The organism is Nostoc sp. NZL, assembly GCF_015714705.1.
Lineage (GTDB): Bacteria > Cyanobacteriota > Cyanobacteriia > Cyanobacteriales > Nostocaceae > Nostoc > Nostoc foliaceum_A.
Window position 1 is genome coordinate 1 of record NZ_WBKL01000153.1, and the last position, 103256, is coordinate 103256.

90 protein-coding genes are annotated in these 103256 nt (G+C 42.4%); 46 read left to right on the forward strand and 44 right to left on the reverse strand.

The window, feature by feature from the left end; translation table 11 throughout:
• Nucleotides 1–23 precede the first annotated feature (23 nt).
• Together F8R90_RS21525 and F8R90_RS21530 are read right to left on the reverse strand one after the other, a co-directional pair.
• The gene (locus F8R90_RS21525) at nt 24–1889 is read right to left on the reverse strand and encodes a glycosyltransferase family 39 protein (RefSeq protein WP_442946754.1); all 1866 of its coding nucleotides are present in this window, start codon (nt 1887–1889) and stop codon (nt 24–26) included.
• Between the two features lie 102 nt (nt 1890–1991).
• A complete protein-coding gene (locus F8R90_RS21530; protein WP_196512380.1) occupies nt 1992–3236 on the reverse strand; it encodes a glycosyltransferase in 1245 nt (414 codons plus the stop codon).
• 1096 nt (nt 3237–4332) lie between these two features.
• Between F8R90_RS21530 and F8R90_RS21535 the strand changes: the two genes are divergently transcribed.
• From F8R90_RS21535 to F8R90_RS21550, 4 genes are all read left to right on the forward strand, one after another.
• Nucleotides 4333–5256 (forward strand): energy-coupling factor ABC transporter permease, encoded by a 924-nt coding sequence (locus F8R90_RS21535; protein ID WP_196512381.1) that lies wholly within the window; start codon nt 4333–4335, stop codon nt 5254–5256.
• A complete protein-coding gene (locus tag F8R90_RS21540) occupies nt 5249–5902 on the forward strand; it encodes an energy-coupling factor transporter transmembrane component T family protein (RefSeq protein WP_196512382.1) in 654 nt (217 codons plus the stop codon). The genes F8R90_RS21535 and F8R90_RS21540 overlap by 8 nt, the downstream gene beginning before the upstream one ends.
• A 29-nt stretch (nt 5903–5931) precedes the next feature.
• On the forward strand, nt 5932–6696 hold the full coding sequence (locus tag F8R90_RS21545; protein WP_196512383.1) for an energy-coupling factor ABC transporter ATP-binding protein: 765 nt from the start codon (nt 5932–5934) through the stop codon (nt 6694–6696).
• Nucleotides 6697–6841: 145 nt separating this feature from the next.
• Nucleotides 6842–7318, forward strand: a complete 477-nt coding sequence (locus F8R90_RS21550) for a hypothetical protein (protein WP_190895120.1) — start codon at nt 6842–6844, stop codon at nt 7316–7318.
• A gap of 112 nt (nt 7319–7430) precedes the next feature.
• Here the strand turns inward: F8R90_RS21550 and F8R90_RS21555 are convergent, their stop codons facing one another.
• On the reverse strand, nt 7431–7817 hold the full coding sequence (locus F8R90_RS21555) for a hypothetical protein (protein WP_196512384.1): 387 nt from the start codon (nt 7815–7817) through the stop codon (nt 7431–7433).
• A 292-nt stretch (nt 7818–8109) separates the two neighbouring features.
• Between F8R90_RS21555 and F8R90_RS21560 the strand changes: the two genes are divergently transcribed.
• The 8 genes from F8R90_RS21560 (at nt 8110) to F8R90_RS21595 (ending at nt 20505) form a co-directional block, all read left to right on the forward strand.
• Complete coding sequence (locus tag F8R90_RS21560; protein WP_196512385.1) at nt 8110–9963, forward strand: response regulator; 1854 nt, start codon at nt 8110–8112, stop codon at nt 9961–9963.
• Nucleotides 9960–12524 carry a PAS domain S-box protein gene (locus tag F8R90_RS21565; protein WP_196512386.1) on the forward strand — a complete coding sequence of 855 codons (2565 nt, stop codon included), beginning with the start codon at nt 9960–9962 and terminating at the stop codon, nt 12522–12524. The genes F8R90_RS21560 and F8R90_RS21565 overlap by 4 nt, the downstream gene beginning before the upstream one ends.
• Nucleotides 12521–12901 carry a response regulator gene (locus F8R90_RS21570; RefSeq protein WP_196512387.1) on the forward strand — a complete coding sequence of 127 codons (381 nt, stop codon included), beginning with the start codon at nt 12521–12523 and terminating at the stop codon, nt 12899–12901. Before F8R90_RS21565 ends, F8R90_RS21570 begins: the two co-directional genes overlap by 4 nt.
• 150 nt (nt 12902–13051) lie before the next feature.
• Nucleotides 13052–13435 carry a response regulator gene (locus F8R90_RS21575; protein WP_230966594.1) on the forward strand — a complete coding sequence of 128 codons (384 nt, stop codon included), beginning with the start codon at nt 13052–13054 and terminating at the stop codon, nt 13433–13435.
• 1267 nt (nt 13436–14702) lie between these two features.
• Complete coding sequence (locus tag F8R90_RS21580) at nt 14703–16595, forward strand: iron uptake porin (protein ID WP_196512388.1); 1893 nt, start codon at nt 14703–14705, stop codon at nt 16593–16595.
• Between the two features lie 139 nt (nt 16596–16734).
• Nucleotides 16735–17982: a hypothetical protein gene (locus F8R90_RS21585; RefSeq protein WP_196512389.1), complete on the forward strand. Its 1248-nt coding sequence runs from the start codon at nt 16735–16737 to the stop codon at nt 17980–17982.
• A gap of 464 nt (nt 17983–18446) precedes the next feature.
• A complete protein-coding gene (locus F8R90_RS21590; RefSeq protein ID WP_190895112.1) occupies nt 18447–19103 on the forward strand; it encodes a DUF1361 domain-containing protein in 657 nt (218 codons plus the stop codon).
• Between the two features lie 229 nt (nt 19104–19332).
• Nucleotides 19333–20505, forward strand: coding sequence for a baeRF3 domain-containing protein (locus F8R90_RS21595; RefSeq protein WP_196512390.1), 1173 nt, complete (start codon nt 19333–19335; stop codon nt 20503–20505).
• A 126-nt stretch (nt 20506–20631) separates the two neighbouring features.
• On the opposite strand, the gene F8R90_RS21600 is transcribed toward F8R90_RS21595, so the two are convergent.
• The gene (locus F8R90_RS21600) at nt 20632–23004 is read right to left on the reverse strand and encodes a putative PEP-binding protein (RefSeq protein WP_196512391.1); all 2373 of its coding nucleotides are present in this window, start codon (nt 23002–23004) and stop codon (nt 20632–20634) included.
• Between the two features lie 681 nt (nt 23005–23685).
• Between F8R90_RS21600 and F8R90_RS21605 the strand changes: the two genes are divergently transcribed.
• Complete coding sequence (locus F8R90_RS21605) at nt 23686–24093, forward strand: MgtC/SapB family protein (protein ID WP_442946755.1); 408 nt, start codon at nt 23686–23688, stop codon at nt 24091–24093.
• Nucleotides 24094–24118: 25 nt separating this feature from the next.
• On the opposite strand, the gene recF is transcribed toward F8R90_RS21605, so the two are convergent.
• The 3 genes from recF to F8R90_RS33030 all read right to left on the reverse strand — a co-directional run bounded on the left by recF (nt 24119) and on the right by F8R90_RS33030 (nt 28702).
• Nucleotides 24119–25240 carry a DNA replication/repair protein RecF gene (recF, locus tag F8R90_RS21610; RefSeq protein ID WP_196512393.1) on the reverse strand — a complete coding sequence of 374 codons (1122 nt, stop codon included), beginning with the start codon at nt 25238–25240 and terminating at the stop codon, nt 24119–24121.
• A 139-nt stretch (nt 25241–25379) separates the two neighbouring features.
• Entirely contained in the window at nt 25380–28238 is a 2859-nt protein-coding gene (locus F8R90_RS21615; protein ID WP_196512394.1) for a cation-translocating P-type ATPase, read from the reverse strand.
• Between the two features lie 278 nt (nt 28239–28516).
• Nucleotides 28517–28702, reverse strand: coding sequence for a hypothetical protein (locus F8R90_RS33030; RefSeq protein ID WP_230966596.1), 186 nt, complete (start codon nt 28700–28702; stop codon nt 28517–28519).
• A gap of 14 nt (nt 28703–28716) precedes the next feature.
• Between F8R90_RS33030 and F8R90_RS21620 the strand changes: the two genes are divergently transcribed.
• Nucleotides 28717–30384, forward strand: a complete 1668-nt coding sequence (locus F8R90_RS21620) for a transglutaminase-like domain-containing protein (RefSeq protein WP_196512395.1) — start codon at nt 28717–28719, stop codon at nt 30382–30384.
• A gap of 87 nt (nt 30385–30471) precedes the next feature.
• On the opposite strand, the gene F8R90_RS21625 is transcribed toward F8R90_RS21620, so the two are convergent.
• The 3 genes from F8R90_RS21625 to F8R90_RS21635 form a co-directional block, all read right to left on the reverse strand.
• Nucleotides 30472–30966, reverse strand: coding sequence for a hypothetical protein (locus F8R90_RS21625; RefSeq protein ID WP_230966598.1), 495 nt, complete (start codon nt 30964–30966; stop codon nt 30472–30474).
• A 630-nt stretch (nt 30967–31596) separates the two neighbouring features.
• Entirely contained in the window at nt 31597–32022 is a 426-nt protein-coding gene (locus F8R90_RS21630; protein ID WP_196512396.1) for a hypothetical protein, read from the reverse strand.
• 153 nt (nt 32023–32175) lie between these two features.
• Entirely contained in the window at nt 32176–33030 is an 855-nt protein-coding gene (locus F8R90_RS21635; RefSeq protein WP_190891502.1) for a PD-(D/E)XK nuclease family protein, read from the reverse strand.
• A gap of 146 nt (nt 33031–33176) precedes the next feature.
• On the opposite strand from F8R90_RS21635, the gene F8R90_RS21640 reads away from it, so the two are divergent.
• From F8R90_RS21640 to F8R90_RS21665, 6 genes are all read left to right on the forward strand, one after another.
• Nucleotides 33177–34592 (forward strand): phosphoglucomutase/phosphomannomutase family protein, encoded by a 1416-nt coding sequence (locus tag F8R90_RS21640; protein WP_196512446.1) that lies wholly within the window; start codon nt 33177–33179, stop codon nt 34590–34592.
• 144 nt (nt 34593–34736) lie between these two features.
• Nucleotides 34737–35015, forward strand: coding sequence for a LapA family protein (locus F8R90_RS21645; protein ID WP_196512397.1), 279 nt, complete (start codon nt 34737–34739; stop codon nt 35013–35015).
• Between the two features lie 82 nt (nt 35016–35097).
• The gene (locus F8R90_RS21650; RefSeq protein WP_196512398.1) at nt 35098–35364 is read left to right on the forward strand and encodes a BrnT family toxin; all 267 of its coding nucleotides are present in this window, start codon (nt 35098–35100) and stop codon (nt 35362–35364) included.
• A 3-nt stretch (nt 35365–35367) separates the two neighbouring features.
• Complete coding sequence (locus F8R90_RS21655) at nt 35368–35625, forward strand: BrnA antitoxin family protein (protein ID WP_174708831.1); 258 nt, start codon at nt 35368–35370, stop codon at nt 35623–35625.
• A gap of 34 nt (nt 35626–35659) precedes the next feature.
• Entirely contained in the window at nt 35660–36103 is a 444-nt protein-coding gene (locus tag F8R90_RS21660) for a DUF29 domain-containing protein (RefSeq protein WP_196512399.1), read from the forward strand.
• Nucleotides 36069–36239, forward strand: coding sequence for a hypothetical protein (locus tag F8R90_RS21665; RefSeq protein ID WP_196512400.1), 171 nt, complete (start codon nt 36069–36071; stop codon nt 36237–36239). The genes F8R90_RS21660 and F8R90_RS21665 overlap by 35 nt, the downstream gene beginning before the upstream one ends.
• A 122-nt stretch (nt 36240–36361) precedes the next feature.
• Here F8R90_RS21665 and F8R90_RS21670 read toward each other — a convergent pair whose 3' ends face one another.
• Complete coding sequence (locus F8R90_RS21670; RefSeq protein WP_196512401.1) at nt 36362–36766, reverse strand: hypothetical protein; 405 nt, start codon at nt 36764–36766, stop codon at nt 36362–36364.
• Between the two features lie 2 nt (nt 36767–36768).
• Nucleotides 36769–37743, reverse strand: a complete 975-nt coding sequence (locus tag F8R90_RS21675) for a hypothetical protein (RefSeq protein WP_196512402.1) — start codon at nt 37741–37743, stop codon at nt 36769–36771.
• Nucleotides 37744–37869: 126 nt separating this feature from the next.
• Here F8R90_RS21675 and F8R90_RS33515 point away from each other — a divergent pair, with 126 nt between their 5' ends.
• Together F8R90_RS33515 and F8R90_RS21680 are read left to right on the forward strand one after the other, a co-directional pair.
• On the forward strand, nt 37870–38004 hold the full coding sequence (locus F8R90_RS33515) for a hypothetical protein (RefSeq protein ID WP_269141783.1): 135 nt from the start codon (nt 37870–37872) through the stop codon (nt 38002–38004).
• A gap of 26 nt (nt 38005–38030) precedes the next feature.
• Nucleotides 38031–38264 carry a type II toxin-antitoxin system HicB family antitoxin gene (locus tag F8R90_RS21680; protein WP_196512403.1) on the forward strand — a complete coding sequence of 78 codons (234 nt, stop codon included), beginning with the start codon at nt 38031–38033 and terminating at the stop codon, nt 38262–38264.
• 71 nt (nt 38265–38335) lie between these two features.
• Here the strand turns inward: F8R90_RS21680 and F8R90_RS33035 are convergent, their stop codons facing one another.
• The 4 genes from F8R90_RS33035 to F8R90_RS21700 all read right to left on the reverse strand — a co-directional run bounded on the left by F8R90_RS33035 (nt 38336) and on the right by F8R90_RS21700 (nt 40623).
• The gene (locus tag F8R90_RS33035) at nt 38336–38563 is read right to left on the reverse strand and encodes a DUF5615 family PIN-like protein (protein WP_331000691.1); all 228 of its coding nucleotides are present in this window, start codon (nt 38561–38563) and stop codon (nt 38336–38338) included.
• A gap of 109 nt (nt 38564–38672) precedes the next feature.
• A complete protein-coding gene (locus tag F8R90_RS21690; protein ID WP_194042634.1) occupies nt 38673–38906 on the reverse strand; it encodes a DUF433 domain-containing protein in 234 nt (77 codons plus the stop codon).
• 127 nt (nt 38907–39033) lie between these two features.
• Entirely contained in the window at nt 39034–39750 is a 717-nt protein-coding gene (locus F8R90_RS21695; protein ID WP_196512404.1) for a hypothetical protein, read from the reverse strand.
• 150 nt (nt 39751–39900) lie between these two features.
• On the reverse strand, nt 39901–40623 hold the full coding sequence (locus tag F8R90_RS21700; RefSeq protein ID WP_196512405.1) for a Uma2 family endonuclease: 723 nt from the start codon (nt 40621–40623) through the stop codon (nt 39901–39903).
• A 422-nt stretch (nt 40624–41045) separates the two neighbouring features.
• Between F8R90_RS21700 and F8R90_RS21705 the strand changes: the two genes are divergently transcribed.
• Entirely contained in the window at nt 41046–43646 is a 2601-nt protein-coding gene (locus F8R90_RS21705; protein ID WP_196512406.1) for an ATP-binding protein, read from the forward strand.
• 27 nt (nt 43647–43673) lie between these two features.
• Nucleotides 43674–43958 carry a hypothetical protein gene (locus F8R90_RS21710; RefSeq protein WP_196512407.1) on the forward strand — a complete coding sequence of 95 codons (285 nt, stop codon included), beginning with the start codon at nt 43674–43676 and terminating at the stop codon, nt 43956–43958.
• Between the two features lie 249 nt (nt 43959–44207).
• On the opposite strand, the gene F8R90_RS21715 is transcribed toward F8R90_RS21710, so the two are convergent.
• The 5 genes from F8R90_RS21715 to F8R90_RS21730 form a co-directional block, all read right to left on the reverse strand.
• A complete protein-coding gene (locus tag F8R90_RS21715; RefSeq protein ID WP_196512408.1) occupies nt 44208–45785 on the reverse strand; it encodes an NAD(P)H-quinone oxidoreductase subunit 4 in 1578 nt (525 codons plus the stop codon).
• Between the two features lie 234 nt (nt 45786–46019).
• Nucleotides 46020–48122: an NAD(P)H-quinone oxidoreductase subunit 5 gene (locus F8R90_RS21720; protein ID WP_196512409.1), complete on the reverse strand. Its 2103-nt coding sequence runs from the start codon at nt 48120–48122 to the stop codon at nt 46020–46022.
• Between the two features lie 199 nt (nt 48123–48321).
• Nucleotides 48322–48708: a thioredoxin family protein gene (locus F8R90_RS21725; protein ID WP_196512410.1), complete on the reverse strand. Its 387-nt coding sequence runs from the start codon at nt 48706–48708 to the stop codon at nt 48322–48324.
• Between the two features lie 121 nt (nt 48709–48829).
• Nucleotides 48830–48955, reverse strand: a complete 126-nt coding sequence (locus F8R90_RS33520; RefSeq protein WP_269141784.1) for a hypothetical protein — start codon at nt 48953–48955, stop codon at nt 48830–48832.
• 167 nt (nt 48956–49122) lie between these two features.
• Complete coding sequence (locus tag F8R90_RS21730; RefSeq protein ID WP_190899993.1) at nt 49123–49845, reverse strand: NnrU family protein; 723 nt, start codon at nt 49843–49845, stop codon at nt 49123–49125.
• A 212-nt stretch (nt 49846–50057) separates the two neighbouring features.
• Between F8R90_RS21730 and F8R90_RS21735 the strand changes: the two genes are divergently transcribed.
• The 4 genes from F8R90_RS21735 (at nt 50058) to F8R90_RS21750 (ending at nt 55647) form a co-directional block, all read left to right on the forward strand.
• Nucleotides 50058–51071, forward strand: a complete 1014-nt coding sequence (locus tag F8R90_RS21735) for a LysR family transcriptional regulator (protein ID WP_190899990.1) — start codon at nt 50058–50060, stop codon at nt 51069–51071.
• Nucleotides 51072–51464: 393 nt separating this feature from the next.
• Entirely contained in the window at nt 51465–52868 is a 1404-nt protein-coding gene (locus tag F8R90_RS21740; protein WP_196512411.1) for a serine/threonine-protein kinase, read from the forward strand.
• Between the two features lie 26 nt (nt 52869–52894).
• Nucleotides 52895–54295, forward strand: coding sequence for an ABC transporter substrate-binding protein (locus F8R90_RS21745; protein WP_196512412.1), 1401 nt, complete (start codon nt 52895–52897; stop codon nt 54293–54295).
• 305 nt (nt 54296–54600) lie between these two features.
• Nucleotides 54601–55647: a PstS family phosphate ABC transporter substrate-binding protein gene (locus F8R90_RS21750; RefSeq protein WP_196512413.1), complete on the forward strand. Its 1047-nt coding sequence runs from the start codon at nt 54601–54603 to the stop codon at nt 55645–55647.
• Between the two features lie 54 nt (nt 55648–55701).
• Here F8R90_RS21750 and F8R90_RS21755 read toward each other — a convergent pair whose 3' ends face one another.
• Nucleotides 55702–56460, reverse strand: a complete 759-nt coding sequence (locus tag F8R90_RS21755; protein WP_190899985.1) for a Crp/Fnr family transcriptional regulator — start codon at nt 56458–56460, stop codon at nt 55702–55704.
• A 485-nt stretch (nt 56461–56945) separates the two neighbouring features.
• Between F8R90_RS21755 and F8R90_RS21760 the strand changes: the two genes are divergently transcribed.
• On the forward strand, nt 56946–57608 hold the full coding sequence (locus tag F8R90_RS21760) for a DALR anticodon-binding domain-containing protein (protein ID WP_331000692.1): 663 nt from the start codon (nt 56946–56948) through the stop codon (nt 57606–57608).
• Between the two features lie 181 nt (nt 57609–57789).
• Here the strand turns inward: F8R90_RS21760 and F8R90_RS21765 are convergent, their stop codons facing one another.
• Nucleotides 57790–58659 carry a Cof-type HAD-IIB family hydrolase gene (locus F8R90_RS21765; protein WP_196512415.1) on the reverse strand — a complete coding sequence of 290 codons (870 nt, stop codon included), beginning with the start codon at nt 58657–58659 and terminating at the stop codon, nt 57790–57792.
• Between the two features lie 254 nt (nt 58660–58913).
• On the reverse strand, nt 58914–59621 hold the full coding sequence (locus F8R90_RS21770) for a choice-of-anchor E domain-containing protein (RefSeq protein WP_196512416.1): 708 nt from the start codon (nt 59619–59621) through the stop codon (nt 58914–58916).
• Nucleotides 59622–60172: 551 nt separating this feature from the next.
• On the opposite strand from F8R90_RS21770, the gene polA reads away from it, so the two are divergent.
• On the forward strand, nt 60173–63118 hold the full coding sequence (gene polA, locus F8R90_RS21775) for a DNA polymerase I (RefSeq protein WP_196512417.1): 2946 nt from the start codon (nt 60173–60175) through the stop codon (nt 63116–63118).
• A 143-nt stretch (nt 63119–63261) separates the two neighbouring features.
• On the opposite strand, the gene psb27 is transcribed toward polA, so the two are convergent.
• From psb27 to F8R90_RS21810, 7 genes are all read right to left on the reverse strand, one after another.
• A complete protein-coding gene (gene psb27 / locus F8R90_RS21780) occupies nt 63262–63666 on the reverse strand; it encodes a photosystem II protein Psb27 (protein ID WP_190899977.1) in 405 nt (134 codons plus the stop codon).
• Between the two features lie 119 nt (nt 63667–63785).
• Nucleotides 63786–64967 (reverse strand): 7,8-didemethyl-8-hydroxy-5-deazariboflavin synthase subunit CofH, encoded by a 1182-nt coding sequence (gene cofH / locus F8R90_RS21785; RefSeq protein ID WP_196512418.1) that lies wholly within the window; start codon nt 64965–64967, stop codon nt 63786–63788.
• 100 nt (nt 64968–65067) lie between these two features.
• Nucleotides 65068–66669: a glycosyltransferase family 39 protein gene (locus tag F8R90_RS21790; protein ID WP_196512419.1), complete on the reverse strand. Its 1602-nt coding sequence runs from the start codon at nt 66667–66669 to the stop codon at nt 65068–65070.
• A 179-nt stretch (nt 66670–66848) separates the two neighbouring features.
• On the reverse strand, nt 66849–67679 hold the full coding sequence (locus F8R90_RS21795) for an energy-coupling factor ABC transporter ATP-binding protein (protein ID WP_196512420.1): 831 nt from the start codon (nt 67677–67679) through the stop codon (nt 66849–66851).
• The gene (gene cbiQ / locus F8R90_RS21800; RefSeq protein WP_196512421.1) at nt 67654–68466 is read right to left on the reverse strand and encodes a cobalt ECF transporter T component CbiQ; all 813 of its coding nucleotides are present in this window, start codon (nt 68464–68466) and stop codon (nt 67654–67656) included. Before cbiQ ends, F8R90_RS21795 begins: the two co-directional genes overlap by 26 nt.
• Nucleotides 68463–68765, reverse strand: coding sequence for an energy-coupling factor ABC transporter substrate-binding protein (locus F8R90_RS21805; protein ID WP_196512422.1), 303 nt, complete (start codon nt 68763–68765; stop codon nt 68463–68465). The genes cbiQ and F8R90_RS21805 overlap by 4 nt, the downstream gene beginning before the upstream one ends.
• Nucleotides 68752–69438, reverse strand: coding sequence for an energy-coupling factor ABC transporter permease (locus tag F8R90_RS21810; RefSeq protein ID WP_196512447.1), 687 nt, complete (start codon nt 69436–69438; stop codon nt 68752–68754). The genes F8R90_RS21805 and F8R90_RS21810 overlap by 14 nt, the downstream gene beginning before the upstream one ends.
• A gap of 589 nt (nt 69439–70027) precedes the next feature.
• On the opposite strand from F8R90_RS21810, the gene F8R90_RS21815 reads away from it, so the two are divergent.
• The 4 genes from F8R90_RS21815 (at nt 70028) to F8R90_RS21830 (ending at nt 74010) form a co-directional block, all read left to right on the forward strand.
• Complete coding sequence (locus F8R90_RS21815; RefSeq protein ID WP_196512423.1) at nt 70028–71053, forward strand: multicopper oxidase domain-containing protein; 1026 nt, start codon at nt 70028–70030, stop codon at nt 71051–71053.
• A gap of 163 nt (nt 71054–71216) precedes the next feature.
• A complete protein-coding gene (locus F8R90_RS21820; protein WP_196512424.1) occupies nt 71217–72254 on the forward strand; it encodes a helix-hairpin-helix domain-containing protein in 1038 nt (345 codons plus the stop codon).
• A gap of 179 nt (nt 72255–72433) precedes the next feature.
• The gene (locus F8R90_RS21825) at nt 72434–72868 is read left to right on the forward strand and encodes a ferritin-like domain-containing protein (RefSeq protein WP_190899961.1); all 435 of its coding nucleotides are present in this window, start codon (nt 72434–72436) and stop codon (nt 72866–72868) included.
• Nucleotides 72869–73041: 173 nt separating this feature from the next.
• Nucleotides 73042–74010 carry an FTR1 family iron permease gene (locus tag F8R90_RS21830; protein ID WP_196512425.1) on the forward strand — a complete coding sequence of 323 codons (969 nt, stop codon included), beginning with the start codon at nt 73042–73044 and terminating at the stop codon, nt 74008–74010.
• Between the two features lie 129 nt (nt 74011–74139).
• Here the strand turns inward: F8R90_RS21830 and F8R90_RS21835 are convergent, their stop codons facing one another.
• Nucleotides 74140–75075: an ABC transporter substrate-binding protein gene (locus tag F8R90_RS21835; protein WP_196512426.1), complete on the reverse strand. Its 936-nt coding sequence runs from the start codon at nt 75073–75075 to the stop codon at nt 74140–74142.
• Between the two features lie 525 nt (nt 75076–75600).
• Here F8R90_RS21835 and F8R90_RS21840 point away from each other — a divergent pair.
• Complete coding sequence (locus F8R90_RS21840; RefSeq protein WP_196512427.1) at nt 75601–77076, forward strand: family 10 glycosylhydrolase; 1476 nt, start codon at nt 75601–75603, stop codon at nt 77074–77076.
• A 78-nt stretch (nt 77077–77154) separates the two neighbouring features.
• Here the strand turns inward: F8R90_RS21840 and F8R90_RS21845 are convergent, their stop codons facing one another.
• The 4 genes from F8R90_RS21845 to F8R90_RS21860 all read right to left on the reverse strand — a co-directional run bounded on the left by F8R90_RS21845 (nt 77155) and on the right by F8R90_RS21860 (nt 81206).
• The gene (locus F8R90_RS21845; protein WP_196512428.1) at nt 77155–78126 is read right to left on the reverse strand and encodes an alpha/beta hydrolase; all 972 of its coding nucleotides are present in this window, start codon (nt 78124–78126) and stop codon (nt 77155–77157) included.
• Between the two features lie 57 nt (nt 78127–78183).
• A complete protein-coding gene (locus F8R90_RS21850; RefSeq protein ID WP_196512429.1) occupies nt 78184–78780 on the reverse strand; it encodes a molybdenum cofactor guanylyltransferase in 597 nt (198 codons plus the stop codon).
• A gap of 45 nt (nt 78781–78825) precedes the next feature.
• On the reverse strand, nt 78826–80880 hold the full coding sequence (locus tag F8R90_RS21855) for a thioredoxin domain-containing protein (RefSeq protein WP_196512430.1): 2055 nt from the start codon (nt 80878–80880) through the stop codon (nt 78826–78828).
• Nucleotides 80881–81050: 170 nt separating this feature from the next.
• Nucleotides 81051–81206 (reverse strand): hypothetical protein, encoded by a 156-nt coding sequence (locus tag F8R90_RS21860; RefSeq protein ID WP_196512431.1) that lies wholly within the window; start codon nt 81204–81206, stop codon nt 81051–81053.
• Nucleotides 81207–81682: 476 nt separating this feature from the next.
• On the opposite strand from F8R90_RS21860, the gene clpP reads away from it, so the two are divergent.
• Entirely contained in the window at nt 81683–82294 is a 612-nt protein-coding gene (gene clpP, locus F8R90_RS21865) for an ATP-dependent Clp endopeptidase proteolytic subunit ClpP (RefSeq protein WP_190895034.1), read from the forward strand.
• Between the two features lie 168 nt (nt 82295–82462).
• Here the strand turns inward: clpP and F8R90_RS21870 are convergent, their stop codons facing one another.
• Nucleotides 82463–83374, reverse strand: a complete 912-nt coding sequence (locus F8R90_RS21870; RefSeq protein ID WP_196512432.1) for a hypothetical protein — start codon at nt 83372–83374, stop codon at nt 82463–82465.
• A gap of 947 nt (nt 83375–84321) precedes the next feature.
• Here F8R90_RS21870 and F8R90_RS21875 point away from each other — a divergent pair.
• From F8R90_RS21875 to F8R90_RS21885, 3 genes are all read left to right on the forward strand, one after another.
• Complete coding sequence (locus F8R90_RS21875; RefSeq protein WP_196512433.1) at nt 84322–86676, forward strand: ribonuclease R family protein; 2355 nt, start codon at nt 84322–84324, stop codon at nt 86674–86676.
• A 17-nt stretch (nt 86677–86693) separates the two neighbouring features.
• Nucleotides 86694–87314, forward strand: a complete 621-nt coding sequence (locus F8R90_RS21880; RefSeq protein WP_196512434.1) for a flavin prenyltransferase UbiX — start codon at nt 86694–86696, stop codon at nt 87312–87314.
• A 166-nt stretch (nt 87315–87480) separates the two neighbouring features.
• A complete protein-coding gene (locus tag F8R90_RS21885) occupies nt 87481–88182 on the forward strand; it encodes a LapA family protein (RefSeq protein WP_196512435.1) in 702 nt (233 codons plus the stop codon).
• A gap of 19 nt (nt 88183–88201) precedes the next feature.
• Here F8R90_RS21885 and F8R90_RS21890 read toward each other — a convergent pair whose 3' ends face one another.
• A complete protein-coding gene (locus tag F8R90_RS21890; RefSeq protein WP_190895038.1) occupies nt 88202–88396 on the reverse strand; it encodes a hypothetical protein in 195 nt (64 codons plus the stop codon).
• Nucleotides 88397–89434: 1038 nt separating this feature from the next.
• On the opposite strand from F8R90_RS21890, the gene F8R90_RS21895 reads away from it, so the two are divergent.
• The 3 genes from F8R90_RS21895 (at nt 89435) to argB (ending at nt 91324) form a co-directional block, all read left to right on the forward strand.
• Nucleotides 89435–89980 carry a shikimate kinase gene (locus tag F8R90_RS21895; RefSeq protein ID WP_196512448.1) on the forward strand — a complete coding sequence of 182 codons (546 nt, stop codon included), beginning with the start codon at nt 89435–89437 and terminating at the stop codon, nt 89978–89980.
• A 56-nt stretch (nt 89981–90036) separates the two neighbouring features.
• The gene (locus F8R90_RS21900; RefSeq protein ID WP_331000693.1) at nt 90037–90327 is read left to right on the forward strand and encodes a pentapeptide repeat-containing protein; all 291 of its coding nucleotides are present in this window, start codon (nt 90037–90039) and stop codon (nt 90325–90327) included.
• A 100-nt stretch (nt 90328–90427) separates the two neighbouring features.
• Nucleotides 90428–91324 (forward strand): acetylglutamate kinase, encoded by an 897-nt coding sequence (gene argB / locus F8R90_RS21905; RefSeq protein WP_190895039.1) that lies wholly within the window; start codon nt 90428–90430, stop codon nt 91322–91324.
• 46 nt (nt 91325–91370) lie between these two features.
• Here argB and F8R90_RS21910 read toward each other — a convergent pair whose 3' ends face one another.
• Nucleotides 91371–91766 carry a hypothetical protein gene (locus F8R90_RS21910; RefSeq protein ID WP_196512436.1) on the reverse strand — a complete coding sequence of 132 codons (396 nt, stop codon included), beginning with the start codon at nt 91764–91766 and terminating at the stop codon, nt 91371–91373.
• A 170-nt stretch (nt 91767–91936) separates the two neighbouring features.
• Between F8R90_RS21910 and F8R90_RS21915 the strand changes: the two genes are divergently transcribed.
• The gene (locus F8R90_RS21915) at nt 91937–92479 is read left to right on the forward strand and encodes a tetratricopeptide repeat protein (protein ID WP_196512437.1); all 543 of its coding nucleotides are present in this window, start codon (nt 91937–91939) and stop codon (nt 92477–92479) included.
• Between the two features lie 463 nt (nt 92480–92942).
• Here F8R90_RS21915 and F8R90_RS21920 read toward each other — a convergent pair whose 3' ends face one another.
• The 4 genes from F8R90_RS21920 to F8R90_RS21935 form a co-directional block, all read right to left on the reverse strand.
• Nucleotides 92943–94025, reverse strand: a complete 1083-nt coding sequence (locus tag F8R90_RS21920; RefSeq protein ID WP_230966600.1) for a glycosyltransferase — start codon at nt 94023–94025, stop codon at nt 92943–92945.
• 191 nt (nt 94026–94216) lie between these two features.
• A complete protein-coding gene (locus F8R90_RS21925) occupies nt 94217–95443 on the reverse strand; it encodes a polysaccharide pyruvyl transferase family protein (protein ID WP_196512438.1) in 1227 nt (408 codons plus the stop codon).
• Nucleotides 95444–95612: 169 nt separating this feature from the next.
• On the reverse strand, nt 95613–97076 hold the full coding sequence (locus tag F8R90_RS21930; protein ID WP_196512439.1) for a Coenzyme F420 hydrogenase/dehydrogenase, beta subunit C-terminal domain: 1464 nt from the start codon (nt 97074–97076) through the stop codon (nt 95613–95615).
• A 23-nt stretch (nt 97077–97099) separates the two neighbouring features.
• Complete coding sequence (locus F8R90_RS21935) at nt 97100–98551, reverse strand: MOP flippase family protein (RefSeq protein ID WP_196512440.1); 1452 nt, start codon at nt 98549–98551, stop codon at nt 97100–97102.
• An 811-nt stretch (nt 98552–99362) separates the two neighbouring features.
• On the opposite strand from F8R90_RS21935, the gene F8R90_RS21940 reads away from it, so the two are divergent.
• Both F8R90_RS21940 and F8R90_RS21945 read left to right on the forward strand, forming a co-directional pair.
• The gene (locus F8R90_RS21940; RefSeq protein WP_196512441.1) at nt 99363–100265 is read left to right on the forward strand and encodes a DUF3153 domain-containing protein; all 903 of its coding nucleotides are present in this window, start codon (nt 99363–99365) and stop codon (nt 100263–100265) included.
• A gap of 312 nt (nt 100266–100577) precedes the next feature.
• Complete coding sequence (locus F8R90_RS21945; RefSeq protein ID WP_196512442.1) at nt 100578–101198, forward strand: FMN-dependent NADH-azoreductase; 621 nt, start codon at nt 100578–100580, stop codon at nt 101196–101198.
• A 160-nt stretch (nt 101199–101358) separates the two neighbouring features.
• Here F8R90_RS21945 and pdxH read toward each other — a convergent pair whose 3' ends face one another.
• Nucleotides 101359–102003: a pyridoxamine 5'-phosphate oxidase gene (gene pdxH / locus F8R90_RS21950; RefSeq protein WP_190895047.1), complete on the reverse strand. Its 645-nt coding sequence runs from the start codon at nt 102001–102003 to the stop codon at nt 101359–101361.
• 135 nt (nt 102004–102138) lie between these two features.
• On the opposite strand from pdxH, the gene F8R90_RS21955 reads away from it, so the two are divergent.
• Nucleotides 102139–103224, forward strand: a complete 1086-nt coding sequence (locus tag F8R90_RS21955; RefSeq protein ID WP_196512443.1) for an AI-2E family transporter — start codon at nt 102139–102141, stop codon at nt 103222–103224.
• The last annotated feature ends 32 nt before the right edge of the window (nt 103225–103256 follow it).

The window sequence follows — 103256 nt, forward strand, 5'->3', positions numbered from 1 at the left end:
GTCCCCAGTCCCCGCTCCCCAGGTTATCGACAATGATAAAGTTCATATTCGTAGCCGTCTACGCTTGGTAAAGATTGATTATCAGACATAACGCATGTTTTGACGGCTTCTGCTACAGGTGCGTGAAAGTTTACCAGCCACAAGTCAAAAGGTCGTGGTAATTTCTTTAAAGTATTTTCCAGAGTAATGCTGGAAGTATTCGGGTCTTGGTCTTGATGGGCAAGGAGAAACAGAGGTTTTTGGGGTGAATTTGCAAGTTTAATCTCCCTAGCTACCCCTATCATTTCCCCAGTGTGTACATAAGTTTTGTGAGTAGTGGCAATCAGTACTGGTGTTGGGGATGTTTGTTGAATTAGTTGCACAAACAGATCAGGGCGATAATATTTTTGATAGCCGAGATTGCAGATTACTGTAACTGCACTGACAAATCCCATTAACCAAATTAACATCACGGCTTTTTTACCGTTTATTCCCCATTTACCTATACTTTTTATCCTATTTTTCCCTTGCTGTGTTTCTATCCATTCCTTGGGAGGATGCCAACAAACTGCGAGGCTTGCCCCTAATAAAACAACGATCGCGGGAAAATAAACAAAGTTATATCTAGCACCTCTTGTCAGATCGATACCGAAAAAGTACGTAAATATAAAGAATAAAGCGATCGCACTGATCACGACTCCAGCAAGCACTTGAATCATAATCCGGCTTTCTGGCTGCTGTAGTTGAATCTTGATCCCACGCAGCAAAATTGGTACTGCCCAAATAAAGAAAATCAGCATCACCACTCCAGAAGGAATCACAACCAATAGCTGCGAAGATTCAACTGGTAACAGGGAAATCATTGCAATCAATGTTCCTAAAGCTTGAAAAATTGGGCTTAACCAATCTAGTCCGACGCGCGAACCTCGAATCCACTCGGTCAAATTACTACGATTTTTATTCTCTAAAAAGATTGGTAGCCAAATTAAACCCGCCACACAAGTACCTACAGCAACGGCATAGATCCGCCGCCAGGGAGGAGAGAAGAGGAGAGAAAATTTGGTGTTAGTCTGCAATTGAAGCCAAGCAAAAAAAATTAAAACTACAGCTTCTGTGCAGAGGGTGAGGCTGAAGAAATAATGAGTAGCCAGGCCTAAAGCATTAATTTCCACCCAGGAAACCGCTATCCAGATGGGTAAAGGTGTGCGGTTTTGAATATGACGTGTGGCAATTACTAAGCAGGTGAGGGAAGCAGTTACCCATAAGGCTGCCAAACTGTAATGGCGTGCTTCTTGTGCTAAAAAGATGCCGTAGGGTGATACTGCCATCATGGCAGCAGCCAAGTGTCCTACTAATGGCGAACGAAACGCTACCCTACCTAATAGGTAAACACATGGTATGGAGGCAGCACCAATTATAGCTGGTAGCGATCGCGCCGCAAATATCGATACTAATCCTCCGTCGCTGGGAAATAATTTCATCCACAGGTAAGCCAGGACAAAATACAGTGGTGGATGTGTATCTTGTGTAACTAAGTTATGTATGACATCACCAATACTAGCCGCTGGGTTTGGTTGCAATGGTGATAGCAGAACATCAGGTGCGATCGCTTGATCTAGGGGTACTGATAAAAAAGTATTCCCCAAGCTAAACACTAAGGTGGAAAACTCATCAGTCCAAGGAGGCTTTGCAGTCAAGTTGGCTAGGCGCAAGCTAATGCCGATGAGCAACCACATCAAGTTCAGCAAGGGGTGAACCCAGGAAGGAGGGAGGCGATGCCAACTATGCCAATGCTTGTGTTGTGAGGCAGAGTTTGTATCTGCCAGAGATAGGAAATGGATAGCAGATGCAGGTAGCAACGAGATAATTTTTCTGGAAAAATAAAATGCACCTTGGAAAAAAACTCTCATTGCCGGGCCTCACACAAATGGATTTGTAGATTTGACGTTTTAGATTTCAGTTCGTTCTAAAGTCTAAGAACAAAACTCAAAATCTCAAATCCCTCGTTGTGATTATTTCACATCAGTGACGCGCCAGCTAAGTTTCAAATTAATCCAGAAATTCCAGATGGTAGCAACTGCGATCGCAATAAAGTTGGCAATATAGCGGTTAGGAATCAAGAAATTGAATACCAGATTTAATATCAGTACATTCAATACGAGTCCAGCAAGGCAAATGGCGTTGAATTTCACAAACCGCTTCAGGCGTTGATGCCATTCTTGCTGTCTGGCGCTGACATCGGCAAATGTCCAAGCATCATTCCACAAGAAATTATTTAAAATCGCAATTTCACCAGCAATAATTTTGCTGCGCGTCAGTGGCAAAGCCAAGGTAGTCGGATCACTGAGCAAGTAAAGTACTGCCATATCCACAAATACCCCACTAAAGCCAACCGCCCCAAAGCGAAGAAATCGGCCAACGGGGAAATTCACTTTTCTACTCAATCGTCCTACTCGCCCTGTGGAAAGCCGCAACCGTACTAAGTGGTGGATGTAATCTATATATTGCTTCCATGTGACCTTACTCTCACCCTCTTTGCGTTCACAGAACACATACCCAACTTCGGCAACTTGGTCTACTTTCCCGCGCCCGATGACTTCTAGGAGAATTTTGTATCCAACTGGATTGAGTGTTGCATTTGCGATCGCACTCCGGCGCACCATAAAATAACCACTCATTGGGTCAGAAACTCTGCCCAGTACCCCCGGCAAAATCACCAAGCCTAACAACTGAGCACCACGAGACAAGAAACGCCTGACAACACTCCAGCTACTGACACCACCTCCTTCAACATGACGGCTGGCTACTGCCAAATCTGCTCCCTGCTCAACCCTACGCAACAGTTGCATCAGCACTTCTGGTGGATGCTGCAAATCTCCATCAATCACCCCCAACACATTCCCCGTAGCTGCTTGCCACCCACGAATCACCGCTGAGGATAACCCCCGTTCTTGTTGGCGTCGCATCACCCGTAACTGCGGGTATTCTGTCGTCAAGGATTGTGCTATTTCCCAAGTTCGGTCTGGGCTATCATCGTCTACCACAATCAGTTCATAGTTTCCTGGAATAGATTCATCGAGTAACTGACTCAATATGCTGACCACATTTTTGATGTTGTCACGCTCTTTATAAGTAGGAATTACTAGGGAAAGATGGATAGATTCACCACTTGTAGCCATACGGTTAGGTGGCAACTCGGAAATCTTTAGTGGGCCAGTTGGTGCTGTTAACAGTGAGTTGGATGAGTTTGTCTTCATAATTTCACATTACAGAACGAGGATATGTAAAGACCGAGGGAAATAAAGCGGAATATCTGCTACCTTTATTGACTAACTAGGTTAAGTCAAAATTTGATGACTACTTTTGTTACAGTTAACTGTTCTGAAAAGTTTAGTAATTGCCGCACCTCAATTCAAAATATTTTCCTAAACTTCATCTAAATTTTAAATTTGACTAATTGTTTTTATGGTATGTATCAACGCTTACTCAATTTTTTATACAAATAATTAATTTATACTGTATCATTAAGTTAGAAAATATACAGTATTATCAAGACTATGTGAAGACCTTTTAGTATTAGTAGGGTTAATGTACCAATCCGAAATCATTCGTAAGAAAATAGTATTTATAGGGGTTTTACGGCTTTTGTCAGGCACCATCTTGGGTTTTCGGTGCATTTATTTTAATTATTTGTACCTACTTACTAATTACTGGTTCACCAAATCTTCAAATTGGTGGTCAACAAGAAAGTGGTGAGTACGGATCAAGAGCTAATTATATTCTGAATCTTGAACTCTGACTTTATAATTATTTTTGTCTCTAGATAATATCTCAAAACAATTTAGTTATACAGCTATTCTCAGGTAAATAGACTCGATCTTTTGGGGGCACAGCAATACTGTTTCCATACGACACATGTGGATAAAATAAATGAAAACTTCTGTAAATCGTGATAGCTATCTCTCAACCTCAGAGCAGCAAAGCAATTCAAAATTCAAAATGTTCGCGTAGCGTTTCGTAGAAAAGAAACGCAATTCTAGCCAGCCTTTTGGTGATTGATAATATGTAACTCAAAAGCATGTTAACTTACTAAAGTCAAGTTTTTTCCACTTTTTCAAGAGTTTATCAAAATTTAGCGACATACTATAAAAATAAAATTAACAAAATTTAATAATTCAATAAAATAAGTATACTATTTATCAGCCATTGGATTGGAAATCTCTCAAAAGTAACAGTATAAAATCCCCCAAGAGGGCATTGCAAAAAAGGTGAAAATTCTGTTTGTTATTAATTTAATGCCTTTGTTTTATTGCTTGTAGTGAGTAAATAAACATCTAAAATACAGGGTAGATCATGCATATTCCTGATGGATTTGTTTCTGTACCGGTGGCAGGGGCTACTGGTTTAGCCAGCGTGGCAGCACTCTTTATTGCCTTTGAGCGATCGCAACAGGCTTTTGGTATCCGCCGTGCGCCCATACTGGGACTAACCACGGCTTTCATTTTTGCCGCCCAGATGATCAACTTCCCGGTAGCAGGGGGTACTAGTGGTCACTTGTTGGGGGGAACCTTAGCTGCGATCGTTTTGGGTAGTCCCTGGGCAGGGACGTTGTGTATCGCCACAGTTTTAATTATTCAAGCTGTGCTGTTTGCTGATGGTGGCATTACGGCCTTGGGAGCAAATATTTTGAATATGGCAGTAGTTGGTGTTTGGGTTGGCTGGGTTTTAACCCAAACCTTGCAGCGGCTGTTTGGGGGGGCTAAAGGGCGCTTACCTTTGGCTGCTGGTATAGCTGCTGGTGTAAGTGTAGTGGTAGCTGCTATTGCTTGTGCCATTGAGTTAGCCCTTTCAGGAACTGCACCCGTAGCTATAGTTTTACCAGCAATGGCTGGTGTCCATATTCTGATTGGCATTGGCGAAGGGATAATTACGGGAGGTGTGCTGACTTATTTAGCCACAGCCCGACCAGATTTATTACCAGGGGAACAGCAGGAGTTTCGCGGTTGGTCTGTACCCATTGTCACCATTTTCTTAATTGCGGGAGTGCTATCACTCTTTGCTTCAGCTTGGCCTGATGGTTTGGAGAAAGTCGCCGAAAATACGGGCTTCATCGACTTAGCCGATAAAGTGCGGGTAATTGTGCCGACTCCCTTAGCTGACTATGGGATTGAGGGTTTGGGGCCAATTGGCACAAGTATCGCTGGACTTGTGGGAGCTACGGTTTGTTTTGCTGTTGCCTTTGGGATTGCCAAGGTGGTGAAACCTAAGAATGCTTAAACTTCCCTTGCCATTACGTTTGCAACTGTCTCTAGTGGTTGTGGTGGGAGCAGCTTTATTAAAGCATCATGCTTGGTATTGCTTAGGTGTATATGGCGCGATCGCACTTTTGTGGGCTTGCTTCTTGCGTGTACCAATTCGCCGCTTGGGAGGATTGCTCGGTACAGAATTGATTTTTTTGTCATTGCTGGCATTGCCCTTGGGATGGGAACGAGCCAGTTTTTTGCTAGTTCGTTCTCTGGTTTGTCTGGTTACCATGAATAGTTTTTTGTTAACCTTACCGCCCCATAGTTTTGGCATAGCCCTTAAAGGCTTACCTGTACCAGCACCTTTAAAGGAAAACTTGTTGTTAGCTGGGCAATATATGGAAATTTTGCTCTCAGAAGTGACGCGGATGCAACGCAGCGCTCAATTACGCGGTCTGACAGGAACTGCGGGATGGCTGCGCTACGCCAGTGTTGCCATGATTGGAGCCTTGTATCTCCGTAGTCTGGATAGGGCAGAGCGAGTCTATGCGGCAATGATCGCTCGTGGATACAACGGGCAATTGCCCATAGATTCTACCCTCAGACCAAAAGAGCGTTTTGCCCTGTTAGTAGCTTGGGCGATCGCTGCTTGTGTAACTGTAACTTCTTACAGAATTTAGCGCAGTTGTGAATATTGAGTTTGTGAATCTTGAAATCTTTAAGTTCTAATCCCCAACCATCAACCCATAACCCCCACGCAGCCGTGGTCGAGGTTGAGAACCTAGTGTATGCCTATTCTCGCCAGGAGCCAGTATTACAAGAAATTTCTTTTACCTTAAATCCAGGCGATCGCGTGGCGTTGATGGGAGCAACTGGTTCTGGAAAAAGCACCTTGCTGGAGAACCTGATCGGCTTAAAACAACCGCAAACTGGCAAAATTACGATTAATGGCATCCCAGTAGAACCTAAAACTCTACCCCAAGTACGTCGCAAAATCGGCTTTAGCTTCCAAGATGCCAACGACCAACTATTTATGCCGACCATCTTGGAAGATATTACCTTTGGGCCACGCAACTATGGAATGTCACCAGCCCAGGCAAGCGATCGCGCCCGGCAATTATTAGCTGATTTCGGTCTTGAAGCTTACGCCAATCGTTCCGCCCACGAACTTTCGGGTGGACAAAGACGGTTGGCCGCCCTAGCCTCAATTTTAGCCCTAGACCCGACAATTCTAATTTTGGATGAACCGACTAACGGTCTTGATCCAGCATGGCGGCGTCATTTAGCACAAGTGTTGTTAAAGTTACCCGTGCAGGTGATATTAATTGCTTCCCATGACTTGCATTGGCTAGGCAGAGTTACGCAACGTGCCTTGGTACTGTCTGGTGGTCGCATTCAAATAGACAGCGATATTCAGCCACTTTTACAAGATGGTGCTACTTTAGACCAGTTGGGTTTGCCGATAGATTGGTGATATGAGAGAGAGAAGAGAAGCAGGAAGCAGGGGGAAATTCCTCTCCTCTGCCTCTTCTCCATGCCCCATGCCCCCTACCTGATTTATCTTTTTTACTCGTAATATTGGGTACTATATTCTGGGTTTTATTGCTGGTGGGGTGTTAATGTCTGTTTTACCTAAATATACCGTTATGGCTCCTGTTAGCCTGAGCATTGCCTTATTCATTACTAGTTGTAGCGAAAATAAAGTCTCCCAGTGCCAGCGACTGATTCGAGTTGTGAATGCCGGAACTTCTCTGATTGATAAAAATAAAGGAACGCAAGTGATTACCAGCATACAGCTATCCAAAGATTTAGAATTTGTGACTAAATCGATTAGGGAACTGAATTTAACAGATCCTAAGCTGAAAGAATTTCAAAGCGGTTTTGTCAAAATTTTTCAGAATCTCAGTCAAGCGATCGCCATTGCCGGTAGAGCACTAGGCGCAACCAAGACAGCAGAAGCCTCGGCACCTGGCAGGGAAAAAATCCAAAAGGCGAGAACCGAAATTGACTCGGCACTGACAACAGCTACAACAGTTGGCAAGCAGTCGGATACGTTAGTCAATCAGATGAATAAGTATTGTAGCCAGCCAGAATAACTATCTGGGGCATTGGAAGAGGCAGAGGGGCAGGGAAAAAAGTGCAGAGGAGAGGAATTTTCCCCATGCTCCCTGCTCCAAATGGCACTAAGAAAAGCAATATAACGTTAAGTCAAGCTAAGTTTTGCGGACAATAGCCCAATCCCCGGATATAATTTTGTCGGAATACTTCAATCTCATCAGGCTGCGGTCTACCGTGAGAAACTACCGCTACCTTATAGCGTTTCATAACATTAATTGTTGATTGTCCAGCTTCCAAACTGCTCAGAACCTTACTAATCAACTCGGATGGTGAGTAAATAATTCCCAATTCACTTAAGAAAGCTCTAATATCTTTATCCTTTGGTGCAGAAACAAAAGATTTAATTTTGACGTTGATTATCCAACCATCAAATTGATTAATTACAGTCACAAATTCAACAGAAAAATCATTTTTACTACAATATTCAACAACCCGCAGTGTCAGACTAGCATTGGACAAATAGTATAGGTATTGCATAATTTATAGAGCATAATTGAGACTTTCAAAAAATAATCTCTAAATCTAAAGATTTAATGAGGATTCTAGGTTTTACAGAAAAAATTATTAAATAAATTTCTCACAATCAAAGTAAAGGAATATTTTCCTTTATTTATGAAGATTTGCAAAAAAGCATATCAGAGTGCAAAATTTTAATTAACTTGTTGTAAAGTTTGTAACAATATATTAAAATCATGCAGGAGTTTGACCACGCAGATAGTGTGCGCTGCGATCGCAAAGATGTCATAAGCATCTTTTTTAGATTCAACTTATGAAAATTTTGTTGGTAGAGGATGACGTATTACTGAGTACAGCACTCTTCGAGTTGTTGAGCGCAAATCGTTATACTATCGACATAGCAAGCAATGGACAAGCTGGATTAGAACTAGCGATATCGGCTGAATATGAGTTGATTTTGCTGGACTGGCTAATTCCGAAACTGGATGGTATTAGCTTGTGTCGGCAACTGCGATCGCAAGGCTACCGTAAACCCATTCTGTTGTTAACAGGGAAAAATTCTAATGCAGATATTGTCGCAGGCTTAGATGCCGGAGCAGATGATTATGTCATCAAGCCATTCGACCCAGAAGCATTACTAGCAAGAATTCGCTCTTTATTACGACGCAATGAGGCAATCTCATCATCCACATTAACCTGGGGAGATGTCTGTTTAGATCCAAGTGCCGGCAGAGTAACTTGTAATGAGCAAGAAATTCCCCTCACTGCAACAGAATACAAACTGCTGGAGTTGTTTTTGCAAAACCCAGAACGGATCTTTAGTCGTGCAGTAATTCTAGATCGGCTTTGGGGATTTGATGATGCACCGACTGAAAGTGCAGTTACGACTCATATTAAAGACTTGCGAAAGAAACTGAAAACAGCAGGACTAGCAGAAGAATTTCTAGAAACGGTATATGGCATGGGCTATCGCCTCAAGCCTGCGCCTAATCGCTCCATCTCTGTTATCGAAAACAATCAAGATGGAAAGAAAAAACCTGCTCCCAAAGATATGACTTCTGTAAATCGGGTGCTGGAGCGATTTCGTAATTCCTTTACCGGACAGGTTGTAGTGCTAGATCGGGCAAAAACTGCACTTTTAGCCGGGAATTTTAATGAAGATTTACATCAGCAGGCATTGCATGAAGCCCATAAGCTAGCAGGTTCGATGGGGTCATTTGGTTATCCAGAGGGTTCCCGGCTAGCACGGAAAATAGAGCATTTACTGCTTCAATATTCCTCGCTATCTCCAGATAAAATCTCTGATTTCTCGCAACTGGTAACAGCATTACAGCAAGAGTTAACCAAGCCTGCTGTTACTTCCACTGCTCAAAGCGTCCCGATGAACCAAACTTATCGTCTGTTAGTCATCGATGATGATGCGATGCTGACGGAGCAGTTGCAGGCAGAAGCTGACTCATGGGGAATCAGAATGAAGGTTGCACCAAATTTAGCAACAGCCCGATCGCTTTTTTCCTTAAAAACACCTGACGCAGTTTTACTGGATTTGAGTTTTCCTGGAACAGAGGAAGATGGATTAGTATTGTTGAGCGAGATAGTACAGCGATCGCCAAATATCCCAGTAATTGTTTTTACAGGACGAGACACCCTGACAGACCGACTGGCAGTATCGCGTTTAGGAGCTAGACAATTTTTGCATAAACCGGCGACAACTGAGCAGATTTTTCAGGCGATCGCTCGGGTCTTATCTCAACCTAAAACTTCCGAAGCCAAAGTTTTAATCGTAGATGATGACCCTGTAATACTGGCTGGATTATCAGCCTTACTAACTCCTTGGGGGCTGGAAGTAACAACCCTCTCTCAATCACAACAATTTTGGAAGGTGCTGATTGCAACATCTCCAGATTTGGTGGTACTAGATTTAGAAATGCCGATAGTTAATGGCTTAGAGTTGTGCCAGGTCGTGCGCCAGGATGCCCAGTGGGGAGATTTACCTGTTTTAGTAGTTACAGCCCATACTGAAGCAGAATTTCTTCAGCAAGCTTTTGCTGCCGGAGCCGATGATTTTATTAGCAAGCCAGTGCTAGGGCCAGAACTTGTGACACGGGTACTGAGCCGGATTCAAAGAACGCGCTGGCGCTCTCAGGCAGGGAGAGGTAAAGAATGATCAGGAATTATCCGCGATTATTGAACTACGGTGTTGCTATTGGCTCAACTGCGATCGCACTGCTTTTGTCACTCTGGCTAGAACCGCTGATTTCTCGAACCATTGGTGCTTTTTTCTATATAGCTATTATCGTCAGTACTTGGTATGGTGGCTTTCGACCAGGGATCGTTACAGTTGTCCTTTCCACACTGGCAATTGATTATTTCTTGATTCCCCCTCGATATCAACCGGGGATTAATCAACCAGAAGATGTATTGCGGCTAGGACTTTTCCTACTGGTTGCCTTGATAATTAACTTGGTAACTGGCAATCTTCAGTACAGCAGAAAGAAGATTCAACAACTCAACCAACAATTGTCTCAGGAAAATGCCGAGCAATTGCGGATGACTCTTGACGATCGCAAACAAGCACAAGAAACGCTGCAACAGCAATTTGAACAACAGCGTTTAGTGATGGAAATGACTCAGCGTATCCGGCGATCGCTGAATTTACAAGATATCTTGCAAACTACTGTTGATGAAGTGCGGCAATTTCTGGAGTGCGATCGCGTCACTATCTTCCAATTTTATCCAGGTTGGGGTGGAACGATTGTTATTGAGTCTGTTGCACCGGAATGGATGGCTCTTTTACCACTCCAGATTCATGATCCTTGCATTGGTGAAGAGAACGTCGAACCCTTTAAACAAGGCTTAGTCACTGCGAAAACTGATATTTATACTGCCGGAATTAGTCCCTGTCACGTTCAATTTTTGGAAAGTCTTCAAGTGAGGGCAAATCTCGTCGTTCCCATTTCTTTGGGAGATGAATTGTGGGGATTAATGGCAGCTCATCAATGTGCGGCTCCTCGTGAGTGGCAATCTTCAGAAATTACTCTGTTGCGGCAGTTAGGAGCGCAAGTAAGCATTGCTATCCAGCAAGCAGATTTGTTTAAACAGTTACAGATAGAACTAACGGAGCGCAAACAGGCAGAAATTGATCTACAACAACTAAATGCCGAACTTGAACAACGGGTGCAAGAACGCACTGCACAACTGACAGAGACGAACGATCGCCTGCAAAAAACAGTGATAGAGCAGCAACAAACCCAACTCACACTTTTAGAACAGGCGCAAATGCTAGAGCTTCAGGCTGTAATCACCCGAAATATGGGGGAAGGCATTTGCTTAGTGAGAATTGATAATGGAGTCATTGTCTATGCCAATCCTAAATTTGAGCAGATGTTTGGCTATGACTCTAATGAACTCAACGGTCAGCACGTTTCGATTGTGAGCAGTGTCACCAAATCGGTAAATACTGAAGATGTAAATCAAGCCACTTTGTCTGCCGTCTTACAAAAGACTGAAGCCAACTACGAAGTCCAGAATCTTAAAAAAGATGGTACACCATTTTGGTGTAGTGTGACGACTTCTGTATTCAGGCATCCCGACTATGGCGACGTTCTGGTTGCAGTTCACCAAGATATCACTGAGCGCAAAGGCATTCAAGAAGCTTTACGCGAGAGCGAAGAAAAGTTTCGTCAGCTGGCAGAAAACATCCAAGCAGTATTTTGGATGACCGATAATCAAAGTCAACAAGTTTTATATGTGAGCAACGCATACCAAACCATCTGGCAAAGAAATTGTGAGGACTTGTATCACAACTATTCAAATTGGTTAGATGCAATTCACCCAGAAGATCGCCAGCGCGTCGAAACTGAAGTCATTGAACAGCTTAAACCAGGGCAATACGATAAAAAATATCGGATTATCCGCCCTGATGGTTCAATCCGTTGGATTCGCGATCGCGCATTTGGGATCAAAAATGAATTAGGCGAGGTAGTTCGGATTGCTGGTATTGCCGAAGATATTACTGAACTAGAGCAGGTTAATCTAATGAAGAGTGAGTTTATTGGCATCGTTAGTCACGAACTCCGCACTCCCTTAACTGCAATTCGCGCCGCACTGGGCTTACTCCAAACTGGTATCTACGACAAAAAACCAGACAAATTCAAGCGGATGATTGAGATTGCAGCCATCGACAGCGATCGCTTAGTGCGTCTAGTCAACGATATTCTCGATTTGGAACGCCTAGAATCGGATCGAGCTGTCCTAGAAAAAACCACTTGCAATGCAGCTGATTTAATTCAACAAGCAGTAGCGGGTGTGCAAGCGATCGCCAATCAGCAAAATATTATCTTTAACATCCACCCTAGCAATGCTCAAGTTTGGGCTGCTGCTGATGCCATTGTGCAAACACTCACCAATTTGTTAGGTAATGCGATTAAATTCTCCCCTGCCGATTCTACTATTACCCTGAGTGTCCAACAGCAAACAGACCGCGTACTCTTCCAGATCGCGGATCAAGGACGAGGTATCCCCGCAGACAAATTAGAAGCAATCTTTGGAAGATTTCAGCAAGTAGATGCCTCTGATTCTCGCACCAAAGGCGGCACAGGTTTGGGATTGGCAATCTGTCGTAGTATTATTGATCGGCACGGTGGGCAAATCTGGGCTGAGAGTACTCTTAGTGTTGGCAGCACGTTTTTCTTCACTCTGCCATTGCCACCAGAGGAGATCACATGACTAACAGACAAGTATTAATTGTGGATGATGAAGAACGAATCCGCGAATTAGTACAAGCTTGTTTAGAAGACTTGGGAGGATGGAACACTCTGACAGCTGCATCAGGGGCAGAAGGACTAAAAATCGCTCAAACAGAACCCATTGATGCCATTCTCCTTGATGTTTCTATGCCTGACATTGACGGCTTTGCAGTATACGAAAAACTTCAGGCAAATTCTGCAACCCAAGGGATTCCAGTGATTCTGTTAACAGCGAAAGTCCAAGGGAGCGATCGCGCTCGTTTTGCTCAGATGGGAATTGCTGGGATTATTACCAAACCTTTTGAACCCACCTCTATTTGCAACGAAGTTACTGAGATTCTGGGGTGGGACGATTAATTTTTAAGATTTGTAACAAAATCTATATCTTTATTAGTTTTTTATTTTTGTAATTTATCTTTCTTGGTTATAAATAAAAATCTTTTATATAACCGGAAAGGTATATGAAATGAAATGAACATGCTACAGGAGGTAAATATAAGCGGCAAAATGATATTGCTCATTGATGATGAACTGAATGTACGTGAGATAGTAAAATTTTGCCTCCAAGATTTAGCTGGTTGGGATGTGGTGACAGCAGATTCTCCATTAGAAGGATTGCAGAATGCAGTACGCCACAGTCCTGATGCGATTGTATTAGATATCTCAATCCGTGACATCGCGAGTTTTGAGTTTATGAATAAACTAAGAAATAATCCAGAAACTCAAGCTATTCCTGTAGTGCTGCTCAGTGCTAAAGCGCGATGGCTGGATTCGCAAATTTTGCGACAGTATCAAGTCGCAGGTGTAATCCCCAAACCCTTTAATCCAGTTACCCTCCCTGCTCAAGTTGCTCAACTGCTGGGTTGGGATTTTACTTCATTAATGGATTAAACAATAAGTTTACCAAGATATCCGAGCCGAGACAGCCCCTGCTTTTAAGCATAGAGGTAAGGGAACTCCAAAAAATAAATTATCCTAATTTCTGGACTCAACACGACTGTTGCTCCCCCCTGCTCCCTGCTCCCTGCTCCCCTGCCAAGAAAGCGATGGGATATTTTTTTAGTTGGAAGTCCCTAAGGCGCTGACGAATTTATTCGCAGTCCAAATATCTGAAATTATTTAATAAATTCTTAATTTTATAGATTGTCTCAGGAAGACCGTAATCGCTAATCAAGTGCTTGCTGATATTTTTTAAAATTTGTTAACTACTTTCATTTCTTTATTAGTTTTTTATTTTCTGTTTATAAATTCAAGTTGTTGGTAGTGAAGCCAAGAGCCAACTATCTACTTGTGTTTAACTTTTTTAAAAAATATCAATTTTATGACAAATTGTCCCTGCTGTTCCAACCAAATGCTTCGTCACATTCGCTTACAACAAACCTACTGGTTCTGCCGCCACTGCTGGCAAGAGATGCCTAACCTGAATTCAGAAAAAAACAGCAATATTTTAAATTTGACTATAAAAAGCACATCATCAGTTAAAAAGCCAATTTCAGTAAACCACAAACTTTTGCAAACGAACGTAAAAACCGTAAAAACAGGGATTTCAGCCATAGTGAATCAGGAAGCAAACACCATTGCTAATAGAGCGATTGCTTTCAGGTCAGTTAGCTAGGGATATCGCCTGAAATGCTAACTAATAGGTTGAAAAGTGATACCAATTCTATGTGAGGCTGCATAGAGTAGTCCCTTTATCTAGCAAGCATTTCAGGCAGAACATTCTCTGCATCTTCATACAAAATTGTTTAGGACTTACGTATTGAAAAGCTGAAACCTCGATCCCCCCTAATTTAAACAAGGAGGGGATCTTTAAGATCAAATTTTTTAAATTAGGGGAGATATCTTCTGTATAAGTCCTGTTGGTATCAGCTTTTTCTACTTACAAAAATTTTTGGACAACCCATACATTCCATTCCAATCTCTCTGCAAGGAACAGCGGAACTTTGCCTAAGCACTGCATGAAGGATAATCGCCCCATCTCTCCACTGTTCAATAGCTTTAAAAGTTGTAGTGCTTATTTTGTATAGCTTGTAGCTTTTTTTAGTGCCATTAGGATCATAGCCATAGTAACTTTTATCACTTTTTTTTCAAAAAATTTCCTGATATACACCAACTTTGTCTGTCAAAAGAAATATTGGTGCAAGTCAAATGGAATACCATGAGTGATATTAGTCTACTGATGGCGGGTGTGCTAGCAACAGCGCCAATCTCTGCGCTTAATTTACCAGAACAGCCCGTAATTCTGCCAGATAATCCGGTGCAGGAGTCAACACAGGAAAATTTATCTCAAGTTGTATCAGCTGCTGAAATTACACCGCCTGAATTTGTGCAGCCAGATATAATCACATCATCAGCTATAACCAATAAGTACGAAAATATACTTAAAAAAAGCAGAGAAAAAATTCAATTTATAAATTCTCCCAACTTACCTAAATTAAAAGATACTCAACCTGTAACAGAAGTTGCCCAGAACCAGGAAAATACAGAAGAATTCTCTCTATCTCCTCAGTCTCCAGACTCAGACAACCCAATGTCTCAAGTCACCTCAGTATCGCAACTTAAAGATGTGCAACCCTCCGACTGGGCTTTTGGTGCTTTGCAGTCTTTGATAGAACGCTATGGCTGCATTGCTGGATACCCTGATGGGACTTATCTGGGGAATAGTAGTATCAGCCGTTATGAATTTGCGGCTGGTTTAGACGCTTGTTTAGAGAAGATTAACGAAGCGATGCCTGCGGCGGGCTACGCCTACGCTAATAATAAAATTAATACTGTTAATAGTGAAGATTTAATCCTGCTGCAAAGGTTGCAAGGGGAATTTAAAGCAGAGTTGCAGCAATTACAGCAGCGTGTCGAGGCTGTGGAAAACCGGACTAGTGAATTACAAGGTAATCGGTTTTCCACAACTACCAGATTATTTGGTCAAGCCATTTTTAGCGTTCAGGGAACCAATAGCCCGGATGTAGATTTGTTTCCTAGAGATGGAGTACCTGAACGCCAGGGAAAAACCAATCTAACTTTCACAAGTAGCGCCCAACTAACCTTAGCAACTTCATTTACAGGGCGAGATTTGCTGTTAACAGGTCTATCTGCGGGTAATTTGGGTTCTACTGCATCGTTGCTATCTACCAATATGGGGCGGTTGGGTTTCGAGTCAAATACAGACAACAATCTAGTTGTTAGTGACTTATCTTATCGATTTCTCGCCTCGGATAACTTGGGAATTGTCGTAGGTACGGCGGGAGTCAACCCCATCAACACCTTTCGCGGTATTAGTCCTTTAGAAGGTTCTAGCGACGGCGCGATTTCTCTATTTGGTCAACGTAACCCAATTTTAAGTATTGGCAACGGCACAGGCGGTATCGGCTTTGACTGGCAAATTAGCGATCGCATCAGTTTGCAAGGCGTTTATAGTGCAGAAATCCCCAGTTTTCCTGGCAACACCAACCAGGGTGGACTATTTAGCGGTAGATTTACTGCTGGCGCTCAGTTAAGTTTAGCACCCAGCAATAACATCGATATCGGCGTACATTATCTTTATTCTCACTCCCCAGATGGTTTATTGGGAAGTGGTGTCGGCGATTCTCAACTGATTTCGCCTTTTGCAGATCCTACAGCTTTCGATACCCAAGCCATTGGCGCTACCGTTGCTTGGCGAATTAACCCTAACTTGCAGTTGGGCGGTTGGGGTGGCTTTACTTCCTCTAAACCATTTAACCTTTCTGGAAGTGTGGAAACCACCAACTGGATGGTGTTCGCGGCTTTTCCCAATTTGCTGCGTCCTGGGAATTTAGGGGGCGTTCTCGTAGGACAACCGCCCAAAATTACTTCTAGCACTTTACCCGAAGGCTTCAACTTTCCCAACTTTTCTGATGGGGGGACAGCAGACGGACGTAGTGACACATCAATTCACGTAGAACTTTTTTACCGCGCCCAGTTGAGCGACAATATTGCCTTGACTCCGGGCTTATTCGTTATTTTCAATCCCGATCACAATGCTGCTAACGATGCATTAATTGTTGGGGCATTAAGAGCTACTTTCCGGTTTTAGTTTTGTACTGATGTAAATGTAATTAAAGACGCTTTTTCAATACTGTGTTATTCAGTATGAAATGCTTGCATTACCCAATGGCAGGAAGGAAAAGCCAAGCGTATTTTTTTTCATAGGTGATTAAAGGAGCAAATTTTTCATGAAATTACATTCATCAACTAAGTTGGGTTGTGCAGTTGTTGGCAGCAGTAGTTTAGCCGCAATCATCATTGCTTTAGCTGGAACAAGTGCTTTCGCTCAAATCACAATTCAAAGTACTGGCACATTATCAGGCACTATCCAACTTCCCAGTATTAATCCCAATTTCAATCAAAGTACTACTCGTGTTGATACAGATGACACGGGGACTTACTCCCGGAACTTAGGAACTAAGAACAATCCTAATTACGTTCCTGTATACAAGTCAGACTATGTACAAATAAGAACACGTAATGATGGAAGCCTACATTACTACGTTGACTTTAAAGGGATTCCGATTGTCTCCTTCAACGGGGTTCTAACTTCGCCGATTCTCTCTGACGGTGAGTTGACACCTTATAAATACCAGGGAAGATTGGCAGGAACTACATTTCAAGGAGTCGTTCAGGATGAATTTAATCTCACAAAAGCCTTATACACTGGTATTGTCACCGATCCAAACACTGGAAACCAGTATCAGGGCACATTTGAAGTAAGTGGATATGGAGTGCGATATAGCGATCGCAATGGTGGTGCAACTCCCACAGTCTTTGATTTCAAATCCGATCTTCCAGGTTCGCCAAAGGTAACATCTTTGGAAATGACTAACTCTCCCTTGGCGAGGATAACAATTAAAGTACCTGCAACTGCAACTCTCATCACTCCCACGCCAGTCGTTGATGGCGGTAGCACACCCACTCCCACACCAATAGTAGATAGCGGTAGCACACCCACTCCCACACCAATAGTTGGTGGTGGTAGCACACCCACTCCCACACCAATAGTTGGTGGTGGTAGCACACCCACTCTCACAACGATAGTTGATGGCGGTAGCACATTGACTGTTACGCCAATAGTTGATGGTGGTAACACATTTACTGTTGCGCCAATAGTTGATGGTGGTAACACATTCACTGTTGCACCAATAGTTGATGGCGGTAACACATTCACTGTTACGCCAATAGTTGATGGTGGTAGTGCGATCGCATCTTCAACACCTACAACATACACATCTGGGTCTAATCCATCACTTTCTACTACACCTAATATGGAGTTGAGTAACGGTAATTCCCTGGAGATCAATCAAGTAGTTGTCAACCCTGCAACCTTTCCTCAGGCTGCTTGTTCACAGGATTCTACCAATAGCTGCACAATACCTACTTCACCCAAACAAGCGATCGGCCCCCGTAGTCGAGTGCTAGTGCGTTAGTTATTTAATATCGTTAGTTCTGAAGGGATTGCACGATTATTTTAGGCATCTTGGCAAAAGTTTTAGGTGCTTCTGGAACTCTAGCAGGGCAGAATTAAATCTATATAATAGCCAGGACAGGGGAAACATTCCAATAAAAAAGTTCACAGGAAGTTATTCAGCGGCATTTTTGCCGCTCAGACTTTCTTTCTATGGTAGATTTTACCCTGATGATTTTCTGGCTATACTAGTGATTTCAGCTGATTGATTGATAAATTTCATCCCCCAGTATGAAAGACATAAAAACTCTAAATATCAGACATATATCAGTGTGCATTTCTTTTGAAGTGACACAAAAGCCTTGTCTAGTCTGGGAGTAAAAAATTTCTTTAGGGGTACAAAAATTTTATCAGTCAATCACTGAGGTTAACACTAACACTACAGAGTGAATCTAGATCAATCAAACGTCTTCTGAGTTAGCACCTATGAAAGAAGAATTGATAGCCAGAGTTGTGCAGGTCTTGCGAATTAATATGAGTTGGATGACTTGGAATTTATTTCTGGCTTTTATACCTTTAGCTTTGAGTGTGTGGCTATTTCGCTTTAGGCGTGGTGGCTCTTGGCTTTGGTGGCTAGGATTCTTAGTTTTCTATGCTTTCTTACCAAATGCACCATATTTGTTGACTGATGTAATTCACCTAATAGATGATATCCGCACGATTCAATCGGTGTGGATGATTACTTTGATACTCATTCCTGTGTATTTGTTAGTAATTCTCGGTGGATTTGAAGCTTATGTAATATCGTTAATTAATTGGGGTTACTACTTACATCGCATCGGCAAGAGCGAATGGATTTGGCGGGTTGAGTTGATTACACATTTTCTTTGCGCTATTGGTATTTATTGGGGACGATTTTTGCGTTTCAACAGTTGGGATTTGATTACTCAACCTGATGCTTTACTTACCAAAGGGGTAGAAGAAATTCTTGGGAAACAGCCCCTGGTGATTATTGCTATCACCTTTGTGGTACTTGCAGGTTTGTACTGGATTATGAAACGAGTAACTTTAGGTCTTAGCCAACCAAATAGTAGAATAGGGATAAATTCAGGACGCGCTAACTCTAACACACCAAACATTTGATGAATGTGACGATTTTGGCTTTTAAATTTGAGGTTTTAATTAGTAATTCCTCGGGTTAATATTGCCTGTCAAAAGAAAGATGTAACTAAACCCTCCTTGAGATGAAATAGATTCAGAAGCAAACGGTTGAACTTCAACCGCCACTATCTGAAACTAACGCCCTATCAGATCATTGAATATCGATGGTCTGGTCTAATTTATCTGGTCACGTTGATAGGAGGGATATAAGATGCAATTAATCTCTAGAGAGGAAATAAAGACATTAATAGAACAGCCAAAAGGAAATTGTGTTTCAATTTATATGCCAACGCACCCAGCTGGGCCAGAAGTGCGACAAGACCCGATTCGCTTTAAAAATTTGGTCAAGGAAGCGGAGACTCGTTTAATCGATGCGGGTTTGGAACAGAAAGAAGCGATCGCATTGCTGGAAAAATCCCATGAAATTGATACCCAAGAGTTTTGGGAGCAAAAGGGAGAGCAAGGGCTGGCGATTTTTATTTCTGAAAATATTTTTCGCTATTACACGCTGCCAATTGATTTTCAAGAGTTGGTCGTGGTTACAGACCGATTTCACATCAAACCACTGCTGCCAATTTTAAATGGCAATGGTCGCTTCTATATGCTGGCTTTGAGCCAACAAGATGTCAGGTTCTTTGAAGGAACACGCTACACCGTCAATGAGGTGGAAGTAGAAAATCTTCCTAAAAGTCTAGATGAAGCTTTGCAAAAAGACGAGACTGCTAAAGAAGGTCAGTTCCGGCTTGCAACATCAAGAGGGGGAACCGCCAATTCCTTTTCGCAACCAGGTACGTTTCACGGACAGGGAAGCCCTGAAAAGGATAAACAACAAGAATACATACTACAATTCTTTCAGATTATTGATGGCGCATTGCACGAAAAACTGCGAGAGCAAAAAGCGCCTTTGGTGCTGGCTGGGGTAGAGTATCTCTTGCCCTTGTACAGACAGGCAAATACTTACCAGCATTTGATGGATGAAGCTATCACGGGTAATCCAGAAATTCTCAGCGCCCAAGAGTTACATGACGAAGCTTGGCCGATTGTCGAGGCTGATTTCCAGAAGTCGCAGCAAGAAGTTTTGGAGCAATTTCACGAATTCTTTGGCGGTGATACTGGTAAAGCATCTAACAACCTCAAAGAAATTGTCTCAGCAGCTTATTACCAACGAGTGGATTCATTACTAGTTGCAGTGGGTCAGCAACAGTGGGGTTTATTCGATCCAACCTCAGAAACGGTTTATTTGCACCCAGAAAAAGAAGCTGGTGATGAGGATTTGTTGGATTTTGTTGCTGCTCATACTTTATTAAATGGTGGCACGGTTTACGCTGTTACCTTTGAACAGATTCCATATAGTACAGCCGTTGCGGCGATTTACCGATATTAACAATTTCGGTTTTACACGCGTAGGCGTAGCCCGTCGTAGACATCGCTACCCCACCCCATGAGTATATTGAGGTGGGGTCTTTTGTGATATCTATCGTTAAAAAATCAAAAATTTAATTACTCTTAACTAATGAATTTGTCGTCGTGCTGCTGCTAAAATTAGACGTTTTTCAGCACGAGCGATCGCCTGATATGTTCGCTCCACTGCTTCCGGTTCGACGGAAATAGAAGTAATACCCCATTCCACTAACTTATCAATGATTTCTGGATAGAGAGCTGGTGCTTGACCGCAGATTGAACAAGTTATACCGGCAGTTTTAGCCATTTGGATCAGTTGAGCGATCGCACTCATCACTGCTGGATGACGTTCATTGAATACTTTTGCTAGCTGTCCTTGCTCTCGATCCACTCCGAGCAATAATTGGGTCAGATCATTTGTACCAATTGAAATTCCGGCTGCACCTGCTTTGACATATTCTGGCAGTAAAAACAGGACGCTTGGCACTTCTGCCATCATCCACAATTGAAACTGTGACACCTCAGTTAAAAGAGCTTGCTCAACTTTGCGACGGCAAAAGACAAATTCTTCCACAGTCCGCACAAAAGGCAACATTAGATTGACATTGCTGTAACCAGCTTGCTGAACACTTGCCAAAGCTTGCAGTTCCAACTCAAATACTGCGGGATTTCGTAAATAGCTGAAAGTGCCACGTTCACCCAACATCGACTGGGTTGAAGATTGTAAATTATCACTCAATGACGGTAAATCCTGCGGCCAATCTAAAGAACGATAAAAAACTGGTCTTGGTGCAAAGGCACGGGCAAACTGCATAATCTGCTCAGACCAGCGCTCTAACAATTCTGCTTGCCGCCCGCCTAAAATCCAACTATTAGGATGTTGCCCGTCCAATATATTTAGTACCATCAATTCTGAGCGCAATAATCCCACCCCATCTACAGGAAAGCTTTGCACTTGTTCTATTAAACTGGACTGACTCAAGTTAACCAGCAGTTGGGTAGCAATCATAGGTAGATGAGAACTAAGAGGAGGATGGGTTGCTTTGGGATTGGAGTGATTCGAGGAAAGCAACTTTTCTCTTCCTAGTTTCCCACTTTCCTCCTCTTTACCTCTTTCCATCTCCTCCTTTGAGTTTCCTTTGATTCGATAAATTTCTCCTCTGTCGCCATCGAGCAGCAGTCGTTCGCCAGTTTGGATTAAGCTTGTAGCAGATGTTGCGTTTACTACTGCTGCGATACCTAATTCTCTGGCAAGAATTGCAGCATGGCTGGTTAATCCGCCTTGTTCAGTAATAATACCACCAACTTGTTGCAGTAATGGTAACCAATCAGGCGCGATCGCTGGTATTACTAAAATCACTCCCTTGGGTAATTGTTCGGGTTTATGTTGGGGATTAGTAATTACTAGGGCAGTCGCCACAACACGTCCTCCTGCCGCCCCTAGTCCCCTGATGAAGTGTCCGTGGGGAATAATTACAGATTGGGGAGAACTAACTTGTGTTACGTAGAGCTTGCCAGATGGACTTTGCCCGGCGATAGTCCATTTAATAGTAAAGGTTTTTCCCAGTTCGCTTACCAGTTGAGTTCCCAGAGCAATTATTTGTTGTAAGTATTCTTCTTGTAAAGCGTACTGTTTTTGTTGGGCTTCCTGAAGTAGGTAGGTACTCAGACAAGTGTGATCTGGTGTTAGCGCTGACTTGGGCACGGGTTGCGAAAAAGCTCCAGGTGCTGCATCATCCACACCATAAGCGAGCATTTTATTGCCCAACTGTTGCTCAAGCACAACCCCAGTTGCCTGTTGAATGTAGTAAACATCTGGCTGGACTTCGCCAAGAGCGATCGCAATTCCTAATCCCCAAGTAGCTTCAATTTCCCAGCCGGAGGAGTTAGCTCTGAGCAAACCACTGGCGATCGCATTTTCAACAGGTTGCACCAAAACTGCTAAATTTATTTGTTGCAGATTAATTCCGGCCCGCTGCCAATATAGTAGACTTCTGGCACGAAATATCTGGCTCCAGGTACGCTTTAATGCAAAAGCGATCGCTTCGGGTTCGCACTGGCAAAATACCGACTCCAGCAAACCCGATATATTCTTCATTCCTGGGGTAGCAGTCGATACTGCCAAGGTAGGTCGAAGAATTAAACAGCCAGTTTGCCATTCTGTAGCTGCTTGGAAAATTGTCCTCACCCACTCCTCTGGCACAGTCGCAGTCAGAATTTCCTGACGCAAGCGACCAGCCACCTGCTGAAGTTGCCGCCAATTAGTGACATCCAGGTGTAACGAAGAATGGGGTAAGTCAGCTACTAATGACTCTGAACTATTGAGATTTTCAAGAAATTGCCGTAAAATTTCCGCTGAAACAACAAAACCAGGCACCACCGGATAGCCACGCTGGATAATTTTGCTTAAGAAAAACGCTTTGTCACCTACTTTGGCGCGGTCTTGTAGTTTAATTTGGTCTAGCCAGTAGAGTTTATCCACTCAATTTGTTAGTTTTCAGTTGTCTATTTGTCGCCACGGCTATTCCTTCCTGGTACGTTATCAGGCGTTAATCCACTGACTCCTGAATCAGGACTCCTCAATAGGAATAGTTTTCAGCATTTACACTTGAATTTACCGACCTTGTTAGTGGTCAATTGCTAGTTACACAATGTATCCCTGTAATTCGACTTCTTTGGAAATCAAATTTTTGCCTTTATTTCGCCTCCCTTCCCTAAAACCGGGAGTTTAGTTCTTTATCGAGATTGTACATGGCGGTGTCATATTTAATTATTAAGTGTATGGGTTAAATCTAGCAATTTAAGGTAAGCTTTCATAGCATTAGTTATTTTAAATGGCTCAAAAACTATTTAATAAACTTAAAATTCATGTAGTTTGTCCAAATTATGATCGTTGCCATAATTTCATAATACAAACCCCAATTTATTGACTGAAAGAATATATTATTGAAAAATAATCCTAACAATGGAAGATGTTAATTAGTAGATTAAAAACCATTCCTGAATCGATAGAATCCAAATATGAGATAGGCGATTGCACTAAACCCATTGGATTAAACTCCATTATTAAAAATATTATCAGTTAACCTAGTATATAGAATACTCTATACCAAACTAAGCATTGTCAAACACTTACTACCTGGCAACTAATGATTGGCTTAATATGAGCTTCCGGCTAGGCATTGCATTGCTAATTGGAGCAATAATCGGCTTAGACCGCGAAATTAGGCGTAAACCAGCCGGTTTAAGAACTCACATGCTGGTGAGTTTCGGTTCAGCCATTTTTATTTTGATAATTATGCAAACAGGAGGACTGCAAGATACTACTGATGCACTTAGCCGTGTAATTCAGGGGATTGCAACTGGTGTAGGATTTCTCGGTGCTGGAGAAATTGTGCGCCAATCTCCCCAAGAATCACAACGACTTGAAATTCACGGACTCACATCAGCAGCAGCTATTTGGGTTTCGGCTGCATTGGGAATTGCTGCTGGCTGTGGTTTATGGCAGTTAGGATTAATAGGTTCTCTGCTAACTCTTGTAGTTCTCAACATTTTTAAAAGGTTAGAATAAGGTCACAATTATTCATAATTGATAATTACTGTTGGATTATTTCTCCTGCTTTTACAAAAAGAATTTGGGAGGACTTCAACCACTGGGAATCAAAAGAACCCAAGTGAGTGGTAGTAATCAGGGTTTGAAAGCGGTCTTGAATAGCATCAAGCAATTGATTTTGACGAGATAAATCGAGTTCGGCAAGAACATCATCAAGTAATAGCAATGGTGGCTCTTTGACGACTTCTTCAATTAATTGTAATTCGGCTAATTTTAAAGCTAGAACCAGCGTTCGTTGTTGACCTTGAGAACCGTATTGACGAGCGGGTGTCTGGTTAATAGTTAATTCTATTTCGTCTCGATGGGGGCCGACAAGAGTAGTGCCTTGGTGCATTTCAGCGATCGCTCGCTGCTGAATTTTTGCTAAAAAAGCTTGCTGCACTTCTTCTGGCTGGTTATCCTCTAAAGGAATATTCGGTACGTAATTGATTTGTAGAACTTCTGTACTACCGCTAATACTGGCGTGCCAAGCACTTGCAATGGGAGCTAATCTTTGGATAGCGCGATCGCGTCGTCTAATTACTCTGGTTCCTGTGGTAGCTAATTGTGCATCCCACACCGCCAGTTCTGAGTGTAGAGACGTTGCATCCAATGTCTCTACATGACGTTTTAAAAAAGCATTGCGCTGGCGTAACACATGGTTATACTGCTGCAAAATGTGAGCATAAACTGGTTCGAGTTGAATTAAGAGTGTATCTAACCAGTTGCGGCGACCTTCCGGGCCGCTGCGTACTAGGTCTAAATCTAAGCTGGAAAATTGGACTGCATTGAGAACGCCGAGAAAATCCATTTGACGGCGGATAGACTCACCATTGATAGCAACGCTACGGCGACCATTGCGCCGGAGAGTTAAGGTAAGGTCACTAACCCCTGTTTGTCGCTCAAGGGTGGCATTAATTTGGGCTACGGCTTCTCCTTCTTGGACTAAATCGCGATCGCGGGCCATTCGGTGCGATCGCAATGTCGCCAGCAACTCTACCGCCTCCAACAAATTCGACTTACCCTGAGCGTTATTACCTACCAAAATTGTTTTGGCAGCAGTAAACTCAACCTTTTGGTCTTGATAATTGCGAAATTGTCGGAGGTTTAGAGTTTTGAGGTACATAGAGAAAAGTTAGGGGCAAAGAGTAGTTAGGAGTCAGGAGTTAGGAGTTAGGAGTTAGGAGTTAGGAATTGAAAACTCATACCTTATAACTCATTACAGACGCGATTAATCGCGTCTCTACTCATAGCTACGCACTTTTTCAGACAGCCTTCTTGCCCATAATCCGCAAAAATATCTTCTCCGCTTCGATCCACACAAACATTAAGGCACTGAAGCCAATACAAACTCCCAATTCCTCTAGAGTCAGGTAGTGGGTACCAAAGAAATCTCGCAGGGGCGGGACGTAAACTAGCATTAGCTGCAAAATCGTGGTGACGACAACAGCCGCTAGTACAAATATATTGGAGAAGGGATTCATCTCGATGGCCAGTCGGTTGTTAGAGCGAATGGCGATCGCATGACCCATTTGGGCAATACACAAGGTAGTAAATACCATTGTCTTCCAAGCATCTCGATTGCCCTGATACTCAGGGGCATGGGTATGTTGATAAGCCCACCACATCAAGGCAATGCTGATAATGGCAAAAATGATCCCAATGCGAATCATATAAGAACCCAATCCCCTAGCGAAAATACTTTCGCGGGGACTAAAAGGCGGACGTTGCATCACATCCGGTTCTGGAGGTTCCACAGCTAATGCCAAAGCTGGTAAACCGTCTGTCACCAAATTCATCCAGAGAATTTGTAAGGGAGTAAGGGGAACGCCTCCCAAACCAATTAGGGGTGCAGCCGCAATTGTCAGAACTTCGCCAATGTTACTGCCCAAGATGTATTTGATAAAGCGGCGGATATTGGTGTAAACAACTCTGCCTTCCTTAGTGGCGCTAACAATGGTGGCGAAGTTGTCATCAAGTAACACCATATCACTGGCTTCTTTACTGACATCGGTGCCAGTAATACCCATTGCAATACCGATATCAGCTTGTTTGAGGGCTGGGGCATCATTGACACCATCGCCTGTCATCGCTACAAATCTGCCCCGGCGTTGCAGTGCTTGGACAATTCGCAGTTTATGTTCTGGGGAAACCCTGGCATAGATGCTCACCAAGTCAACATTTTGCTCTAATTCCTCGTCGCTCATCCGCTGCAACTCTTGACCTGTGAGCAAGCGATCGCCTTCTTGGGCAATTCCCAAATCAGTAGCGATCGCTCGTGCTGTTAACTGGTGGTCGCCAGTAATCATCACTGGGCGAATACCTGCATCTCGACACTCTTGCACCGCTGCTCTCACCTCTGGGCGTGGTGCATCCAGCATTCCCACCAATCCCAGCCATACTAAGCCTTGCTCAGATGCTTCGTCTGAACCTTCTGGTGGGATTTCCGCGAGGGGTTTGTAGGCAAAACCTAGCACCCGTAAACCTTTACTCGCCATTTGGTCATTTTCTGCCAAAATTTTCTGGCGTTGTTCTTCGGTTAAGGGGGCTGAGTGATTGCCCAAATGAATTTGAGCCGAACGTGCCAAGGTTAACTCTGGAGAACCTTTGGTAAACATTAAGTAAGGTTCAGATTGGAGAAAATTAGCGATCACAGGGTCAACACCTCTTGAAGATGCGTCACCTGTGGCGATTCCCTCAACTTGAGAAATCACGCTCATCCGCTTCCGTTCTGAGGAGAAGGGAAATTCCGCAACGCGAGGTAACTTACTGTTCCACTGGTCTTTTTCGATTCCGGCTTTTCCTGCCAGGGTGACTAACGCTCCTTCTGTAGGATCACCCAAAATTGCCCATTCACCTTGTTCTTTTTGCAACACTGAATCATTACAAACAGCACAGGCGATTGACAACGCTGAGATTTCTGGAGACTCCTCTAGGGAAATTTGTTGACCATCTAACTGAAAGTCCCCTGTGGGAGCATAACCTTCGCCAGTGACGCGAAAAGTTTTGTTATTGGTGGAAACCGATTGCACCACCATTTTATTTTGAGTCAGCGTGCCAGTTTTATCAGAACAGATAGTGGTTACAGAACCCAATGTTTCCACTGCTGGCAATTTGCGAATCAAGGCATTCTGGCGTACCATTCGCTGGGTTCCCAGTGCCAGGGTAACGGTAATTACGGCTGGTAAACCTTCTGGTACCACAGCAACCGCCATACTCAAGGAAACTTCCAATAGTTCTTGGATGTTTCTAAAACCTCCGTCCTTGAGCACACCCCCGACGACGACGATCGCCACGAGAATCAAAGAACCCGTAACCAGGACGTTACCCAGTTGAGTCATTCGTTGCTGTAAGGGTGTAGGTTCACTTTCCACCGACTGCAACATAGTGGCAATTTTGCCTAGTTCTGTTGTCATGCCAGTGTTAGTTACCAGAACCTTCGCCCGTCCTTGGATTACTTCGGTTCCTTGAAATACTAAATTGATGCGATCGCCTAAATCTGTTTCTTCGGGCAATTTTAGCGTTGCCTGTTTATTCACAGCTTCGGCTTCACCTGTCAGTGCCGACTCACGCACTTGTAAATTCGACTGTTCTATCAAGCGTCCATCTGCGGCTATCTGCATCCCAGCTTCCAGCAGCATTACATCCCCTGGGACTAGTTCCTTGGCTGCTATCTCCACCAATCTGGTGTTGCGGATGACCCGCACTAAGGGAGAGGTGAGTTTTTTCAAGGCTGCCAAGGCTTTTTCGGCACGGCTTTCTTGGACGTAGCCGAGTATGCCATTGAGGATGACAATTGCTAAAATAGCGATCGTATCTTTAAATGGCACTTCACCAGGCTTCAAATCGCCTGCCCGCAAAGCTATCAGGTCTAAAATCCCAGAAATCAGAGCTACGCCAATCAGCATCAACAACATAATGTTCTTGAACTGATCCAGCAGAATTTCCCAAGTACTACGGCCAGCAGTTTCTTCAAGTTCGTTGGGGCCGTACTTTTGCAACCTCTGTTGAATTTCTTGGGGTGTTAAGCCACTGTCTGCATTACTATCAAGCAGGTCTAGCGCTTTATCAACTTCTAAACTATGCCAAACGGCGGCACCTTCAGGCAGAGAATTAGCAGACATCGTGTACGTCACAGGAAATGGTTACAAAATTCGATCATAATTTAGTGATGGCAGGAAAACCATCTTCTAAAGTTACATTAAGGCGATCGCTAAGTTGTATGAGTGTATATGTAATTCTTAACATTTGTAAATTTATCCTTTTTTGAGATAGTGTTATTTCTCACGAAAGAGTTTTTTGGAACATATTGTACCGATAATTGTGAGTAATAGAGCTTTGAAGCTTTGTTGCAGAGCGTATGCCACAATTAATTTTAGGCTGCCATTGCTTTCATTTACATCTAGTCAATAGCCAGGATGCATGGCACGATTGCATTTCTTAATTTTGAATTTTGCCCAAAGTTGAGCCAGCCATTTGTGTATTTCGCCTTCAAGCGAACTGGCGTGCCAGGAGGGTTTCCTGATTTAGCAAACTTTTCCAGCAGAGTTTTTAATTTTGAATTGTCCAGGCGTGCTAAACCATTCAAGAAATATGCTTAATATGAGTTTTGCACTCCCCACGACCGCAAGCCAGATGTTTGGGCAAAAAACAATTCGACCGCTGACTGCTGCTACCCTGTGTGGCATTACTTTCATTAAAGATAGACTGATTGCCATTGACAGCATTAAAGGGCATCTACTGGAGATTGATCCCACCTCTGACAACAGCAAAATTCTCAATCCCCATCAAATTAAAGAATTTACCGATGTCACTGGTATAGCAGTATGGGAAGATACCCTGTGGGTGAGCCGAGAAAATAGTGTTTACTTGTGCAAGCTCAATGCTTTGGGTCTGGAACATTTTGTGACATTACCTTATCCGGCTGACGGCGTTGCTGTTTGGGAAACGACAGTTTATGTCAGTTGTCAAAGGCTGGGCTACATTCTGATTTTTGACCGCGAAACGCGAAAAGAAATTACCAGATTTTATGCCCCTGGAGTTGGGGTAGAAAATTTGGCAGTGACTCAGGAAATGCTGTGGATTTGCGATCGCACCGAACAATCAGTTTACGCGATGGACAGGGCAACAGGAGAACTACAATTTAGTGTCCTGACCCCTTTTGAATGTCCTACAGGCATAGCAATTCATAAAACTGACGAAACAGGTAAAGAAAGTATTTACGTCGCCTACGCCACAGAGGAGCCTTATATTCGGGACAACCCCAATGCTGATCCGAGTCATGAGCTAACGTTCCGCGATCGCACTTTTATTCATCCCCTGTATTATCATTACCAACCAGATAAGCGCTACGCCCTCTCTAACGGTTATCTCATTGAGATGTCCTATGCTGAGGAAATTGCACCCCTAGACGAGGTTTATTTACCTGAGGTAGAATGGCGCATCGCCTTACCATCGGAAACCGAACGTCAAAAGGTAAAACACGTTGAACCCATTGGTATACCTTTTACCGAAGAAGTGATAGAAGGACAACGTGTAGCAGTCTTTAAATTTGATTCTCTTACCCCAGGTGAACGGCATATATTTGGCTGGAAAGCACTTTTGGAAGTTCGAGGCATTAAGTATCGCATCACACCTAGAGATGTAGAAGATATACCTGAACTGTCCCCCGAATTACAAACACGCTACCTAGTGGATGACGATGATTTAGCAATGGACACTCCCATTGTTCGCCGTGCTGCTAGAGAAGCCATTGGTTCTGAAACCAATGTGCTGCGGAAAATGTACAGCATCCGCAACTACGTCTATGATAAGTTATCCTACGGTATTAAACCTTACATTGACACACCAGATATAGTTTTAGAGCGAGGTGTTGGTTCCTGTGGCGAATATGTCGGTGTTTTACTTGCGTTATGCCGCTTAAATGACATCCCTTGTCGGACTGTAGGTAGGTACAAATGTCCTCCCCATAGTGACTTACTAGGAGTACCGCTACAACCGGACTTTAATCATGTTTGGCTGGAGTTTTACGTACCGAATTTTGGCTGGTTGCCAATGGAATCAAATCCTGACGATGTGGGTCAAGGGGGGCCTTATCCCACGCGCTTTTTTATGGGCTTGTGCTGGTATCACATTGAAATTGGCAAAGGTATCACTTTTGAAACTGTGACAAGTCAAGGTGCGCGGCTAACCAAAGAAGATATCCCCATCGGTGATTTGGCGATTAATCATATTCGCTTCACAATTCTTAAAGAATTACCGGACTTTTGAATTAGGGCATTGAGCATCCTGGAAAGGTGCTGAGAAAGCGAGTAAGGTGTGTTATGCCGTAGGCTAACGCACCTTAATCGTCTCTGCTTAACCACAATTTGCGTCTACTTCTAAACTCTTATTTCTATTCAAGTATTCTTCAAACAATTCAAAAAATTTCTGTAGTGCCTCAGGCTCATTTACAGAATAGAAAAAAATTATTTTAGACCATGACTGACCTGAGTTAATGCCATATTTTTCTTCTACCCATGATTGAAAACCTTCAAATTCCCTTTCTGGCTCAGTTGGAGGTACGCTAACTTCTTTTCGAGCCAGACTATATCCTCGCAAAACCATATCTAGTCTAGTAATTGAATTAGCTCCTAAATACATTCCTGGTCTTTTCTTTATATTATTTAGAATCTCGTTGTAAATATCAAACTGAGGAAAACTCATATTCTCACTAAGCCTTGAAATATCTTCACTTTTTTGAATTTTTGAATTATCTTTCTGCCTTAAGAACTGCTCAAATTCTTCAAATAACCTATTAAAAGCTGCTCGTTCCGTTTGCTTCCAGAGCAAGAGAGAATTATCCCAGCCCAAGACCGACTCACATTAGTTTTTGCTCTTTCTTGTATCCACTCTTGAAATCCTTCCATTCCACAGGAGCCTATGTCAGTAAATCCTAGTGTGATTAGACCATCTATATACCCAGTTAAGAATGAATGAAGACAAGTAATTGATGGCTTATCTATGTACATGTCTGGATTTTCTCTAATCTTTTGGAGAAGTGTAAAAAGCTCATTCATGCCAGCAACCTCTACTTTAGTGAAGATTTATTAATTGAACAGCCGTATCACGCGTTTATTGAAATCAATCTTTCCTATCACGAGGGCGTGAATTATCTGGCATTGTATCAGCACGAACTACATCACTAATCTATTCTCCCTCAACATTATTGTTAGAATAATTTGCATAATCATCCCATGTCATCGTGTCGCCAGTTGAGTATTCATAAACGACTCCACGATCTTGATTATTGCCATTTCCATCATTTAAACGAATCCACGTTACATAATCACCAGATGGAGGATAACCACCACCAAATTCAATACCTGGAGGTTGAGCTAAACTTCTAATTGCCCCTGGTACAGGTCGCCAACTTCGATAATGATGAGTTACAAATTTGTCGGGAAAACCAGACCTCCTATAATGTACTGTTTGGTGAAATTTTTAATTATAAAGAACTGAATATTGACCTTGTGGGCCACAAACCAAATTAAGTGGAAAAAAAGAACAATATCTCTCATCAGCTTTATTTTTAGCCTGCTCATTTTTAGCTTTATTCCAAATATAATCACCAAACAGTCCAGATGCGCGCATATCTCCAACAACTGTAGTTCCAGCAACAGCTTGCACAGAAGAAGTAGTAGCTCCTGTAGCTATAGTTGTGCTAATTACTGTCGTTCCGGCAGCCTCCGCAGTAGGAGATAATTCCGAGCTTATAGCAGCGGCACATTCCGGTTGAACAGCACAAGTATCTAGAGACGACAGTAATGCGTAAATAGGTTGAGGTAAAATCCCCTTAAATATTAGAAGTAAAAGAAACGTCCAAATTCCTACTAATCTAAATACAGATTTCTTTATGCTTAATCGCACTAGTCTTGACTCCTCACAACCCAAAGATAAAAAATATAAATTGGTGTATTTTACATCTAGGTTGTCTGACGGGAGTGAAGAGTGAGGTCAGTAAAAGTACGAGAATTTTGCAGCTATCTTTGAATATTGAACCAAGATAAAGAGGTAAACCAATTAGCTATTAACTCTTAAACTGGGCAGTGGATATGATTGATGCTGCTTAAAATCAGCAAAGTCACAAATTGAGTTAAATGGGCAAAATCGGCAGTGAGATCCAGGATTAGGAGGGAAAATTTTACTGAAATTACTACTGTGTTCCTGATATTTTTGCAAGTCGTGTTGGTGCTTGTGAGCAATGTTCGCTAACTCAAATTTTAAGGATTCTAATTCACTACTATTGATGCTAATTAACTCAGACTTTTTACATATTTCTAAATTATAAAATGATGCGACAGCTTCCCGTCCAGGGTAAAGATAACGAGCAGCTACCAAATAAACTAATGCCTGTCGTCGGTCAAAAGCCGACTTACCAGTTTTGAAATCTAAAATATGTAAAGTGCTATCAGATTCAATGAAAACGCAGTCCATAGCCGCATATAAGCGAAAGCAATAATCTTCTTGTTCAACTACTATCGGTTTGGGAAAGCCTTCATCACCCGGAGTTAATTGAATAATATCTTTATCCAAAAGTAACGGTGCATCGTGATATTTTTTTAAAATTTGCAGCACGCGTTGCTGGACTTGATCGCTTGAGTTGGCTAATTTAAGTAGCTGTGCAACTCTTTCTACGCCATCTGCTTGCTTCAACAGATGCCTGTGATGATGAAACTCATAAACGCCTTTTTGGGCGAGTATCCCAATCCGCTGGGGTGCGGTGGCTTGCGTTAACAGCGCTTTGACTTGTGGTTCGTGTTGCCGCGCTTTGATAAACCCCCGTCTCATCTGGCAATGCCAGCGTTCTTGCCCGGTCGCTGGGGCAACTAGAGACCAAAGGTGATAACTGGCAAAAGGTCGATCGGGGGTTGACATTGCTCAGAAACAGTGAGAGAAAATACGGTGGGGAGAAGTTTAAGCTAAGGCTTCCTTAGAAAAGAACTTCGGGGGATACTTGCTGCTACACACGCTTTGCGGGAAGCTTGAATAGTACTGATAATGTACGGGAGCAAGTGGCAAAAATGTCCAGCAAGATAAAATTTGGTACCGATGGATGGCGAGGGATTATTGCCGATGACTTTACTTTCCCCAATGTGCGGAAAGTAACAAGAGCAATAGCCACTTACTTAGAAACAGCCTACACAAAAGACAGACCAGTACTTATTGCCTACGATACTCGCTTTTTAGCTGACCAGTTTGCCCAAACAGCGGCCCAAGTACTGGCAGACTTGGGTTGGACTGTGAAAGTTACTGATCGGGATTGCCCCACACCAGTAATTGCCTACAACGCCCGTCACTTAAATTCCGCTGGGGCGTTAATGTTTACTGCTAGTCATAATCCAGCACCCTACTGTGGAATTAAATATATACCCGATTATGCTGGGCCTGCCACTCCAGAGATTACTGATACTATTGTGGCAAATATAGAAAGTGCATCGGATGAGTTGCCTGGAAGCAACCCATCAGGTTCAATTTCAATTTTCGACCCAAAACCTGATTATCTGCAATTTATCTACACCCTACTTGATGTAGAAAAAATCAAAAGCGCTAATTTAAAGGTAAAGTACGATGCTTTGTATTCTACCTCTCGCGGCTATTTAGATGAAGTTTTGCAACATAGTGGCGTTCAATTAGAAAGTTTCCACGATTGGAGAGATGTTTTATTTGGGGGTGGAATGCCAGAACCCAAAGGAGAACAATTAGTTGAGTTAGTAGAAGCAGTAGTTCGAGATCAAGCTGATTTGGGCTTGGCGACAGATGGAGATAGCGATCGCTTTGGTATCGTCGATGAACAAGGAAACGTCCTGACTCCGAATACTGTGCTGTTAGTTCTAGCACGTCATTTAATCAAAAACAAAGGTAAAACAGGCGCTATTGTCCGTACTGTCGCGACAACCCACCTGCTGGATAATTTTGCTGCTAAAAATGGGCTGCAAATTTACGAAACAGCAGTTGGTTTTAAATACATTGGTGAAAAAATGCGGGAAACTGCCGTGTTAATCGGTGGAGAAGAATCGGGTGGTTTGAGTATTATTGGGCATATTCCCGAAAAAGACGGAGTTTTAGCAGATATGCTGGTGGCAGAAGCGATCGCATACGAAGGCAAACCGCTAAGTCAACTTGTCAAAGAAGCGATCGCTGAAGCCGATGGCCCACTTTACAATAACCGCCTAGACTTGCACCTCACAGAGGTGCACAAAACCGCCGTCATCGACTCCTTTACTAAAAATCCACCTACAGAGGTAGCAGGAATTAAAGTCAAGGAGGTGGGGCGTAAAGACGGTATTAAGCTGTATTTAGAAGAAGGTAGCTGGGTTTTACTGCGTCCTTCCGGTACAGAACCACTGGTGCGCGTCTACCTGGAAACCAACACTCCCGAAAAACTCACCAAAATCGCTCAAGAGTTGGAGAGTGCCATTGCTAAACTAGAGGCATAAGAATCAAGAATTAGGAGTTAGGAGTTAGGAGTTAAGAGTTGTAAATTAACAATTCTTAACTCTTAACTCCTTTTAAACAGTTATGAATTCTAAATTAATAACTCCTAACTTCTCAATCGCGTCTCTGCTCACTTCGATCAAAGTATGAAAACTCTCGCGCCTTTTTTGACATCTCTAGTTGTAACGGTTTGGGTGATAGCGATCGCAATTATTTCAGTTCAAAATGCCACACCTGTATCGTTAAAATTCTTAACATTCCAATCGATTCAGATACCAATGGGTTTAGTGCTAGCTTTTAGTGCCGGTATAGGGTTAATTGGCATGGCACTGCTGCAACCTCTCTGGGGAATTACTGGTATTGGGCAGGGTAATTCTCAATTGGAAGAGGATGCCGAATTTTTTGTCGATGATGAAGACTTTTGAGGGTTGAAAAAACACACAGAAGTACACCAGTTAAGGACTCTTCCTCTGCTAGTATGCACGAATGTGCATACAATATATTTAGATGGCGTATCAGTGGGATAGGGATAAGGCAGTAGCCAATCTTCGCAAGCATGGCGTTGACTTTGCTGATGCAGTAACCGTATTTTCTGAGGATTTAGCAATTACTATCACAGATGAATGTTTTGATGAAGAGAGATTTATCACTATTGGGATAGATGCTTTTAGTCGAGTTTTAGTAATTGTGTATACATGGCGCAATGATGAGATTCGATTGATTTCTGCCCGCAAAGCTACGCGCTATGAACAAAAGCAGTATGAGGATGGATAAGTGATGGAAGCTGAGTATGATTTTAGCGAGGGCAAGCGGGGAGCTATTGAATCAACACCAACAGGCAAAACTCGAATTACAATTCGCCTAGATGATGAAGTACTAGCATGGTTTCGTGACCAAGTTCACGCAGCAGGTGGAGGAAATTACCAAACTTTGATTAACGATGCCTTGCGTGAGTACATTCAGCAGCGCCGTGAACCGTTAGAAGATACATTACGGCGAGTATTGCGAGAGGAACTTGAGCGTATTGGAAAATAAGGATATTTTGGCTTGCCTAAGATCGAGAACGGCTATGAGCGCAACTTATAAAGCAGATTTTAATTTGTGGATTGAGCAGACAGCCCAACTATTGCGATCGCATCGTTGGCATGAAGTTGATGTAGAACATCTGATTGAAGAGGTTGAAGGCTTGGGCAAAAGTGAACGGCGGAGTATTGCTAGTCAACTAACTCGCTTACTCTTGCATTTACTCAAGTGGCAATATCAACCCCAGCGTCGCTCAGATAGTTGGCTCGATTCCATCACTGATTCTCGCACCCAAATTGAGTTAGCGATAGAAGATAGTCCTAGTCTTAAGAGCTATCCTACAGAGCAGCTTGAGGAAAGCTATCAAAGGGCACGTCGTCAAGCAGCCAAGCAAAAGGGGATACTTATATCCGTGTTTCCAGAAGAGTGCCCGTATTCTGTAGAATTAGCGTTAGATGAAGACTGGCTACCGGAAGCAAGCGATATTTGATAACTTAATTTGCCACTGTGTGGGTATTGGCGATCGCTATGAAATAATAACGCCTGTAAGCCTCACACTATATGAAAAAAGCCTGCGTTGTCAGGCTTTTTTAGAAATTTGTGGCAGAGCGATCGCGCTGTTATAAACAGGACTTACGCAAAATAATGAAAAAACGAACCGCATTCGCGCAGCGTCTCGTTAGAGAAGGACGCAAAGGACACAAAGGAATAAGAGTTTGAGAGAGTTATTGCGTAAGTTCTAATAAAATCAAAATGTCCATTCGTGGTCTGGATCATCTAGGGCGGCGCGAACAGAAGCTAAATTTGCAAGGTCTTTGAAAGGGCTTGATTTAGCAATTTCTGTGATTGAATTTAAGGTAAAGGCTAATTGGTCATTATTGCCAGATGCGATCGCATTATCAACGACAGCAAATAAAGCGCGAAAGTTTTCTGCACGTTCATCAAAAGAGCGATCTAGATACGCCATCAGCAACTCTCGCTGGGCATTAATCTTGGTGATTGTTTCGTTTTCCCAAACATCAATCTCTCGTCTCTTTTTCTGTTCCTGTTCGGCAATTCTTTTATATTCAGTATAGGCTGAAACCATTTGCTGTAGGCATTCAGCAGGATTTAGGTTTGCGAGTGCAAAAGTAGCTATCTTGTGTACTGACATGTTTAATTTCCTCCCAAAGTACGATACTTTGCTTGGATAGTCGTGCAAGCAGGATTCAGATACCCTTCACTGTCTAAGACAGGAGTTTTCATGATTTCTGCAAGCGCTTTCACCAGAAGTGCTACTTCTTGAAACTTCCTAGCATCGCGATCGCGATTAAAAGGTTGGGCTTCAAGCTCTTGAAGTGCAGATTTAGCACAGTTGTTTAAATTACACACTAAATTAGCCAGTTCCACTGTTCGCCGTTTAACCTGTAATAGAAAATCTTGAGCTGCTTCAATATTGGCAATTTCTATGTTTACTCTAGTTTCATACTCCCGCGCTTTAGTCAAAGCTTCCTCACCCTTACCAGCAAGTTGAAAACCCCCAACCATTAATGCCGGGCCGAGTGTAATACCTCCCAATACAGCGCCACCAACCGCCATACTAGTACCACCACCTAACCAAGTTATGGCTCCAGTCCAAGCCGCAGCACCACCAACTTGTGAGATAGCGACTTCACCAGCCCACAATCCAAAGAACTTGGAAACAGTAACAGTACCTACACTCCTTGCTAAGGTAACTGCACCAGAACCTGCTGCTGACGCTGCAACGGCTGCTTTCACACCACCTTTCACCCACTGTTCAGCTTTGATAACTTCTGTTTTGTACTCCTGAATTTGCTGAGTGGAAATGTCTAATCCAGTTAAAATATCCAGATTGTTTTGGGAAGCTCGCTGACCGATTCTTTCAATAAAAGCTATAAAGTTTGAAATTGTACTCTGCTTGATACGAAGTTGCATTTGACCATAGGTTTCTGCTGACTGGTTGGTAATTTCCCAGGCTGCTTTTAAGTTTTGCAAACTACTTTCGTGTTTTTGTTGAGCCTGTTCACCAATTTCCTTTGCCTGGTTCATATTGCCAATGCCTTTAGCACTTTTTACTGCTCCGAAGGCTCCAGTAGCCAAAGCAGCAGCACCCAAAATCAGTGGAATCATGAAATACTCCTGATGTGATTAGTATTTGTCTACGGATTTGGCATCAAAATAAGGCATCACCTTATACTTATATTTCCCGGTGATACCAACTAATGAACATTCAGAAGGTGTAAATTTGAGACTGCGATGAATACAGTTGTCAATCCTTTTCATGTTGAGTGCGATCGCATCGGTGGGAGGCTAACACCTCAATGCAATGGACAAGCTATGTCTACGACGGGCTATTCGGCGATCGCACTCGGCTTGACGCTAGAATATTAGTCGCAATCTTGTGGAGATGATTGGCGATGAAAATTAAAGCAGTTATCTGGCAAGAAGATGGTGTATGGTGTGGTTCTGTACCTGCCCTACCAGGATGTCACACTTGGGGAGACAGCTACGAACATTTGTTAGAAATGCTGCAAGATGCGATTCAAGTCTGCTTAGAAGTTGCTAGCCAACGCGAAGATCAGCTTGATTTAGCATCATTCTCGTTACAGTACGCAGCTTCAATTTTCCCTGAAAGTGAAGAGACAGCTTAGTAACATTTAATCCCGGTGATGTAGTCACAGTTGATTTTCCCGGTATCACTGGTATGAGTTAAGCAATTTACTCATGAACTACTACTAATTTCTACAATTGCTTCTCCTTGCCGCAGTCGTTCTATTGCATCAGGTAAAGCGATGGCAAGTAGTCGCTGCAAATTGCGATTTGTGACATTACCACAAGTCAGCCAAAGAATTTGAGGTGGTATTCCTAAACGACAGGCCAAGTCAACAAAATCGCTATCTTTGGTCATGATTACCGCCTTAGCGACTCGTGCTGCCTCAAAAATTTCCACATCTTTAGCATCTCGTAATTCAAGCTCTCGTGGGCAGTAGCCTCTACGTCAAAAGTTTCAGTCAGCCAAAGTGCTAATGTAGGAGGCAGCTGAGCATCAATCCAAATTTTCATGCTGTCAATCGAGGAAAGTCTGTTCGCCGTGCTGCAAACAATAGACAGGCTTGGATATCTTCGAGTTCGAGATCGGGAAAATCCTCTAAAATCTCAGAAACACTGACATTCTCAGCCAACATTTCTAAAATGTCACTCACACGAATCCTCATACCTCGAATACAAGGACGACCACCACACTGGCCAGGAGTTTGAGTAATGCGAGTCAACAAATCAGCCCTTGAGTTCATGCAAGTATTTTAATATCAGGTACTTTTATTTAACTCTAATTCTGCGATCGCAATTATCCCAGCCTACCATCTCAGTGTGGCAAAAGGGCAATCGCAATTATCCCAAGTTCACACAACAGCACCTAAGTTAGCAATTTTGGGTTAGTTGTAGCTTCAGGTAATCAATGAAATCCAGAATTTCTGTATCAGTGAGTTGTAGACGCGATCGCTTACCATATTTCTGCTGCAAATACTCCCTTCCATGCTCTGGAGTCCAATTTAATTGAGCTAAATATGTGTCAGTTTTAGCTATAAAAACATCACGCGGTTCAGGCGTTTTTATATTGTCACTTGCTTCTGATTGAGATTGATTTTTATCTGGATTAAGATTATGAATATTATTAATTTTTAAACTGACTCTTTGTCCTACAGCTTGCCAGTCTAATTCCTTATGTCCATCCCAACTAACACCTACAGAACGATAAGTTATTGGATCGTAAATATTACAGAATACTACTTTTTTATCTCCAGGACTAACGGCAATAGTAAGTGGGTGACGCAGTTGTTCAAAAGTAAGAATATCTAAAGACAGCAATAAACCTTTACAAAAATAGGTATCACTTCCTGAACGGATAATATAGGGTTTGTCTGCCAAAACATTTAAATCTGTTCTGATAACTTCTCCGAATGTATTTTCAACCTTTTTATTAACTTCTATCCCTGTAATTACCCCAGTCAAGGCTCTTTCATAAATTGGGATGCGTTTTTCATCTTCAGCAAGCATATACCAACAATGATCGGGTTCTTTGCTGACAAAGATATATTGAGGTTTTGGGACTGCTCCAAATCCTAATTTAACTTCCATATTTTTGATGAAGGTTTTGGTAAATATATTTATTGAGCAACTAGCTTTTACGATTTTTACCGTCAAGCTATTAGTTCCTTTACAGATATAATTCCCTAGCCAGGAAGCTAATTAACATTAAGGCAGCAAAAATTACAAAATCTGGTGAATCTATAACAAAGTTTCTGGATCGACACCTAGCGCATTCAACCTTTCAATTAACATTTTCACTTTTTGCTCTGCTTCCACACGTCGCTGTTCTTCAAAGGCTGTGCGTTCTTCTGCTTCCCTAATGCGTTCTTCTGGTGTCAGCAATCTTTGCCCTTCTTCGTCATACCAGTACAGCCATTCCCGCACTATACCTTGATAAATTCCCCGTTCTCGCCCAATTCCTAAACTAATTTCTGGTAGCCAAACGGGATTTCCTGACATTAAGATATATTCCCCATCAACTAGGCGGTACACTTCCAAAGGCGACTTTTTACGCCGAAAGGGACTATATACAACGTAGTATAAAATTCCTAATTCTTTAGCATAGAATTCTTTCTTGATGTTATATTCTTCTCGATATATTTGGGAAACAACTTCTAGCGCTAAAATTGGCAATTGCTTTTCTTCCCACAGCACATAACTTAGGCGTAAATCTTCATCAATGAAGCGTTTAACTCCTAAGCTGAGAAACCCATCAGGGACAATGGCTGGTTTGTCAGGGTGATAATAAATACCCATATCAACACCAAAGAACCAATCCCAACGATCGCACCAAACTAAAGCCAGGATCGTTTTCAGCAAGCCGGGAATTAAATTTTGGAGTTCATTATCCACAGGGGTGTCATTGGAGTCCGGTAGTTCTTCGGAAGATGGCAAACAATGGAGCGGATTGTAGTTTAACATGAGCGGTTTTGCCAAATCTGATTCTAGATAGATTGTAGGTAATCTATTGATATGCGATCGCATATCAAAAATCAAAAACCATTTTTAGCCTAGGCGTAGCCCGTCGTATACATCGACTTATGTCTTTTATCTCAGTATGAAAATACTTATAAGTGTCAAATCTTTACATTAAACTCGTGGTTTTTCGGTACTGACTATCAGAGCGTCTAACTGACAATAGCAAAAAAGGGTGGAATATTGTTCAACTAGAACATTCCAGAAGTCGCAAAGTATTCAATTTCATGGTGAATTTGGTAGCTGGGCTGATTACCTATACCTACCAGGAGAAAAAGTTTTCTCTCAACCTGGACTCCGAAAATGTGGCGCAGCTGGAACTTAGCTGATTTTTAGCCCGATTTTTGAATCGTACTTAAGTATCAGATATGTCACCACAGATCCATTCACGAATTTTAATCAAACACTTTTTAACGGTTTTTTTGCCATTGTCAGCGTTAGTTGGGGTTGTTATCGGGGCTATCTACTACCAACAGGTACAAACTGAGAAGGTTGTATTAGAAACTAATGAACTCGGCAAGGTAGATTTACAAACCAAAGTAATCAGCGGAGATTTTCATTCTGTTGTCTCAGATTTGATGGTTATCTCTAAACAAAACGAGCTACAAAGAGTTTTAGAGGGAGTGAATGGACAACAACAGGCACTTTCCCAAGAATTTTTATTATTTTCTCGATATAAAAAACTTTACGACCAAATCCGCTTTTTGGATCAATCAGGAAAAGAAGTTGTCAGAGTCAACTTTAACCAAGGTGAGCCAGAGATTGTCCCTGAAGAAAAACTGCAAGTTCAAGCCAAGCGCTACTGGTTTAATGACACTTTGCGGCTAAACCAAGGACAAGTATTTGTCTCTCCCCTTGACCTCAACATAGAACGTGGTCAGGTTGAACAACCTTTGAAGCCAATGATCCGCTTTGGAACTCCCGTTTTTGATAGCCGTGGGCAGAAACGAGGCGTTGTAATTTTAAATTATTTCGGCGCAAAACTGCTGGACAATTTTAATCAAGCTTTTGCTAACGCCTCTAGTCAGGGAATGCTACTGAATGCCGATGGCTACTGGTTAAAAGGGACAAAGCCTGAAGATGAATGGGGATTTATGTTTCCCGATCGCAAAAACCGCACTTTTAGCAAAGCTTTTCCCCAAGCATGGCAGGAAATTTCTCAAAAAGAATCGGGACAATTCCAAACTGCTGAGGGAATGTTTACTTTTACTACAGTTTACCCACTTGTGGAAGGGCAAAAATCTAGTACGGGAGCAGGACAGGCTTTTGCACCAAGCCAAAATCAAATTGATCCTAAATCCTATCACTGGAAGATTGTCTCATGGGTATCGCCAGAGGCGTTGACGACCAAATCAAACCGATTTTTGAGTCAATTGCTACTGCTATATGCTGGATTAATAGGACTAATTGGCATTGGTTCTTGGCTACTAGCAAGAGCTAGTGTCAATCGTCAGATGGCCAAGCTAGAGTTAAAACAGTCTGAAGTCCAATTGCGAGAGCTAGTTGAGCGGGAGAAAATTCTTAAAACTCGTCTATCTAGTCAAATTCGCAACTCGCTGGATCTAAATACGATTTTGAGTACAGTAGTGGTTGAAGTTCGGGAACTGCTACAGATTGATCGATGCCAGTTTTTTTGGTGTCATCAAGAAGATGAATCTACTAGCTTTGAACTGAGTCAGCAAGCCTGCGCTCCCGACTTAACAGAACCTTTAGGCTGTTCTCCTATCCAGAATGTGGAAGCCCTGAGTGAAGCTGTTATGCAAGGGAATTTGCTTTGCTTTGATGACATTGCGACAGATTCGTGGCTGGATTTCAAGAGTCGGAATTTACTGGTGACATTGGGCTTTAAGTCTCTACTAATAGTTTCAATTCAAACTCAGTCGGGTTGTTTGGGTGTGATTGTCTGCGAACATACTAGAGTGCTTCGTCCCTGGAGTGACGATGAGGTTGAACTGATTCGAGGTGTGGCTGACCAGTTAGCGATCGCTATTGACCAAGCGCAATTGTATAATCAAAGCCGCGCTGCTACTGCTGCTGCTACTGCCCAAGCAGAACAACTCAACCAAGTTTTACACAATCTCAAAGAAACCCAAGCCCAACTAATTCAGACCGAAAAAATGTCGAGTTTAGGTCAATTAGTGGCTGGAGTAGCTCACGAAATCAATAACCCAGTTAACTTTATCTACGGCAACCTAACCCATGTAAATGAATATACACTTGGCTTATTGGAACTGGTAGAACTCTATCAAAAAACCAATGTTAATCCAACATCTGAAGTACAAGCTCATATAGAAGCGATTGACCTTGACTTTATGACTGAGGATCTGCCTAAAATCCTAACTTCAATGAAAATGGGAGCTAATCGCATTCGTGAAATAGTTCTATCCTTGCGAAATTTTTCTCGACTTGACGAAGCGGATATGAAGCCTGTCAACATTCATGAAGGTATTGATAGCACATTACTGATTTTACAAAATCGCTTCAAACAAACGTCTGGAAATCCCGGAATTCAAATAATCAAGGAATATGGTGATATTCCCTTAGTAGAGTGCTATGCCGGACAACTCAATCAGGTATTTATGAATCTGATCAGTAATGCCATTGATGCTCTGGATAGTTATAACAGTAAGCGAACTATTGAGGACATAGAAGCTAACACCAGCCAGATTGTAATTCGTACTGAGTTACACAATTCGGATCGTATAACTGTACAAATCGCAGATAATGGCCCTGGCATGACCGAAGTAATTAAGCAACGATTATTTGACCCTTTCTTTACCACAAAAGCCGCAGGTAAAGGTACAGGATTAGGATTGGCAATTAGCGCTCAGATTATCACAGAAAAACACAACGGAGCTATTTGGTGTATTTCAGAACCAGGACAGGGAGCAGAATTTTGGGTCGAAATTCCGATTAAACAAAGTTCTAAACTAGCTACTGCAAGTACTGCGACTCTATCCCGAATTTGATGCTATTCTGGTCAAATAAAAAATGACATGACTAATATTAGCGATGTCTACGACGGGCTACGCCTACGCGCTGATTTTGATAGTCCTTGGAAAGAAATTATAGAAGCTTACAGCACTTTGCAACTAAATGAGGTACAGAACCAAGGATTCACAAATCAAATTATTCTTCTTCCTCCTGCCGACGCTCGCAGACTCGCTACCGCTACGCTATCCTGCCTCAAAACCAGCGACTTTGTACCTCATGTAAAAGAAAACTGCTGTATTTTCCCCAAGCAATGTATTTATTTTTCCAGAAACTTCCGCATTAATTGATTGGGAACGTCCCTATGAATTTCTAGATAAAGAATTTCAACAAATAGCTTGTGAAGCTGAACAGGGTAAAAGATATGCTGATCAATTAGTCAAAGTTTGGCAAACCCAAGAGGAAGAACTTTGGTCATTAATCCATATTGAAAGATTTTTACTTTACTGAATTAAACGTTGCGAATGAGTAACAAAAAGGGCAGGTACAAAACCCGCCCTCAAAGTAATCAATATTTCAACTAAACTAGCGATCGCAACTTAATTAGCGATTTTCGGCGCACTCAAAGAAACCTTTAGTGTTTCGTCTTTTTGCTGTGCTAATGTGGGCACTGAATCACGCAATCTTGCTGTCAATTGTACAGTTGTAGCGTCATACATTTGAGTTAGCAACTTCGGATAGAAACCAATACCAATAATTGGCACTAACAAACAGGCAATAATAAATACTTCGCGGGGTTCAGCATCTATCAAAGCTTGGTGAGAAACTAATTCCTTGTTCTCTTCTCCGTAGAAAATTTCTCGCAACATCGACAGCAGATAAATCGGAGTTAAAATTACTCCCACTGCCATCAAGAACACCACAATGACTTTGAAGGTAGAGCTATAAGCATCGCTAGTAGCAAAGCCGACAAACACCATTAATTCTGCCACGAAACCGCTCATCCCCGGCAATGCCAAAGAAGCCATTGAACAAGTAGTGAACATGGCAAAAATTTTCGGCATTCTCTTACCGACACCGCCCATTTCATCCAACATTAGGGTGTGTGTGCGATCGTAAGTTGCGCCAACCAGGAAGAATAAACTCGCCCCAATTAACCCGTGGGAAACCATTTGCAACACTGCCCCACTCAATCCCAAATCGGTGAAGGAGGCGATACCAATCATCACAAAGCCCATGTGAGAAATTGAGGAGTAGGCAATTTTTCGCTTGAGGTTTCGCTGGGCAAAGGATGTTAAGGCAGCGTAGATGATATTAACTACCCCCAAAACCACCAACACTGGTGCAAAAAAAGCGTGGGCATCGGGGAGCATTTGAGCATTCATTCGAATTAAGGCGTAACCGCCCATTTTCAGGAGAATACCTGCTAATAACATGTGTACGGGGGCTGTAGCTTCACCGTGGGCATCAGGTAGCCAGGTGTGCAAAGGAATAATCGGCAACTTGACGGCGTAGGCAATCAGGAAGCCAGCATAGAGGGCAAGTTGGAAATTCAGGGCGAAGTCTTTTAAGGCGAGCGATCGCATGTCGAACGTCACCGTATCGCCGTAAAATCCCATTGTCAGGGCAGACAGCAAAATAAACAGCGAACCGCCAGCGGTGTATAAAATAAATTTGGTCGCTGCATATTGCCGCCTTTTGCCTCCCCAAATCGACAGCAGAAAGTATATCGGCACCAGTTCCAGTTCCCACACCAGGAAAAATAACAGCATATCCTGGACAGCGAACACGGCAATCTGACCGCCATACATCGCCAAAATCAAGAAGTAAAATAGCTTGGGCTTGAAGGTAATAGGCCAAGCTGCTAAAATCGCCAGCGTGGTAATGAATCCAGTCAAAATAATTAGGGGCATAGATAAGCCATCAGCCCCTACAGACCAATTCAAACCCAATTGTGGTACCCAGGGGTAACTTTCCACTAACTGCAAATCTGGATTGGAGAAATCATACCCAGTATAAAAAGCGTAAACAATTAGTGCAAAATCTATCAGCCCTACGACGAGGGAGTACCAGCGCACTGTTTTGCCTTCTTTGTCAGGGATGATGGGAAGAAGTAGCGACGCCGCTATCGGAAACAGAATAATCGTCGTCAGCCACGGGAAATTAGCTGTATTCATCACAATTCGTCTGCTATCAAAATCATGTTTGGCAAAAAGTCACTAGTTATTAACTAACAGCTTTTTCGGTATTTGGTCTTCCTCGTTAGGTTGATTTAATAAAAATAAAGAAAGATGAAGGTAGGTAAATCTATATCCTTGCCTTCATCTTTATACAACATAGTTATTGCCTAATCACTAACTGATACGCTATATACAAACGTATGTAGAGACGTAATATATTAAGTCTCTACGTTAGGTGACACCAAAGACAATTACTAAGCCCAAAACAGCCCCAAACACAATCAAGGCATAGAATTGAGCGCGACCGTTTTCTAGGTACTTCAGACCTTCACCGCTAACAAGGGTGAAAAAGCCTGTGAGGTTAACTGCACCATCGACAACGCGGAAGTCAACTTCCATAACTTGTCTGGCTACGCGACGCAAGCCGAGGACAAAAACCCGATGGTAAATGTCATCAAAGTACCACTTGTTGAGGGATAACTCGTAAAGTGGTTTGATTTGAGCAGCGATCGCAGCCGGGTCAATTTTACGGCGCAAATACATCAGCGAAGCCAGGGTAATCGCAATCAAAGAAATTCCGACTGAGGCACCCGCCATGATGTAAAATTCCGTCGGATTGAACTCGGAAGCTTTTTCTATAACTTCGGAAAGGGTTTCGCTAGGAGGAAAGATAAACTCTTCAAAATAATTGGCGTAGGGAGTTCCCACCAAACCAATCAAAATCGAAGGCACAGCCAACAGTGCCAACGGCAGCGTCATCGTCCACGGCGATTCGTGGGGGGAGTCGCTATGATGCCCGTGGGAGTCATGGGAATCATGCTGCTCACTAGTTGCCGCCAATTCTCCTTTTTTCATTGCCCCAGGTCCAAAATTCGGGACTGGTTCTTCTGACTCTAATTCCAGGACAATTGTCGCCGCAGCCTTCTTGAGTTTTTGTTTGATTTTCTCGTCATTCCCCCGGAATTTGCCTTCAAATGTCATGAAATACATTCTAAACATATAGAAAGCCGTAATTCCGGCAGTTAGCCAGCCAATCATCCAGAGAAATGGGTTAGCTTCAAAAGCCTTCCCAAGAATTTCATCTTTTGACCAGAAACCAGCAAAGGGTGGAATACCAGAAATTGCCAAGCAACCAATCAAAAAGGTAGTCCCCGTGATCGGCATATACTTCCGCAGTCCGCCCATCAAGCGCATATCCTGCGCTAAGGCTGGGTCGTGACCAACGACACCTTCCATGCCGTGAATTACTGAACCTGAACCCAAGAACAGCATCGCCTTGAAATAGGCGTGGGTCATCAGGTGGAATAGTCCAGCACTGTAGGAACCTATTCCCATTGCCATCACCATGTAACCAAGTTGGGAAATGGTGGAGTAAGCCAAGCCCTTTTTGATGTCGTTTTGGGTAATGGCAATAGTTGCCCCCAAAAACGCCGTAAACGCTCCAGTAAAGGCAATGACATTCATTGCTGCTGGAACGCCTTCAAATACTGGGTACATCCGGGCAATGAGAAAAACACCCGCCGCCACCATTGTTGCCGCGTGAATCAAAGCAGAAATGGGGGTGGGGCCTTCCATCGCATCTGGTAGCCAGACATGGAGAGGGAATTGGGCTGATTTTGCCACTGGCCCTAAGAAAACTAAAATCGCAAACAGGACAGCGAGAAAATTGCTGATAGTACCTGATTGGACAAGTTCGGCGAGGCGATCGCCCATGATATTAAAATCAAAGCTTCCTGTTGCCCAGAACAGCCCCAAAATGCCGAGTAATAGACCAAAGTCGCCCACGCGGTTGGTCACAAACGCTTTTTGAGCGGCATCTGCTGCTGACTTGCGATCGTACCAAAAGCCGACCAGCAAGTAGGAACACATCCCGACCAGTTCCCAGAATATATAAATCTGTACTAGGTTGGGGCTGACCACCAGACCTAACATTGAAGAGCCAAACAAACTGAGATAGGCGTAAAACCGCACGTAACCGGGATCGTGAGCCATGTAGCCATCGGTATAAACCATGACTAACAAGGCTACCGTTGTTACAATCACCAGCATTAGGGCTGTCAGGTGGTCAATAGTGTAGCCCATGCTCAGGTGAAAATTACCTGCTGCCGCCCACTCCAAGGTGCGGATATAAGGCGCGTGTCCTTGAATTTGACTCCATAGCAAGGCAAACGACAGCCCCATAGCTGCTCCCATTAGGGAGATAATAACTACAGCGTTCAACTGCCGGAGGCGGTTTGTCACCTGATTCAACGAGATTAACCCTAGACCGACCAGCATTGCCCCAAAAAGAGGTAACACCGGAATCAGCCAGGCATACTGATAGATTACTTCCATCACTGACGCCTACTTTTAGAATTCTTGACTAGCGTGTCGAAACTGTTAATAATTGTGACACACACCCTTTAGGATAAAATAACCCACCCAAGGCTGATTGGGTGGGGTGTTAAGCATGGTTTTAGATTTGCCGAGAATAGCTATGAGTGCTGAGTGCCCAGTCGTGAGTTTAATTATTACTCACGGCTGGGCAATCTCTTCAGGCTGACCGACACTCTAAGTCCACTGTTTTTGAAGTATTGTAAATTTTCGGGCAATTGCTGTAGCTAGCTTTAATGTCTTCTAAAGCTAGACGTAAATCTTCTCTGCCGCGAAAGCCTTCTAAGCGATGCCGAACAGTGCCATTTTCAATCAATAGTAAAGTTGGCAGTGACTTTAGCCTATAAGTAGTAGACAATTTAAAATTTTGATCGGCGTTAACCCCAACTAGTTTAATTTCTTCCCCACATTGGGCTTGAAATTGCAACAACAGTGGGTGGATAACCCGACACAAGCCACACCAAGGTGCTTCAAAATTAACTAAGACAGGAATAGGAGATTCTAAAACTTCTTGAGTAAATGTCCGCTCACTAACCGACAACACCATGACGCCTCTTGGATTATAAGGTTTTTATATCAAACTACCTATCAGCACTGAAGTGAAGGATTAACAAATCAGTAACTGCCGATAGATGCTTTCAGGAACCAAATCTCAGGACACAGAATAATTAGGCAAAAATTGAGCGCGTTGATGTGTCTCTGACAAAAAAGCCAGCGCGGCTTTCACGGTGGCTTTTTTGGATGTTAGACTCCTGATTGCCGTCGCCACCTTGGATTTTGACTGAATCTGCCATTTATTCCCAAGGAAAGGCAACTGACCAACAACTACCAATTTAAAATCTTAACTTGACTCAGAGCACTCCCACTGATAGATGTTTGAACTTATCCTACATTGATTTGGGGCAATTGATAAGCTGAAATCCTCATCTGTTTTGCATTTTCTGCTGACACTGGGGATCACCTAAATTTCCCATTTTATCTTACTAGTTGCTTCCAGCAACAGAGGGTGCGACCACCAAAGCAAAGCTATAAAAATGGCAACTCCCAAATAGGAAGGACGGAGAAATTCCTGCCATTTGATAGATTGACGCCCATCAATAATTGCTTTAAAGGGAATAATTGAAGTCCGTTGTTTGGCAATTTCAAAGGCTTCCCCATAGCGATGCAAGAGACGGCGATCCCCGTGCCAAACCCCAAACAAGTGATGCAACACTAATCCAATGGAAGTCACAAGGGTAAAGGTAGTACCCAGCCACAGAGTATGGGCAACACACCAAATTATTTGTCCTACCATCTGGGGATGACGGGTAATCCGAATAATTCCTGTTTCGTAGAGATGAACTTGGGGCTTTTGAATGGCAGCAATTTCTAGTAGATTGAAGGTAGCAGGATATAAAAACAAAAACGAGATTGCTGACAGCAGCCAAACAAATTCTCGTACTCCTAGTACCCCTTGTACCTGCCAAAGTTGCAAACCATCATAGCGGTGCCTAAAAAAGTAAATAATTAATATCACAGCCAACGGTAGGCTGACTAATGCAAAGAGAATGCGATAAAGCCTTGGGCCAATATATTTTTCTGCCCAAGGGCGCAAAGCAGCTCCTCCACTGTGAGCGATCGCAAAAACTATTTGTAACCCCAGTATGACAAAATGACTGGGTGTCAACCAAGAAATCGGCAGCATATAGACGGGTGAAGTAATTTAAAGAAAATTGAATTCAGTACAACCAATACCACAAAGTATTCCAAAGGAGACTTTAGTCAAGATGTTGTGCTACTGTCCTTTTCGAGTCAAGCCTTTAAGTTTAATATGCAACAAATCATGCGCGGCTGATTGCTGCCAAACTTTATTTGTTGTGTGCATCCGCTCCTTTCAAAGTTTGTGGGTTGAGCCTTATGTCTGACCTTCCTTTCACTTTAGATCAGTTACGTATTTTAAAAGCGATCGCACAAGAAGGAAGCTTCAAGCGTGCCGCTGATAGTCTTTACGTCTCACAACCTGCCGTCAGCTTGCAAGTGCAAAATCTCGAACGGCAGCTAGATGTCCCCCTATTCGACCGTGGAGGACGACGCGCCCAATTAACCGAAGCAGGGCATCTACTCTTAAGTTACGGTGAAAAAATCCTCAGCCTGTGTCAGGAAACCTGCCGCGCGATTGAGGATTTACAAAATCTCCAAGGAGGGACTTTGATTGTCGGTGCTTCTCAAACCACCGGCACTTATCTTTTGCCCAGAATGATCGGCATGTTCCGACAAAAATATCCCGATGTGGCAGTGCAATTACATGTCCACTCTACGCGGCGGACTGCTTGGAGTGTGGCTAACGGACAAGTTGATCTGGCAATTATCGGCGGTGAAATTCCCGGTGAACTATCAGAATCCTTGGAAGTTCTTTCTTACGCGGAAGACGAACTAGCGCTGATTTTACCTGTCTTTCATCCCTTTACCAAACTTGAAAAAATCCAAAAAGAAGACTTATACAAATTACAATTCATTGCCCTAGATTCCCAATCAACTATCCGCAAAGTAATTGACCAAGTACTAGCACGCTGTGAAATTGATACCAGACGTTTTAAGGTTGAGATGGAATTGAATTCCATTGAAGCAATTAAAAATGCTGTGCAATCTGGTTTGGGGGCTGCCTTTGTTTCAACTAGCGCGATCGCTAAAGAGTTACAAATGGGTGTTCTGCACCGTACCCCTATTGAAGGCGTCGTCGTCAAACGGACACTGTGGCTGATTTTTAATCCTAATCGCTATAGATCCAAGGCCGCAGAAGCTTTTAGTCGGGAAATTTTGCCCCAGTTTGCTAATCCTGGATGGAGTCAAGATGTGTTAACATTGGCACAAAAAAGCATAGTGGTAACTACATTGGATATAGCGACATCCACCTCTTCCGGCGAAGACTAAAATTTGCTCATTAGTCCTACCCTTAGGGTGTCTATGTCATTTGTCCTATATTTTTTGTAAATGACCAATGACCATTCGTAATGACGCTCTCTACGAGACGCTAAAAGCGTAGCTTGCAACTCTTACAGAGTACGCGGACTCGCTATCGCTGCACTAACGTAATTCGTAATTATTATCTCATAGCTTTTCACGTAGCTTGTCGTAGGCAAGCTAAGGATTTGATATCAGTAAAAAAGTTTCCTGTTCTTGATAAAGAAATTTAGTTTCTATGTAAGCTGAATGAATTATGAATTACGAATTACGTAGCTTGCTTCTCGTCTTATCTACGAGACGCTACGCAAATAGTGAGTATTATCAATTACGAATTATTTTGACTAATGACTAATCACGAAAATGGAAGTTTATTGTACTCGTCCACGTTGTCCACGCCCACAAAACTATTTTGCCGATTTAGATGATATTACGACGCTGAAAACAACGCAGCAAAAGTACTGTACGACCTGTGGTATGCCATTGCTGCTAGATGGTCGATATGTCCCCATGAAGTTGCTGGGAAGAGGGGGATTTGGAGCAGCCTTTTTGGCACGCGATCGCCGAATACCAGGAATGCGTCAATGCGTAGTGAAGCAGTTTCAACCATCGGGAAATTTAACCTTAAATCAACTGCAACAAGCACAGTTGATGTTTGAGAGAGAGGCAGAAGTTTTAGCACAACTGGGTAACGATCACGAGCAAATACCTGACTTATTTGCCTTTTTTCCAGTGATAGTAAATAGCTTGCAACCAGGACAGCAAGACCAGTTTTTTTACTTAGTACAAGAATACATTGATGGGCAAAACTTAGAAGAAGAATTAGTTCAACAAGGCAAATTTTCTGAACAGCAAGTGTTGGAGGTGCTGCAAGAAATCCTGAAGGTGCTAAAGTTTGTCCATCATAGAGGAATTATCCACAGAGATATTAAACCCTCTAACATCATGCGCCGTCGTGATGGTAGACTTTTTTTACTAGATTTTGGTGCAGTTAAGCAAGTAACAAATGCTGCACTTGGTTCTGCTGCTTCTTCCACAGGAATTTATTCTATGGGATTTGCACCGCCTGAACAGATGGCTGGAGGTCAAGTATTCCCATCTACAGACTTATACGCCTTAGCTGTAACTCTTATTACTTTATTGACAAATCAGGAAGCAGTTCAACTATTTGATGCCTATAGCAACCAGTGGAAATGGCGAACCCAAGTGACTGTCAGCCCCCGCCTTGCTGATATATTAGACAAAATGTTGCTACCTGCTGCTAATCAGCGTTTCCAGTCAGCCCAGGAGGTTTTAGATGCACTTAACTTACAGGCGGTTCAAGCCCCTACACAACTTAATTCGCCCTCTGTAACACTTCCGCCACAACCGGCAAAAGGTGCTAATCCCGTTGTTCCCCGCCGTCCGCCAACTCAACTAGCGTTTTCTACAGTGGAATTATTGGGTGGGGCGGCATTTAGTGGATTTGAAGGAGCATTGATAGCGATCGCTCTCTTCAGTCTCGTAAAATCAGAAATAGTTACTTTAAGTGTTGCGTGTGTGATTTTAGGAATACTGATATTTGCCCAAACGAGGCGGTGGATTGAAAAGTTCGATTTATTAATTATTCCGGCAATTACTTTTGCAATTATTTTTTTTCTCCCCTTTTTACAGGGTGATTTTAGTATCCTGGAAGTAGTAATTTTATCAGTTGCATCAGCCTTAGTAGCTATTTCACTGACAGCTATATTTAGACTTATTTATAAATTATTATCTCTGATACTTTAAAATTTTTTCTTTATTCAAATTTGTTCATGTCACAAAAGAATGAAACCACAATTTTAGCTTTGGCCCTGCTGCTGACAGTTGGCATAGTTGGCGGTGGAGTTTGGTGGTTTACTAATGGCTCTGGGATCAAAATTGGTAATAACATCATTCCAGGTTCGGAACCAGGCAGCAATCCATCCCTACAAGACCGGATTAGTTTTGGGGAAAAAACTTTGACTCCAGGTGCAGTTTCTCCTGCAAAAAAAGAGGGCGTAGAGGCGATCGCTGCTAAAAGTTACGACAAAGCGATCGCTAATTTCACTACTGCCCTAAAACTCAACCCTAATGATCCAGAAGCGCTGATCTTTCTGAACAATGCCCGCATCGCCTCTTCCAAGAGCTACACCATTGTGGCTTCTGTACCATTCGGCACTGACCCCAATGTTTCTTTAGAAATTTTACGTGGTATCGCCCAAGCCCAAAGTGAAATTAATACCTCTGGAGGAGTCAAGGGAGTGCCGTTGAGGGTAGGGATAGCTAACGACGAAGACAATCCAGAAATAGCCAAGCAAATCGCTTCTAAGCTAGTTAGTAATTCAGAAGTATTAGGTGTAGTTGGGCCTAATACTAGCGATTCCACTTTAGCAGCAGGTAATATTTATACTTCAGGACAACTTGTAGCAATTTCCCCTACCAGTACATCTGTAAAAATTTCTAACTTTAGTCGCTACGTTTTTCGCACGGTTCCCAGTGATTTTATGGCTGCTAGAACTTTAGCCAACTACATGGTGAAAACCTTGCAGAAAAAAAATGCAGTGGTTTTCTTTAATTCTCAGAGTAACTATAGCCAGTCCTTAAAGTCGGAGTTTGTTTCATCTGTTTCCCTAGAGGGTGGACAGGTATCCAGCGAATTTGATTTGTCTCAGGTGGGTTTTAGTGCGGCTAAAAGTGTAGAACAAGCAACTAAGCAAGGTGCAGAAGTGTTGATGTTAGCAGCTAACACTGAAACTTTGGACAAAGCGCTGCAAGTAGTTCAGATTAACCAGAAACGGTTAACTCTGCTGGCCGGAGATGATGTTTACACCGTCAAAACTTTAGAAATTGGCAGAGAGCAAGCTACGGGGATGGTAGTGGCAGTTCCCTGGCATATTGATAGCGATCGCAAGTCAGATTTTCCTCAGAAATCACGGCAGTTATGGGGCGGTGATGTAAGTTGGCGAAGCGCCCTCAGCTATGATGCCACTGTAGCTCTGATTGCGGCATTAGGACGTAACCCTTCACGTTCTGGAGTCCAACAAGCACTCTTCTCCTCTGACTTTTCTGCCAGTGGTGCTTCTGGTACAATTCGGTTTTTAGCATCAGGCGATCGCAATGCACCAGTCCAACTTGTAAAAATTGTTCCTGGTTCTCGCTCTCGCACTGGTTATGACTTTCAACCAGTCCGATAATCAGCAATAAAGACTAAAAATTAACCAATAGTTAACCTAAAAAAACCCTCAAAATGCGAAATTGAGCTTTATGGGGAGAATTTTAGGTCAAATAGCAACTTATTTATCCTTACCAACACTCAAGCCTTGAGATAAAAGACGAATAATCCAGGAAAAATTTATTATACTTTGGCTTCTAAACTAGTCAGAAGTGAGGATTTGTCAGTATTCGTTAACAAAACACCCGTCCTCCCAATACAATCTCAAGTAGCAAGCACCTATCAAGCCAAGCACTTATATTGAATGGACGCGCGGGTAATTCTACTATGTCCCAAAAAAATGAAACAACTATTCTTGTTTTATCCATCCTAATCACGGCCGGGCTAATAGCTGGCGGTTTTTGGTGGTTTACTAAAAAGTCTGGTGTTGATCTAAATACAATCAACTCTGGTAACAGTAAAACGCCCCAAACCGCATCAAAACAGTCTAGTGGCAATACTTTCACTTCAGTAGAGGAAGTTCCTACAGGATTATTCAATTACGGAGGCAGTACATCTTGGGCACCAATTCGGCTGGTAGTTGATTCGGCAATTCAAGCGGCGCGGCCAGAACTTCGACTGCGTTATGTAGAACCCAGCAGTGCATCTCCTGGTTCTGGTACTGGCATCCAGTCACTAATAGACGGTCAACTAGTCTTTGCTCAATCCTCCCGACCAGTTTTAGATCAGGAGTTAAGCCGTGCCCAGCAGCGTGGGTTCAGTTTGAAACAAATTCCTGTGGCAATTGATGGTTTGGCAGTCGCAGTTAACCCTAATCTCAATATCCCAGGACTAACGGTAGAGCAGTTAAAGTCAATTTATACAGGCAAAATCAATAATTGGAGCCAGGTGGGCGGCCCCAATATTCCAATTAAGCCCTATTCTCGCCGTATTGCTGATGGCGGTACAGTCGAACTTTTTGTTCAAGACATCTTGGGTGGTCAAGCTTTCAGTTCCAATGTGGAATTTATCTCCACAACCACCCAAGCCTTGCAAAAATTGGCTGGTAGTTCTGGTAGCATCTACTACGCTTCTGCCCCAGAGGTGATTCCTCAATGCTCAATCAAACCCTTGCCGTTGGGGCGCACACAAGGGCAATATATTGCTCCCTACCAAGAACCATCTGTCCTCCCGTCCGAATGTCCTGGTAAACGAAACAAATTGAACATTGAGGCTTTCCAATCAGGAAAATACCCGATTACGCGCAATCTGTTTGTGGTGGTCAAACAGAATGGCCAGACTGAGCAGCAAGCAGGTGTCGCTTACGCCAACTTACTGCTAACTGAGCAGGGACAGGAACTGATTACCCAAGCTGGGTTTGTCAAAATTCGCTGACACCTGCGATTAAACTCAGGCAGAGTGGCGGAAATCGCCGCTCTGAACCTTGCTTTAACCAGCTCTATTAATCGACTCTGCTGGCAAGCAAATCAGATTATCCCCTTGGGTGAGGATTAAGCCACGTTGACGTAGCTTACCCATCAAGCGGGTGACGGTGACACGGGTCGAACCAATCGCGCTCCCAATTTGGGCATGGGTGAGGGGGAAGGGCAGACAATAGCCGCGAATCACATCAGGATCAGTGTCGCTCATTGCTGGCTCTCCATATTCCTCAATTAACAATGTGAGAAATCCTAAGAGTCGGTCAATTGTGCGGCGTTGTCCCAAGGCACTCAGCCACAGTAGCTTACGCTGGTGCTGATACCTAAAGGCATCCATAACTTCGCGACGGAAGTGAGGCCAGTTGTCTAAGTCATGCCAGTACATCCACAGCACCGCAGTTTGGTCAACATGGGCGTAAGCCTGGAGTGTGAATGGTGACTGAGCAACAATTTCAAATGGCTGTCCCGCTCCCACAAAACCCAAGAACGCTTCTTCTGGGGTTCTGTTAATTCGTCGAGACGTTAGCTGGCTGGCAGTCGCGCTAACTTGGGCGGTTCCTACCATCCGGATCGCACCCCTTTGCACCAAATATAGCAATCCAGGCCGGGCTGGAATGCGCTCATCTTTGCTAAAGGTACGGCAGCGGTAGTGTTCTTGAGCCCAGTCAAGAATGCGTTGCCAAGTTAAAAAAGGCCGTGATGCCTCAGAAAAGGAGGATGGAGATTGCATAGGTAACAAAGAGCGTTCGGCTGAAGACAAAGACGTCATAAAAAGGTGCAAGGAGTGTCTTTGTGTTGGCGAGGCAGGCTTAACGCCTAACAGCGCCAGCCAATCCAAAGAATAGAAAGCAAATTACTCTCTACTCTTTTGTTATACTTCCTACTGTACAATGATGGTAGTAAAGTTTACTTACTATTCATCGATTATTCATCAAATTTTATCCTCTTCTCATTTTTCTTCATCTAAATTAAATTTATATCGCAAGATAGATGACAGAAAATCAACAAATATATTTTACATGATTATTTCGATGAAATTACGTGCATTATAAATTACTAGTTAGCAAATATACGTCAATTAAACAGCTATTAAATAGCTACCTAATAAAGGTACTAAGCACTAATACTTATATTGTAGAAAAAGTATACATAAAAGTTGGAAAAAATCATCTATATAAAGATAGAGATGAAAGTAGCATTTTATATATCTCAAGTGTGGCGCTGCGGCTGTCAAAATCTCAGAATCGAAAAACTATGGAGCTTGCCAGTGCGATCGCCTCTGATTTATCGAGGACTTGTGGCGACGTTTTTAGCATCCAAATTGTTCCCCCTGGGTGGATACATTTTGAATTGACTCACTCGACGTTAGCAACTTGGTTACAAAGTCTTGCAGTGGGGAATCTAGAGCGAGATGGGAAGCAGGCGGGACAATTGATGCCCAATGCGCGATACCCAATGTCCAATTCTTTGTTTGCTGTTCAGTATGCCCATGCGCGTTGCTGTTCGCTAGTGCTGCTGGCTCACCGAGAAGGATTGATTAAACTTAGAGAACCAGTTCCAAATACTAGTCCAGATTTTTGGAGTGTTATCTCTCCTAACCCTTTACCTTGGCTCAATTGTGACGGAAGACTGCGGCTAAATCACCCAGATGAGCGTCATCTAATTGCCGAGTTAGTACAAGTGGTAGACAACATAGAGTGCGCTGATATTAGCGGTTCTGTGAAATGGGAAAAAGTAGCGCTGAATTTGAGCCAAGCTTTTGAAAACTTCTGGTCTAATTGCCGGATTTGGGGTGAGGTGAAAATTAGCTCACCAGAGCTAGCCCAAGCTAGACTCGGATTGCTTATGGCTACTCAGTCAGTATTAAGATTTGTCCTAGAGGAAAACTTGGGTATTTTTGCGCCTTTAGAGTTATAAATCGGTAATGTCGCTTAGGTATAAAATAAAAACTTTTATAATAGCTATTGACTCAATGCATCACCTCGGCTACATTAGCAGGTGTGTGAGGAGCGAACCAGCTAGGGCACCGAGACGAAACACGGCCAGTCGTCGGTGTCCTTTCTGATTTATATGGTTTAGGCTTGAAAAAGTGCCCTCATTACAGCAAAAACTTTGCAATTGCTACTGCTGCTCCGTCTTCCTCTACGCTAGGAGCTACCCACTGAGCGATCGCTTGCACTCCTGCTGGTGCGTTGCCCATAGCTACACCGAGTCCAACATACTCCAGCATTTCCAAATCATTGAAGTTATCGCCAATAGCCATAACATTGACTAACTGTAATCCCAGCAATTCTTCGGCTAGGTAACGTACAGCAGTTCCCTTATTCACAGATGCGTTAGTTGCTTCAAAGAAGGTAGCAACAGATGTTGTGAGATAAAGTTCAGCTGGTGTGTATTGGCGACGCAAATTGCCTAATAGCTGATCGATCACATCTGTGTCATCACATAAAGCAAGAATTTTTGTCGGTTCATTCGTTAAGGCTTGGCGCAAATCACCTACAGGAATCGGGGTAATCCCAGAACGTTCTGCATAAATTTTGGTTTCTCTAGTTAACTCACGGACGTATAGCTGATCATTGATGTAGAAGTGGACAGATAGGAGCGTTCGCAACTCAGGCTGTTCAAAATAGTCGAGTAGCTGGTGGGCGATTTCCCTGGAAACAGCCCAATGGCGATGAACTTTTTGGGTGATCGGATCTTGAATCCAGGCTCCCTGATAGGCCATTAATGGCAAGGTAGAGCCGATTTCTTGGTGAAAGCGCAAGGCTGAACGATACATTCTACCTGTAGCGATCGCCACTTGAATTCCTCGTGCTTGGGCCGCAACAATAGCTTGCTTTACACCTGCGCTGATGGTATTGGAGTGTCCAGCGATCGTGCCATCTATATCCAAAACTAGTAGTTTAATGTCTTTTGCAGCAGCCTGATAATCAGTAGATGCCAAATGTGTGGCAGATGCTTTCTGCATAATTTCCTAGATTTTAAGTTCCAGTAAGAGGTTAACAGGCTCTAGCTACCAATGGGGAGTAGTAGAAAAAATTGGGTTCTCTAGTCAACCAAATTTCCATACTGTGAGGATGTTGTGTCACACAATTAAATTGTTAAAATTCTGGCTAATAGGCGCAATAAAAAACCCGATTCTCGAAAAAATCGGGCATTATCATTTAAATTAAATAGATTGCCTGATAGATGGGATGGGAAAAACCTACCTATTCAAAAAATCTATGAATTAGGCATCTTGAACCAGCTTTTTTTGCGTTGTGACAACAGACAAAGCCCAGCAATTAAACCAACTCCAAGAGTGGCAGAGGGTTCAGGTACTGATTTCACATCATCGTAGTTATAAGTTACTTTGATACCTGCTTTGGCGTATGTATCAACATAGGATCTCATGTTGCCCGATCCTGTAACTACTGATTCAGCTATAGCTGTGAATAAAAAGTCTATGTTGCCATTACCAATGAAAGACTGCAAGAATTGCGTATTAGTGGAAGATTGGGTAGCAGATTGTGTGGCAGTTAAGTTAGAAACAGTCTTTCCAGAGGTGCCACTATAATCAGTGATCCCATCATATTTAGCGGTTTGGTAACTGTAACTATATTCTGGATTGAGTGCAAATAGAGACTGATTATTTAGTTGTAAGCTGAATTCACTGGTGAGATTTAATGTCACCAAGCTCGCAGTTTGACTCCTATTTTCAAAACCTGCATTTCCAAGGATATCGCCAGTAAATTCTATTGTTACACCTTGAAGTGTGCCTAAAGATGAGTCAAACTTTTGGACGCTCAGAGGTGCTTCAATGATATCTGTCAAATCGTAATTAATGGAACTACTGTAGGAGAGAGAAGCTGCATTAGCTACTCCAGATGTTGCAACAATTCCTGCCAAAGTTGTAGCAGCAGCTAGAGTGTTCAATAGTTTTGTTGTCATGATGGAAGATGCTTTTCTAAAACGAATCATTACAGGATTACTAAGTTATTTCTAACTCTGAAACTTTGCTTGTAGGATTGATAATTTCACGTAAATTTATGTAAAGTTTTTATGTCCAAGTTCCTTCGGAAAATATACTTTTTGATTGGTACATATAAAGTTTTGTTAAGGCAAAGAGGCTTTGATAGTGGTAATTTTATGTCGAAATATTAAGCTAGTTTTTGTTTGTTTCTGAGAAGTAAGCTAGGTCAACCTAATTAAACATAAAACGCTCAGGATATAGATCCCAGACTTCTGGTGAAAAATCGGGAATCTGGTTACTATCTGGTTACTATGTTGATACTCACGTACTTAATGAGGGTGGTATCCCTGCTAAAAGTTGTTTCTATTGGGCTTCCGTACTAAAGCTGCAAATGCGTAGACATCAGTTTGTCGAAAATTATATGCGATCGCAATGGGTACGCAAAAACTGCGCTATTCTCGCCAAAGCAAGCTGAACGAGCATCGGAAATTGCTAACTATGTGACAAAGCTTCTGGCTAAAATAGGGCTATGTCTGAAACTTTGACTTCTGTAACCGCAACACGCCCCACGTTCATCCTCGTAGATGGACACTCCCTCGCTTATCGTTCATACTTTGCTTTCGCTAAAGGGCGAGATGGAGGACTGCGTACTAAAACGGGGATTCCTACCAGTATATGTTTTGGTTTTGTTAAGTGCCTGCTGGAGGTAATGGCAACACAACAGCCTCAAGCAATGGCGATCGCTTTTGATTTGGGTGAGGCCACTTTTCGCCACGAAGCTGACGATACTTATAAAGCCGATCGCAAAGAAACACCAGAAGACTTCATTCCCGACTTAGCAAACCTGCATGAGTTGCTCAATGGCTTCAATCTACCAATTTTCACTGCTCCTGGTTACGAGGCAGATGATGTTTTGGGAACCTTAGCACAGCGAGTAACTGCTGCTGGGTATAGGGTAAAGATTCTCACTGGCGATCGCGATTTATTTCAACTGATCGACTCTGACAAAGAAATCACTGTTCTGAATTTTAGCCCAGATGCCCTAAAGCGCTCTACAAATAGCATTACGGAATTTGAAGCCGAACAAGTCAAAGAAAAAATGGGGGTTTTCCCTTCACAAATTGTTGATTTCAAAGCTCTTTGTGGTGATAAATCAGATAATATTCCTGGGGTGAAGGGAATTGGGGAAAAGACAGCAGTGCAGCTGCTAAATACCTATGGTTCCCTTGAGCATGTTTATGCTGCGTTAGATGAAATTAAAGGCGCAACTCAGAAAAAACTGGCAACGGGTAAAGAAGATGCCGAGAAGTCTCGCTATTTGGCAACTATAGTTTTAGATGTTCCTATAGAATTTGATTTAGAAGATTGCAAATTAAAAGGTTTTGATACAAGCGTCTTATCACCAATTTTAGAAAAATTAGAATTCAAGTCTTTTTTAGGTAAAATCAACGACCTCCAGCAACGTTTTGGTGGCAAAGTTGAAGACAAACAAGAAGCCAAAATAGACGCAAGTAATTCCAACTCTATTAACTCAGAATTCAGCGCTGATGAAGATAATGATTTGTGGTTTTTCAGTGCTAGTGATACAGCCGCAGTTCCACAACAATCTACTTCCCCAATTACACCACGCATCATTAACACTGAAGCCAAATTAACTGAGTTAGTGAAACTTTTGCAAAAATTCACCAACCCAGAAACACCCGTTGCTTGGGACACTGAAACTACAGCTTTAGAACCAAGAGACGCTGAGTTAGTAGGAATTGGTTGCTGTTGGGGAACGGAACCAGATGAAGTAGCCTATATTCCTGTGGGACATAAAACTGGGGAAAATTTGCATAAAGATTTGGCGCTAGAAACATTACGCCCAATTCTCGAAAGTGCTGATTATCCCAAAGCTTTACAGAATGCTAAATTTGACCGCTTAGTTTTAAAGTGTCAAGGAATTAATCTGGCGGGAGTAGTGTTTGATCCCATGCTGGCAAGTTACATTCTAAATCCAGATTCAAGTCATAATTTGATGGATTTAGCGCAGCGATATTTGGGATTGATAGCAAAAAGTTACTTAGATTTAGTTCCTAAAGGCAAAACCATCGCTGATATAGATATTCCCGCCGTAGCAGATTACTGCGGTATGGATGCTTATTCTACTTTTGGCTTAGTCCCGAAATTGCGTGAGGAACTGGATCAAATTCCAACTTTATCTAAGCTATTAGTGGAAGTGGAACAGCCACTAGAAGCAGTTTTAGCCCAAATGGAATATACGGGTGTCCGCATTAATTCAGCTTATTTACAAGAACTTTCACAGCATTTAGAAACGGAGTTAGCTAGGTTAAAAGAGCAAGCAACTGAAATAGCTGGGGAAAATTTTAACTTAGGTTCTCCTAAACAATTGAGCCAAATTTTATTTGAAAAATTGGGGTTAAGCACCAAACATTCTCGTAAAATTCAAACGGGTTTCTCTACAGACGCAGCAACACTGGAAAAACTCCAAGAAGATGATAAATCTGGTTTTGTTGAAGCGATCATTGAGTATCGCACCTTATCTAAATTAAAGTCTACTTATGTTGATGCATTGCCTGCATTAGTGCGTCCAGATACCCAACGGGTGCATACTGATTTTAACCAAGCAGCAACATCAACTGGTAGGTTATCTTCTTCTAATCCAAATTTGCAAAATATCCCCATTCGTACAGCTTTTAGTCGCCAAATTCGTAAGGCATTTTTGCCAGAATCTGGCTGGTTAATGGTGGCTGCTGATTACTCACAAATTGAATTGCGGATTTTGGCTCATTTGAGTCAAGAGCCAATATTAGTGCAAGCATATCAGCAAAATGAAGATGTTCACACTGTTACGGCGCGGTTAGTGTTTGAAAAAGAAAATATAACCTCAGAAGAACGAGGGATGGCAAAAACTATCAATTTTGGCGTGATTTATGGAATGGGTTCTCTAAGGTTTTCGCGCTCAACTGGGATAGATAAGACCATTGCCAACGAGTTCATTAAGCGTTTTAATGAACGATATCCGAAAGTATTTGCATATTTGGAACGAGTGAAAAAAGAAGCGATCGCTCTTGGTTATGTAGAAACTATTTTCGGTCGTCGTCGTTACTTTGACTTTACTAATAACAGTTTACGTAAATTAAAAGGCAGTAACCCAGAAGATATTGATCTGAGTAAATTGAAAAATTTGGGTGCTTACGATGCAGGTTTACTACGCTCTGCTGCTAATGCACCAATTCAAGGTTCCAATGCTGATATTATCAAAATTGCAATGGTGAGATTGCATGAGGTTTTGAAGAACTATCAGGCGCGTTTGTTGTTGCAAGTTCACGATGAATTAGTTTTTGAAATTCCCCCTCATGAATGGGAAGAATTACAACCGCAAATTAAGTCGGTGATGGAAAACGCAGCTCAGTTGAGTGTGCCGTTATTGGTGGATGCGCGTGTCGGTGATAATTGGATGGAGACGAAGTAAGTTGAACTGTGACAAGACTTTTAGCTAGAAAAGTGTCAATCAGTTTAGTTGAAAATTTAATCCTCTGATATATATCAAGTTGGCAAAATCATCAAGAGTCAAAAGTATCGACTCTTGATGATGGAGTAAGCAATAGTTAAGAGTTAACCGCCACGCTTCAGTGCTGCTTCTACCTGCTGTAACTCCTTCTCTAAACGATTTTTGAGTTTTTCGGGTACGGCACGATTTGGGTAAGAACTGTAGTGTCCAGCTAGGGAGTTGAGGGCTGTTCGCATGGTTGTAAAGGAGCCAAGACCAGAAACAGAGTTAACTCGCTGATAGCGAGCTGAAAAGTCATTAATTTTTTGACGCGCTTCCGCTTGAACTGCTGCTTTTTCTGGTGAATCTTGTGATAAATCCAGAGCTTGTCTCATAACATTGACCACAGCTAAGGTGTCTTGGCGATAATCCCCAGTCAAACTATCTGGACTGCCAGAACAGCCCATTAAGCCGATAGATACAACCAAAACCAGCGCAAGCAAACGCGACCAATAGCGCTTCATATGCATTAAGTAAAAGAATACGTAAATCAACGTCCATCCTATCTTGGATTGGTGACTTGGGGATCAATTTATTGCTGAGTAAGATGTTAGAAAACTCCATTCATCCACCTCTGAACTCCGTTTATTTAACTTAGATACTCGTTCACGAGTCTTTGATTTGACTCCTGACTCCTAATTTTTTGGTAAAGAGTATTGCGTTGTTGGTAAGGTCTTCCTAAAGAAGCGATCGCAGCTTGCAAGGTTTCCACTTCCATACACGTACCACCCAAAGCACCAGCCATTGTGGTAATGTGCTCCTCCATTAATGTGCCGCCAATATCGTTGCAACCCCAAACCAAGGCTTCTGTCGCACCAGCAAGCCCCAGTTTTACCCAACTCTGCTGATGATTGGGAATCCAATTACCCAAGTAAATCCGTGCCACAGCGCCTAGCAACAGTGCATCACTCAAAACTGGTTGATCGCGTCCGACACGGCTACGTAAGGGTTTGGGCGCTTCTTGCCCAACGAAGGGTAATAAAATAAACTCTGTGATCCTTGCTGGATATCCCTGATTGATGGCGGTTTTTTGGAGCGATCGCAATTTTTCTAAATGCCCGATTTGCTGCTCGTGGGTTTCAATATGCCCAGATAACATGGTGCTAGTGGTATGTAAACCTAATTTGTGAGCAGTGCTGACAATTTTTAGCCAAGTGGCTGCGTCAATCTTCTCTGGACACAGTATCCGCCTTACTTTATCGTCTAACACTTCAGCGGCTGTTCCCGGCATTGAGCCAACACCAGCATCACGCAAAGCAGTAATCACATCAGCATACTCAAGTCCATCAAGTCTGGCGATAAATTCCACTTCCTGGGGTGAGAAAGCGTGGAGATGTATCTGGGGAAATTCCTGTTTAATGGTTTCTACTACTTTGAGATAATAGGGCAAAGATTTGCCGCTTATCTGCGCTTGTGGATTTAATCCCCCCTGCATACAGATTTCCGTCGCGCCCCGTTGCACTGCATCTGTTGCTTTTTCCAAAATTTGCGCCGAATCTAACCAGTATGCACCGGCATCACCATCATCTCGACGGAAGGCACAAAAACTACAGTGCTGCTCACAAATATTAGTAAAGTTGATATTACGATTAATTACGTATGTAACCGTATTGCCTGCTTGAGTGTGGCGGAGTGTGTCGGATGTAGTCCGTATTGCTGCGATCGCCTCTGGCTCAGTTTGTTGTAACAATATCACTCCCTCTTCGGGAGATAAGTCGTACCCCATCAAGGCACGTTCAAGAATTTTTTCAACAGCAATTTTTGTCAGCATTACTTTCTTTCTCAGTAAATTTTAATTTTATGATCTGGTAAATAATAAAATTTTACTTAATAAATACACCAAGCTCAGGAGAATTCCAGCTATAGAGAATTTAGCTGCTTTTCTGTTCTAGCTGCCACAGCCTACTATACTGGAAAACCTCGATTAATTTGTATTTCTTCTCAAGCTCAGATCGAAATTTTTTAGAAGGATTATACAGAAATAGTTCACTGAACTCATCAGGAATATTTGGCATACTTGGTTCAGTTAACAATTGCATCTGCACTTTATGATCTAGCAGATGAATGAGAGACATTAAATCACCAATATTTAGAGAATAATTACTACTAATTAATAGTGGATCATTAGCTTTATTGATGATCCGAGCTATTTGAGGGTTGGCATGGCTGCTTTTATTCCACCATGTCTCGGCTTGAGAACTGACGGAACAGGATACAACTCCAGCGGAAATTACTACTACTATTACTAATTGCCAAAGTTTGCGGGCTATTAACTTAGAAGAAATAATTTGAGCCGCTAGCAAGTAAGCAACAGCTAGCTGAATGCCTACATAACACGGAATGACATATCTAGGTCGCAGACTGACCTTACCTCCAATAATCAAATCAGGCAATATGAGAGCTAAAGCAGGTATTCCACTTAAGATAAAAACAAATAACCAAACTCGTGTTCCTGCTTGACGATAAAGAAATAAGAATGAATATATTACCAAGATTAGTAATAAGGGAATTAAAAATCGACCCCAGCGCAAAACTGGCAAATTCAAATCTGGAAAAAATGGTTCGTAGCGCCAAAAATCAGCAAACAAACAGCTAATATTGGCAATCCAACCAGAAGCCAAAGCTGACACAGATTGTTTGGTTTGAGCGCTGGCTGTTGTGCGCTCAATTTCAGACAAGCTATTAATAACAGTTAAAATCCAAGGAACGAAAGCTAAAAATCCGGCACTAGTTGCTATTAGATAAGCTTTAACGGTTTTGGTGAATCGAAAGCGTTCAATGGCAAATACATAAATACCGTGGGCGATCGCTAGCAACCCAGAAAATAAAAAGGTGTACAATCCTAGTGCCACTGTTACTGCATAAATCCCCCAAAGCTGCTTGCTACCCAGTCTTATTGCTCGCAGCAGTGCAGCACTCCCTAGCAAAGTAGTCACCATCCACAAACCGAACTCCCTTGCCTCTTGGGCGTATAGCACATGGAAGGGCGAGACTGTTAGAAAAGCTACGCTTATCCATGCCGTTATGGGTGAGTGAAATAATTCTAAGCACAGCCAATAAATGCTAGGAAAGGCTATTAAGCTAATTATGGCTGACAAGCTTCTTGTAGTCGCTACTGAATTGCCAAAAAATTGCATCCATAATCTAACCATCACATAATAAAGTGGAGGATGCTGGGCATCTTCCACCGCCAAAGAGTTGATTGTATTGATTAAACCTTTTTCAGAATTAGGCTGTTGATATTTTTGTATATCTCCAACAGCAAAAACGCGCCCATTAAACACTTGTTGAACAAACTCTGTCTTAGTGTAACCAGAAATTCGTAATGAGGTATAAGCTTCATCGTGCGAATAGACTTTTCGATCCAGATAGGCGAAGCGGAAAAATATCCCTAAAATTAACAAAGTAATGATTAAAAATCGTAGCCAAATAGGAGGAAAATATTTTGCAAGTATTGATTGTCTGTTTATCATAAATATTGAATTATATCGCTGATTATAGGTTTATGAAGTCCAATAGCAGCAGTTTTTAAATCAATTTTTTAGATGTTTAAGATTATCAGCCAAGAGCGATTGCAATCAGAATATCAGCTTTTATTAATGAACTACAAATAGCTATTAAGGGAATTTGTAGCAAGGGCTGGAGCCGCTTACTAAAAGTAACGGAACAAGTTAAATATCCTTTGCCGCAAACTTTCTAAAACTGGTTCTTCTTCGGGTGAAACCTCAGTAAATAGCATCTCATATATCAATGGCACTCCTAGCTGTAAATCTTCGAGAACTTCACGCTGGGTAAATACATCTTGTGGTTTTCCCTCCATCACAAGTTGTCCCCGATCCATCACAAATATCCAGTCAGCCCAACGATAAACTAAATCAAGATCATGGGTTGCCATTAGTATAGTTGTACCATCTGCATGAATCTTTTTTAGAGTTGTCATCAAGTTACGAGTATGCAACTTATCTAAATAGGCTGTTGGTTCATCTAGCAATAGGAGTTCTGGTTTTAGCACCATGACATCAGCTATAGAAACTCGCTTTTTTTGTCCTAAGCTGAGATGATGAACTGGTCTTTGAGCTAATTCAGTAAGTCCAAATTCTACTAAGGCTTGCTCGACTCGCTGTTTAATTTCTCCTGTTGGCAATCCCAAATTACACAAGCCGTAAGAAATATCTTCTTCAACAGTAGAAGCTACCAGTTGTTGCTCTGGATCTTGAAAAACTAGCCCTACTTGTTGACGTAACTTTATCAGTGATTGACGGTCGTATTGCAGGGGCTTTCCTTGCCAAGATACTTTACCTTTATGAGGTTTATATAGACCGTTAGCTAATAAAAATAATGTGGTTTTACCACAACCATTTTGCCCGATTAACGCACATCTTTTGTGAAAAGGAATCCTCAGATTCAAGCCATTCAAAGCTAATTGTTGTGCGCCTGGATAAGTGTAATGTAATTGCTCAAATTCGAGTAAAAATTGTTGCATGATCGTACCAATCCAAGGCGATTAATGACGCACATCCTAGAATTGCTTCGATGGCATATCGCTTAGATAAATGGTAGCGATGAGGATGCCAAACTCTAAATTCTCCATTGAAGCCTCGTGATGCCAAAGCCAATGATACTTGACGATAGTTTTCTAGGGTTCGTTTGAGTAATTGTCCAATTAAGAGAGCTAAACTTTTCATCCCAAGGCTAAAAGTGCAGTAGCCACCACGAGATTGTTGAGCAGTCCATAATTCAGATGCTGTGTTTAATAGGACAAAAATAAAGCGGTACATTAGTAATAATAGGTCGGTTAGCAACACAGGAAAACCCACGCGACGCAGGACTTGTAAAAGCTCGGTAAAAGGGATAGTTAACATGATGAAATATAAGCAGGAAAGAGAGGCGATCGCTCGTGTTAAAATCGTTAATCCCTGCTCAATACCGTGAATGCTGATGTACACATAATAAGAGCCAATATTCAACCCTGCTGCTGAGTCAGTTTGCACTAAATGTAACTGCGAAATATTTACGCCATTGATAACTAAAGCTGGTAAACTGGTTAACCAGAATAAAGTAGCAACATAAACTAGTTTGAAATAAATTTTGCTAGGAATCCCTGCATATATAATTGTCCAAGTACTCATCCAAACTGCAATCAAAACTTGAACTAGGGAATGGCTAAAGGCAGCGATGATCAACAGAGCGATCGCAAACAGTAATTTCTGCTCTGGTGCTAACCACCGTAACCGATTAGTGTATGCAAGAGTATCTATTTGCAGACTCATTCCTTATTCCTTTGATGTTGCGCTCGCCCTTTATACAACCCAATTACATAACCAATTACTCCAGCACCCGCCGCTGCTTGCACGGAAAATAATAAGCTTTCGACTTCTCCACTTGGTAACTGAATTAATGGATTAAACCAAGGTTTGTATTCGGGCTGAATTTCTTTGATTGCATCTTCAGCCTGACCATCTGCGCCGCGAAACTCTGCTCCTTTAATTACTACTAATGGCGCTACTGCCAATCCCACTACTCCTAATAGTAACAGCCAGTTACTCAATCCTTTTTTAGACTGTTTCATTGTGTTGAGGTTCCCTTTTGATTAATTTCAAAAATTCTAATTCTTGAGGCGTATAAGATTGTAGCCAATTCCACACCAATACAGTTAGCAAACCTTCACTAATTGCCAAAGGAACCTGAGTAATCGCAAAAATGCCTGCAAACTTGGTAAATGAGGCTATAAACCCACCGACAGGTGCGGGAAAAGCAAGAGCGAGTTGCACGGAAGTAATAAGGTAGGTGAGTAAATCTCCCAAGGCGGCTGCTAAAAATATGGCTATTTTTTGCTTACCAGTTAGCCGCATCGTCAAATGATATATCCAGTAAGCAGCAAATGGGCCTGCGATCGCCATCGAAAAAGCATTTGCCCCTAGTGTCGTCAAGCCGCCATGAGCCAACAGCAGCGCTTGAAATAACAGAACTAGACCCCCCAGCACCGACATAGCTAATGGGCCAAATAGCACCGCTCCTAACCCTGTGCCTGTGGGATGGGAAGAACTACCCGTGACTGAAGGAAGTTTCAACGCTGACAATACAAAAGTAAAAGCTCCCGCCAATGCTAAGAGTAGTTTGAGTTCTGGGTTGGCTTGGGTGATGCGAGTCAGCGATCGCAATCCTAAAATAAAAAATGGTAACGCCACTACCCACCAAAAAATTGCCCAATTCCCTGGTAAGTAGCCTTCCATAATGTGCATGGCATAGGCTGGTGTAGACGCTCCAACAACTAGATAAAAGCTCAAAATACCTATCAAAATTAGTGATACGCCTTTTGACTTGAGAAGAATTCTTGGCACGCTGTATACCTCGCAAATACATTTTAAAGATTCAGTTTAAATCGGCGGACGCTCTAATAAACGATTCAAAATTAAAAATTGCAAGTACTGACAATGTTATAGAAACGCTATTTATCTCATCTTTAAGCAAATAAAATGCACCACAGCATAGCAAGAGTCTCTTAGTTTCGTCTATATCCAGGTGCTATTATACGCATTGTTTGTATTCTAAGTACTGCTCAGGCAATAAGCATATCAATAAATAGATATGAAAAGTTAGCTTCACTTGAATATTCTTTATACATATCTAAGAGATAAGTACTGGTAAAAATCAAAAAATTTGGCTGGAATTTTCAGGGACTGATTATAGTTTGATCTAAATTTAATAACTTAAAGTAGCAATTCTGAAGCACTGAAAAATTATTGACAATAATTATTAATTCCTCTAATATTTAAAAGCAATTGAAAATCTTTTGCAATTCTTTTTTGGCGCTAACCGTAACTAAATGTCATGCCCAACAACTTCGCTCTGGGTAATGGAAAACCGTGGAGCCGCCGTGAATTACTGAAGCTGGGACTAGCAGGGGCTGGAGTAACTGGTGCAGCTGCACTTTGGCAGATGCTAAATCTACAAAGTCATTCAATAGTCAAAGTGCCACCATTTGATATGGAAGCATCTGACGGCGTTACTAACCCGATGAAGATGTTAAGGGATTTTGATTATGGGACGGTAAAGCAAGAAAATGGGCGGACTATCCGGGAATTTCAGTTAACTGCTGGTACTTCCATAATAAAACTCAATAGTGCTGTCTCTTACAATATCTGGGATTTAAACGGTCGCATACCAGGGCCAACGCTACGGGCAAAACAGGGCGATCGCATCCGGGTACTATTTCTCAACAATGCGGGACATTCTCACTCTTTGCATTTTCATGGCGTTCATCCAGCAGAAATGGATGGTGTTCGCCCAATCAGCAACGGCAAAGCCACAATTTATGAATTTGATGCTGAACCCTATGGCGTTCACTTATACCACTGCCATATTGAACCAGTCACCCGTCACATCGCTAAGGGGCTGTATGGAATGTTTATCATCGATCCACCGACTCCCCGTCCGCCGGCCGATGAAATCGTACTAGTTATGGGTGGGTATGACGTGAATGATGATAGCCATAATGATTATTACGCCTTTAATGGTCTGCCCCACTATTACATGCATCATCCGATTCGCATTTACAAAGATCAGTTGATTCGGCTGTATGTCCTCAACATCATTGAATACGATCCGGCAGTGACGTTTCATCTCCACGCCAACTTCTTTGATGTCTATCGCTATGGCATGAGTATGACTGCTAGCGAGAAAACTGATGTGATTACGATGGGTGTAGCAGAAAGGCACATTTTGGAATTTGCTTTTCGCTATCCAGGTAAGTATATGTTTCATCCGCATCAGGATGCGATCGCAGAAAACGGTTGCATGGGTCAATTTGAAGTACTTACTGAGAGTAACTCTCAAAACCCTGTTAAACAGTCTTAACTAGATAGTTTGTAATTAATTTATTAAAGTTCAGCTAATTAGTTGATAAAAAATCTCATTATATGCAACAGTAAAATCTATGACAATGTGTCAAACAAACTAGCTTCTAGTAATAGTTTGACATGTTCCAATTAATACATTTTTAATTGTGCGAGGAGCAAAGATGATAAAACTTCGTTATATCTGTTTAACAGCAGCAGCAGCCGTAATAGTTACCTTGAGTTCTTGTAGTAGTACTCCAACCGCAGAAAATCCATCAGCACCAGTTGCTAGCCCTCAAGCTACAGAGGCAGCAAGTAATAACAGTCATAGTGGTCACGGTGGCAAAGACAAAATTAACATTAACACTGCTATATTGTCAGAATTGGATAAGTTTGAAGCCAAACTAGGCGTTCCGGCTTTATCGAACAAAATCCAGGCAAGTCGTCCCTATGGCAGCCCAGAAGATTTAGTTACTAAAAAAGTAATTACTCAAGAACAGTTCGACCAAATTAAAGACCAGGTTGGTGTTCAAGAAGTAGTACTTACAGGTGAAGCAAAAGATATTGACTATATGTCTAAATTAGGCTTAATGAAAGGGCATCTTTTGGTAGCACAAGAACTGCTGGATCAGAATCAGCCGAAACAGGCAGAACCTCATATTGGACATCCAGTTGAGGAGATTTACGTTGACGTAGAAGAACAATTAAATGAGCGCAAAGTTAAAGAATTTAAGACAACATTGGTAAGTTTGCAAGATTTAGTGAAATCTAGTCCCAAGGATAGCAAAATTAAAACTAATTTTACTTCTTCAGTGCAAGCAGTTGATGGAGCGATCGCAGCTTTGCCAGCAGAGCAACGCTCCAAACCAGGATTTGTGCTACAGGTAATTAACGAACTACTAGATTCAGCTAACTCCGAATATGGCGCTGCGATCGCAGACGGTAAAATAACCGCGCCAATTGAGTATCAAGACTCTCGTGGTTTTGTCGTTTACGCCAATGATTTATACAAAGGGATTTCTAGTCAAGTAGCTCAAGCAGATCCTGAAGCACACAAAGCGATCGATGCTAGTTTTGCTGAACTAATAAAAGTTTGGCCCGCCGCCATCCCACCAGCAAAAGCAGTCAAAACTCCTAATGATGTTACCAAGCTGGTGAAAACCATTGAGGAAAACTCTCAAAAGGTGGTTAATAAATCCAATACCCAAGCACAGCGATAACATTTTGATTTAATGGGAAGTATATGATAATGAGTTTAAAATAGTTAGGAGTTAAGAGTTAAGAGTTAGGAGTTATGAATTATGAGTTATGAATTCCGAACTGTTAACTCCTAACTTCCAACTCCTCACTTCTAACTCCTAACTAATTACACTCCATTCATTACTTGAACTAACAACTGATGCAAGAACTTGACCATAAAAAGACCATTGACCTGCTGAACGCCATCATGGAATTTGAACTAGCAGGGGTAGTGCGCTATACACATTATTCTTTGATGGTCACTGGCCCTAACCGTATTCCAATCGTGGCTTTTTTCAAAGCACAGGCAAGTGAGTCTTTACTTCATGCCGAACAAGTGGGAGAAATTCTCACTGGTTTAGATGGGCATCCCTCTCTGAAAATTGCCCCAATGGAAGAAACCTACCAGCATAAAGTCAAGGATATCTTGGAAGAAAGCTTATCTCATGAAAAAAAGGCATTGGATTTGTATAAAAATCTGCTTGAAACTGTCACCAATGCCAGCATTTATCTTGAAGAATTCGCTCGCGGTATGATTGGGCAAGAAGAGATGCATAATCTCGAACTGAAAAAGATGCTACGCGATTTTAGCTAATAGTTATTAGTTATTAGTCATTAGTCATTAGTTATTATTGCCTAGGGACTAATGACAAAGATAGAAGTCTGAACGGAGCGAAAAACCGGAGCAGAGGTTTCCTCTGCTCTGGATTTTTCAATATTTGGCTTCTGACAACAATAACTTTGGGGACAAAAGACAAAGGACAAAAGATGAATTTTAGTACTGCTCTACCTACTTTTGTAATAACACTCCGAGAAGGAGTGGAAGCTGCTCTTGTTGTTGGCATCGTGCTAGCTTTGCTGAAAAAAGCTAAACAATCCCAACTCAACTCTTGGGTATATGCTGGTGTTGGCGTTGGCATTGTCGTCAGTGCTTTAATAGGTGTGCTATTCAGTTGGCTAATTCAAGTACTGGGGGCAGCGAATCCTCAATACACCTCCGTAGTTGAGCCAGCGCTAGAAGGTGTGTTTGGCGTGTTAGCGATCGCAATGCTCAGTTGGATGCTAATTTGGATGACTAAACAAGCCAGATTCATGAAAGCTACAGTTGAAGGAGCAGTAACAGAAGCGCTGACACAAAACTCAAATGCTGGTTGGGGTGTTTTTACTTTAATTTTAATTGCCGTAGTCCGCGAAGGCTTTGAAACTGTTCTGTTCGTTGCTGCTAATTTTCAACAGGGATTAATGCCAGCATTGGGTGCTATTGCTGGTTTGGTAACGGCATCTGCCATTGGAGTGCTGCTATTTAAATGGGGTGTCAAAATTAACATCCGCCAGTTTTTCCAGGTAATGGGCGTTTTCTTAGTGTTGATTGTCGCTGGGTTGGTAGTTTCAGCCTTGAAACATTTTGACGAAGCTGTGGCTAACTTTGCCCTTAGCAGTCGTGCTACAGAAAGCCTTTGTTTCTATTACGAACGTTTTACTAAAGTCCACTCATGTATTTTGGGGCCAATGGTTTCAAATACTTCTACAATTTTGCCTGACGAAAAGTTTCCTGGCATTATCCTTAAATCTTTATTTGGTTACAGAGACAATCTCTATCTTGTGCAAGCAGTGGGATATGTGTCATTTTTACTCACCATTGGAGGACTATATTTCCGCAGTCTTGGAGGTGCTTCTCCTGAGAGTAAAAAAAATATCCCCTTTGCTCAAAAACCGATTAGTTCTGCAAAGGATTAAAAGCACAGTCAATTTTATATTTTTTTCCTCGTTCCCAGTCAGAGACTGGGAATGCCTATCGGGAGGTTCCGCCTCCCTTATTTATCAAGGTAGAACTTGAAAACAAGATTTTAAATTATATTTATTGGGCTAAGTACCCTGTGGTACAAACAATACTTGCTTAAGCTGCTGACAAGCCTTTTCAATTGCATCTATACTACCTGGGTTCACTAGGCCAAAATAATCAAACACATAAACTCGGTTATTTTTAGTTGCTTGCAATTGCTGCCAAAAAGCTTCCTTTTTCAGGGAATCTAACAGCGCTACTTCCGAATTTCCTTGCGGGGGATTCACCAAAATTATCACCTCTGGATTTGCTTCTAAAACTTTCTCAGCGGAAAGCGTCACATAGCCACCAATTGGACTTTTTCCTTGTAAATCTGCTGCTATATTTTTCGCCTGAAATTTCGCCAGCAAATCTCCTGCCCAACTATTTTTATTCGGCGCTAAAATTGGTTGACGACTAACCAGCGCAAGAGTAGAAAAACCCTGAGTTGCTTTTTCTGGCAAGAAAGTTTTGTAACGATTTAACAAAGGCTGAGGATCAGCATCAATTGATTTAGCAAGGGTTTTAGTAAGTTCTTCTAAAGATTTCCAGTTGTTCACCTTAGTCATCAAGGTTGGAATTCCTAGCTGCTGAAGTTTTTGAATTGGGATATTAGAAAAACCTTCTGCACCAATAACTAAATCTGGTTTGAGTGCTACCACTTTTTCTAGATTTGGCGGGCTTTGCCCTTCACTAACACGGGGAATATCCTTGAATCTTGAATCATTATTAAATAATTTACTACCAGTGATTCCGACAATTTTTGTTTGATCAAGTCGAGAGGTAATGTCAGCAGCAAGAGAAGAAAGGGCAACAACTCTTTGTGCTGATCCTTTTGGTAATTGCTGAGAATTTGTATTTATCGTCTCAGTAGGCTTCGTAACTTTTATTTCTGGCTGCTGAGTGGTTGCAGTCGTGCAAGCAGCTAAAACTATACTCATCAAAAGTGCTAAAGCAGATAAAAGCCAACGACGATACATATTAAAATTCCTTCTGGGGTAAGAATGGCATAAAAAATATACTCAGCACCACATTCAAAAATAGCAAATGTAGCTTTTATTGACTCCGCTATCGTTGCGTAGATGCGTTGCCTCACCTCCTGCCTTGTTTATTGATAGTTTTAACGAAATTTAGCTATATAGCTATAAGCTTTTAAGTAGGATATCAATGAAGTCAGAGATTAAAAAGATTTGGATAATGACAAAAGCTAAAACTCAGGGTATTCTTGGTTCAAAAATCCTACTGGTTTTGGCAGATTGTCACTAACTAAGATAGAGGCAAAATCTACCCAATAGTAGACTAAACTTACTTTGTATTCTGGTGTTTTATACTGCCCTGTATGCATTTATGTCTTTATAAAAAAATCCGGCAACACAAATAGTCCTTTGGCAGTCTTGAAAAAATAGGTTTTAAAACCCTTACAACTTAACTATATAATTTGATACACGTTGCCCACAATTATCTCAGTTGGGGTCGATGATTATTGTGTCCATCTACTGCTAGGTATGTCTAATCAATTATTTTGGCGGCGCCTATTCGCTGTTGTTTTCACTAGTAGTTCATTACTACCCAACTTTGGGAGTGAGCCAGCAAGAGCGCAAGTAACCCAGTATTGTCAGTTATCATCAGCGGCGGCGCAAGAAAAAGAAAACTTACGTTTATCAGCCCTCAAAGGCAAGCAAGATGCCCAAACCCGCTACCAAAACTTAGTCAAAAAACAGGCACAGGAATTACAGCAGTGCCGTACTCGGACTTGGCCGCAAATCCAAGCTCTCTGGTTGCGCTTGTATCCCTGTGACATTCAGCCAGGAACAATTGATCAGGTTATGGATCGGATTGTCAACCGTGGCTATAACCAAGTTTATTTAGAAGTATTTTACGACGGGCAGGTATTATTGCCAGCAACAGCTAACCCGACGGTTTGGCCTTCTGTGATTCGGACTCCAGGGGCAGAAAATGTCGATTTACTCGCCACAGCAATTCAAAAAGGTCGGCAACGCGGTTTAAAAGTTTACGCCTGGATGTTTACCACAAATTTCGGCTATACTTACGCCCAGCGCCGAGATAGAGAAAGTGCGATCGCTCGTAATGGCAAAGGTCAAACGAGCTTATATGTTGTAGATAATGGCTCTCAACTATTTATCGACCCCTACAACCTGCAAGCAAAACGCGACTATTACCAATTAGTACAAGAAGTTTTGCGCCGTCGCCCAGATGGCATTTTATTAGACTATGTGCGTTATCCGCGCCAAGCAGGAAGTGATTCCATCGCCACTAAAGTTTCAGATTTATGGCTATTTAGTCCCGCAATCCAAGAAGCTTTGTTTAAACGGGCACAGAATTACAAAGGGCTGGACTTGATTCGCCGCTTTTTGAGTAAGGGATACGTCACTGGTGGAGATATAGCGGAAGTTGATAAACTTTATCCCCAAGAAGGCGAACCCCTTTGGCAAGGACGCACTCCCTCACCAGCGCAAAAATCAATCCTGTCTGCAACCGGCAGACAACCACTTTTGCAATGGGAATTGTGGCAGCTCGCCGTTGCCCACGCCATGCAAGGAATTCTAGATTTTGTCACCGTAGCCAGTTACCCAGCAAAACAGCAAGGTATTTCCACGGGAGTCGTGTTTTTCCCGGATGGAAACCAAACTGTAGGACAAGGGTATGATTCCCGTTTGCAACCTTGGGATCGCTTCCCCACTACATTGCAGTGGCATCCTATGGCTTATGGGAATTGCAATAATGTCAGTTGTATTGTGGCACAAGTGCAGCGGGTTTTGAGTATGACAAAACCTGGTACTCAAGTAATTCCAGCTTTAGCCGGCAAATGGGGAGAATCGATTAGTAATCGTCCATCTCTAGAAGCACAAATGCAGGCACTTCGCCAATACGCCCCCCAACTGAAGGGAGTTAGCCATTTTGCCTATTCTTGGCAATATCCTCAGAATGATAACGATCGCAAATTTTGTCGCACTCGTTAAGGAGGCAGCAGGCAGCAGGCAGCAGGCAAGAGAAAGGAGGAATCCCGATAAATAATTTAAAAAGAAATGGTATGAGTGTCAATTTCGCCAATCACCCAATTGCGTCGTGAGGAAATAACGCACGTGGTCTACAAATAATGGCCCCCATTTGTGGGTGCCATGTCCCATACCAGGAACTACATAACAGTCACCATCCAGAAAGCGCCCAGCGCAAGCACGGGCATCTCGAATATTCACAATGCGATCGCTAGCGCCCACTAAAAAACGAACCCGACGCGGAGGCTGTACCCGCTCAATGTAGGTCATTGGGTTGCACGCCCAAGCATACTCATCGGGGTATTTCAGATTTTTGGCTAATTGTAAAAGCTTAACAATGGGTTTGAGATTCGGTTGCACTCGTTCCAGCAACGCTTCTGCTACTGCACCTAATGGGGAAGCTGCTAAATCTGGTAAGACCAAGTAGCCCCAACTTTTGGCAAAAGACTGGAGATCGGCATGACCAATGGCACCCAGTAAACGCTCCCCAACACCATCAGCAGTAAAGGCATAGGCGGCTTGCAAAACTCCCATACTAACGCCGAATAATGCCAGCCGACGATTACTGAGTCCATAGCGATCGCCACAAAAGTCACGGACTCTGGCAATATCAGCCGCAGTCCTGCGAAATAAGCATAAAAGTAACTCAGTGTCAAATGAGATACCCCTGTCAATTAAAGGCTTAATTTCATGGTCTGCCATAGCCGTGAATGTACGCACCAAGCTACGCTCACCAGCCAAGGGTGTATCGAACAAAGCTACAGCTATGCCCATTTGCGTCAGGGTCGATACGATGAAGGCGTTCCAGCTATAGGGGGCGCTCATTCCTTGCAAACCAATCACTAAAGGCGTATCCTGCGCGGGTCGATTATGTGGCAGAAAGACAGCAACCGGAAAGCCACTTAATCGTTCATCAATATCAGCTACGCCAGTATAAGAAAAAGGCTCTTGAAACCAATAACGATGACCATCTACACCGTCAAAATTAATCGCATCGGGGCCGTAGATAGGCATGGTAGATGATATAAAAGTGAACTAATCGTTAAAGACTAGCATTTTTTATACTTTGAATTAACTTGAAGCCAAGTCCTCTGGTGTATTACAGTTAAACAGCATTTCGGGTTCTGCTAAGGGCAAAACTTCTACAGGATATTGCCGAAGCCACTGTTGAAACGATCGCCCCCCTTGGTTGATAAACTCTAAAAGTTGTGGCAAACACCTACGGCGATAGAAACCACATAGAGGTTCCCAACCTTTAGGATGATGAGCTAAAGCTGCGATCGCATTATCCCCCACGCTATCAAGTCTAGTTACCCAATCTTCCAACACCTCAACTCGCAACCTCGGCAAATCACAAGCTAGCAGCAGTACCCAATCTGTTTGCACTTCGGCTAGTCCTTGGGCAAAACCAACTAGAGGCCCGTGGGCTAGAGATTCTCCAGATAAAGGCACTTCCCGAATAAACTGACAACCAGGCAAAACCAAATGTTGATAGCGTTCTGGCCAGGGAGTGACTATATAAACAACATCAGCACAGCTTTGAGCAATGCTACAAACTCGCTGTAACAACGGCACTCCTTGAATTGGAATCAGGGCTTTATCCTGACCCATGCGAGAACTCTTACCCCCAGCTAACACAATGGCAGTTAATTCGCTTCGGGTCGTCATTCTCACTTCACCTAATTCATGGTTATGCGTCTAATGTTGCCAAAATTATCCTCTATTTTGACTTTTCTGGACTTGCTGCAATAAATGCTCTACATTTGCCGCTGGTGCAAGGCACTTCAAACCTTGGCAAACTAATCCAACGCTTCCCTCTGGTAAATCAGATGTGATGGCAAATACAGCCACCGGTAGAAACTTGGGGATCAAAGAGTTTATTTGCTCATTGGTGCTGCGAATCAAGGTAGAATTGCGATACCAATCCAAAGCTGTAAACAAGCTGGGGCAAGCTTGGGGAGCGCGATGCATTACACTCCTAAAAGCTTTCAAACCAAGTTCTGCTAAATCCAAATAATCTAGATTATCGGTGAGTAGGGCGAGACGGACAAGGTTAGCGATCGCAATTCCATTGGCTGATGGTGTTGCATTATCAGCATAACTACGCTCCCGCACAATCAAATCTTGACTAGAATCACTAGATGTGTTATAGTAACCACCTAATTCTACACTCCAGAGAAATTCGTTGAATTCATCTTGGATAGCGATCGCTTTTTCTAACCATTGCTTATGCTCCGGGTTGGAAGCTTGTAAATCCAAGAGAGCTTTAATAAACAAGGCGTAATCTTCAGACTGAGCTAAAACGGTTGGTTCTCCTTGATAATTGAGTCGGTGAAAACGCCCATCGACAAACTGATTTTCCAAAATAAAATTCGCTGCTCGTGCTGCTAATTCCAGATATAACGGTTGTTGGAAAACTCCAGCAGCTCTAGCCAGCCCGGAAATCATCAAGCTGTTCCAAGCGACAATCATCTTCGTATCTGTCACTGAAGGAATCCGACCTGGCCAGTTAGCAGTTTTTGCTTCTTGGTTGTTACGAGCCGGTGGAAAAATTTCTAGAGACTCAGAACTAACGCCATAGCGAGCGGTAAACAGCTTACTTAATGCCGTTTCCAGGGTTGCACTCAGTTGCCCTGCATGGCGTCTTTGCAAGACATTACGTCCTTCAAAATTACCGTTAGGTGTCACAGTAAACTGTTCTAATTCCGTTAATTCTTCAGGTGTTAACAGTTGTTGTAGTTCGCTGTAACTCCAGACATAAAAGGCTCCTTCTTCTGGTTCTACTGCCGTGGATTCAATGAAGCTGTCGGCATCTTGAGCAGCATAGAAGTAACCTTCAGGCGCGGTCATTTCCCGCTTCAGCCATTGTACAGTACCAGCAACTGCTCTTTCAAACGCTGGTTCTTGTATTCCTGTACTCCATAAATTTGCTATGTACTCCACAATCTGTCCATTATCGTAGAGCATCTTTTCAAAGTGGGGTACTGTCCAAGTAGGGTCAACAGTATAGCGATGAAAGCCACCGCCCACATGGTCATAAATGCCACCCAGCGCTAAGTCTAGTCCCCGTTGGGTACAAACTTGCTTGCCATCATATCGAGATTCAAAATTAAATCGAGTTCCCCGCAATGCTAATTCTGCATAGGGAATCATCGGAAAGCTATTGCCAGATTGACTAGAAGTAATTATACCTGTGCTGGTTTCCCAACCTTGGCGGAGTAATTCACGGTCTTCAAGCTCATTTGTTGTACCATCTTGCAACACCGCAGACGTGAGCAGCGACTCAATAATTAAGGCTTTGCGTTGCTGTAATTCTGCTTTTTCTGTGTCGTAGTAACGGCGAAGAGCTTGCAACACCTGCAAAAATCCAGGACGACCATAGCGCGGGTCTACAGGGAAATAAGTACCAGCGTAAAACGGCACCAAATCTTCTGGGGAAAGAAATACGTTTAAAGGCCAACCCCCTTGGCCACTCATCATCTGCAAAGCTTGCATATAGATGCTATCGAGGTCAGGTCTTTCTTCCCTGTCTACTTTGATGGGAAGATAATTAGCATTCATGTAGTCAGCGATCGCAATATCAGAAAAAGCCTCGCCTTCCATGACAGTACACCAATGGCAACTAGAGTAGCCAATGGAGAGAAAAATCGGTTTATTCTGCGCCCTTGCAGTTGCAAGTGCTTCGTCACACCAAGACCACCAATCAATCGGGTTTTCGGCGTGTTTGCGGAGATAGAGGCTCTTAGCTTCAGCAAGGCGATTAGTCATGATCAAATGCAAGTAGTTGCCTTCTTTGCTCAGTCTACCTGTTCCCAGGAGTGTTAGCCTAGACGGCTATGTACATAAGCAAGAAATCCTACGAGCGAATTATCTCTTGGGTAAGAGGTATTACTACATGTCTTTGATATCGCCCACACCTGTGCAATTCGTAAAATATTTTACTGAAATGATCGCAATAGCAAGCTGACGATATTTGGTGGTGTTTCTGGCACAGGTGATGCTGCCTTTGTCTGAATCATAGTATTTGGGCTAAGTCCTGCTATCAGATGCAGCAAGAAGGTGATAATGGCGGCTTGTACAAGTTTTTCCCGCATGGCACGTCTCTCTCTGGGTGGATAGCATTGAAGTAGGACTGGTTATTCTAAATACACCTCGTACTATCGATTTACTGAATCTAACAAAAATAACTTGATAATTGCTGAGGGAAATCCTAAAAAAATGTTTAAAATGTTACTAAAATTTAACAAAATTCCCTAAGCAAGCCTGATTCCGGTTATTGGTCTAATCACCACATCGCCAAGGTTATACAGCAAAAGCCGAGGCATGAGATTGGCGATAATTGGAGTTTTGTGGTTTGTTATTCCCCACATGGAGATATTCTCTTAGACACGTTTTGCCACTAAAAAGTGCCCTTAGGGGTTGAATTTCTTGCAAAAGCACCTTTTGCTCCCTTATTAGAGAAGGAAAAACGAGAAAGGTTTGATTTATCTGCTTGGGAACAGTAGAGATAAACCCCAGTTTCGTGCTGTCACCGATAAAATGTATTTAAAGTAGCCACAAACACGCTTCCATGATTCCTATCGTTATTGAACAATCGGGTCGAGGTGAACGCGCCTTTGACATCTACTCACGGCTGTTGCGTGAGCGCATCATCTTTTTGGGACAACAAGTTGACAACAACATTGCGAACTTGATTGTTGCCCAACTGCTGTATTTGGATGCCGAAGACTCGGAGAAAGACATTTATATGTACATCAATTCTCCCGGTGGTTCGGTGACGGCTGGTATGGGCATTTTTGACACTATGAAACACATTCGCCCTGATGTCTGTACAATTTGTACCGGATTGGCGGCGAGTATGGGCGCTTTCCTCCTTAGTGCTGGTGCAAAGGGTAAGCGAATGAGTCTACCTCATTCTCGGATTATGATTCATCAACCTTTAGGTGGTGCTCAAGGACAGGCGACTGATATTGAAATTCAGGCGCGGGAAATTCTTTACCACAAACGGCGGCTAAACGACTATTTAGCTGAACATACAGGTCAACCAATTGAGCGGATTGCTGAAGATACTGAACGTGACTTCTTCATGTCGCCAGAGGAAGCCAGAGAATACGGTTTAATTGACCAAGTTATTGACCGTCATGCCGCTGGTAGCCGCCCAGCAGTTGCTGTTGTTAATTAATAGTCACGATTGGCTAATGGTGATTTACCACTTTTAATTCCCTGAACCCCTAAAAATAACCCCTCTTCATAAGTGAAGAGGGGTTATTTTTGGAATTGGTGGCCTGCTCAAGTACTTAATACCGATTTAGTCATTAGTTCTTACAAATAACAAATGACTAATGACTAATCAAAATCCCGCTATTGGGTCTGGTTCAGATTGGAGGAATTTGAGGAATCCATGCAATTCTTCTTCGGTTAGCAAAGTGCGCCCCCGCTTGCCGTAGGTTTTAATTAGATGCTCCCGTCCCTGTTCTGGTGTCCAGCCTAAGCGCTGAAGTTCGACATCTGTTTTAGCAATTACATCCGATAAATCCACGGGTTCAGCTTTCTTCTTTCTCTTTCCTGTCGCTGGCGGGGTGGCGACATCCTCTTGAGCGCTGTAACTCCGAGGTGTAAATGGTGTGACATTATTGGCAGAAATTGCTGGAAAGGTTTGATTTTCAATCTCGTTACTAGACGTTACTTCCAAGTTTTCAACTGGAGGAGCAAATTCTAGCTCCCGGTTGGCAGTCACAGGAAAATTTTGACCTAAATCCTCGCTATAGGTATTGCTTGTACTTGCGCTTCGTGTCTCCGTTGGTATGGGAACAGCACTGCTGTTACCGTACTGTTCGTTGTTGGTTGTTACTACTTCTGGTTTAATATTCCGTACTCTGGAAGGCGGCAAAGATATTTCTTTGTCACTGACCACTGACCACTGACTACCAACAAAATCCTCATCTTTTACAGAGGAATAGCCAGCAGACTCATTCAATCCACTTTTGGTATTTAAGGAAGGGTTTAGCTGCGCTGGGGAAATTGAATTTGAGGTAAATGTCACTGATTCGGGTGGCGCATTTGTAATCCCCAAAACTATCAACGCCCTGGTTCTGGCTTGGTCTTCTGCTGCTTCTACTGTTTCTGCTGCTGCCATACCCGTAGCACGGGTTACGCCTTCAATTTGCACGCTTGCCCGGACAATATATTTTCCTTGAAAAATTTGCACTAATTCAGAAATCAGACTGCCCTTGGGATACAAGCTCTGGAATTGAGCCAACATAATATTGCTACCAATCTAAATCTTTTTAATAACGGGGTTGATACTGCCTGTATGCTCAAGCAAGGTAAACTGCCCTTACTTTAATTTACATCTACTCGATACCCAGGATGCTTGCCAATATTGCATTTCTTCTCTACGAGACGCTACGCGAACATTTTTAATTGCTTACTATCTGTCATCAGTTTCTTGGCAGGCGGTGAGCAGGTATAATTCTCTGCTTTGGGTCATCAAGGTAATATTCTTGCTTTGCCTTTTGTCCTAATTGTAGCAGTAGCTCTTTTTTGAGGAAATTGTTTGGCTAGTGCTAACTTACCTGGGTAGTCTTGCCTGCAATGCTATACTGATTACCCAAGTCGATATCTAGAACTATTTTCTGGAAGTGCGCTCTAAATCTACAATAATGAAGATAAGGTTCGCCCTCACTGCTTATTAAGCTGCTCACCTAATTGTTACCGATTCTACATGTGGGAAAATTGGGTTCATCGGCAGTTCCTCCTAGTTAAAATCAGAGTCTAATGGCGTAAAATTACCTTCACTCTAGACAATCAAACACCTGTAGTTTCCACACCACTTGCTCCACTTGGGGAAACCCCAAGACCGCAGTGGCTCCCCTGCATAGCGCTTTTGGGCAGCATGGATTCTCTAAAACCCAGCTTCTCAAAAACCCGTCGCGTAATTACCTAGCGGGGCTAAATCTTAAATCAGGCGTGCTTTCTAAGTTTGGTTAGGTGAAGAGACTTGAACGCAGGCGAACTCTGAGAGCATGGTGCAGTGAGAAGTTCGTAGACGCCCAGAGTTGTCCGTGGGTCGGCTTCCTTTCCTTGGAACTTGGAAAGCCTTGCCTCAGGGCAATTCGTTTCCAGCTTGTTTCTGTAAGCCGTGAGGGTATACAGGAAAGAACCAGATTAAACAAAAAATGATGTTTTGACCAAAGGTCGGTTCACTGCATGGAATTTTCAATCGCTACACTCCTTGCCAATTTCACCGATGATAAATTGGTAGCTCGGAAAGTTTTGGAAAAGAAACTTGGCTGTGAAGATGAAAAAAGCTTACAAAAACTTCACATTGCCTTAGATGTTCTTGAAAAAATCGGCATTTTAGTAAAAGAACGGGGCAAGTACCGCCGTGTCTCAGAAGAAGGAATAATCGAGGCAAAACTCCGTTGCTCTAGTAAAGGTTTTTGCTTTGCTATTCAAGATGTGGAAGGAGCCGAGGATATTTACATCCGCGAAAGTCATCTGAGTAATGCTTGGAATGGCGATCGCGTTTTGGTCAGAGTTCTCAAAGAAGGCAGTCGCCGTCGCTCTCCTGAAGGAGAGGTGAAGCTGATTCTAGAACGTTCCAACCACACGTTACTGGCACGAATTAAGCAGGTGGAAACTGGCTTCCGGGCTGTGCCCTTAGATGATCGATTGCTGTTTGAACTCAAGATTCAACCCAACGAAGCGAAGTTGGAAGAAGCGATCGATCATCTTGTTCATGTGGAAGTCTTGCGTTACCCGTTGGCACAATATCCTCCCCTTGGTCGAGTTGTACAAATCCTCGGCAGTGATGCCGAAGCTGCTGCTGATATAGATTTAGTTACGTGCAAACACGACCTTTCCCGGACTTTTCCTGATCATGTCCTAGAAGCAGCCACCAAGTTGCCCAAAAAGCTGCTCAAAGCAGACCTGAAAAATCGGCTAGATTTGCGTAATTTGTTTACCTTCACCATTGAAGGGGTAAATGGCGACACCAAAGTTATAGAAAACGCTTTTAGTTTAGAAAAAAACTTAGCCGGAAACTGGCTTTTGGGCGTTCATATCACCGATGTTTCTCACTATGTCCAACCTGACGAACCCCTAGATAGAGAAGCACTCAAACGGGGTAAATCAGTGTATCTGGGAGAATTGGTGTTGCCAATGTTGCCACCGACTGTAGCAGAGCGCTGTTCTTTGGTAGCTGGGAGCGATCGCTTAACTATCTCTTTTTTAATTACAATTGATCCTCAATCAGGACAAGTGTTGGAATGGGAAATTCAACCCAGTGTGATCAACGTAGAAACTGCACTGAGTACAGAACAAGCTCAAGCAATTCTTACAGGTGAAGCTCAAGATCAATCTCCACAGATTTCTCAAATCCTGCAAGACCTCCAAGCCTTGCAAACAGGCGTGAAACAGGTACGGTTGACTCGTGGTAGCCTCCAGTTGAATCTGCCGCCCAGCCAAAACGCTTACTATGATGAGGGGATTCTCGGCGCTGTGGTGGTCAATGATTTACCAGTGCGATCGCTACTCACGGAGTTGGTACTGTTAGTTAATCAACTAGTAGCAACTCACTTAAATGCTCTTGGTGTTCCCGCCATCTGGCGAGTCCAAGGCACACCTGATGTTGAAGATGTCCAGGAAATGCTGAAATTGGCAGTCAATTTAGGCGTTGACCTCACACTAGATCCAGAAGTCGATATCCAACCCTTAGATTACCAACATTTGACCACAGCTTTTGCTGAATCTCCCTCTGAGCAAGTTCTTACCTACTTATTACAAGATACACTTAAGCCGTCTGCGTACAGCACCACTAAAGGTTCTCACTTTGGTCTGGCACTACCGCAATATGTCCACTTTAGCGCTCCCTTGCGGCGTTACCCAGATTTGCTGATGCAAAGAGTGTATTACACGCTACTCGAAAACGGACGCGATCGCCGCAATACTCGTGTGAGAGAGCGCGTTAACCTGCGCCACTCCTCCAGCCACGAGGAAATTAACTGGAACGTTTTACCCCCAGAATTGCAACAAGAACTGCAAAGCGATTTAACTAGGGTAATTGTCCAAATCAATGACCGAGAAAAAGAAGTCCAAGAAGCCGAAGCCGATTTAGCCGGACTGCAAAAAGCCCAACTGATGAAGCAGCGCATCGGTCAGGTATTTCAAGGCGTGATTACTGGGGTTCAATCCTACGGTTTCTTTGTGGAAATTGAAGTACCAGCAGCTGAAGTGGAATCCAGCAGTAATCCTGGTGTACCTCTGAGGGTGGAAGGATTGGTACACGTCAGTTCTCTCAAAGACGATTGGTATGAATATCGTGCCAGACAACAGGCGCTGTTTGGTCGTAAAAATCGCGCTTCTTATAGACTAGGCGATCGCGTCGCTGTACAAGTTAAAAGTGTCGATTACTACCGTCAGCAAATTGATTTGGTAACGGTCGGCAGCGATGGCGTAGCCAAAGGTTTAACTGGTAATGCTTCCAATGACGATCTTTCAGACCTCTACTTGCCAAATGATATTGAGCCTGATGACTTAGACCCTTACTCTGAAGATGAGTAAAATTAACTAACTTTTACGTGCCACATAACACTAAGCCTCTAATTTTAGGCGTATCGGGCGCATCTGGTCTGATTTACGCTGTTCGCGCGATCAAATTTTTGCTAGAAGCGGATTATAGTATTGAATTGGTTGCCTCTAAATCTACTTACATGGTTTGGCAATCAGAACAGGAAATTCGGATGCCAGCAGAACCAACCGGGCAAGAGCAATTCTGGCGAGAGCAAGCTGGAGTTGCACTTTCGGGCAAACTCCGCTGTCATCCTTGGAGTGATGTTGGAGCCGGGATTGCCAGTGGTTCCTTTGCCACTCTGGGGATGATGATCATTCCATGCAGTATGAGCACAGTGGCAAAGCTAGCAGTTGGCTTGAGTTCCGATTTACTAGAACGAGCGGCGGATGTCCAACTCAAAGAAGGGCGAAAGCTGGTCATTGTCCCCCGTGAAACGCCTTTTAGCCTCATCCACCTCCGTAACTTAACCTCTCTAGCAGAAGTTGGAGTGAGAATTGTCCCTGCTATTCCCGCCTGGTACCATAATCCCCAAACCATCGAGGATTTAGTTGATTTTGTAGTTGCCCGTGCTTTAGATCAACTAGATATTGACTGCATCCCAATTCAGCGGTGGCAAGGTCGTCGCTAACGCCCTCAGTGGACTCATCGAAAATTTCACAATAGTCCTAAAAGGGTAATGATAGAGATGGCTGATAGTGTCAGTAGTAAGTGAACAGTAATCACTGAAGAATAATCAGACTGATAACTGACTACTAACTACTGACCACTGATAACTGACAACTGACAAAATTGCTATGGCTGTAATTCGCTTAATTCTATTGGTGGCGGTACTGGGAGGACTAACACTGTTGTTAGTCCAAAATTTCTCACCTGCCCTATCGCTAGTATTTTTGGGCGTGCGAACTCAACCATTACCACTAGCGATATGGATTTTGTTCAGTACTACCACTGGTGCTTTCACATCTATATTGATTGCTACCTTGTTTAACTTATCCAATTATTTTGGGGGAGGACAACGCCAAACTCCTGACCGCCGAAGCGCAACTCCGCCTCGTGCGAAGGCAAACCGTAGAGAAGAACCTACATCTCGTCCTACCAGTTCTCCACCACCAGCTAGTAAAAAAGAAGAGCCTACTAGTGATGTATTTGATGATTGGGAGACAAATGGCAGTGGAGATGATGATTGGAATTTTGATGAAAGGTCAGAGGAAGCGCCTAATCCTAATCCTCAAGCTCAACAGCCTAGAGACTCTAAAACTTACGAACGTCAATCAGAAGTCAAAAGCAGTTCTCAGTCTGGTTCAGTTTATTCCTACAGCTACCGTGAGCCAAAAAATACGGCTGTGGGAAAAACTGAATCTGTTTACGATGCTGATTACCGGGTAATCATCCCCCCTTATCAGCCGCCGGCTACCAATCAAGCTGATGATGATGATTGGGACTTTTTTGATGATGATGATGATTTTGAGGATGATGATAAACGCCCCCGTCGTTGAGATGTAGCAGGCTACGTCTCTACTTGATGCCACACCGCTCTCTAGACTCCTGCTTGACCTTACCAGTCATGGCAGCTTCCTGCAAAGTCATAAAAGCATTAAAATCTTCCAAGTCATACCGGGTAGTCAACAGTTGTCGTAGTTGATTTTCAGCTTCCACTGTCAAATAGCCAGTTGCTAAAGCTTTTTGTACAACGTCACGAATTCTATTCATAGTTGACGCCTCATTCATCCTATATTTATTCATTCAGGCTTATTGGGGTGAAATATGCAGTAGTCTTTGTGCCGAAACCTCATATTTACAAATCTTTTTTGGGCGATCGCAGTAAAAAGGTCATCATTTACACCTCTATCAGAAACATTTAATTGTTTGGGGCTTGTTATAACTAGATTTTTAGAATAACTACACGGTGCTGGTAGAAACACAGTATTGTGTATACTTAAAATTAACCACCAGAGTGAAAATTCGGATTATTTAGATAGACAGAAATTGTTTGGATAAAGTTTCAAAGAAGCTATATTAATTTTTTCGTTAAGCATAGCGATCGCTATGCAGCAATTACCAAGTTACTTCAGTAAATTTACTAAATTCCTGAGAAATTCATCATTTATACCAAGTTGTGATAGATAGTATTATTTGCTTGAAAGCTAGTCCAGCAGAGCTTAGACGTTAAAGAATACTAACTTTGGCAACTTGGTATTATTACTTATGGTAATTTCACAGAAGAATCATTAATCTACTGCCTAAGTTACTTTAAATACATTAACAACAGTAATAACGGTAGTTAATTAAACTCAATTAGAAGATGAATTTGTAAAATTTAAAAATAATTGAAAGTTAGAAAAGTTATACGTAATTTTGATATTGGCACAGGGAAAAGCCTTATTATCCATTGAAAATAAATTACTCAGAGGTTTGCTTTGTGGTTCTAGTTCTGCGGAAATTGCTAATGGAGTTTATCGCAGCCGTAGTAGCAGTACTGTTAGAGCTGATCTTTATAAGCGATAAATACATAGAATAAATGCTGAGTAACCAGGCAGAATACTCAGTAAAATAAAAAACTGGATCTGTATGACGCGTTTGCTAGCAAAAGCAGAATCGAAAATATCAGCTAATTGGCGATTGCTTTTCTAGAACATCGGTTGAATACGCAGGTATGAGTCGTTGAGTTTATAATTGGAAACTGTGACTCAGCACGGGCTAAACGCCCCACTACCGCTAACAGAACTCATAATTGGAGCGAAGCAACTGGTGAGCAGCTTATTACAAGGAGTCAACCTTTACTTAATTGGGATGATGGGCGTTGGTAAGACGACAATAGGGCGCTTACTGGCAAAGGAACTGGGTTATGGGTTTGTAGATACCGATGATGTCATTTCCCAAGCAACAGGTAAATCTATCAATCAGTTATTTGCAGAAGTTGGGGAAGCAGGGTTTCGCAAGCTAGAAAGTGATGTGCTTTCACAAGTCTGTGCTTTTACAAAGTTGACTATAGCAACTGGTGGGGGCATTGTATTGCGGCGAGAAAATTGGGGTTACTTGCACCACGGTTTGATAGTGTGGCTAGATGCGCCAGTGGAGCTAATTTATAACCGTTTAGCTGAGGATACCACAAGACCACTGCTGCAAGATGTTGATCCTAAAGGTAAATTGCGATCGCTCCTCGAACAACGAACACCACTTTACTCGCAAGCCGATTTGCACATCACCGAGCAAGAGGGAGAAACGCCTGAAGAGGTTGCCAAGCGAATACTTGAGGCAATTCCTAACGTTCTTAAACCACAAGTTTCTCATTAAGAAGACTCAAGTTACCAATTTATGGGATTGGCTCTAGAGGTTGAAGTTTTACTGCTGTGTCACCAAAGAATTCAATGGATATTGAAGAGTTTTTCAGTCGTTTAGATGCTGGGGAAAATGATTTTTCAGGAGTCGATCTCAGTGGTGCAGTCTTAAGCGAAGTTGATTTGTCTGGTATTAATCTCAGTGGTGCTGATTTGAGAGTTACTCTTATGGAGAGCGTCAATCTCGAAAATGCTAATTTATTGGAAGTTAACTGGCGCGGCGCAAAAATGTATGGGGCTTATTTCTACAATACGGTTTTGCCAGATGGTGAACTCGTAACAGAACCAAACAGCTATGGCTGATCAGTACAAACATACTCGACTTTAACATTAGAGATTGTGACGAGTTACAAAGTCTTCTACACTGACTGAAATAGGTTTTAACTCTCAACGGCGGCTCCTCATGACGGTCAACGATTCTGAATACATCAGGCAAGCTGAAGCCACTCGTGTGCGTGTACTAAGCGAAGCACTACCTTATATTCAACAATTCGCCGGTCGCACTGTTGTTGTCAAATATGGTGGCGCAGCGATGAAAGATAGCACACTCAAAGACAAAGTTATCCGCGACATTGTATTCTTATCCTGCGTGGGCTTGCGTCCGATTGTAGTACACGGCGGCGGCCCAGAAATTAACAGCTGGTTAGATAAGCTGGGAATCGAACCACAATTTAAGAATGGTCTGCGAGTCACTGATGCCGCCACAATGGATGTGGTGGAAATGGTTTTAGTTGGTCGAGTTAACAAAGAAATTGTCGCGCTAATTAACCAAGCTGGTGGATTGGCTGTAGGACTTTGCGGTAAAGACGGTAATCTATTTACAGCCCGTCCTCAAGGTCAAGAAGGCATCGGTTTTGTGGGGGAAGTCAGCAATGTGAATATCAAGATTTTGGACACCCTCGCTAGCAATGGCTATATTCCGGTAGTGTCCAGCGTAGCCGCAGACGAGACAGGGCAAGCTTATAACATTAACGCCGATACTGTAGCTGGAGAAATCGCTGCTGCACTAGGAGCAGAAAAGTTAATTTTACTGACCGACACAAGTGGAATTTTAAAAGATTACAAAGACCAATCTACTTTGATTCCAAAAGTAGATATCCGCGAAGCCCGCGAGTTGATTGCCAATGGTATAGTCAGTGGTGGGATGATCCCTAAAGTGAATTGTTGTGTGCGATCGCTTGCTCAAGGAGTCCGTGCAGCACACATCATCGATGGTCGCATTCCTCACGCGCTGTTACTAGAAATCTTTACTGACGTTGGGATTGGGACAATGATTCTTGGTTCGCAGTTTACTTCGTAAGAGTTAGGAGGTAGCAGTTCTCCTCCTGTGCTCCCTACTCCTCACTTTACCGAGGATAGGTAATAATAACCCGCGATTGCCCACCACTAAATGGTGTACTACGCCATGAATTGTTGATAATCACTGGATTAACTACGGTTGAGTCTCGAATTGTTGGATTAATCAGTGTGGAATTTCTCACGTTCTGCCTTACCTGGGGATAGGAATAATCAGGGTAATTATTGCGTTGTGGCATCAGTCCCGTTCCTGGGTCTACAGGCATAGGTGTGGGAATCGGACTACCATAAATAAAGGAACCGACAGCAGGCGATCGCCTGATTCCATAACCACCGTCAATTACTATCACACGCTGGGCAGCAGCTGGAGCAATGGTTACACCCATCACTGCTAAAGTCATGCCTGCTAAGAGCCAATTCAGTTGCGAATGCTTGATTTTCAACATATTTTGCTCACCTGCATTTGATACCAGAATTTTTAATCAGAAAATTATTGCAGCTACTTAGTTAAAATTTTAGAAGTTTATTTACTTTCAGATTGCCAGCTTCTGAAAAGATTCCAAAAAGATTGCTGGCATTGGCAAAATTAAAACAGTGCTGATTTTTTATAGAAGACGTGAGTACAGAAAGTTTAGAAATTGCTAAAACCCGCTACCAGGCTGGGAAAGTTGCCTTTGAAAATGGGCAATACCGCGAAGCCATAGAAAATTTAGAAAAGGCCAGCGCCCTGTTAGCTCGTAATACTCGCCTTGGGGGCGAAGTAGAAATTTATCTGGTGACAGCTTATGAAGCTGCTGGACGCACCGATGATGCGATCGCTCTTTGCGAAAGACTCAAACGCCATGCCCATTTTGAAATTAGCAAACAAGCGCGACGGATGCTTTACATCTTAAAAGCACCAAAGCTGAAAAGACCCAGCGAGTGGATGACCCAAATCCCCGATTTAGCCGCACTATCTGATAATGAACTCAAAATTTCTGTACCTGCTAAACCTACTAAATCTTCTGTCCAGCAGAAGCCTAAACCTACAGAGCCAGAATTTGTTGACCTCAGTCAGGTCAATACCAAAGATAATCGCTTTATCTGGGTGGCGCTAATTGCCATTGGTTTAACCATTTCATACTTGGTTTGGTTGAATTTATCAGGAACCCCAAACTGATACCAACTTACATTGGATGATTCACCTACTATGAGCAGTAATTTCGGCTAAATGTGGAGTTATTCAACTGAACACGAATAAAAGACTTTCTAGTAATGTCTTGTCCTAATAACCTTTTAGTTAGGGTGTTTGGATGATACTTCGTTTTTTCACCCTTGGAACTCTTGCTTGCGGGGCGCTTTCAGCCCCGCACCAAAACGGTAAGAGTTGAGTTTTCTAGGATATTTACTCACAGTTACATAGATAGTCATTAGTAGAGGATGAAATTGCGAACTCAATCCTTTCAGGATTACTCTACCTACTAAAGCCAGTCATCCTTGCTAAGTATAAAGAGATTCAAAAAATAAAATTAGCAGCCGTTTCGTAACTGTCCTAAACAATTACATCACAACAAGCACAAAATATTTTTCTCTTGCCCAAGCACAACATTCTAATATGACTGTATCTCAGCATTAGTTAATTTTTATAAGCAATAACGGTATACATCTGCTGTCATCTTAGCAATGTGTTCCCAATTATACTGTTGAGCTAACTGGAGGTTGTGCTGTCCCATAAAAAATAGTTCAGAATGCTTTTCTAAAGCAGAATTCATGGCTTTCTTTAAACCATTTTCATCATCTATCTGATATAGAAATGCCCCAGTATCGTCAAGCACTTCTCCAATGCAACCTTTGCGTGGTGCTATACAGGCTCTGCCGAAGGACATTGCTAAAACTACTGCGCCCGATGTCAAAATATCTCGGTATGGAAATATAACTACATCACAAGCATTCATGTACAGTTGAATTTTATCAGCTGGAATAAAGCCTGGAATTAACTTAATTCTTTGATCATTGGCAATCTTTTGTTTAAGCGTATCCGTCATTTCTTGATTATCGTTGTGAACTCTGCCAGCAATTACTAGTTGGACTTTGTCACTAGATAGTTGATTGAATGTATCTATAAGTTCAAACACTCCTTTGTAGGGGCGAATCGTACCAAGGAAAAGAAAAACAAGATTAGAATCTTTTAAACCTAAACTTTCTCGGGCAGTTACTTTTTCTATCTTATTTTCATAACACTCTATGTAATTCCCATGTGGAACAACGAAGATTTTATCTTTCTTCTTTACGGAAAATTCTTTGATAACTTCTTCTTTTGCCGCTTGGCAATGAGTAATGATACCGTTAGATAATTTAGCTACAACAATGTTGTAAATCCGATCTAAAGTTAAGTTTATGTTTTCATGATTTTTAAGATTATGTACAGTCCAAATAATTTTTATGCCAATCATTTTTAGGACAACTAGCTCAAATATCACTATCAATAATTTAAGTAAGTTAAACACTATATTTGTTGAGTGGATAAAAAATGGATGTAACCAATGTAAATGTACAATATCTGCCTTAGCATGTAAGACTACTTCGGGTAAAAAAAAAGTTCTTGAAGATTGAAGGCTTGGAAATTCAACTTTAATATCTAGTTTTTCTAAGTTATCAATCAACTGCTTTGTGTAAGGGTTATCGTCAGTTACTTGAGGTAGAAAAATCGATTTTATGTGTTCCATTTTAAATAATTTCAACTAAATAATATATATCTAGACCTAACCAATGATTTTACAGTATTATACAGTTTTGCAGGGTTGGCTGACTTAAGTGTAGTAATAATCACCTTTTTTACTAATTTGCTGTAGGTAGTCATTACTGGTATAAGTCTACCAACCAGGGCTATGTATACTTCAGTTCAATGGCAATACTTCTATTTCAAAATTTCCGTAATCATATCAAAGTTGGTTGCTGCTGCCTGCTTAACTTTTGGCAGTACTTGATTCAGTTGGTTAGCTACCTCGTGACGTTTATTCCAACACTGAATAATTGCTTCACAAGCTACATCAGCATTTAGAAATTGTTGAATTGAGATCAGTAGTCCATTGTGCATTGCTTCAGAACCGAAAAGATCGCTCATAATCCCTTCTGCTTTGACTGAATAACCAACTGGCATAGTACAGATCCCACTGGAAAGCCCAGCGATCGCAGGATGCATTCTTTCCGCTACAATCATGTCGCAAGCTCCAATTAAGCCTTTAAACTCTGATGCAGTATGATCTGCACCCGCAAGCCGAACATCTGGATTGTAGTTAAGGGCTTTTAGCAATTGGGTAGCAAAGATTCGATCATCATTATTCGCATCGATTTCTTGAACATGAGGAATTATCAATACCTGCGCTTTAAATTCGTTAATCATGAGTTGTACTACCTGAGACCAGACATTAACATGCTTGTCGTAATCTTGAGCAGCGTAACGGCAAATACCCTGACTAGGTGCGATCGCAATTTTAGGTCTATCTTGGTCAATACCGTAGTTACTGAGTATTTTAGCTATAATCTCTGGAGATGGTGGGTTCAGCAAAAAGGCTGGATCAGCAGTATGCTTAACTAGTGAAGGATCTAAACCTAAATCTTTAGTAACATAGTTGTAGGAAAGTTTTTCTCTAACTGTAATCAACTTGGAACGTCGAGCAACTTCCACCCAAGCATCAGCCTCTTCTTTAGTTTTGAATGGGCCAATTGATTGAGCCAGAAATACAACAGGCACACCAGCATTCAACGCTAACTTTAATGGCAACAAATGTCTATTTAGTCCCCCATAGTCCGAACTAAATACATCTCCTCCTGAAGCAATCACAATTGATGCTTGACGGATATTTTCTACATTAGATTGGTAATCAATTGATAAAGGCTTGTAAAACTGAGAAAGTTTGCTACGTAACTTGCGTAGCCTTGTTGAATTAGCATTTCTTAGATGATCTTTTATTGGCTTTGAACCAAAAATCTCCAATCGCATTGCATCATAGTCAGGTGTCAGGGTTAACACATCGATAGCCAGATTAGGCTGACGTTGTAGTAACTGTTCAAGAGTAGGAATAACTAATGCTTCAACCCCTCTATTACGTAACCCAGTAATTCCAGTAATGATTGCATTCATGACATTTTAACCTCTATTAATCTTTAAAACAGAATATTCGGGAGCTATATAACAAGCAACTAATTGGATAATTGCTTGAGAGCAAAATTATTTGATATATCTTTTCTATTTTTCATAAATGATTTCTTTGTATATTTTTGCAAAATCATCATTCATGAAAATATAGAAATTAAGCACCAATCTTCAGCAATAGCCCTTTCAATAGTCGTTTAATCCGCCACGTTGCTCGTCTCCATAATGCTTCCTTATATAGCTTTTGATATCTCTGCACTAGAGGTTCTAGCCGCTGCTTAAACAAAGAGAATTTACCAGCATCAACGGCATCCTTGAAAGCAATATGACTTTCTGCTGCTAGAGCTACCCTTAGAAGTTGCCGCTCTTGAAGGTTGCGCTTGAGATGGTTAGCTTTTGGTTGAACCCGTTTTTGAGGACGCCATTTACCCTCTAAATCGGTTAAGTACAAACGATAAGCCAGACCTTCTCGTCGATGCTGAAAACCTGATTTTTGTGATTGAGAAACTTCATCGGCGCTAATACGGTCAAGCTTTAATTGCCTCGCACTCATAGCACGCTCAATCATGTCATGAATAACTGGGTGACGCACAACTACAACGTTTGTGCCTTTACTATCTTTAACGTACTGAGGTAGCCAAGCATCACCAACCGTGACATCTGCTGTTTCCCCTACTACATCATCACAATAGTCACATGCTTTGTACTTAAAGAAGCCCAACCCCCAATCAGTACCGTAGAGGTCGCGTACAGGCATAACATGAGTGGCTATCTGTCCATCTTCTTGAACTCCAGTCACTTCAACACCGTATCGGTTGGCGTCTGCATCTGGTAATTTTTTGCGAAAGTCAATTGCTAAAAGATTACCAGGTGCGATACCGCTTTGCCAAGCAAACATCTCGGCGAAGCGCATACTCTTAAGATGTCCGCAAATTAGGGCTACGCAGAACTTGATCCTTTCAGCTAGTAATTCATCTTGTCGCATCAACAGACGAACAGCTTTAATAAAACATGGGATACCAACAATTGCGTAACGTCCTGGTCGTTCACGAATTAGCTGTATCACCTCAGACATTTCCACAGGGTAATAGCGTGACTTAGCACTACTATGTACCTGCTGTATAGTTGTTGAAAGTTGGTAGGAGAATAGTCTAGGGTCTGATGCGGTGGGATGGCGTTGATGAACATGAATTACACCATCGACTAGTCCTTCACTGAGAAGACTACTCACAAGCCAGGTTCCCATACCTCCTGAACTACCGCGATCGCGATAATTACCCTCTAATACATAGCCTGCATAAGTAGCTAAATTGTAGCCGATCCTATCATGATATTGGCAATCATTACTGAATAATGGTTGGCTAATCTCGTCTTCATTTAAACTTTCCTTTGAAAAAGGACACACAGATTGCACTGAATTCCTCAAAAATGACTGATCTACTAATGGATCAATAGTCGCTTTAAACTTGCCATATTCATCTAGTTGCATTTTTAGAGGAGAGCCACTTATTGAAGCACAAGCGCCACAACCAATACAATAACCACCATCAATTACGGTTTCTAATAACTTAGTTACCTCAGAAGGTACGCTATTATTTTCAATTTGTTGATTCTGTGTCATCCAATTTTCTTTTATTTACTAGCTTAACGGGCAATATTGACTACCTGCCAAAATAGTTTTGGCGCAATCACGAAAATTGACAACAGGTATACTATAATACCTACCAGTACAGCAATAGCTAGTACCGCAGAAGAACTAATTACATTACTCAAAAAATATTTTATAGCAAATATAACCGCTAGCATAATTAATGTTCCTGCTAGAGGAACAGCACCCTGGCGGATATAAGTCCTCACATCAATATGAATTAACTTCCAAACCACCCAAATATTAAGAGGTGCCATCAAATAACTTCTGATGACGTATGCTGCTGCAACAGCAACAATTCCCCATTGAACTGCTATAGCGAAGGCAATAACATTACTGACGGCTTGTACAAAATCTAAAGCCAATTTCCAAGAAGGTTTCCCCATAGCCATCATTACAGAAGCGTTGAAATAAAAATAAGCATAAAGAATACCTACAAGATTCAAAACTTGCATTACTGGAATACTTGGTGACCACTTTTCTCCAAATATAACCGTCACTATTTCAGGTGCTAATATTACTGTGGCCAGGAACCCTGGAAAAGTAATTAAACTCGTAAATTGGATTGCTTGGTAAAGTGCATTACGTAATCTCTCAGGTTCTTGCTGTAACCTGGAAAAAGTAGGAAGAGAAACTTTTACAATAATGCTAGTTAGTAATTGTGTTAAAGTTTGTAGCAAACGATATGCAACGCTGTAATATCCTAATGCAGTAGAACCCAGAAAATAACCTATTAAAAAATCGTCAGAGCGGCGGTTTAAGAAATTAAAGAAATTCATCCCCATTACATTCACCCCAAAGGCAAATAATTCTTTGAAGTGTCTTTGGGAAAATCTAAATCCGGGACGCCAATCACTTACCCACCAAAGTACTAAAACTTGTACAAAACTATTGGTTAATTGCTGACCAACAAGACTCCAGACTCCAAATCCCGTAAACGCCATAGCTATACCTACTATGCCGCCAATAACCACTGCTACCAATGAGCGTATGGCTAGAGATTTAAAAGCTAGTTTTCGTTGGAAAATTGCTTCCTGAACGCTACTAAAAGCACTGATTATAAAGCCGAGAGATAGAAAGCGGATAATTGGCGTAATCTGTGGTTCTTTGAATAATTCAGCAATCAATCCAGCGCCAGCAATACTTAGTATTGCTACCAGCGAACTGACTCCCAAATTAGTCCAAAAGGCAGTATCTAAATGTTCTTTTTCTACATCTTGACGTTGCACAATTGCTTGGGAAAAACCTTGATCAAGAAAAACTTGCAAAAAACCCAAAAATACACTAGAAAGAGCAACCAGACCAAAAGTTTCTGGACCTAATAAGCGTGCAAGTGCCAAGAAAACACCAAGGGAGATAACTTGTCTACCCCAACTGTCTAGAGCAGACCACAATACCCCTTTAACAGCTTTTTGTCGCAAACTTGATGATTTTTTAGGTGGTTCCATTACATAGTTTACCGATTAAAGAACCTACACGATGTAGCTTTGATATTCTCAGATAGAATTAACTAACTAGATCCTTTTTTGTCACGCCAGTTAGTTGAACTTTTTTTATTTAAGTTATAGCTATCATTAAAAATTTTTACTCCCAAAATGACACAGAAAGTATATGTAACTCTTGTGATATACCGAAAAATATTTTTTATCGTTAAGTAATTACTCTTAGAAGACTGTACCACAATGTTTTTGCAAATTGGTAGTCATTCAATAAACTTTTGACAGAAAATTTACTGTTGATACCAATTTTATATGAAGCTTAATAGAACTCTAGATATCATAGAGTAGCTAAAGCAGGAATGGAATGTAAGCCACATTCTGCACTCAGTAGTATCACAATGGGTAATTACTGAAATGTCAATTTGGCAAAGGTATTGTTAATGATTGGACTTTCTTGGCAAATTTCTGAAGTTATGTTAAGTAAAATAAAGTTGTCTGTCAAGGCGTAATAGATCCAACTTTCTGCCCTTCAAGTGTCAGACAAACCCTTTCGGCAGCTTGTTTCTCTAGGGAAGCCATTCTGTTGTGCGAAGTTCAGTCGTGTAAGCGGGTTTCCTGCCTAGCGTTAGCGACGTAGGAGCATCACTCGGAGGAAGGTTTCCCCATTGTTGTAGAACTGGCGTAGACTCGCTAATGCTGCACTATCACCCTTAGTGGTTCCCCTTCTCTACAAGACGCTACGCTAACTAAAGAAGAAGACATGACTGCCATAAAAGTCAAGATAAGTTAAAAAGTTTGACTTTTAGAGAGATTTCTAGTTATGAATTCTTCAACTTTAGGAAAAATTTTCTTGTGGTTAATCAGACCATTTAGTTTTGTGTTGGCAAAAATGGAATTTCTCTCACCATTAATTGGTCGAAATCGAAGTAACCGTGTCTTTCCCATGCGGAATCCTATTCTGTGGCTAGTGCTGTTAACATCCCTGCTACTATCTGGCTGTGTTAAGTACGATGTGGGGCTTAACTTTGACAATTCAAATAGTGGCGAAATAGTACAGCATATTAAGCTAGGAGAGCGGCTAACTAGTTTTAGTGGCGATTATGTATATGAATGGTTAAATAGCATAGAGCGCCGCACCCGTAAACTTGAAGGTAAAACACAGCGAGTTTCCCAAGAAGAAATCATCGTCACAATTCCTTTTAGTAGTGGTAGGGAATTGCAAGAGAAGTTCAACGAATTTTTTAACTCCCGTGTTAATCAAACCTCTGAGTCTGTGCAGAGCGAATCTGGCTCAGAACTGCCGAAAATTCAATCAAATGTCCTCTTGGAGCAAAACAATTTTTTACTTTTAGTCCGAAATCGGTTGATTTATGATTTGGATTTGCGATCGCTGTCTCTAATTGCCAGCAAAGGCAACGTTCTGGCTAATGCTGGTTCAATTCTCGACTTGGACTTTAGCCTGAAGACTCCTTGGGGAGCCAAAAATATTCAACAAACTGAAACTGCCATTACCCCAGAAAAGAATGGCAATCAACTGGTGTGGAAACTCCAGCCTGGTGAGCTAAACCATATAGAAGCTGTTTTCTGGCTTCCTAGTCCCCTTGGTATTGGTGCTTTATTAATTATCCTGTTCGTCTGGGGTGGATTGTACTTGAGATACAATTTCATGCCAGATCCCAGAATTCAGTTTCCTCCCAAAGCAGCAGCTATTCAGGAACAGTAGACTATTCACCTGTTGAATATTGTCACTTAAGCCGATGGAGAATGCATCGGCTTTTTTACACTTCGCCCAGCTTTTTATAAAAATGAGTCATAGCGAATTAGGCAAATAAATTGTTGTGTTTTATACTTTTGCAATTTGCGTAATTTGGCGCGGAAATACACAAGACAGCAGCCTCGATAAAGCTGGTATTCAAAAACTTCCTCTATTTAACATTGAAGAACTCTCGGTATGGATTAAATTATCTTGAAGCCCGCAGTTACAATATTTTTGAACAACAACCCTAAAAATACTTAGTTAATCAGGAGATATTTGGTGGTAAACATTCTACATATTGATTCCAGCCCTCGTGCTGAACGATCGCACTCAAGAGAACTATCTAAGGAATTCGTCAGTAGTTGGAAAGCAGCGCATCCTGAAGACGCGATCGCCTATCGAGATTTAGGTCGTCACCCAGTTCCTCACGTTGATGAAGCTTGGATTGCAGCTGCATTTTCACCACCAGAAACCCATACTCCAGAATTAACTGAGGCAATCAGGATTTCTGATGAACTGATTGATGAGTTGTTGGCAGCCGATCGCTACGTCTTTGGAGTACCAATGTATAACCTGAATATCCCTTCCACTTTTAAGGCTTACATCGACCAAATCGTTCGCGCTAACCGGACTTTTGCTATAGATGCTCAAGGCGGTTTCAAAGGGTTAGTTGAGGGTAAAAAGGCGCTGATCATTACAGCTCGCGGTGGTGACTTTAGCGCCACATCTCCTTTCGCTGCTTACGACTTCCAAGAACCCTATCTACGGACGATTTTTGCCTTTATTGGGATTACAGACATTCAATTTATTAACGCTAATAGCCTGAATGAAGGTGATGCCCGTACCCAATCTTTATCAGAAGCACGGGCAGCAATTCAAGATTTGATCACCCAGTGGTAATGTATTGAATTTTACAGATTCTCTGATGTGGGGCATTGGGCATAGGAAAGAGACAAGGAGAGGATGGAGGCAAGGAAGAAAGAAACTTGTTCAATAATTCTCCCTTGTCCCCCAGCCTGCGGGAAGCTCAAGCTACATTTCCCCTTGCTCCCTCATTCTTTCAAGGTGACAACCGCTCAATTTTCCAAGTGTCATTATCTAAACGCCTATAGAGTAAGCGATCGTGCAGACGACTGGGGCGACCTTGCCAAAACTCAATTTCTGTGGGGATCACTCGTAAGCCTCCCCAATGAGGCGGTCGGGGAATTTCCTGATTTTCATATTTGCTGTAGAACTCCTGTAAACGTCGCTCCAGGACTTCTCGGCTTTCTATCACCTCACTTTGATTAGATACCCACGCACCCAGGCGACTGTTGGCGGGGCGAGTATCAAAATACTGGTCGGACTCAGTTTCGGAAACTTTCTCTACATACCCACAAATCCGAACTTGACGTTCTAGTTCTGCCCACCAGAAGACTAAAGCCGCTAGAGGATTTTCTGCCAGTTCTTGTCCTTTGCGGCTGTTGTAGTTGGTGAAGAAAGCAAAGCCCCGTTCATCAAAATCTTTCAACAGCACCATTCTGGCTGAGGGCTTACCGTCTGGTGTAACGGTAGCAATGGTCATGGCATTGGGTTCGGGGAGTTGTGCTGCTAGAGCCTGATCGAACCATTTTCTAAATTGGATAAAAGGATTGAGGTCTACTTCGAGTTCGCTCAAACCTTCCAAGGTGTAGTCTTTGCGAAGGTCAGCTACGGTTTTGTCCATTTTGAGTTACTTCCTGCGATCAGATACACTTATGCTTTTCTATATATACCGTTGTTAAAAAAATCTATGATAATTATGAGTGCCATCAAGAATTTTACAAATTGTCTCAGGAATATCTAAACTAGATTGCATAAGATGCGCCGTTCGACCTCCCTCCATAGCCTGTTAATTTATGGTCTGAGCGGCCCAATTATCGCTCTTAATGTCTGGCTACTGTCGGTGCTTTTTCGCTACTTCCAGCATCCGATTACCGTCTTGAGCATTGCGGCGATTCTGGCTTTTCTACTAAATTACCCAGTTAAGTTCTTTGAACGTGCTCGGATTACGCGCACTCAGGCGGTGATCATAGTTTTACTTGCAACATTAACCCTATTTGGGATTCTGGGCGTGACCCTAGTGCCGTTGATCATTGACCAAACAATCCAACTATTAAATAAGATCCCTGATTGGTTAGGTGCCAGTCAAGCAAACCTAGAGCAATTTGAGATGCTGGCAAAACAACGACGTTTGCCGATTGATCTGAGAGTTGTAAGCAGTCAAATCAATGCCAACATTCAGAATCTGGTGCAACAGCTAGCTTCTGGTGCAGTGGGATTTGCTGGGACACTGCTATCAGGTTTACTTGACATAGTGTTAGTCATTGTGCTTGCATTCTATATGCTTTTATATGGCGATCGCGTCTGGTATGGTCTGGTCAATCTTTTGCCCTCTAATATTGGAGACCCGCTTACCGCATCCTTACGCCTAAATTTCCAGAACTTCTTCCTCAGCCAGTTGTTGCTAGGACTCTTCATGGTGCTAGCCCTGACACCAATTTTCTTAGTGATGAAGGTGCCCTTTGCCCTGTTGTTTGCCATATTAATCGGTATCTCAGAACTCATTCCCTTTATTGGGGCATCTCTTGGCATTGGTCTGGTGACGATTTTAGTACTGCTGCAAAATTGGTGGTTAGCAGTTCAAGTTGCGATCGCGGCGATTCTGATGCAGCAGCTTAAAGATAACCTGTTAGCTCCCAGGTTACTCGGCAACTTTATTGGATTGAATCCTATCTGGATTTTTGTTGCTATTTTGATGGGATTTGAGATTGCTGGATTATTGGGGACGCTTGTTGCTGTTCCCATTGCTGGTACTATTAAAGGCACTTTTGATGCGATCAAGAGCGGCAAGCCGAGTGACTTTGTATCAACTGTCATTATGACTCATGACTCGCCCCCTGATTAAGAGGGCAGAGGGGCAGGGGGCAGGGGAAGCAG

Excerpts from the sequence above, each read along its gene's own strand:
- F8R90_RS21525 (WP_442946754.1), bottom strand. The coding sequence starts at position 1,889 with ATGAGAGTTTTTTTCCAAGGTGCATTTTATTTTTCCAGAAAAATTATC.
- F8R90_RS21530 (WP_196512380.1), bottom strand. The coding sequence starts at position 3,236 with ATGAAGACAAACTCATCCAACTCACTGTTAACAGCACCAACTGGCCCA.
- F8R90_RS21535 (WP_196512381.1), top strand. The coding sequence starts at position 4,333 with ATGCATATTCCTGATGGATTTGTTTCTGTACCGGTGGCAGGGGCTACT.
- F8R90_RS21540 (WP_196512382.1), top strand. The coding sequence starts at position 5,249 with ATGCTTAAACTTCCCTTGCCATTACGTTTGCAACTGTCTCTAGTGGTT.
- F8R90_RS21550 (WP_190895120.1), top strand. The coding sequence starts at position 6,842 with ATGTCTGTTTTACCTAAATATACCGTTATGGCTCCTGTTAGCCTGAGC.
- F8R90_RS21555 (WP_196512384.1), bottom strand. The coding sequence starts at position 7,817 with ATGCAATACCTATACTATTTGTCCAATGCTAGTCTGACACTGCGGGTT.
- F8R90_RS21560 (WP_196512385.1), top strand. The coding sequence starts at position 8,110 with ATGAAAATTTTGTTGGTAGAGGATGACGTATTACTGAGTACAGCACTC.
- F8R90_RS21565 (WP_196512386.1), top strand. The coding sequence starts at position 9,960 with ATGATCAGGAATTATCCGCGATTATTGAACTACGGTGTTGCTATTGGC.
- F8R90_RS21570 (WP_196512387.1), top strand. The coding sequence starts at position 12,521 with ATGACTAACAGACAAGTATTAATTGTGGATGATGAAGAACGAATCCGC.
- F8R90_RS21575 (WP_230966594.1), top strand. The coding sequence starts at position 13,052 with ATGATATTGCTCATTGATGATGAACTGAATGTACGTGAGATAGTAAAA.
- F8R90_RS21580 (WP_196512388.1), top strand. The coding sequence starts at position 14,703 with ATGAGTGATATTAGTCTACTGATGGCGGGTGTGCTAGCAACAGCGCCA.
- F8R90_RS21585 (WP_196512389.1), top strand. The coding sequence starts at position 16,735 with ATGAAATTACATTCATCAACTAAGTTGGGTTGTGCAGTTGTTGGCAGC.
- F8R90_RS21590 (WP_190895112.1), top strand. The coding sequence starts at position 18,447 with ATGAAAGAAGAATTGATAGCCAGAGTTGTGCAGGTCTTGCGAATTAAT.
- F8R90_RS21595 (WP_196512390.1), top strand. The coding sequence starts at position 19,333 with ATGCAATTAATCTCTAGAGAGGAAATAAAGACATTAATAGAACAGCCA.
- F8R90_RS21605 (WP_442946755.1), top strand. The coding sequence starts at position 23,686 with ATGAGCTTCCGGCTAGGCATTGCATTGCTAATTGGAGCAATAATCGGC.
- recF (WP_196512393.1), bottom strand. The coding sequence starts at position 25,240 with ATGTACCTCAAAACTCTAAACCTCCGACAATTTCGCAATTATCAAGAC.
- F8R90_RS21615 (WP_196512394.1), bottom strand. The coding sequence starts at position 28,238 with ATGTCTGCTAATTCTCTGCCTGAAGGTGCCGCCGTTTGGCATAGTTTA.
- F8R90_RS21620 (WP_196512395.1), top strand. The coding sequence starts at position 28,717 with ATGAGTTTTGCACTCCCCACGACCGCAAGCCAGATGTTTGGGCAAAAA.
- F8R90_RS21635 (WP_190891502.1), bottom strand. The coding sequence starts at position 33,030 with ATGTCAACCCCCGATCGACCTTTTGCCAGTTATCACCTTTGGTCTCTA.
- F8R90_RS21640 (WP_196512446.1), top strand. The coding sequence starts at position 33,177 with ATGTCCAGCAAGATAAAATTTGGTACCGATGGATGGCGAGGGATTATT.
- F8R90_RS21645 (WP_196512397.1), top strand. The coding sequence starts at position 34,737 with ATGAAAACTCTCGCGCCTTTTTTGACATCTCTAGTTGTAACGGTTTGG.
- F8R90_RS21650 (WP_196512398.1), top strand. The coding sequence starts at position 35,098 with ATGGCGTATCAGTGGGATAGGGATAAGGCAGTAGCCAATCTTCGCAAG.
- F8R90_RS21655 (WP_174708831.1), top strand. The coding sequence starts at position 35,368 with ATGGAAGCTGAGTATGATTTTAGCGAGGGCAAGCGGGGAGCTATTGAA.
- F8R90_RS21660 (WP_196512399.1), top strand. The coding sequence starts at position 35,660 with ATGAGCGCAACTTATAAAGCAGATTTTAATTTGTGGATTGAGCAGACA.
- F8R90_RS21665 (WP_196512400.1), top strand. The coding sequence starts at position 36,069 with ATGAAGACTGGCTACCGGAAGCAAGCGATATTTGATAACTTAATTTGC.
- F8R90_RS21670 (WP_196512401.1), bottom strand. The coding sequence starts at position 36,766 with ATGTCAGTACACAAGATAGCTACTTTTGCACTCGCAAACCTAAATCCT.
- F8R90_RS21675 (WP_196512402.1), bottom strand. The coding sequence starts at position 37,743 with ATGATTCCACTGATTTTGGGTGCTGCTGCTTTGGCTACTGGAGCCTTC.
- F8R90_RS33515 (WP_269141783.1), top strand. The coding sequence starts at position 37,870 with ATGAATACAGTTGTCAATCCTTTTCATGTTGAGTGCGATCGCATCGGT.
- F8R90_RS21680 (WP_196512403.1), top strand. The coding sequence starts at position 38,031 with ATGAAAATTAAAGCAGTTATCTGGCAAGAAGATGGTGTATGGTGTGGT.
- F8R90_RS21690 (WP_194042634.1), bottom strand. The coding sequence starts at position 38,906 with ATGAACTCAAGGGCTGATTTGTTGACTCGCATTACTCAAACTCCTGGC.
- F8R90_RS21695 (WP_196512404.1), bottom strand. The coding sequence starts at position 39,750 with ATGGAAGTTAAATTAGGATTTGGAGCAGTCCCAAAACCTCAATATATC.
- F8R90_RS21700 (WP_196512405.1), bottom strand. The coding sequence starts at position 40,623 with ATGTTAAACTACAATCCGCTCCATTGTTTGCCATCTTCCGAAGAACTA.
- F8R90_RS21705 (WP_196512406.1), top strand. The coding sequence starts at position 41,046 with ATGTCACCACAGATCCATTCACGAATTTTAATCAAACACTTTTTAACG.
- F8R90_RS21710 (WP_196512407.1), top strand. The coding sequence starts at position 43,674 with ATGACTAATATTAGCGATGTCTACGACGGGCTACGCCTACGCGCTGAT.
- F8R90_RS21715 (WP_196512408.1), bottom strand. The coding sequence starts at position 45,785 with ATGAATACAGCTAATTTCCCGTGGCTGACGACGATTATTCTGTTTCCG.
- F8R90_RS21720 (WP_196512409.1), bottom strand. The coding sequence starts at position 48,122 with ATGGAAGTAATCTATCAGTATGCCTGGCTGATTCCGGTGTTACCTCTT.
- F8R90_RS21725 (WP_196512410.1), bottom strand. The coding sequence starts at position 48,708 with ATGGTGTTGTCGGTTAGTGAGCGGACATTTACTCAAGAAGTTTTAGAA.
- F8R90_RS33520 (WP_269141784.1), bottom strand. The coding sequence starts at position 48,955 with ATGGCAGATTCAGTCAAAATCCAAGGTGGCGACGGCAATCAGGAGTCT.
- F8R90_RS21730 (WP_190899993.1), bottom strand. The coding sequence starts at position 49,845 with ATGCTGCCGATTTCTTGGTTGACACCCAGTCATTTTGTCATACTGGGG.
- F8R90_RS21735 (WP_190899990.1), top strand. The coding sequence starts at position 50,058 with ATGTCTGACCTTCCTTTCACTTTAGATCAGTTACGTATTTTAAAAGCG.
- F8R90_RS21740 (WP_196512411.1), top strand. The coding sequence starts at position 51,465 with ATGGAAGTTTATTGTACTCGTCCACGTTGTCCACGCCCACAAAACTAT.
- F8R90_RS21745 (WP_196512412.1), top strand. The coding sequence starts at position 52,895 with ATGTCACAAAAGAATGAAACCACAATTTTAGCTTTGGCCCTGCTGCTG.
- F8R90_RS21750 (WP_196512413.1), top strand. The coding sequence starts at position 54,601 with ATGTCCCAAAAAAATGAAACAACTATTCTTGTTTTATCCATCCTAATC.
- F8R90_RS21755 (WP_190899985.1), bottom strand. The coding sequence starts at position 56,460 with ATGACGTCTTTGTCTTCAGCCGAACGCTCTTTGTTACCTATGCAATCT.
- F8R90_RS21760 (WP_331000692.1), top strand. The coding sequence starts at position 56,946 with ATGGAGCTTGCCAGTGCGATCGCCTCTGATTTATCGAGGACTTGTGGC.
- F8R90_RS21765 (WP_196512415.1), bottom strand. The coding sequence starts at position 58,659 with ATGCAGAAAGCATCTGCCACACATTTGGCATCTACTGATTATCAGGCT.
- F8R90_RS21770 (WP_196512416.1), bottom strand. The coding sequence starts at position 59,621 with ATGACAACAAAACTATTGAACACTCTAGCTGCTGCTACAACTTTGGCA.
- polA (WP_196512417.1), top strand. The coding sequence starts at position 60,173 with ATGTCTGAAACTTTGACTTCTGTAACCGCAACACGCCCCACGTTCATC.
- psb27 (WP_190899977.1), bottom strand. The coding sequence starts at position 63,666 with ATGCATATGAAGCGCTATTGGTCGCGTTTGCTTGCGCTGGTTTTGGTT.
- cofH (WP_196512418.1), bottom strand. The coding sequence starts at position 64,967 with ATGCTGACAAAAATTGCTGTTGAAAAAATTCTTGAACGTGCCTTGATG.
- F8R90_RS21790 (WP_196512419.1), bottom strand. The coding sequence starts at position 66,669 with ATGATAAACAGACAATCAATACTTGCAAAATATTTTCCTCCTATTTGG.
- F8R90_RS21795 (WP_196512420.1), bottom strand. The coding sequence starts at position 67,679 with ATGCAACAATTTTTACTCGAATTTGAGCAATTACATTACACTTATCCA.
- cbiQ (WP_196512421.1), bottom strand. The coding sequence starts at position 68,466 with ATGAGTCTGCAAATAGATACTCTTGCATACACTAATCGGTTACGGTGG.
- F8R90_RS21805 (WP_196512422.1), bottom strand. The coding sequence starts at position 68,765 with ATGAAACAGTCTAAAAAAGGATTGAGTAACTGGCTGTTACTATTAGGA.
- F8R90_RS21810 (WP_196512447.1), bottom strand. The coding sequence starts at position 69,438 with ATGCACATTATGGAAGGCTACTTACCAGGGAATTGGGCAATTTTTTGG.
- F8R90_RS21815 (WP_196512423.1), top strand. The coding sequence starts at position 70,028 with ATGCCCAACAACTTCGCTCTGGGTAATGGAAAACCGTGGAGCCGCCGT.
- F8R90_RS21820 (WP_196512424.1), top strand. The coding sequence starts at position 71,217 with ATGATAAAACTTCGTTATATCTGTTTAACAGCAGCAGCAGCCGTAATA.
- F8R90_RS21825 (WP_190899961.1), top strand. The coding sequence starts at position 72,434 with ATGCAAGAACTTGACCATAAAAAGACCATTGACCTGCTGAACGCCATC.
- F8R90_RS21830 (WP_196512425.1), top strand. The coding sequence starts at position 73,042 with ATGAATTTTAGTACTGCTCTACCTACTTTTGTAATAACACTCCGAGAA.
- F8R90_RS21835 (WP_196512426.1), bottom strand. The coding sequence starts at position 75,075 with ATGTATCGTCGTTGGCTTTTATCTGCTTTAGCACTTTTGATGAGTATA.
- F8R90_RS21840 (WP_196512427.1), top strand. The coding sequence starts at position 75,601 with ATGTCTAATCAATTATTTTGGCGGCGCCTATTCGCTGTTGTTTTCACT.
- F8R90_RS21845 (WP_196512428.1), bottom strand. The coding sequence starts at position 78,126 with ATGCCTATCTACGGCCCCGATGCGATTAATTTTGACGGTGTAGATGGT.
- F8R90_RS21850 (WP_196512429.1), bottom strand. The coding sequence starts at position 78,780 with ATGACGACCCGAAGCGAATTAACTGCCATTGTGTTAGCTGGGGGTAAG.
- F8R90_RS21855 (WP_196512430.1), bottom strand. The coding sequence starts at position 80,880 with ATGACTAATCGCCTTGCTGAAGCTAAGAGCCTCTATCTCCGCAAACAC.
- F8R90_RS21860 (WP_196512431.1), bottom strand. The coding sequence starts at position 81,206 with ATGCGGGAAAAACTTGTACAAGCCGCCATTATCACCTTCTTGCTGCAT.
- clpP (WP_190895034.1), top strand. The coding sequence starts at position 81,683 with ATGATTCCTATCGTTATTGAACAATCGGGTCGAGGTGAACGCGCCTTT.
- F8R90_RS21870 (WP_196512432.1), bottom strand. The coding sequence starts at position 83,374 with ATGTTGGCTCAATTCCAGAGCTTGTATCCCAAGGGCAGTCTGATTTCT.
- F8R90_RS21875 (WP_196512433.1), top strand. The coding sequence starts at position 84,322 with ATGGAATTTTCAATCGCTACACTCCTTGCCAATTTCACCGATGATAAA.
- F8R90_RS21885 (WP_196512435.1), top strand. The coding sequence starts at position 87,481 with ATGGCTGTAATTCGCTTAATTCTATTGGTGGCGGTACTGGGAGGACTA.
- F8R90_RS21890 (WP_190895038.1), bottom strand. The coding sequence starts at position 88,396 with ATGAATAGAATTCGTGACGTTGTACAAAAAGCTTTAGCAACTGGCTAT.
- argB (WP_190895039.1), top strand. The coding sequence starts at position 90,428 with ATGACGGTCAACGATTCTGAATACATCAGGCAAGCTGAAGCCACTCGT.
- F8R90_RS21910 (WP_196512436.1), bottom strand. The coding sequence starts at position 91,766 with ATGTTGAAAATCAAGCATTCGCAACTGAATTGGCTCTTAGCAGGCATG.
- F8R90_RS21920 (WP_230966600.1), bottom strand. The coding sequence starts at position 94,025 with ATGGAACACATAAAATCGATTTTTCTACCTCAAGTAACTGACGATAAC.
- F8R90_RS21925 (WP_196512438.1), bottom strand. The coding sequence starts at position 95,443 with ATGAATGCAATCATTACTGGAATTACTGGGTTACGTAATAGAGGGGTT.
- F8R90_RS21930 (WP_196512439.1), bottom strand. The coding sequence starts at position 97,076 with ATGACACAGAATCAACAAATTGAAAATAATAGCGTACCTTCTGAGGTA.
- F8R90_RS21935 (WP_196512440.1), bottom strand. The coding sequence starts at position 98,551 with ATGGAACCACCTAAAAAATCATCAAGTTTGCGACAAAAAGCTGTTAAA.
- F8R90_RS21940 (WP_196512441.1), top strand. The coding sequence starts at position 99,363 with ATGAATTCTTCAACTTTAGGAAAAATTTTCTTGTGGTTAATCAGACCA.
- pdxH (WP_190895047.1), bottom strand. The coding sequence starts at position 102,003 with ATGGACAAAACCGTAGCTGACCTTCGCAAAGACTACACCTTGGAAGGT.
- F8R90_RS21955 (WP_196512443.1), top strand. The coding sequence starts at position 102,139 with ATGCGCCGTTCGACCTCCCTCCATAGCCTGTTAATTTATGGTCTGAGC.